Raw genomic sequence first — 110,920 nt, 5'->3', positions numbered from 1 at the left:
GCCGTGGACGGCCCGGAACGCACGGGCGAAGGCTTCGTTCGAGCCGTATCCGTGCCGCACCGCGATGCTCAGCAGATCAGCCTCGCCCCGGATGACGTCGGCGGCCGCGACGGTCATGCGGCGGCGCCTGACGTACTCCGACAAAGGCATGCCGGCCAGCGAGGAGAACATCCGACGCAGGTGGTACTCGGTCGTGCCGAGCGTCCCCGCCAGAGCGCGGACATCGAGATCCTCCGCGAGATGTTCCTCGACGAGTTCGACGAGCTGATTCAGTGCCGAGATCACAGGGCCTCCCTTTCGAACCCAACCTTGGCAGCGGTTCCCCGGCCCGCGCCCGATCGAAGCGAACCGATCCGATCGTGCCCCCGTGCGTCGAAGGGCCGGTCATCGCCGCTCTGCGCCGGGGGAGTCCGCGACCCGACGTAAGGTGGCGTCCCCGTGTCGCGAACCCGCGGCCGGGACCAAGGAGGCGCGGTGCTCGCCAACTCGTCGGCGGTGGCGGCCGGGAGACGGCATTCGGTCGGACTGCGCGGGGACGGAACCGTTCTCGCCGTGGGTCACGGGGCGGCCGGTGAATGCCGTGTCGAGCGGTGGGAGGACGTGGTCGCGGTGGCGGCCGGCAACGTCCACACCGCGAGGAACACGGGCGGTTCCCATACCGTGGGGCTGCGGTCCGACGGCACGGTCCTGGCGACGGGGTGGAACGGCGACGGGCAGTGTGACGTGGCCGGATGGCGGGACGTCACGGCCGTGGCGGCGGGCTGGCGGCGCACGCTCGGGCTGCTCGCGAACGGCCGCGTGGCGGCGGTCGGCCGGAGCGCCGAGGGGGCGTGTGACGTGCGGTCCTGGCGCGAGATGGTCGCCGTCTCGTGTGGTGACTGGCACTCGGTCGGTGTCCGGGCGGACGGTCGCGCCCTGGCCGTGGGGAACGACCGTCGCGGCCAGTGCGCGGTCGAGGGGTGGCGCGACCTGGTCTCCGTCTCGGCCGGGTATCTCCACACCGTCGGCCTCGGGGCCGACGGGCGGGCCGTCGCGACCGGGGACCGGAGCACCGGAGCGTGCGAGGTCGAGGAGTGGGAGGACGTGGTGGCGCTCGACGCGGGCAGCCACCACTCCGTCGGGGTCACCGCGTCCGGGCGCGTCCTCGCTGTGGGGGACAACGGCCACCGACAGTGCGAGGTCGGCCACTGGCGCGAGATCGTCGCCGTGGCGGCCGGTTCGACGCACACCCTCGGCCTGCGCGCCGACGGCAGGGTCGTGGCCGCCGGGAACAACGCGCAGGGGCAGTGCGAAGTCGGCGGCTGGTCCGCGGTCCGCGCGCCCGGGCGGTGAGGAGGTCGCCGCCGGGACGTGTGGCAGGATCATGACATGACGGATGCGAGGGCGCGGCGCGTCGCCGTGAAGCACGTCGCCACGGTGCGGGCCGCCAGGGGCGTCATCCACGCCATGGACGGCGACCGGCTCCTCCTGGACCGGGGACGGAGCCTGGAGGTCCACCGGCGCGACACCTTCCTCTCCCTGGGCGCCGTGCGTCCCCTGTCGCGGGTGGAACTGCCGTCGGTGACGCGGGGCACGGTCACGCCCGACGGTGGTTTCGTGCTCTGCGGGGAGTTCCGCGTGTGGTGCCTGGCCCCGGACGGCGGCACCCGGTGGGAACTGTCCGAGGGGATCTGGCCCGACGGCATCCGCGGCGACCGGGTTCGGGGCGACGTGACGGTGAGTCCGGACGGGTCGCTGGCGGCCGTGGTGAAGGCGACGCTCGTCACCGATCCCGCCCTGCCCGCCGCGCGGGTCGACGACGGTCCCGAGGGGCGCCGGTACGGGGCGGACGTCCTGCTGTTGCTCGACACCTCGACCGGTGAGGTGGTCGGCCGGCAGGCGTTGGACGTCCCGGTACTGCTCACCGCCGGTCATGTGTGGCATCCGGACGGGTCCCGGATCGCCGTGTCCTGCTGGGACTTCTGGGACAGCTGGATCACCTACTGGATGGCGGTCGACGGCGACGGGCCGCGGATCCTCGCCCGGACGACGTTGGAGGAGGCCACCGGTTTCCTCCCGGGGTCGACCCGACTGCTCACCATGCGGCGGGCCGAGGGCTTCGGCGGGGCGCGGGAGGCCGACGAGGTGGCGGCGTACGACACCGAGACGTCCGCGCGCGTGGCGGCGTACGACATCGCGGACCTGCTCGCCGACCGGGGGAACCCTAGCCTGACGCATCCGTACCCGCTGGACGCCGAGCGGTTCATCCTGAGCGTCGGCCCGCGCGCCGGCGACGCGGGCGGGCGCGGCACGCACTGGCTGTGCGACGCGGACACCCTCCGCCCGCACGGCCGTCTCGACTACCCGGAGCACCCGGGCGCCGGCCACACGGTGACCCCCCTCGACGACGGCACCTGGCTCACCCGGCGCGGCAGACGGGTCGACCGCTGGGCCCTCGCCTGAGCCCGACCCGCCGCTACCGTGAGGGGGCGCCGCGTCGGGCCGCCCTACGGGGTCTGCGGGCCGGGTGGTCCGGATCCTCCTCGGCCGTCGGCAGGGCGGCGTGCCCCTCCGAGTGATCGTTCACCCATCCGCACAGCGGGCAGGCGTATCTGCCGTTCAACCCGGCGATCAGCGTTCCGCACTGTCTGCATTCCGTCTCGGTGATCTCCAGCGCGGACAGAGGAGGTTCCTCGCCGCCGGGCGGGCTCGCCGGTTCCCATCGCGTCATGGGCCCACGCTAGCGCCCCGGCCCGCGGCCGTGCCCACGCGGTTCACGCTCCCACGTACACGAAGGCGGACCAGCACTGCGGCGACGCGAAGGGCCGTCCCCTCCCCCACAGGCTCAGCTCACGGCGCGAGAGCCCCGGTGGAGCGGCCAGGAGCGCGGGGAACGCGGCCGCCAGGTCGGCGTAGGTCGCGTCCCGCAGCCATCGCTGGGCGCGGCGCAACGCGGTGGCGGGCGGCAGACCCTCCGTACGCCATTCCCGGTAGAAGCGGGCGACGAACAGGGCGGTCGCCTGGTCGCCGACGGCCCACAGGGCGGAGATCACGCCTGCCGCCCCCGCCTGGAGGAATCCCGCCGGCAGGCCGATGACCTCGTCGGGGGCGTCCAGCCCGACCAAGGCCGTCTCGCAGGCCGAGAGCACGACGAGGCGGGCGCGGAGGGGGGCGTCGAGCAGGTCCCCGACGGTGAGTCGGTCGTCGGCGAGGAGGATGCCGCTGCGGCGGGGCGCCTCGAAGTCGACTGCCCCGTGGCAGGCAAGGTGGATCACCTGGTGGTCGGCCAGGGCGGCGAGGACCGCTTCGCGGTTCGCCGTCGGGGGCGAAAGGCGCAGGGCTCCGGGCGTGAAGTGGCCGATGATCTCGTCGATCTCGGCGCCGGTGAACCTCAGCCGCCGGTCGGGGTCCGGTCCCTGGTCTTCGACGGCGAGCAGCCGGTCCTGCACGGTCGTCGACGCCAGGTGGTGCGCCGCGTTGTAGGCGGCGGCGCCCGGGGTGTAGGAGAACGTCGTCCGGTCCAGGGCGTGGTCGCCGCCGGGCAGGCGGGCGGCGTGGACGGGGAGCAGGCCGAGTGCGCCGAGCGGTACCAGCACGCAGTGTTCGACGGGGCCGACGGCGTCCAGGAGCGGGGCGACGACCGCGGTGCCGAGCCAGTCCAGGGTGGTGGTCAACGCGCGCTTCCAGGCCGCGGGTTCGCCGCGCCGTTCGTGGTGGGCCACCAGGAAGCTCGCGGTGAGCTCGTGGAGGGCCTCGGTGGTCAGGTTCGGCAGTTCGACGAAGCGGACGGCGGGCCGCGGCGCGTCGGTGGTGATCAGGGCGTAGCCCCCGCCGGGGGTGGCGGCCAGGTGGACCAGGGGTCCGCCGGCGGAGCGCGCCGCGCGGAAGGCCTCGCCGGCGCCGGTCGGCCGCAGGAATTGCGAGGCGCCCGGTTGAGCGCGTACCAGGTCGACGGCGGAGCGGAGTTCGGCGCGGGCCGTGTCCATCTCCCGCGCGGGCGTCGAGGCCCGGTCCGGGTCCGGAGCTCCGTCGGGCAGGACCGTCGGCCCGGCAGCCGGCCCGGCAGCCGGCCGGGCCAGGAGGGTGCGCACCCGCGCCGCGGCGCGACGGTAGCGTTCGGCGGGTTCGTCGGACACGGCGCCGAGGTCGGCGCGGTCGAGGCGCAGGGCCTCCTGGAGCAGGACCGCACGGCCCTCCTCCAGGATCTCCACGGCGAGCTCCGGCCGACCGGTGCGGGCCAGGGCGTAGGCGTGCAGCACGGGGAAGCCGCCGCGCAGGCCGAGGAGGAACTCGCGGCTGCCCGGCAGGGCCTGGGCCTCGTACAGGTCGAGGAACTTCTCCCGGGCGGACTCGAAGATCGTCAGCGCGGTCGGCCAGTCCTCGTCCTGGACGGCCAGCCTGCCCAGTTCGGCTTCGAGCATGGCGGCGAGCAGCGGGGGCAGGTCGGGCAGCGCCCGTTGGTCGGCGAGGGTCGAGCGGGCGTCCCATCGGGCGGAGGGGTCGGGGGTGGTGCGGTCTCGGTGTGCGTCGATCATGGCGCGGGCCAGCCGTGCCATCGGGGTGTCGAGCCCGTCGAGGAGTTCGCCGGCGAGGCGGATCCCCGTCGCGTCGGGCACGGAGGCGTGGACCAGGGCCGCGGACTCGCGCAGGTCCGGGGTGGGAAGGCCGGCCTCGTCCGCCAGGCGCAGGACGGCCGTGACCATCGAGCGGGCGCGTGCCAGATCGGCGTCGGCGCGCAGCAGTCGGTGGCGCTGGGTCAGCGCATGGGCCAGGGCGAACGCGGTGTGCGCGGTCTCGGAGGTCAGGGGGTCGTGCTCCGACGCGGTGGTCGCGGGTTCCTCGTCCTCGGTGAGGGGGCGTCCGGGTTCGAGAGCCGTACGCAGTCCGACGGGCAGGCACGCCTCCAGCAGTTCGACGGCGGTGGTGGCGTCCTCGGCGCTGCGGTTCTGGTCGGAGCGCAGGAGGAGCAGCTGCGCGAGCCTCTCGCGGGCGATGGCGGGGGCGTCCGCCCGCGCGAGGTCTCCTTCGCCCAGCACGATCGCGCGTTCCAGGTCGACATCGGCTCCGGAGTCCATGGCCCGTACGGACGCCAGGTCGCTCATGCGCCGCCTCAGCGCCTCCTCGAACCCGTCCAGTTCGGCCGGGTCCACGCCTTCGACGCCCCGGAGGCCGACGCCGGCCAGGAGTGCGCCTCGCAGTGCGGTGATGGTGCCGGCGGCGAGCCGTCCGCGCCGGTCGCGGGGCGACACCGAGTCGTAGCGGGACAGCACGACGGAGGCCACCTCGGGCAGCCGGAAGAAGGGGGTGGCGGGATCGTGGACCACCTCGTCCAGCAGGCGCGCGCCGCGCGGCGCGTCCGGCTCCGCGCCCCGGTCGCCTCCGGCGCGTCGTTCCAGCAGGGCGTCGGCGAGTTGGAGCCGGATCATCGCGGGTTCCGGCGGTCGGCGGCGGCGACGGATCCTCATGCGGTGCCCCCTTCGGCGGGCCGGTCGCGTTCGTTCATCCACTTCAGCGCCGTGGCGGCGTCGGGCGGGTCGGCGGCACCCGGCGCGATCACCTCGGCGAGGGTGGTCTCCAGGAGCTCGATCTGGCGATCCAGGTCCTCGGGGTCGCCCGTCAGCAGATGGCGTGCGCGCAGGGCGTAGGCGAGGTTGCCGCGCAGCCTGGGCAGTTCGCGGTTGACGTCCCGCTCGGGCGGGAGGGTCAACAGCTCCTCGAAGAGGGTGACCGCCGCGTCCAGGTGGCCCTTCACCGCTCGCTCCGCGTGTTCGGTGCCCTGCGGGTCGAGGTGCGCGTCGGCGGCCACGGCCTCCGCCCGGTCCACGAGGGCGTCGGCAAGGACGGCTCCGGTCTCGAAGCGGTGCTCGGGGGTGGTCTCTTCGAGGGCAAGGGCTTCGGTGGCCGCCCAGACGGCCCCGTCGAGGTCCTCGGTCCGGCCCCGGCGTTCGAACAGTTCGTGCTTGAGGTCGGCCATCGAGACCAGGCAGATGCTCCGGTTCACCGGCGTCAGGACCGGGTCGACCAGCGCCTCGGCGTAGGCCTCCTCGGCGGCGTCCAGGTCCTCGGGGTCCAGGGTCAGCTCGTAGCGGCGGGCCCGTACGGCGCCGAGGTCCACCAACGCCACGTTGCGGTAGGGCGGGGCTTCGGCGAGTGCGTCGAGCGAGGAGGTCAGCAGGGATTCGGCCAGGTCGAGGTCCTCCACGGCCTCGGCCCCCACCCTCAGGTAGCTGCGGTCACGCAGCAGGCGGGCCACGTCCAGCGCCGACCGGGCGGCGGTCATGCCGTGACCCGCCCGCGCGGACCGCTGATGGGCGCCGAGTCCCGCTTCGATCGCCCGGTCGAGCCACTCGGGGTCGCGGGTGTTGATGAAGAGGGCCGCGAAGGAGGCGCGCTTCCATCGTTCCCCCCAGCTGATCACGTGGTCGGCGGCGCTCAACGGCTCCTCCTGTGCGGGTGGTCCGACGGGTGGTCCGACGCGGTCAGGAAGCGGCTTCGGTGGTGAAGGTCGGGTCGGTCCCCGCCAACCCGCGCACCAGGTAGGTCGTGAGCGTGGCGCCGGCGCGTCGCTCGTCGTCGGGGTCGGTCGGCACGGGCCACCGCAGCCGCCGGTAGAGCAGGTGCCGGTGCAGGTCCACGCTCGCTTCGAGGAGGTCGGCGTAGACGACGGCGCGGCCGGGGAGCCACCACCGGTGCGTCGCCAGGGCGAGCAGGAGGCCGATGGGGATCGCCCACGGGTTCCAGCAGCCGAACGTGACGAAGCCCAGCCCCCAGATCACGGTGGCGACCGATCGGTCGAGCGCCGCCCGGGCCTCGGCCAGCGCCAGGCGGTCCTCTTCCGGCAGGCTCAGCCACAGGTGGGGCCAGAGCGCCACGACGTCCAGGCCGTACTTGTCCCGGGGGCGGGTCTCGGCGGTCCGCAGGACGTTGCCGACGCGGGTCGGCATGCGCAGTTCCTCCCGGCCCGGGTCGCGGTTGAGCCGGGCGTCCAACGCGGCGTAGCGGGCCCGTTGCGGCGCGGTGGCCCTGCCGTCGTGGACGGGGCCGGCGAGTTCCTGGCGTTCCTCTTCCCACTTGCCCACCTGGGCGGTCCGCTTGGCGGTGCGGGCCGCGCGCAGGCGCTTGGGTCCGTAGCCCTGCAGCAGGCGCAGGACGGGCCGGGTCAGCAGGCGGACCAGGAGGGTGCTCGCGTACACGCCGATGAACACCGTCGCGACGAGGACGATCACGGCGAGGACGGGCAGCTCCTGCACCAGGTCGGCGAGCCGTTTCAGTTCGTCGGGGCCGCCGTGCGCGGACAGCCAGGCGAGCCCTCCGCCGGTCCAGAACACCAGGCGCGGTCCGAGGACGGTCATTCCCCGGTCGACCAGATGGCCGACGACGGTCTCGCCGATGGTGTCGATCACGTGGTCACCAGTTCCAGCGGAACGCCGTGGGTGCGGCACTCGGGTACGGGATCGGAGAGGCGCATGCGGAACCAGACCTTGTCACCCGCGACCGGGCAGGCGTAGCGCTGCGCCTCGACACCGGTGCCGTCCCCGGCGGGCCGCTCGTAGCCCCCCGCCCGCTCCGGCTCGTCCCGCGCGACCTCGGGCGGCAGCCGGTCGGGGTGTGCCAGCACGGCCGCCGCCCAGTCGAGCAGGGCCGGCTTGGCCGCGAGCAGGTCGGTCAGTTCCTCGTCGACGAGCTCCGGCTCCCGTTCGTCGGCGATCAGCCGGGCCAGGTCCGCGTCCAGGGCGGCCGCCTCGTCCTCGGTCACCGTCCCGGCCTCGACGAGGTGCGCCAGCGACCCCCTCAACAGGCTTGCGATATGGACCAGTTCACCGGACTCGCTGGACTCGCCGGGCTCACTCGACTCGCTCGCCGCGGTCACCGCGGTCTCTTCGGCCGACTCACGCGGTTCGCTCGGTTCGCTCGGTTCGCTCGGTTCGCTCATGGTTCCCCCGTCTCGGAGACCTCGGCCGGGAGGCCTCGACGGATCCGATACCGGCATGTCGCCCGCGCTGTCCCCCGAACCCCGACCCACGGGCGGCCTCCCCCCTCGGAACGCCGCCGCGCAGGTGACCCTCTACCCGGCCGACAAGGCCGGCAATCGATGCCGGAGGGCGGGAAATACACCCATGCGAAAATATGACATGCGGCGTTCAAGCGAGGGCTTGTTCCCCACGCGGAAGACGCCGGCCGCTCCACCTGCCGGAATGACGCCAGAGCTCCCTGAGGGCCCCCATCGCCTCGCGTTCGACGCGCGCGAGTTCACGGAGACGGGAGCCGGCGTCGACCAGGGGGCCGGCGTCCCCGGACGCGCCCGCCGCCTCGACGAGCGCGGCCACCTCGGTCCACAGGGTCGCGGCCTCTGCGTACAGCCGGTGGCCGGTGCGCAGGCGGTCGCTGTCGACCAGCTGGGCGCACTCGGCGAGGAAGTCCCGGTAGAGGTTGCGGAACAGGGCGCCGCCCGTACCCGCCCGCTCCATGAGCAGGGCGGTCCGTGACAGGTCCCGCCTCGGATCGTCGCTGCGCCGCAGCCACTTCGGTACCCGCTCGGCGGTCTTCTCGATGCCTCGGTGGCCCAGGTTCGCGATGGGCGGGTTCAGGAAGGCCTCGGCGCAGTGCGCGATGGCGGGCAGGATCCGCTCGTGCGGCGACGCGAGGGCGCCGGGCGCCGTGAGGGTGAAGGAGCGGTGCCTGGCCGTCATCGGACCGCGCTCGGCCCTCGCCCGGGCCAGGGACGCGAGGCCCGTCGTGACGGCTCCGCCCTGCTGCTCGGTGTCCACCAGGTAGGCGTCCCGCGCGTCGTAGCCGTACATCGCCACGACGTGCCCGCCGAAGTGCGCCCGGGTGTCGAAGTAGTCCAGGTGGTAACTGTCGAGCTGGAGGCCGACCGGTCGGCCGGCGTCGATGGGCGCGGTCACGTTGCGCCATGCCTTGCCCGGGGAGGTGGTCTGCGCGACGAGCAGTTCGAGCCCGAGCGCTCCGGCCAGGTTCCTGGTGAGCTCGAAGGGCTTGACCCGGCCTCCCAGGAAGGGGAAGTCCATGCCCTTGGCGTCCCAGTAGACGAAGGACAGCCCGGAGCCGAGGCCGAAGATCATGGGCTCGGAAAGGTCGATGCCCTCGTGGCGCAGCAGCACGCCGAGCGCGGTCGTCTCGCAGTGCAGCGCTCCGCGGGCGTCGACGCCCTCCACCATGGTCATGCCGCTCATTGTGCTCCCTCGCGCGCCCGCCGGGGCCGAGTCCCCGCGGGGCACGGGATCGCGGTGCGCGAGCACACGTGCCGATGCACGGCGGTGACTTCCTTGATCGGACACCCGGGCAGCACAACGGGGCGTGCCGGTCCGGCCCGAGGGCGCCCGGCGGCCTCAGCACGCCGTGGCGGGCCCGACGAGAGCGAGTACCGCCTGTCCGGCAAGCCGGTACGCGTAGCGGCCCCGTGCCCGGGAGCCGTCGTTCCCGCGGACGTGGAGGAGAAACGGTGTGCTCCTCCGCGGGTTCGTCGAACGCGCGGGTGCGCGTGCCGAGGAGGAGCGTCACCCCGGCCTGCTCGGACTCGCCGTGCAGGCCGGCTTCCGGTGCGTCCGGCCACTGTGGGGCCGTCAGAGGGCCTCCCGGTGTTCGGGGGCGTTGCGGGTCTTCACGCCGGTGACGACGAGCGTGAGTCCTACGGCGACGATGCCGAGGTAGGCGGCGGGCGGGAGGTCGACGATCTTGTGGATCCAGCCCCACTCCGTGCCGAAGAAGGTCCGCGAAACGAAGCTGACGAGCCCCTGGGCCCCTATGACGTAGCCGATGCTCTCGACGGTGTATCCGATGGTCTTTCGCACGGACCAAGCCTCTCGCGCCGGCGCCGCGAGATCGTCCTCCGCAAGGCCGAACTCGCGGTAGGCCAAAGGATGCAGTCGCGCACCGGCAGGCGGGGCGGCGGCGGCGGTCAGAAGACGTCCGTGGTCCAGAGGTGGTACATCTCCTCCGCGATGTCGAGGGCTTCCCGCGCCCCCTCGCGCCAGGCGCGTCGCGCGGATTCCGCCGGCACGGCGTCGAGCGCGAGGTGGAGGTCGGCCGGCATCCACGCTCCGCCCCAGTCGTCGAGCTCGGACCGCGGCCCGTCGGCCCGCGGCGGGGTCGGGGGGATGACGTGACCCTCGCTCCTGAGGATCCTCAGGGCGGTCTCGCGCTGGTGCCTCATGAGGTGCCTCGGGGAGCGGATCCCGAAGTGGTCCGGGAGGATGGCGTTCCCGCGCAGGTAGGCGTCCCACGCCGCCTCGGCCGCGCCTTGGTCGCGCCAGTCGACGTCGGGGAGCTCCATGGAGGGGCGCTCGGCCGACGGGACGGCGGGCGGCGCGCTCGCCGCCGGCCGGGCGGATCCCACGACGGTGAAGGCGAGTTCGTGGAGCGGTACCGGCAGCGTGACCCGCCGCCCCGTCCCGCTCACCCAGCCGGTCGTCCTTCCCTCCGTGATCCGGACGGTGTATCCGCCGTCGTCGAGCCCTTGATGCCCACGGAACACAGCGCCGTCGAGCGCCTCGGTCGGCACGCCGTTCGACTCGAAGAAGCTGCGGATCGGCGGTTGCCCGCTCGCCGGAACGATCTCGAAGTCGCACCACCGGTCCGGGTCGAACCCGTCGAGGCGGAGCGTGTAGCGCATCTCCCGCCGAGCCACGCCGTCTTCCACGACGTACGTCTTCCTGACCAGCGCGCAGGTGACGTACGTACGCCCCTCTCCGTCGGGAATCCGCACCTCCAGGCGCGTCAGCGCCCGGTGTCCACCGTCCTCGGACTCCGTCTCGACCCAGTCGGTGTGCAACAACTCGCCGGTCATCCTGTCCTCCCCTGCCCGTGCGCGGCCGGCGGTGGGACCGCCGTTCGTCGCCGCGTCGAAATCGTGTCGAAACGTGTCGCCGGCGCCCCGGCCCGCTACTCCGGCGGGGTGCCGTCCCAGCGCCAGGTCGTGAGACGCGCGTGGCCCGGGAGTTCGCCGCGTCCGGTCGCCCACAGGAGGGTCGGCCAGGGAGCCGTCGACGACGGCGCGTGCGGGAACAGCCGGGCGAGCGTCCGCGCGCACAGGTCGGCCGGCGGGTTCCACGCGAGACCGAGCCCCTGCGCCAGGTCGTACGTGTGCACCAGGGTCTCCACGATCCCCATCGCGGCGAATCCCTCGGGGTCGGAGTTGCCGAAGACGTGGTGCGCGCGGGTACGGTCGGGCGTCGTGCGCACCATGGCGACGAGCAGCGCGCCGCTCGCCTCCAGGACCTGGAGCAGGCCGGCGGGACCGGCCGCTCGGTTCGCGTGGATGGCGTTCGCCGGGCCGCCGGGCCGCCGGGGCTCCCACACGAACGGCACGTCGCCGTCCAGGGGCGGTGACTTGGGGCCCAGTTGGGCGGCGTAGGCGAAGAGGTCGTCGCTGAGGTGCTCGACGGTTTCCCAGCAGTCCCATTCCAGCGAGCCGGCTTTGCCCTCCCATGCCGCCGGTGGCGCCTCGCGCAGGGCCGTCACGGCGAGTCCCACGGCGAGGTCGAGGTCGTCCGCGGTGACGGGCGGTCGGGAGACGGCGCTATCGGTTGATCGGAGCATGGCAGGACCGTACCCCGAGAGGAGCGATCCGCCGTCTGCTTTTCGATCAGTGCGGCGAGAGGTGCGGGCATCGCCGCGCCTGCTCGTGGCGGTGCCCTACGGTCGGGCGGCATGACGACGCTGATCACGTACGCCGGCCCGGGCGCACCGGGAGCCGCGGTCACCCGAATCGGCGGCCTGCCACTGGCCCCGCCCGGGACGGCGTGGCCGACCTGTGCCGAATGCGGTGGCCCGCTGAGGTTCCTCGCCCAGTTCCGCCTGGACGGGGCCGGTTCGGTCCTGGCCGGGGGCGGCCGGCGGCGACGGCGGGCGTACGCGTACGTCCTGGCGTTGTTCGCCTGCCAGAACCGCCTCGGCGTGTGCCGGGACTGGAGCGCCGACTCCGGCGCCAACGCCGCGCTGCTCCTGCCGGCGCGGGGGCTGCGCCGGCTCGCGCGACCCCGGGGCGGGCCCGCCGGCGGCGAGGTCGACGTCGAGAAGCTGTTCCTCGGAGCGACCCACGCCGTCGAGCCGTACGAGGCCGCCGAGGCGGACTACGACGCCGCGTGCGCCGCGTGGGCGGCCCGGACCGGTCGGCCCCGCAACGACGTCCTGGGGCGGTTGGGCGGCCCGCCGGCCTGGCTCCAATGCGACCGGACCCCCGCCTGTCCGGACTGCGCCGAGCCGATGCGGTCGGTCGTCCAACTCCAGGAGGGGCCCGACCCCCTCACCGCCATGAACTTCGGCACGGGCCGCGCCTACGCCTTCGCGTGCGTCCCGTGTGGCGAGGCGGCCTTCCTCTGGCAGTGCTGACGTCCCACCGCCCGACCCCGGACGGCGGCCCGTGCCGGTCCGCGCTCAACCCCGGCGCGGAACGCCCTCGACCCTGCCGTCCGCCGTGCGGACCCTGACCCGGCCCTCGTCGTACTCCATCGTCACCAGGGCGCCGGAGGGCACGACCTGTACCCGGACGCCCGGGCACTCGTCCGTGATCCGACGCACCGCCTCGTCCACGTCCGCGCCGTCCAACTCGGGCCACTCGCGCTTCTCGAACTCGTCCATCGGGCTCCTCGGGAACAGCACCGGCACCGGCAGTACGGACACCAGGCTACGGGGCCACGTGACGCGGATCACGGGCGGGGCCGGCCCGCTCCTGTCACGTTCGGGGCGTCCGGGCTGTCCCCTGTTCGTACCCCATTCCAGGAGGAAGACGATGAGAGTCCTGCTCGCCGGCGCCACCGGTGCCATCGGCCGACCGCTGACCCGGGCGCTGCTCGACGGTGGGCACCAGGTGCTGGCGCTCGCCCGCGGCGAGGGGTCCGCGGCGATCGTGCGCGGGCTCGGCGCCGAGCCCGTCCGGGCGGACGCGCTCGATCGGGACGGTCTGCTGCGCGCCCTCGACGGTGTCTCGGCCGACGCGGTGATCCACCAGTTGACCGCGCTCAAGTCGCCCAAGCGCAAGCTGACCGCGGACGATCCGAGCAACGTGCTCCGCGCACGCGGCACCACGAACCTGCTGGAGGCGGCGGGCGCGGTCGGCGCCGCCCGCTTCCTCACGCAGTCCCTCGTGCTCGGCTACGGATACCGCGACCACGGCGACCGTTTCCTCACCGAGGAGGACCCCTTCGGGGTGCGCGGCGGCACCATCGCCGACCACGTGGTCACCGGCCTGTCGGAGGCCGAGGGCCGACTCTTCGAGGCCCGGCACGTGGCGGGCTGCGCCCTGCGCTACGGGGTGTTCCACGGCCCCGGGACCTGGTTCGACCCGACTCCGGGGAGCAGGGGCGTCCCCGTTCCGGTGGGTGGGGGCGGCGTCGTGCCGTGGATCCACGTGGAGGACGCCGCCTCGGCCACCGTCGCGGCGCTGGAACACGGGCGGGCGGGCGAGGCGTACAACATCGTCGACGACCGGCCCTCGACGTGGGGCGAGCTCGCCGCGGCGCGTGCGACGGCGACCGGTGGCCGCACGGTGCGGCTGCCCGGGTGGGCGCTGCGGACGATGGTCCCGTACCTGGGGGCGCTCATGCTGGACACCCGGCTGCGGGTGTCGGGGGCGAAGGCGGCCCGGGAACTCGGTTGGACCCCGCGCCACCGCGACCACCGGGCGGGCATGGGCGTCGCCTGAGCCGGGGTCCGTGGCCGTGCCTGTGCCCGTGCCGGTGCCGGTGCCGGACACCGACGCGCGAACGATGCGAGTGGGGGTCGCCTCATCCGCGGGCCCGGGCCGGGCCGAAGGTTCGGTGAGAGCACCGTCGAGTCGCGCTCCCCACGCCGGTGGAGATCGGCTCCGCGGAAGGAGCGCATCATGAACATCTCACGTACGTGCGGCCGTCGCACGGCGGCGGCGTTCGCGGCCGTGGCCCTTCCCCTGTCCCTCGGGGTCTTCGCCCCGCAGGCCTGGGCGGGGCAGGGCGACGAGCCGTTCGGTTCCGGTTGTGCGGCCGTCCCGAAGCAGGGCGCGGGCAGCTTCCCCGCCATGGCGGGGGAACCGGTCGCCACCGCGGCCTCGCACAACCCCGCACTGTCCACGCTGGTGTCCGCCGCCCGACAGGCGGGACTCGTGGACACCCTGAACAACGCGAAGGGCATCACCCTCTTCGCGCCGACCGACGAGGCGTTCGCGAAGATCCCCAAGGCGGACCTGGACAAGGTACTGGCGGACAAGGCCAAGCTCACGAAGATCCTGACCTACCACGTGGTGGACCGGACGGTCGACAAGGGAGACCTCGCCGACGGGTCGTTCAAGACGCTGGAGGGCGGCACGCTCACCACCGCCGGATCGGGCGACTCCTACAAGGTCGACGGCGCGGCCACGATCGTCTGCGGGGACGTGGCCACGTCCAACGCCACCGTGCACCTCATCGACACCGTCCTGATGCCGAAGTGACCCCGGCCCCGGCCCCGATCGATGCGGGAACGACGCGCGTTCCCGCATCGGCCCTCGCCCGGTCAAGCTGGTGTGCACGGGGACATCGGGAACATCGGGAACATCGGAATCGTCCCCATCGGGAGAAGCCATGTCGACACCGAAGGTACCTCCGGGTGAGACGCCGCCGGCGGAAGGCTCGATCGGATCGGCTCACCGCGAACGCGCGGACGGAGGGATGTGGGAACACCCGCGGGCGTTCCTCGTCCCCATCGTGCTGGGATCACTGATGATCGCGGCGTTCTTCATCGCCCGGATCTGGGGCTGGTGAGGAACGCCGCCCCCGCGGGACCTGTTCCCGGAAGGGGCGGCCGCTACTTCTCCGCGGCGGCCCGCAGGACGTCGCTCAGGGGCTGCCCGTCCTCGCTCCACGACCTGAGCGTGTCCCGGTCGATCAGGCGGGCCCTGTCGCTGCCGCTCGCCCACCGCCTCGCCCCGCCGACGAACCGTCCGTTGGTCACGACGATCGGCAGCGTCCGGGGCGGATGGGATCCGCCGACGAGATGCTGCACGACCGGCTGCCCGACGCGGCCGTCACCGCCGGTGAAGTGTTTGCACTGGACGGCGATGTGGTGGCCGAGCGAATCGACCGCGAGGACGTCGACCCCCTCGTCGCCGGAGCCACCACCGGACCGGACGATCCGGTAGCCGTCGCGGTCCAGGAGGTCGGCGACGAGTCGCTCGAACGCCTTGTGGTCCAAGGCGTCGACCCGGTCCATCGACAGCCCGGCGGGTTCGTTCAGGAGCGGCCCCTCCAGCGCGTCCGTGACCACACCCCGAAGGGCCTCACAGCGGTCCCGGACATCACGGTGCAGGACCCGCACGAGCGCGGCGTGCTCGACGTACTGCCGGACGAAGAGGGGGGTCGGCGCGAAATGCAGACCGTCACCGGCCCTCAGCAGCGGGTCGGAGGCGTTCTTGAACGTCGTGGAGAACTCGCCCGTCCTCGCCCACCAGACCGAGTCCTCGAAGGCCCGTCCCTTCAGGACGCACAGCAGGCGCTCGGCCTCCTGTTCGCGGCGCAGCGAGGGCGGTTCCAGGGCGAGCACGTCCGTGACGGCGTCGCGCACGGCGCCCGCGAAGCGGGTGAGGTCACCGGCGATCCGCTCGACGTCGTCCAGGAGGGCCACTTCGAACCGTACGCGGTCGAGTTCCGGCGCCTCGGGGTGCGGCGGCCGGGAGATGGTCTTCTCGTGCCGTTGGAGGACGGCGGGCAGGCCGATGAGGTTCGCCTTGACGATCGACAGGCGCTGTCGGATGCCCGCGGCTCCCGACTCCATGCCGGGAAAGACGTCCTGCGCCGCGAAGAGGTCCGCGGCCCCGGCCCCGGCCCCGGCCCCGGTCCCGTTCCGTCCCGTGGTCCGCCGCGTGATGTACCCGGTCACAATGAGTTCCCTCCCCAGGGTCGTGCCATGCCAGGAAGAGCGTAGGTGAAGGTGCGTCAGGCGCGGGAACCGGCCCGGCCGGGCCGGCGTGGTCGAGGGCTCGGGGGTCGGCCGGCGGCGGTGGGCGCGGTCAGGCGTCCGGGGAGTCGTCGGGGTCGCCGTCCTTCTCGCCCCTCGTGACCCCTCGCCCTTTTCGTCCCCTTGACGATATCGAAGGATTCCGCTTATCGTCATGCTGACGAAATGAAAGGGGTCCTCCTCATGGCCGACATCACGCGGCGCTTCGGCTGGCGCCACCTGCGCTCCGCGCCCACCGCCCACATCCGCCACCACAAGCGCGGACGGCTCGCCCATGACGGACGCGGACTCAGCTTCTGGTACCGATCGCTGTCGGCGGCGCTGTCCGAGGTCCCCGTCGACGACCGGGAACTGGCCATGGCCTTCCACGCCCGTACGGCCGACTTCCAGGACGTCACCGTGCAGGCGACCGTCACCTACCGGATCAGCGACCCGGCCGAGGCCGCGGGCCGGCTCGACTTCTCCATCGACCCGGACACCGGGAGCTGGCGCGGCGCGCCCCTGGAACAGATCTCCACGCTCCTCACGGAGACCGCGCAACAGCACACGCTCGACGTGCTGGCCCGGACCCCCCTGGCCGGCGCGCTGGTGGACGGCGTCGCCTCCGTACGGCAGAGCGTGGCGAGCGGTCTCGCCGACGAGCCGCGGCTCCCGGCCACCGGCATCGAGGTGGTGACCGTACGCGTCGTCGCCATCCGCCCCGAGGCGGAGGTGGAGCGGGCCCTGCGGACACCGGCCCGCGAGCAGATCCAGCAGGAGGCGGACCGGGCCACGTACGAACGGCGGGCCGTGGCCGTCGAGCGCGAGCGCGCGATCGCCGAGAACGAGCTGGCGAGCCAGATCGAACTGGCCCGGCGCGAGGAGCAGTTGGTCGAGCAGCGCGGCATCAACTCCCGGCGCGAGGCGGAGGAGAAGGCCGCGGCCGACAGCGTGCGCACGGAGGCCGAGGCGGCCCGCAAGGTCCGGTTGGCCCGCGCGGACGCCGAGGCGGCACGCGAGACCGGCTCGGCGCGGGCCGAGGCCCAGGCCGCCTGGCTGCGGGTGCACGGCGAGACCGGCTCGGCCACCCTGTACGCCCTGGCCGCGACGCGGCTGGCGGAGAACCTGCCGCGGGTCGACAGCATCACGCTCTCCCCCGACGTCCTGACCGGTCTCCTCGGCAGGCTCGGGCGCCCGGACCCCGGGTCGGACGCGTGAGCCTGGCCCCGCGGGCGGTGCTCGTGCACCGCAGGACCGAGTACGAGGAACTGATGGACCGGCACGGGACGCACGGGCAGGCCGCGTTCTTCCTCTCCAGTCGGGGCCGCTCGATCGACGAGGTCGTCGCCCGTCACGAACGGACCCGACAGGCGCTGCGGGAGGTGACCGCGGCGGTACCTCTGACCTGGCGGAGCTCCCGGGTGGAGAGGGCGGACCTCGACCGCTTCCTGTTCGCCCCGGAGGACGTCGTGGTCGTGGTCGGCCAGGACGGGCTGGTCGCCAACACCGCGAAGTACCTGTCCGGGCAGCCCGTCGTCGGCATCGACACCGAACCGGGACGCAACCCCGGCGTCCTGGTCCGTCACCGGTCCGCCGACACGGCCGCCCTCCTGCGCGCCGCGTCGGCGGGGGGCCGTACGGACGACCTGACCATGGTCGAGGCCGTCGCCGACGACACCCAGCGGCTTCTCGCCCTGAACGAGATCTACCTGGGCTCGCCCGGCCACCAGACGGCCCGCTACCGTCTGGGGCCCGACGGCGAGCAGGGCGCGGGCGAGGCCCAGGCCTCCTCCGGGGTGCTCGTCGGCACCGGCACCGGCGCCACCGGTTGGCTGCGCTCCCTGTGGCTGGAGCGCGGTGCCACCGCGTCCTTGCCCGCGCCGTGCGAACGGGGGCTCCTGTGGTTCGTACGCGAGGCCTGGCCCTCGCCGGCGACCGGAACCTCCCGGGTCGCCGGCCGGCTGGAAGCGGGGCAGGGGCTGCGGCTGACCGTCGAGTCGGACCGGATCGTCGTCTTCGGCGACGGGATGGAGGCCGACGCCGTGCACCTGACCTGGGGCCAGAGCGTGCGGCTGGGCGTCGCGGGGACGTCACTGCGCCTGCTGACGTGAGCGCCCCGGTCGGGCTCCGGGCGCACCGGGAGGGATGTGCGCGGTCAGTGGGTGACCGGCACTCCGGCGCGGACGGACTCCGGTACGTCGAACGCCTCGGTGAGCAGCGCGAGATGGGGGCCCAGCTCACCGGTGAGCCGGTCCCGGACGTCCGGCAGGCGCGACAGGGTATCGGTGTCCCACACCCCCAGGGCCACGAGGGCGCCCGCGCGCGGTGCGAGCAGTTCGAGGAGGAACAGCCGACAGAGCCGGCGCAGCAGTCGGGCCGTGGGGACGTGGTCCTCGGCGGCGGCCTCCACGGCGGCCAGGAACGCGTCGGCGGCCAGCCGTTCGGCATGGGCGCCGACGAGGTCCAGGGCGGCCGGGGTGGCGCCGTTCCAGCGGGCCAGCGGGTCGCGGGCGGGGCCCGAGCGCAGCGCCCGGGCGGCGCGCCGGCGCAGTCGGACCTCGTCCGCGGCGAGGGCGTCGCGCAGTGCGCGGAGGTCGTGGAGGGGGTCCTCGCACGGGGCGTCGTACAGCTCGGGGTCGCGGTCGAAGACGAGGTCCGCGGCCGACTTGACCCAGATGGGGAGGTTGTCGCCCTCCGCGGTGATGGTGCCTTCGATGTCGAGCGGGTAGCCGGAGAGCGCGGTGCCCGCCAGCAGGCCCTGGGCGCCGCAGCGTTCGCGGCATTCGACGAGGACCTCCCGGGCGCGCCAGGTGATCCACGCCTTGGCGACCGCGGCGTGTCGTGCCGCCGCGTCGCTGTCCTCCGGGGTCCGGCCGGCCCAGGCACGGACCGCGGAGCGGTGCAGGAAGGTCAGGCCGTAGCCGGTGGCGACGGCGCGGGTCAGTCGGTCCTGGTGGCTGCGCAGCGCCGAGAGGGGCACCTGGGCGCCCGCCGGCCTGAATCCGCCGACCCGGCGCCGGTCGGCGTACCCGACGGCGATGGCGAGGGCCGCCCGGGTGGCGCCGACGGCCGCGCCGGTCATGCAGAGCTTGCCTTCGGTGACCCGGCCGATCGCGGCGAGGAATCGTTTCCTCTTGTTGCCGACGTCCGACTTCAGGCTCCCGTCCCGCAGGAGGGTTCCCTGTGCGCCTTCGAGCAGAGCGGTACGGGGCAGCACGACCTGGTCGAAGGAGGTCAGGCAGTGGTCGACGGGGGATCCCGTGCGGGCGGGCAGGGGGGTGACGGTGACGCCGGGGAGGTGTCCGTCCCGGTCTGAGAGCGGGACCAGGGCCAGGAAGACCCCGTGGTCCCGGCCGTCCGAGAGCAGGCGGGCCGCGACGACGGCGCTCTTGGGGCCGCCCGTGAGGGAGGTGTTGGGCATGAACTTGCGGGCGCCCGGGTGCGGGGTGTGCAGGACGAAGTCGTCGCTCGCGGGGCGGTGGACGAGGGTCGTCTCCAGGGCGGCGGCGTCGTTGCCGTGGTCGACCTCGGTGCAGAGGAAGGTTCCGACGCGCCGCATGGCCAGCAGGTCGTCGAGGTCCCGTCCCGGGTCGGGGGCGTGGTCGGCGAGGCTTCCGAGGAAGAGGTTGTAGTGGATGCCCGCGACGGTGGTCAGGGCGCCGTCGACGACGGCCGCCCACTCGTGCAGCGCGGCGAGTTCGCGGATGTCACGGGCCAGGCCGAGGGGGTCGGGCACCGCCTCGTTGACCCGGCGCAGTCGCGCGTAGGCCCGCTCGGCGGGCGCGGTGTGGCCCGCGGTGGCGTCCGGGGCGAACGCGGGCCACGCGAAGAGCTCCCGCCAGCGCCGGTGGGCCTTGTGCGGGTCGTCGGCGAACAGGTGGCGGGTGAGCACACCGGCTAAGGCGGGTTCCGGCTCGGCAGAGTTGACGATCATGGAAGACATGGCGCGAGTGTATGCGTCCGCTGAGCGGACAGTGGCTTCGCGCATCCGGTCCGCGCATCCGCCGTGGCCGACTTGCGCCCCTCGCCGCCGGGTCTCCGACCTGCGGTTCGAGCCGGCGGACGGCCATCCGGTCCGCGCATCCGCCGTGGCCGACTTGCGCCCCTCGCCGCCGGGTCTCCGACCTGCGGTTCGAGCCGGCGGACGGCTTCGTGACGGGCCTCGGCCCCGCCCGGGACCGGCCCGCGGCGCCGGAGCCCGACGGGGCGCCCGGCCGTCGTCTGCCTCGCCCCTCGACCGCGGGTCGACCGATTCGCGGGGGTCCGAGGGGCAAGGCGCGAGAGGCGAGGCGCGAGGCGCGAGGGGCGACCCCGAACGGGGGTCGCGGCCGCGTCGGCGGTGTCGGTGGGCTGTCGTATCCTTCCGGCCATCGCACACCGACCGGGAGAACCGAGGAACATGACCGGCCTGTCCGCCTTCCCCCTGCCCTTCCACGCGTCCCGTTCCATACCGCTCGCGAAACCCCGCACCCTGCGCGAACTCGAGATGATGCGGTGCAGCGCGCACCTTCGGGCGAAGCCGGGCTGGTTCGACAAGATGAACGATCCCGAGATCGTCGCCCGGTGGACGCGCGAGGCGGTCGCCCAGGGCATGACCGAGGCGCAGGTGCGCTACGTACTCGCCGAGCTCGCGCACTACGCCGCCCTGCGGGACGCGAGGACCGGCATCGAGGTGTCCGCCGTGGACGGGGTGTGGCAGTCCGACACCCTGATCGACGACGACCTCAGGTCCCGGCTGGGCGAGGCGGTCCGGGTGCTGGAGGAGGTCCCCGAGGCCGAACGGGACTGGCACCCCGGCTCGGACGGCCAGGTGCTGGACCTGGTCCACCCCTCGCTGTTCTGCCTGGTGAGAGAGGTGAGCGGGGCGCACGAGGAGGCTTGGCGCAACCCGACGGACCGCTACTCGAAGTACGAGTTCTCGGAGCGGTTCCAGTGGCTGCCCACGGACGTCGACGTCAGCGAGGACGGCGCCGTCGCCTTCCGTTCCTACGTCAACAACGTCCACCCCGAGACGCACCGCGAGCTGGTGCCCGTGCTGGCGGACCTGTTCGCCCGCATGCGCCCGCTGCTGGAGAACGTCCTCACCGATCTGCGCCACCCCCGACCGCCCCGGGTCGAGGTCGATCCCTACGGCTGGTACGCGGACGAGCCGCCGTATCCGCGGAAGTCCTCCTCCGGTGACGACGAGGCCTACGAGGAGGCCCGGCGCGCGTGGGACGACTGGTGGGAGAACCGCAGCCCGGTCGTCCCCGACGCCCCCGACTTCACCCCGCCCGGGTCGCCGGACGCCTCCGCCCGCGTCGACCTGCGCGGCCGTCGGCTCCAGGTCATCGTCAAGCTCGCCACCCTGCACCTCACCCCGGACCGGCCCGAGTACCGGGGCGGTTCCTGGCACGTGGAGGGGATGCTGAACGAGCGGATCGTCTCGACCGGCATCTACTACTGGGACAGCGAGAACATCACCGAGAGCCGGCTCGGGTTCCGGACGGCGCTCGATGATCCGGACTACGAGCAGAACGACGGCGACGGTCTGCTCGAGGTGTACGGCCTGGAGGACGAGGACGCGCTGAACCAGGAACTGGGGTCGGCGTCGACACCGGCCGGCCGCTGCCTGGCGTTCCCGAACGTCCTGCAACACCGCGTCAGCCCGTTCCGCCTCGCGGACGCCACCCGCCCGGGGCACCGCAAGATCCTCGCCTTCTTCCTCGTCGACCCGTCCGAGCGGATCGTCTCGACCTCCGACGTGCCGCCGCAGCAGCCGTGGTCCGACACCTCGACGATGACGCTCGCGCAGGCGAAGGAGTTCCGCGAGGAGCTCATGCGGGAGCGGAAGTTCTTCGTCGACGAGCACAACGAGCAGCTCTACGAGCGGGAGTTCTCCCTCTGCGAGCACTGAGCCCGGCACAGGCCGGCCCTCGGGTGCGCCGGTGGGCGTTCGGCGGCGGACCAGCAGGGGTGGGAGCGGAGCACGACGTCCACGGCCGAGGCCCCGGCGTGCTTGCGGCGGGCTTCCCCCCATGACGTCCTACGGATTGACCCCCGTGTCCACCGGTCGGTGGACCCCGTCGGTGGACCCCCGCCCCGAGAGGGGGCGTCCCGTCAGGGCCGACGGGCGGGTGGCCACCTTCCCGAGGGGGCGGCGGCTTCGGCGTACGTCCTCCGGCGCCTACGCACCGCCGTCCGCGGCACCTGCCGACGCGCGGCGCAGCCCGTACGCGGCCGCCCCGACGGCCAGTACCGCAGCGCCGGTGACGACGGAGGCGACGGGGAGGGCGAAGGCCAGCGCGAGGCAGCCGGCCAGACCGAGCGCCGGGACGATCCGGGGCGGCCGGCCCTCGGACCGGGTCAGCGTCCACGCGGAGGCGTTGGCGATGGCGTAGTAGACGAGGACGCCGAACGAGGAGAAGCCGATCGCCGCGCGCACGTCCACCGTCGCGGCGCCGACGGCGACGACCGCGCCGACGAGGAGTTCGGCCCGGTGGGGAACCTTGAACCTCGGGTGTACGGCGGCCAGGGCGTGGGGCAGGTGACGGTCGCGCGCCATGGCGAGGGTGGTCCGTGATACCCCGAGGATGAGCGCGAGCAGGGAGCCGAGGGCGGCGACCGCTGCGCCGACGCGTACGGCGGGCACGAGCGGGTCGGCGCCGGCGGCCCGGACGGCGTCGGTGAGCGGGGCGTCCGACGCCGCGAGGGCGGCGGGGCCGAGGACGAGGAGCACGGCCACCGCGACGGCGGCGTAGACGACGAGGACGATCCCGAGGGCGATGGGGACGGCGCGCGGGATGGTGCGCGCCGGGTCCCGGACCTCCTCTCCCAGGGTGGCGACGCGTGCGTAGCCGGCGAAGGCGAAGAACAACAGCCCGGCGGCCTGGAGGATCCCGGCAGGTGTGGCGTCGCCCCCGACGTCGAGGTGGGCCGCGTCCACGACGTCCGAGGTCAGGGAGGCCGCGACGACGGCGGCGAGCACCGTCAGGACGATGACGACGCCGACTCGGGTCACCAGGGCCGATTTCCGTACGCCGGTGTAGTCGATCGCGGTCAGTGCCACCACGGCGGCGACGGCGACGGCATGGGACCGGTCCGGCCACAGGTAGGAGCCGACGGTCAGGGCCATGGCCGCGCACGAGGCCGTCTTGCCCACCACGAAGGCCCAGCCGGCCAGGTGGCCCCAGAACGCGCCCAGTCGCTCGCGCCCGTAGACGTAGGTGCCGCCGGACTCCGGGTGGAGGGCGGCGAGTCGCGCGGAGGAGGTCGCGTTGCAGTAGGCCACGACGGCGGCGCAGCCGAGGCCGATCAGCAGCCCGGAACCGGCGGCGCGCGCGGCCGGGGCCAGGGAGGCGAAGATCCCGGCGCCGAGCATCGCCCCCAGGCCGATCATCACCGCGTCGGTCACCCCGAGGCGCCGTCGGAGCTCGTCCGGGGCACCGGACGCGGGGGTGGCGGGAACGTGACTCAAGCCGGTGGCTCCTCGACGGTCGTGGACTGGAGCGGGGAACGGGAATGGGAACGGGAACGGGAGCGGGGACACGGTCGCCGTCGCGCCGGCCGGTGCGACGCCCGGCCGTCGATCGGCGCGCACACGATAGGGCACGGACGTGAACACGCGTGCGCGCGTGGACACGTGACGGCCCCCTCACGGGGTTCGGAGCAGCATGGCGGCGAGCACCAGGCACAGCAGGGCGACGTATCCCCCGGCGTGCAGGCGGTCCGCGACGCGCGGGGGCCTTCGGCGCAGGAGGACCACGACCGGGAGGGCGCCGAGGAGCAGGAGGACGGCGGCGCCGAGGTCGACGGATCCGACGGCGAGCAGCGCGGCGCGGGGGTGCGCCTCGGGGGCGGCGATGAGGAAGACCACGCACGCCGGGGCGCTCACGCAGGCGGTGAGCGGGTTGGCCAGGGCCGCCGCGGTGCCCATCGGGAGCCCCGATCGCCGCAACAGCGGTACGGTCATGACGCTCCCTCCGACGCCCAGGAACGAGGCCACCGCGCCGATGGGCACGCCGGACGCGGCGGGCACCGCGAACCCGCCCTCCGCTGAGGCGCCCCGGGCGGCGGAGACCGGACGCAGGAACCCGGGACGGGCGAGCGCGTCGACGACGGTGATCGCCAGGTAGGCCACGAACCCCCAGTGGATCAGCGAGGCCGGAGCGTGGCCCGCGACGACCGCGCCGACGCATCCCCCGACCCCGAGCAGGAGCGACAACGGGGCCGCGCCCCGCAGCCGGCGCAGCACGGGCCGGGGGGTGGTCGCGGTGGCCACCACCGCGGCGACGACCATGACCACCGACGAGGTCGCCACCGCGACGGTCGCCGCGGCCGGCCCCGCGGCGGCGTTCGCCCAGACGATGACGGGGACGGTGACGAATCCGCCTCCGAAGCCGAACAGCACGGTGGTCACGCCGGTCAGGGCGCCGACGGCGACAAGAACGAAAACACTCATGGAGTCAGTCCAGTCGAGAAGTCGTGCGCCGACGATCGAGGGTGGGGCGGGACCTTTCGAGTTCCGGCCATAGGCTCGTCCCATGCGCAACGTGCCCCTCGCGCGTGTCGACCACCTCCCCGCGGAGGTGTTGCCGATCGCCACCGACTACCCGCCGGACACCCTCCTCGACTGGCACGAGCACCGCCGGGCGCAGTTCCTGTATGCCGCGACCGGCACGATGCTCGTGGAGGCCGACGACGGGGCGTGGACCGTCCCGGGCGAGCGCGCGGTGCTCATCCCGCCCCGAACCCTCCACCGCGTGCGGATGCTCGACACCCGGACCTCCAGCCTCTACGTCGAGCCTTCGGCCGTCCCGTGGTGGCCCGCCGCCTGCCGGGTCGTGGAGGTCCCGCCGTTGCTGCGGGAACTGCTGTCGGCCGCCGCCGACCTGGGCCCGGACTACGCGGGCGACCGGCGCGACAGCGCCGTGATCGCGTTGATCCTCCTGGAGACGGCGGGCCTGTCCGAGGTTCCGCTGCACCTGCCGCTCCCGCACGACCAGCCGTTCTCACGGCTGTGCCGTGCATACCTCGCCGCCCCGGACCTGGCGGTGGGCAACGCCGACTGGGCGCGCGCCGCCGCGATGAGTGAACGGATGTTCACCCGGCGCTTCCGACTCCTGACGGGGACGAGCCCCGCGGCCTGGCGCTCCAGGGCCCGACTGTTGGCCTCGATCCCCCTCCTGCGCCACCGGACCGTGACGGAGGTCGCGACGCTGCTCGGGTACGCCTCCCCGGCGGCCTTCTCCTACGCGTTCACGCGCGCGTTCGAGCTGCCGCCGTCCGCCATGAGGCGCCGCTGAGCGGAAGCCGGGCCGACGTCCCGCCGACGCCCGCACCGCCGGGTGCCGGCCACTCCGGCATCCGTTCCACGACGCGTTCCCGGTCGGGCAGGTGCATCAGGACCGTCCGGGCGAGGATCAGGTGGAACGAGCCGGGGAAACACTTCGTGGGTGATGTCGTGCCGCAGCAGTGTCAGGTGGGCCGGAAGAGGTTGCCGCACATGCACCGGCCCGGGGATCATGACGGACAATTCGGGGTTGTGATCGAACTCAAGCGCGCCATCGCCGTCCTCGCCGTCGCCCTCGCGGGCGGCGCGGCCGTCGCCTCACCCGCCGCGGCGGCCGCCGACCGCGGGCCCGACCGTGCGGCGGCGCACGCGGCCGGCGCCCCGGCGGCCGGCGCCCGGGCCGCCCACGACAGGGCGAACGGCGACAGGGCGACCGTCACGGAAGGGCAGGTGCGGGAGGTGGCGCCCGGCGGCGTGCTCACCTACCCGAGCGTCACCAGTTGCCTGACGGTGACCGTACGGCTGCGGGGAGGGGGCCTCGTCGGCGCCCACGCCAGTCTGTTCCGCGTGCCGGGCGAACTGCGATCGGACGAGATCCTCGCCCGGCTGGGGCGGCTCGTCGGGGACCGCCCGGTGAGCGAGGTGCGGGTCATGGGGGCCGTCGGCGCCTGGCACCCGAGCTACTTCGTGAAGGCGATCGAGGCCTACGGGGACGGGGAGCAGCCGCCGTACCCCGCGCACCCCGACCCCGAGGGACTCGCCGACGCCGTGGCCGAGGGGCTCGGACAGCCCCGCGACCTCGTGACCGTGGAGGACGTACCTGACGGGGACCAGGTCGTCGGCTGACGGGCGGGCGCGGGCGCCCGCTCGCCCGCTCGCTCGCTCGCTCGCGCCGATCCGACGGGGCTCGGGTCCGGCGCGGCTCGGATTCGGTGCGGTCCGGCGCGGGTCCGTCCAGTCCGGCGCGGATCCCGGCGCGGATCCCGGCGCGGATCCGGCGCGGATGCGGCGCGGCTCAGATCCGGCCGACGACCTTGCGCGCGGAGATGCGCACGACGACCCGGGGGCTGTCCTGGTCCGACGCGGGGTTGAACTCCGCGTACTTCTTGCCGGTGTACTTGAGCGAGAGCTCGTCGATCAGCTCCTGTCCGCCCTCGGTCGTCATCTCCGCCGTGCCGCGGATCTCCGCGTACGTGTACGGGGCGTCGAACGGCTGGAGGAGCACGGTCACCCGGGGGTCACGGCGCAGGTTCTTCTCCTTCCGCCGTCCCACGGTGGTGGAGATCAGCACGTCGTCGCCGTCCCGCTTGACCCAGACCGGGGAGACCTGCGGGCTGCCGTCGGGCTGGATCGTCGCGACGGACACGAACACCGGGGTGTCCAGCAGTGACTTCAGGCCCTCGCTGAGGTGAGCAGACATGGGGAATCCCTCCGAACAGTGACGTAACGCCCCATCTCTACCGCACCGCACCGCACCGGCCACCGCGCCGCACCGAAACGGCCGAGAGCCCCAGCCGCACCCGCCCGGACCCCGCCCGCGAGGCGGGCGCCCCGCGACGGGCGAGTGGCCCCGGCCGTTGTCGCCGGGGCCACGGGGGCGGGTGGCGGTTCGGGGCCGTCACCCGCCGGGGCCTGAGATCTCCGACTGGTTCCACCCCCTGCCCGGTTTCACCGTAGTCGAGCCGGCCGCGGCCCCGTCACCGAATCCTCGTCCGGATGAAGGGGGGCCCGCGCCTTGACCGCGGTCCGCCCGCCGGCCGTCGTACACCCGGCCCGCCGGCCCCGCCTGACGGGACGTCGGTGCCGGGACCGGAAGCGGCGGCCCGACGGTGGGGGCGGGCCCCGGGCGCGGACCGGCGGTCCATAGGGTGAGGCCCATGTCTGCCACGTTGAGTTCCACGAAGGCCGCCGCCGCGCTGCGCACAGCGGCCCGCGTGTCCGCCGAGTCGTTGTTGGTCCTGCTGATAGCCGGCGTGTCCCTGTGGATCGTCGGTCACATGTGGTCGGTCGTCTGGCCGCTGATCGTCGGGCTGTTGCTCACGACGCTGACGTGGCCGCTGACGCGCTTCCTGCGGCGGCACGGCTGGCCTCCGGCCCTGGCGGCGGGGGTGGTCACGGTCTCGTTCATGCTGGTGGTCGCCGGGATCGTGGCCCTCATCGCGGTGCCGGTCGCCTCCCAGTCCGGAGAGCTCTCCCGGGGCGTGGTCGAGGGGATCCAGCGCCTGCGCGAGTGGGCCGCCGGGCCGCCGCTGAACATCGGCGCCGACGAGATCTCGGGCGCCTTCGACAAGGCGATGGCCCGCGTGCAGGACAGCGTCGGCAGCATGGTCACCGCGGTCGCGACCGGCGTGGGCACGGTGTTCAACGGCGTGGTCACGGCGTTCCTCGCCCTGTTCCTGATGTTCTTCTTCCTGAAGGACGGCCCCCGGTTCGTGCCGTGGCTCGCCCGGCAGCTGCCCGGACGGTTCGCCATCGACGTCCCGATCGTGGCGGAGCGCAGCTGGGACACCCTGAGCGCCTTCGTGCGCAGTCAGGCCTTCGTCGGGCTGCTCGACGCCGTGCTCATCGGCCTGGGTCTGTGGTTCCTGGACGTCCCCCTGGTGCTCCCCCTGGCGGTGCTGACCTTCGTCTCGGCGTTCGTGCCGATCGTGGGCGCGCTGTTCGCCGGTCTGGTCGCGGTGCTGATCGCGCTCGTGTCGAACGGCCTGACGGACGCGCTGATCGTCCTGGCGATCATCGTCGTGGTGCAGCAGTTGGAGGGGAACGTCTTCCAGCCCATGATCCAGAGCCGTGGACTCGGTCTGCACGCGGCCGTCGTCCTGCTGGCGGTGACCCTGGGCGGCAGCCTGGCCGGGATCGTGGGCAGTCTGCTCGCCGTCCCGCTGGCCGCGATCATCGCGGTGTTCTGGAACTACCTGCGCGAACAGCTCGCCGAGGAGAGCCCGGACCCGACCGCCGAGGGCGCCGACGGCCCCGCCGATCCGGACGGCCCCGAAGGCCCGGCCGACGACCTCGCCCCGGTACCGGCCCTGTCCTGACCGGGCGGCGGACCGCCCGCCGACCCCGCCGAGGTGCGGGAGCGGCGGGCGGCAGGGACGTCACGTGGACGTGTGGGCGCTCTTGTCGGTCGTGGCGGCCTCGTCGTCCCGCGGGGCGGCCTCGTCGTCCCGGTCCTGCGGTGCGGCGGGCTGCTGCGGCACCGGCGGGGTACGGACCAGCAGGGCCACCAGCACGGCCAGGACCGCGAGCACGGATCCGACGCCGAACCCCCACCGGATGCCGGAGGCCAGGGCGGCGGTGGCGTCGGCCCCGTCGGCCGCCGCCGTGGCGGCGCGGCCCGTCATGACGCTGATGACCAGGGCGGTGCCGGCGGCGGCCGCGACCTGCTGGAGCGAGCCCAGGATGGCGGAGCCGTGCGGGTAGAGGTGCGGCGGCAGGACCGCCAGGCCCGAGGTGAAGACGGGCGTGAAGACGAACGCCATGCCGGCGCTGAGCGCCACGTGGAGGGCGAGTACCAGCCACGGGGAGGTCTCCTCGCCCGTGAGGGCGAACAGGCCGAGGCACAGGGCCGTCAGGACGGCGCCCGGCACGACCAGGCGCGGTGCGCCGATCCGGTCGTAGAGCTTGCCGACCTGCGGTCCGAGCAGGCCCATGGTCAGCCCACCGGGGATGAGGAGCAGGCCGGTCTGGAGCGAGGTGAGGCCGCACACCTCCTGGAGGTAGATCGGCAGCACGATGAAGGCGCCCATGAGGGCCATGAAGGACAGGCACATCAGGCCCAGCGCGACGGAGAAGTGCCGGAACGTCAGGGTGCGCAGGTCCAGCAGCGGGGTGGACGAGCGCTGCAGTGCCAGCTGTCGCCAGACGAACAGGCCCACCAGCAGGGCGCCGACCGGGGTCGTGATCTCCGGGGGGACGGGGGCCCGGTCCGCCTCGCCGGCGCCGAGGCCGCTCAGACCGTAGACGAGGGCTCCGAAGCCCAGGGCGGCGAGGGGTACGGACAGCCAGTCGATGGGGGCGGCCTGCGGTTCGCCGACGTTGACCAGTTTGCGCCGCCCGAATATGGCCATGGCCGCGGCGATGGGCAGCACGGCCAGGAACAGCAGGCGCCACGTGCCCAGCTGGAGCAGCACGCCGGAGACCGCGGGGCCGAGGGCGGGCGCGACGGAGATGACGAGGGTGATGTTGCCCATGACGCGGCCGCGGTCCTGCGGGGGCACGAGGGTCATCAGCGTGGTCATGAGCAGGGGCACCATGACGGCGGTGCCGCCGGCCTGGACGACGCGGGCGACCAGCAGCACGGGGAAGGCGGGCGCGACGGCCGCCAGGGTCGTGCCGGCCAGGAACAGGGCCATGGCCAGGCTGAAGGCGGTCCGGGTCGTCACGCGCTGGAGGAACCATCCCGTCACGGGGATGACCACGGCCATGGTGAGCATGAAGGCCGTGGACAGCCATCCCGCGGCGGCGGCGGTGACCTCGAACTCGCGCATGAGCCGGGGGATCGCGTTGACCATGATCGTCTCGTTGAGGAGGACGACGAACGTGGACAGCACGAGGATCCGCAGCACGGCGGTGACGCGGGCGGGTGAGGTGGTGGGGGCGGGTGTGGGTGTTGCCTGTGGTGCGGGCATGGTGCCTTCCGTCGTGTGAGTGTCCTCCGCGCTCGGCGGGTCACACTGACAGACCTCGGCGCCGGGAAGAACTCATCGGTATCCCCCCGATCCTGTCGGTGCCGCCGCCCGGGCTCAAACCATTTTGCCGCTCCGCGCCCGGCGGGGAAGGGCTCGCGGGCGAGCCGTCAGCGCAGGACGGAGTGCGGCAGCGCGCGGACGGCCTGGAGGGCGGCCCGGCTTTCGGTTTCGGCCTGCCGGGAGACGTACCCGGTGCCGAGACCGAAGGCCGCCCCGGCGACCGTCGGGTGGTTGGCGGACCGCGTCGAGGGGCGGCCGGTGGAGAACGACCGTTGAGCCACGGGGCCCGCCTCGGCGGGCTCCGTGTGGCGCGGCCCCGAGGGGCGGCCGAGAATGGGATGGGTCCGTACGGGTGACGGGGCCGCCCGCCCTCACGAGGCGCCCGCCCGGACCACCCCGGCCCGCCCGGAGCGGCGGGTGCGGCGGTGCGCGGGGCACGCCGGGGGCGCGCCTCCCTCCCTGGACGCGCAAAGGACCCAGGTGATCGCAGATGTGCCGATGGCTCGCCTACTCGGGGACACCCCTGCTGCTCGACACCATCCTCTACCGACCCGCCCACTCCCTGATCGACCAGAGCCTGCACTCCAAGCTCGGCGTGGAGACCACGAACGGCGACGGGTTCGGCGTCGGCTGGTACTCGGACGACAACCCCACGCCGGCGCTCCTGCGGGACGTCGGCCCGGCCTGGAACAACCGCAACCTGCGGGAGATGGCCGACCACGTCCGCTCGCACCTGTTCTTCGCCCACATCCGCGCCTCGACCGGCACCGCGGTGCAACAGTCGAACTGCCACCCCTTCCGGCACGGCCGCTGGATGTTCATGCACAACGGCGCCATCGCCGACTTCCACCTGATGCGCCGGGACCTCACCCTGCTCGTCGACCCGGCGCTGTACCCGCACATCGAGGGGACGACCGACTCCGAGGTCATGTTCCACCTGGCCCTCACCTTCGGCCTGGACGCGGACCCGCCGGCCGCCGTGGCCCGGATGGCGGGAGTGGTGGAGCGCGTCGGGCACGAGCACGGGGTGGAACTCCCGCTCCAGATGACGCTCGCCCTCACCGACGGCGAACGCGTCTGGGCCTTCCGCTACTCCAGCGCGCGGGCGTCCCGGTCGTTGTTCTACAGCAGTCGGGTGGACACCCTGCGCCGGCTGCACCCCGACGTGGCGTTCCTGCGCGACATCGGCGAGGAGACCCGCCTCATCGTGTCCGAACCCCTCGGTGATCTGCCCGGGGCGTGGCACGAGGTACCGGAGAGCAGTTACGGCGTCGTGCAGTCGGGTGCCGACGAGCTGTTCCCCTTCGCGCCGGTCGCCCCGTGAGGGCCGGCCCGGGACCGCGACGTCCCCCGCCCGCCGCCCGGCCGGGCGGCGGATTCCCCGACCTCCCGGTGGAGAGCCGATGCGCCGCTACCCTCCCATCGCCGAGCACGGTCTGATCGGGGACCTCCAGACCTGCGCCCTCGTCTCGTCCGAGGGGGTCGTCGACTGGTTCTGTTCACCGCGCTTCGACTCCCCCAGCATCTTCGCGAGCCTGCTCGACGCCGACCGCGGCGGCTGGTTCGCCATCACCGCGGACACCGCGAGCGCCGATCGGGGCGGGGGCGGGCACCCCCGCGACGTCGTCACCCGCCAGCTCTACCTGGCCGACACCGCGGTGCTGATCACCCGTTCCCTGACCCCGGAGGGCGTCTGCGAGGTCATCGACTTCATGCCCGTCGACTCCCCGCACACCGCCACCGACCGGCACGTGCTGGTACGCGTCATGCGGGTGGTGCGCGGCACCGCGCGCCTGGTCCTGGAGTGCCGGCCGCGCTTCGACTACGGCCGGGCGCCGCACGAACTCGGCTGCGACGGTACCTCCGCCCGCTTCGAGGGCCCCGGCGTCACCGCGCACCTCCAGGCCCTGGGCCCCGTCGTCCTCGAGGCCGACGGGACGGACGTACGGGCGGAGGTCACCCTGGCCGAGGGCGGACGCGCGGCCGTCGTGCTGACCGTCTGCGACGCGGACGGCGAGGACCCACCGCCCGTGAGCGCGGACGACGTACTGCGGGCCTTCGACGCCGTGCGCGCGTACTGGTACGGCTGGATCGCCCGCTGCACCTACCGGGGACGCTGGCGGGAGATGGTCAACCGCTCGGCGATCACCCTCAAGCTCATGACCTACGCCCCGACCGGCGCGCCCATCGCCGCCGCCACCGCGGGCCTGCCCGAGCAGGAGGGCGGCGAGCGCAACTGGGACTACCGCTACACCTGGATCCGTGACGCCTCCCTCGCCGTGCGCGCCATGCGCGACCTCGGCTTCACCGAGGAGGCGCACGCCTTCCGCGACTGGCTGATCCGGCGGCTGAGGGACGGCGCGGCCCCGAACGGCGAACCCCTGCAGATCATGTACCGGGTCGACGGGGACCCGTACCTGGACGAGGAGGTGCTCGACCACCTGGAGGGCTGGCGGGGATCCGCCCCGGTGCGCGTGGGCAACGGCGCGGCGGACCAGCTCCAGATGGACATCTACGGGGAGGCCGTCTACGGGCTCTCCCAGGTCGGCCGGGTCGGCGACCTGGTGGGCTTCGACGACTGGCGGCACTGCGCCGCCCTGCTGGACTGGTTGTGCGAGCACTGGGACCGCCCCGACGAGGGCATCTGGGAGACCCGCGGCGGGCGCAAGGACTTCACCTACAGCCGACTCATGTGCTGGGTCGCCCTGGACCGGGGGATCCGCCAGGCCACGGCCACCGCCCGGCCCGGCGACCTCCCCCGTTGGACCGCCACGCGGAACGCGATCCTCGAACAGGTGATGGACCTCGGCTGGAGCGCGGAACGCCGGGCGTTCGTCCAGGAGTACGACAGCGAGGTGCTGGACGCCTCCCTGCTGCTCATGCCCCTGGTCGGCTTCCTCGCGCCCAAGGACCCGCGCTGGCTGTCCACCCTCGACGCCATGGAGTGCGACCTCGTGTCCGACAGCCTCGTCCACCGCTACGATCCGGCGGCCTCCCCCGACGGTCTGCGGGGCTCCGAGGGCACCTTCTCGCTGTGCACGTTCCTGTACGTGTACGCCCTCGCCCGGGCCGGACGTCGCCACCAGGCCCGCTACGCCTTCGACAAGATGCTCACGTACGCCAACCACGTGGGGCTGTTCGCCGAGGAGATCGGCCTGACCGGCGAACAGCTCGGCAACTTCCCCCAGGCCTTCACCCACCTTGCCCTGATCACTGCGGCGCTCGCCCTCGACACCGAACTCGACGGGGCCGCGGGCGCCACCTGACGGCTGCCCTTCGAGGGAGTGCGCGCCATGGTGCTCGACCTCCTGCTCATCGGCCTGGCGGTCACGCTGTTCCCGCTGCCCGTCATGGCCTTCGTCCTGGTCGTCTCCTCGCCCCACGGGGCCCGCAAGGGCCTGGCGTTCGTCCTCGCCTGGCTGGCGTGCCTCGTGGCCGTGATGGCGGTCGTCCTGCTCCTCACCGACGGGCAACCACCGCCGCCCCGCTCCCCGCCGTCCGTCGCGGCGCTCTCGGCCACCCTGGTCATCGGTGTCTGCCTGGTCGCCTACGGCGAGTACAGGCGCCGCCGCGGCCGGCACGCCTCCCCCGCCGCGGCGTCCGCCGCCACGGCGTCCGGCGCCACGGGGTCCGCCGTGCGCAAGCGCTCCCGGCGCTCCCGGACGGACGACATCAGCGCCTGGTCGGCGGCGGTCCTCGCCGTGCTCCTGCAACCGTGGGGGATGGTCGGCGCGGCGGCGGCGACCGTCGTTCGGGCGGACCTCTCGCACGCCGCCTCGTTCCTGTCCCTCATGGGCTTCTGCCTCCTGGCCACCTCCACCCTGTTGGCCATGGAGCTGTACATGGTGCTCTCGCCCGAGCGGGCGCAGCGCTCGCTGCTGCGCCTGCGCGCGTGGCTGGAGGGCCACAAGGAGCCGGCGATCATCCTCGTCTGCCTCCTGCTGGGGCTGTGGCTCGTCGGCAGGAGCCTGTACCAACTGACCGGCTGACCCCTCCGCCGCGCGACCCCGCCCTCAGCCCTCAGCCCTCAGCCCTCAGCCCTCAGCCCTCAGCCCTCAGCCCTCAGCCCTCAGCCCTCAGCCCGAACCGTGCCCCGGCGCGCCGAGGGCCGCCTCCAGTCGGGTGATGTCCTCGGCGTCCTTGGCGCGTCGGGGTCGGGAGGGGTCCCAGACGGGCATCATCCGCTTGATCTCGATCTGGGCCCGCGGAGCGACGATCGCGCAGCACAGTCCGCCGATGCGGCCGGGCCCGGCGGCATCGAGCATGCCCTCGGGCCAGGGCGCGCCGGCCCACGGGCCCCCGGCGACCACCACGCGGCCGGCCGCGTCCCGGTCCAGGAGGGTGAAGCTGCTGTCGAGCCCCTCCTTGGCGAAGTCGAGTTGTAGGTCGGGCGGCGGTCCCGGCACCGGTCGCCAGCCGTGGTCCGGGAGGGCCTTGGCCAAGGCCTCGGCGTCGTGCGACCGGGCGAACCAGTCGATGTCCTCGTGGTCGCGCGTGACCTCGCCGAGGAAGAAGTCCATGGCCCACCCGCCGCGGAGCCACAGGGGAACCCCCAGCGCCTCGGCGATGCCCAGGGTCTCGGCGATCAGGCGCAGTTGTCGGTCGGCGCGTTCTGTGTCCACGGCGAGGCAGGCTACGCGACGCCGGTCGAGGGAGCAGTCGAATGACTGATGCCCCGCGTGCTTCCTCGGCGGCACAGTGGGCTTGCTCCGGCGCACAGGGCGCTCGGAGCGACACCCGTGGCACCAGAGGACAGAGGAGTCTCCCCATGGACCTGCGCAGAACGGTTTCGAGGATCGCGGTGGGCGCCGCCACGCTGACGACGGTGGTCGTCGCGACGACGACAAGCGCGAACGCCGCCATCCTGACCGACATCCAGACCGGGTCCGGCAAGTGCCCCGCCAACTGGGTGTGCCTGTGGAGCGAGAACAACTTCATCAGGGGCGGCGCCGGGAACGGGTTCGACTTCGGCGCCGTCGGTTCCGACGAGAACCAGGCGGACATGGGCAAGTTCGCCTTCGACTCCAAGTACTGGCGCTGGAAGGGCATGCCGGACGCCACTTCCTCGGTCGTGAACAACACCCGCGGCGGCGTCTGTTTCTACGAGCACACCAACTACGGCGGGCTGGAGTTCAGGATCGGGGCCGGGGAGAAGTGGGCCTCCGTCCCGTCGTGGATCAACGACAGGATCAGCTCCTTCAGGTTCTGCTGAGTGACCCCGCCCGGTCCTCCCGGACCGCGGGATCCCACCCACCCCACCCCACCCGCACCCCACCGACACCACAGGACCGGCGCATCCGACCGGATCCGCGAGAGAGGGACCATGTTCGCGAAGAGCAGGACGACGAGGCTCGGACTGTGCGCCGCCGCCGCGGCCACGCTGGTCATGACACTGGCCACGTCGGCGAGCGCCGCCAACGTCTTCAACATCGGCCACGGGGCCGGGTCGTGCCCCGACAACCACGTCTGCCTGTGGCCGGAGGGCAACTTCATCGAGAGGTCGTTCGTCAACGACCACAAGTACTCCTCCGTCGCGTCGAACCAGAACGTCGGCGACATGGGCAAGCTCGGTCGGGACGCGGCCGGCGACAAGGGGATGCAGGACGTCGCCTCGTCCGTGTTGAACAACACCGGCGCCGCCGTGTGCTTCTACGAGCACAACAACTACGGCGGCCTGGAGTTCAGGATCGGCCCCCGGGAGCACTGGCCCTCGGTCCCCTCGTGGATCAACGACAGGATCAGCTCCTTCAAGCGCTGCTGACCACTGACCTCTTCTCGAACCGAACGGATGGTAACCGGATTGGCCGGCAGGAAAAGGGCGAGGATCGGACTGTGTGCCGTCGCCGTCACCGGATTGATCATGACCGCGGCGACGTCCGCGAGCGCCAACGTGATCCTGGGCATCGGGCAGGGCGCCGGAGCGTGCCCCGCCGACCACGTGTGCCTGTGGTCCGAGAACGACTTCGTCAGACCCCCCAGCGGGCACAAGTTCGGTGCGATCGCCTCGAACCAGAACGTCACCGACATGGGGAAGTTGAAGAAGGACGGAGCCCTGTGGACGGGCATGCAGGACGTCACGTCGTCCGTGCTGAACAACACCGGCGCCGCCGTGTGCTTCTACGAGCACAACAACTACGGCGGCGCGCAGTTCAGGATCGGGCCGTGGGAGAAGTGGCCCTCCGTCCCCTCGTGGATCAACGACAGGATCAGCTCCTTCGCGTTCTGCTGAGCGGGCCGCACCGCCGGACGCTTCGCGCGAGCGGAGCGTCCGGCGGCCGGCGTTGACCGAATCCATGCAGGTCAGCGGGCGCGGATCTTCGTAGGATGGGTGCAGCTCCTCCGGGAGGCACCCGTCCCGGAGGTCACATGCCGCACCACCCCCCTCGCCGGTTGCTCGGACGGAGCCGGGAACTGGAGGCACTGGAGCGGCTGCTGCGCGACGTCCACGAGGGCCGCAGTCGGGTGCTGGTGGTGCGCGGCGAGGCCGGCGTCGGCAAGTCGGCCCTGCTCGACCGGTTGGCGGAGCGGTCCGCGCCGGCGCGGACCGTGTACGCGGCCGGCGTCGAGGCGGAGTCCGACTTCGCCTACTCGGCCCTGCAACGCCTGTGCGCCCCGCTGCTGTCGCACCTCGATCGGCTGCCGGCGGTGCAACAGGACGCCCTGCGCGTCGCGTTCGGTCTGAGCGCGGGGCGTCCGCCCGAGATGTTGCTGCTCGGGATCGCGGTCCTCGGGCTCTTCTCCGAGGCCGCCACCGATTCCCCGCTGGTGTGCCTGGTCGACGACGCCCAGTGCCTGGACCTCATGTCCCGGCGGATCCTGGCGTTCGTCGGGCGCCGGTTGGACGCCGAGTCGGTGGCGTTGGTGTTCGCCGAGCGGACCACCGACGGCGAGGAGGGGGAGGCCGGGAAGGCCTTCGCCGGGCTGCCGCACCTCACCCTGCGCGGGCTGGCCGACGCCGACGCCCGGGCGCTGCTCGACAGCGTGCTGCCGGGGCCGGTCGACCCCCGCGTGCGGGACCGGATCATCGCCGAGACCGGCGGGAACCCGCTCGCCCTGATGGAGTTGCCCCGGGTCCTGTCGCCGGTGGAGCAGGCCTTCGGCTTCGCGGGCCCCGGCGCCGGCCCGCTGACCAACCGGGTCGAGGACGGCTTCCGGCGGCGCGTCGACGCGTTGCCGGCCGATACGCGCGCCCTGCTCCTGGTCGCGGCGCTGGAACCGGTCGGGGACGCCCCGGTGTTGTGGCACGCGCTGCGCGTGCTCGGCATCGGCATCGAGGCCGCCGCGCCGGCCGAGGCGGCGGGCCTGATCACCCTCGGGGCGCCGGTGCGTTTCCGCCACCCGCTGGTGCGTTCGGCCGTCTGGCGCGGTGCGGACGCGCCGGCGCTGCGCGCGGCGCACCGCGCGCTGGCCGAGGCCACCGACGCCGAGCGCGACCCCGACCGTCGGGCCTGGCACGAGGCCCACGCCGCCGTGGGCCCGCACGAGCCGGTCGCCGCCGCGCTGGAACGCTCCGCCGACCGCGCCCTGGCGCGCGGCGGGCGGGCGGCCGCCGCCTCCTTCCTCGAACGGGCCGCCGCGCTGACTCCCGACCCGGGGGAACGGGCCCGGCGGGCCCTGGCCGCCGCGGGCGCCCACCTCGCGGCGGCCGTACCGGCCCGGGTACCCGATCTGCTGGCCGCCGCCGAGCTCGGACCGCTGGACCCGTTGCAGTCGGCCCACGCGGGTCGGCTGCGGGCCAAGGCCTCGGCCATGACCCGTCCGGGGCTCGGCGCGGTACAGCCGTTGCTCGACGCGGCGGGCCGGCTGGCGGGTCTGGATCCGGCCGCCGCGCGGGAGACCTGCCTCGCGGCGTTCGGCGCGGCCATCTGGGCCGGCCGCTACGACGCGAGCGGACTGCGGCGGGCCGCGGAGGCGGCCCGCGTCCTGCCGCCCGGAGAGGAGACGGCGGCGGTCTTCCTGCGGGCCCTGATGGTGTGGACCTCGGACGGGCCGGTCGCCGCCTTCCCGCTGCTGGCGCGGGCGGTGCGCTCCCTCACCGCCGAGGAGGACCTGGCCGTGCTGTGGCCGGCCGCGAACGCGGCGGTGGAACTGGGCGACCTGCGGGCGTGGCTGGACATCACGGGGCGGGCGGTCCGCTTCGCCCGGACGACGGGGACGCTGTCGATCCTCTCGACGGCGCTGCCCTACCGGGCGGCCTCGCTGGGCTTCGCGGGCCGCTTCGACGAGGCCTGGGACCTGCTGGACGAGGCCGCGGCCGTCGAGGAGGCGGCGGGCGCGGCCACGAGCATGGTCTCGGCGGCCCTGCTGAGCGCCTACCGGGGACGGGAACGCCCGGCCCTGGAGCGGATCGGGGCCATGGAACGGGAGGGTGAGGAGCGGGGGCTCGGCCGGCTCACCGGCATGGCGGCGTGCGCGCGGGCCGTGCTCCACAACGGCCTGGGCGACTACCCGCGTGCCATGGAGGCGGCGCTGCGGGGCGGGGAGTACCGGGACATGGTCGTGCACCACTGGACCTGCGCCGAGTTGGTCGAGGCCGCGGCGCGGGCCGGGCATCCGGACGTGGCGGCACGGGCCCGCGAGCGGCTGACCGACTGGGCTCGCGCGGGTACGCCCTGGGCCCTCGGCGCGTCGGCGGTCGCGGACGCCCTGACCTCGGGTGCGGCGCGGGCCGAGGACCGCTATCGCGAGGCCGTCGACCACTTCGGCCGGGGCGGGCTCGGCGTGTTCGAGGCGCGGACCCGGCTGTTGCTCGGTGAATGGCTGCGGCGTCGGGGCCGGCGCACCGAGGCCCGCGCCGAACTGCGCGCCTCGTACGGGGCGGCGTCGGCGATGGGCATGGAGGCGTACGCCGAGCGGGCCCGGCGGGAGCTGCTCGCCACCGGTGAGACGGTCCGCGAACGGAGGCCCGGCACACCGGTCCTGACCCCGCAGGAGGCCCGGATAGCCCGGCTCGCGGCGACCGGGCACCCGAACGCGGAGATCGGGGCGCAGCTGTTCCTCAGCCCGCGCACGGTCGAGTGGCACCTGCGCAAGGTCTTCACCAAGCTGGGGGTCTCCTCGCGTCGCGAGATCGAGGGCGCCCTGCCCGCGCGCTGACCACGTGCCCTCAGAGCCCGTGGACCTCCTCCGTCCGGCTCAGCGCGTCGCGCAGCCCCGCCCGGGTGGTGATGCCCAGTTTGGGGAAGGCGCGGTACAGGTGCGAGCCGACGGTGCGGGGCGACAGATGCGTCCGTTCGCCGATCTCCTTGTTGGTCAGGCCGCTCGCGGCCAGGTCGGCGATGCGGCGTTCCTGCCAGGTCAGCGCGGGCGCGGAAGGTGTCGAGGCGCGGGGCCGCGTCCCGGTCCCGCCCAGGGCGGCGCGGGCCCTGTCGGTCCAGCCGGCCGCGCCGAGACGTTCGAACGCCTCGGCCGCCGGCAGCAGGTGGCGCCGCGCCGCCGCCCGGCCCTCGACGCGGCGTACGCGCAGTCCGTACGCGAACCGGATCCGGGCCGACTCGAACGGGAACCGGTCGGCGTCCGGGTGGGACGCGGCGCGCGCGAACATCTCGGCGGCCTCCCGATCGTCCCCGGCGGTCATCGCCAGCGCGCCGTGGGTGATCAGGTCCTGGCGGGGCGAGACGGCCGGCAGACCGGCGTCCCGTGCGGCCAGGGCGTGCGCCCGGGCCTGCGCGGCGCGTCCGGTGTGCAGGGCGGCCTCGACGAGGTCGAGGAGGGTGCGCGGGGCCTGGTACGCGTACGGTCGGAAGCCGCCCGGCGGGGTGATGCCGGTGGCGTGGCGGTACGCCGCCTCGTGGTCGCCGCGGCCGAGCGCGGCGGTCGCCGCGGCGGAGGCGGCGACCTGGGTGAGGAATCCCAGTCCGCGCGGGCGGGCCCAGGCGTCCACCTCGGCCCGCAGGTCCCGGGAGCGGCCGGTCCGGCCGCGCAGCGCGGCGAGTTGGGCCAGGTACGCGCGGCTCTGGTGCGCGAACAGGTGGTGGCCGTGCTCGACGGCCAGCTCCAGTCCGCGCCGGCCGCTCTCCTCGGCCTCGGCCCACTCGCCGACCGCCATCCGGTCGAGTGTGATCTGGTGCAGCATCACCATGCCGGTGGCCAGGGCCCCGGTCTCCAGTTCCCGGTCCACGACGCGCTGGAGGTGGGGGCGGTAGCGGTTCAGGAGGTCGAGGTGGTAGGCGGCGACGCCCAACCGCGTGACGTCCCAGGGCTCCAGGTCCGGCAGGTGGGCGGCGGCGCGGAGCACCGGCTCGGCCCACCGGGCGCCGTGGCGGTTCACGTCGCTCCACGTGCCGCTGTAGATGCGCGCGCGTTCGCCGACGAGGCCGCCCAGGGAGGCGAGGAGGGCGTGCGTGCTCTCCCACGTGGCGCGGTCGCCGCTGTACTGGCTGATGGCCAGGAGGAGGATCACCAGTCGGTCGAGCACCTCGCCGCGTCCGTTGTGCCGGTCGGGATCGTCGCGTCCGTCGGGTGCGTCGCGCGCGTCGTCGGGCGCGGCCCCCGGTGCGCCGTCCCGCAGCCCTTCGATCGCGGCGGTGACCTGTGGGTGGGTGGAGCGGACGTCCCCGTCCTGGTAGAGGGCCTGGTACGCGGTCGCCAGCACCGCGGCCGGCGACCGGTCCGCGCCGGGCGCGGGGTCGGCCCGGACCAGCAGGTGCGCCCGGCCGGGGCGGGCGGCGTGGCCGGCGACGAAGGCCGCCTCGGCCAGGCGTCGCGACCGGTCGGTGCGGCTCTCGCTGAGCTCGGCGGCGCGGGTCAGCCGGCTCACGGCGGCCAGGGCGCCGCCGCGCCGGGTCGCGCGGTCGGCCGCCGCCTCCAGGACGGCGGCGACGTCCTCGTCGGGGTCGACGGTGGCCGCGGCCAGGTGGGTCGCCCGCCGTTCGAGGTCGCCCGAATGGAACCGCGCCAGGGCGAGGTGGGCGGCGCGGCGCCGGCTCGGCGCGGCCATCTGCACGACGGTGGAGCGCACCAGGGGGTGGCGGAAGACGAGGTCGTCGCCGGCCGCCCCGACGTCGAGCAGCCCGGCGGCCACGGCAGCGTCGGCGTCGCGCATGACGTAGCGGGCGGTGGGGACGGCGCCGGCGCCGCCGGGGGTGCCCGCTCCGTCGAGCGCGCCCATCAGCAGCTCGGTCCGCACGCGGTCGTCGAGGGCCTCGACGCGGGCGCCGAAGAGGCGTTGGAGGCTGCGGGGCAGCGGCAGGCCGTGCCGGTCGACGAGGTCGTCGACCGCGAGCGCGTCCGGCCGGCCGGTGAGGTGGGCGGGCAGCTCCAGCAGGGCCAGTGGGTTGCCGCGGGCCTGTTCGAGGACGACGCGGCGCAGCCGTCGGTCCAGGTCCGGGTGGCGTCGGTCCAGCAGGTGCGCCGCGTCCTCGTCGGTGAGGGCGGCGACCGGCAGTTCGGGCAGTGCGGGGGTGTCGAAGCGTGACGTGGTGTCGGTGCGAACGGCGACCAGCAGCTTCACCGGGCCGCCGGTCAGGCGCCGACCGACGAAGCCGCAGACGTCGGCGGAGGCGTCGTCCAGCCACTGGGCGTCGTCGAGGACCAGCAGGGGCGTCCCGCCGCGGGAGAGGGACAGCAGGCCGAGGACGGCGATGCCGAGCGTCATGACGGAGGGCCGAGCGCCCGGTGCCGCGCCGAACACGGCGTCGAAGGCCGCCCGGCTCGCTTCGTCCAGGTGCGCGGTGTCGGCGAGCAGCGGATGGAGGAGCTGGTGCAGCCCGGCGTAGGGCAGCGCGGACTCCTCCTCCACTCCGGTCGCCCGCAGGACGTGGTGCCCCTCGCGTTCGGCCGACACGGCGGCGTGGCGCAGCAGCGCGCTCCTGCCGACCCCGGCGTCCCCCCGCAGGACGAGGGCCCGGCCGGTGTCGGACCTCACGAACGCCGCGAGTTCCGCCTGTTCGCGCTCGCGGCCCACCATCGCCGTGGTGATCGGTTCCATGCCCGTCCTGTCTCCCGCCGGTCTCGCCCGTGGCGTGCGCCGGCTCCGACGGCCGCGCGTCCCTCCCTCACGATCCCCGGGCCCGGGGATCGTCGAGCCGGTGTCGAACCCTGGTCGTCCCGGGCCCGTGCCCTGGCCCGTGCCCTGGCCGATCCCCCTCAGGCCCCCGGCCGTGCAGAACGGGCAGCCCTGCCAGAAGGGCGGCGCGGCCGACACCCTGTGACGTGCGCGGGAGGCCGTCGCGGGCGGGCGCGGAGACGGCGAGCGTCAGCACGTCCGCGAAGACCGCGTGCCGCTGTCGGTCATCTCCAGGTACCGGCCGTCTCCCGTGGAACACGTGCACGACCCCGGCGTGGGAGCGCCGGCCCCGCGCGGCGGTCCCGGGCGGGATCGGGCCGAGAACGGTGGGGGCATCTCGTGGCGTTCGTACCGAATCCTCCCCGCTCGTGAGGGGGACGGCTGGACAGGGTCGCCGTGCGGTGGTGCACCATGACGGGGGCTTCAACGGGGAAGCCGCCGTGGAAGGAGGCTGCGATGCTCGAGTGGAAACCCCTGGACACCGGGCGCCGCCCCGTCCCCGACCCCGCCGCGACCGTCTCCGTGTGGGCGTCGGCGGCCGCGGCCGCCCTGCTCGTCGTGATCGCCTTCAACCTCCTGGGACACCAGAGCCTGACGACGGCCGGGCTCCTGGTCCTCTCGCTGATGGTCGCCGCGGCCAGCACCGGTGCCCGCCTCGCCGCCGCGCCGGGCACCGCCCTGCTGTGCTGGGCCGTGCTCAACGCCTTCGGCGCCCCGCCCATCGGTGAGCTCACCTGGACCGCCCCGCACGACCTCGCCCGCATCGCCTGCCTGCTCACGGCCGCCGCCACCGGCACGGCCGCGGCCCGTCTCTCCCACGCGCGCGCCGCCTACCACCGGCTGGCGCCGTGACGGAGCGACGGTCGGGCGCGCCGGGCCGCGAAAACCGTTGGGGCGGCGCGGCCCCGGCCTGTTAGCGTCCGCGTCATGTGTTCCGTCATCCACAACCGGCAGTCCCTGCGCCCCCGGTCGGCCGTCTGACCCCGTGTCGCCCTCCTGTCGGTCGGCACCGGGTCCCGCACGCCCACCGTTCGCCTCCGGATGACGAGGATCCTCACCATGCGCACCGACACGCGCCGCCCCCTTTTCCTGCTCGTGCACGGCGGTTCCGGCAATGCCCGGACCTGGGAGCCGTTGCGGAACGAACTGGCCCTGCTGGGCCACCTCTCGTACGCCGTCGACCTGCCCGGCCACGGGGCACACGCCGACGGCCCGGCCGCCTACCACCGCCTGCCCCAGGATCCGGCGGCCCTGGCCGCCGCCCCCTCCCCGATGTGCGGTGTGACGTTGCGGGACAACGTCACGCACGTGCTGGGCGTCGTGCGCCGGGTCGCCGCGCGCCGTCCGGTGGTCCTGGTCGGCCACAGCCTCGGCGGTCTGACGATCAGCGCCGTCGCCAACGCCGCGCCGGAACTGCTGCGGCGGGTGGTGCACCTCTCCGCCCTGTGCCTGGGCGACCCGGCCATGCTCACCGAGCCGTGGGGCGTGGTCGACGACAACCTGCTGAACGACGCGGCGGCCCGGATCGTGGTGCCGACGGACCTGCCCGACCCCGGTGTCGTCCGGCTGAACTGGCGTGCCGCGCACGGCGATCCGGAGCTGTTCGCCGCGTTGAAGGCGGCCGTCATGGCCGACGCGTCGGACCACCGGTTCCGGCTGTTGCTGGACTGCCTGGATCCGGACGAGAACCACGCGGTGTGGGAACCGGCCGCGCTGGTGCGGGCCGACGGGTGGGGGCGCGTCCCGCACACCTACGTCCGTCTCTCCGAGGATCGGGGCATCGCCCCGGCCGTCCAGGACCACATGATCCGCACGGCGGACGCGTTGACCCCGGACAACCCGTTCGACGTGCGCACCCTGGCCGCCTCCCACGTCGGCTGGTTCGGCCGTCCGCGGCTGTTCGCCGACCTGTTGGCCGAGCTGGCCTGACGCCGACGGGTGCCCGCCGCCGCTCCCTCAGCCCCGCTCCCTCAGCCCCGTTCGGGCGGGCCCGGGGGGTCGGGGGCGGCGGCTTCGGGGGCGGCGGCTTCGGCGGGTGGCGGTGAGGGATCGTCCCCGCCCGTCGGAGCCGGCCTCCTGATGCTGAGCACCACCGATCCGGCCAGGACGACGACGATGACGGCCAGGCTGACCGGGGAGGGGATCTCCGGGACGGCGGGGCTGATCAGTTTGTGGGACGCCTGGAGGACGAGTTTGACGCCGATGAAGCCGAGGATGATCGCCAGGCCGCGGTTGAGGTAGTGGAAGCGGTCCAGGAGTCCCGCGAGCATGAAGTACAGGGCCCGAAGTCCGAGGATGGCGAAGGCGTTGCTGGTGTAGACGATGAAGGCGTCGTCGCTGACCGCGAGGACGGCCGGGACGCTGTCGACGGCGAAGATCAGGTCTGCCGCCTCGATGGCGGCGACCACCGCGAGCAGCGGGGTCGCCACCCGCTTGCCGGCCTCCTTGACGAAGAACCTGGCTCCGGCGTACTCGTCGCGGACGGGGACGACCTTGCGCAGCATGCGTACGGCGAGGCTGCGGCCGGGGTCGAAGCTGTCCTGCTCGTCCCGGACGAGCTTGTAGGTGCTGTAGAACAACACGGCCGCGAAGACGAACAGCACGGCGGTGAAGCGGCTCACGACGGCGACGCCGAGGGAGAGGAAGATCCCGCGGAAGACGAGGGCGCCGATGACACCGAAGAAGAGCACCCGGTGTTGGTAGGCGCGGGGCACCTTGAAGTAGGCGAAGATCACCGCGAAGACGAAGAGGTTGTCGACGGACAGGCTCTTCTCCAGCAGCCAGGCCGTGGTGTACTCCGTTCCGGCGCTCACCCCGAGCACGAGGAACACGACCAGGCCGAAGGTCAGGGCGAGGCCCACCCACACGCCGCTCCAGGCCGCGGCCTCCCGGAAGCCGATGACGTGGACGTCGCGGTGGGCCAGCAGGTCGACCGCCAGCGACACCACCACCGTCACGGCGAACGCCCCCCACAGCCAGAGCGGGACGTCGAGCGTCACGGGCCCGGGCTCCGTCCGGACGCGTCGGGCTGGCTCGCCCGCCGTTCGGCGGGGCCGCTCTCGCGGCAGGAGGGGTTCGCGCAGGGCGCGTCGTCGTAGAGGGGAACGTAGACGCCCATGGTCTTGTGCCGCCGCACCGTCGCCGGCAGCGGCTGCTTGCAGGTCGGGCAGACGCGTCCGGGCCGAGTCGCCGCGGGGTGCTTTTCTTCGTACATGCACTGACTTTACGTCCGCTTTGCCCGGATTTGAAGCCCCCTTGAAGGAAAAGAGGGCCCGCCTCCTCAGGCGCCGGTGCGGCCCTCCCGGCCGAACGCGAGGACGAACAGACGTCGCCAGTCCACGGGCGGCGCCGGATCCGCGACGCCCGGCCGCTCGCGCGGCACCCGCACCCGCAGCGCGCCCCGCCGCAGCGTGCACACGACCGGGGTGGACAGCCGCAGCGCCTCACCGTCGACCGCCACCGGGATCTCGTCCGCGTCGGAGGTCACCTCGACCCGCTGCGCCGTCGCGACCGTCAGCGCGGCCGACCGGGAGCCCCGCACGGCCAGGTCCGCGGCCTCGGCGGCGCTCTCGACCCGGATCGCGAGCACGCCCAGCTCGCCGTCGTCGAGCCGGGGCCTGCGCCCACCGCCGCCGATGTCGTCGGGCGACACGTAGGCGTTGTTGCTGATCAGCAGGGCCTGCCGGGAGGAGAGCGCGGTGTCGTCGAGTCGCGCGTCCAGCCGCCGCACGCCCTCGCCGATCAACAGGTCGGGCATGAGGGTCAAGATGGTGCCCGCCTTGTCGTCGCGGTACTCGGGACGCTGCACGACGTCCGCGTAGACGCCGAAGGACACGGTGTTGACGAAGGGACGGCCGGCGACGTCCCCGAGGTCGATCCGCAGTTCCTCGCCGTCGGTCAGCGCGTCGAGGCAGCGCGCCGGATCGGACCGGTCGAGGCCGAGGTCCATCGCGAAGTGGTTGCGGGTGCCGGCGGGGATCACGAGGAACGGCAGATCGTGGTCGGCGGCCACGGCCGCCACCAGGGCCTGCGTGCCGTCCCCGCCGGCGACTCCCAGCAGGTCCGCGCCGCGCGCCACCGCCTCGCGGGCCAGGGCGGCCACGTCGACCGGGGCCGACGGGTCGAGCAGGAACACGTCGGCTCCCGACGCCCTCGCCCGCTCGACCAGTCCGAACCGGCCGACCTTCCCGCCGCCCGACTTCGGGTTCATGACCAGGAACGCCCGCCGCGGCCCGGGCGCGGCGACCGCTCGACTCGGCTCCTGGGGACGGGCCCGGCGCAGGGCCGCCCTGCCACAGGCGAGGGCCGCGCCCCAGCACAGGGCCAGCAGGAGGGCCGTCCGCCACAGCCCGTCGTGCGCGTAGAGGGCCAGGACCGCGGCGGGCGCGGCGGCCGCCACCAGCCCCCCGCACAGGCGCACCAGGCCCCGGTGCGCCAGGAACCACCACGTGCCGGCCGCGCAGAGGACCAGACCGAGCAGCCCCGCGCCGATGATCGCCAGGCCGCCCTCCCCCACCGAGAACACCAACACGAGCACGGAGCCGATCGCCGCGAGCACGGCCAGGCGCGCCAGGGGCCGGGCCGCCGCCCTCCCGTGCCGCCCGCCCGTCATCCGCCCTCCTCGGGCACGCGGATCTCCAGGACGCAGATGTCGTCGCGGTTGCCCGGCCGAAGTCCCGCCAGGGTCTTGGCGAGCGGGCCGCTCCGGCCCTCGCGCACGAGCCGGGCGGCCGTCGCGGCGAGGTGCGCGAGCCCCTCGTCGATGTCCTCGCCCGGCACCTCCACGAGGCCGTCCGTGTAGAGGAGCAGGTGGTCGCCGGGGAGGAGGTCGGTCACGTGGTGCCCGTACGTGGAGTCGTACGCGGCGCCGAGGAGGGTTCCCTCGGGCTGCGGCAGGTAGCTCGCCTCACCCGCGCGGATCAGCAGGGGCGGCAGGTGACCGGCGCGCACCCAGGTCAGTCGGTGGTCCCGCGGGTCGTAGCGGCCCATGACCAGGGTGGCGGTGGCGACCTGGTGGTCGACGGCGGTGTGCAGCAGGAGGGTGTTGAGTCGCTCCAGTACGTCGGGCAGCGCGGAGCCGGTGATGGTCATGCCCTTGGCGGTGAAGCGCAACTGGGCCATCGTGCCCACGGCCGCCAGACCGTGGCCGGCCACGTCCCCGACGACGAACAGCGCGCTCGCGTCGGGGAGTTCGATCGCCGAATACCAGTCGCCCCCGACGTTCAGGCCGCTCTCGGCGGGAAGGTAGGCCACGTCGACGCAGAGGCCGGCCAGTTCCAGCGACTGTTCGGGGATCGGCAGGAGGGTGTCCTGGAGGCGGGTGGCGAGGGCCTGTTCGGCCTTGAGCATCCCGCGTTGGACGAGGTTGGCGCGTTCGCTCTCCAGCAGGGCGAGTTCGGCGCCGCGCAGTTCGGTCAGGTCCTGGAAGAAGCCGTGTACCTCCAAAGTGCCGCCGTCCGCGTCCCGCCCCGCCTCCGCGACGATCCGCAGGTGGCGCACCCCGTGCCGGCCGGCGATGCGGAAGGGCTGGTCGATGGGGGTGCCGTCGCCCAGCAGCCGCCGGACGGCCGCGCCCATCGCGGGCAGGTCCTCCGGGAGCAGGTGCCGGGGAAGCTCCTCCAGCCGCATGGGCCCGAGGGCCGGGTCGCGGTCGAAGACGGCGTAGACCTGGTCGGACCAGGTGATGGTGTCGGAGACCAGGTTCCAGCTCGCCCAGCCGAGGTTGCCCAGGCGTTGCAGGTCGTCCAGCCGGCGGGTCTCGCGGTCGGTGGTGTCGTGCCGGATCCAGGACACCACCAGGCGCTCGCCCAGCCGGGACGCGCGGACCGAGTAGACGGAGCGCCTCGGTACGCCGGCGATCACCTCCTCGTAGACGAAGGGCTCCCCCTCGTACGGTTCCCCCATCGTCAGCGCGTCCAGGTACCCCTCCCACAGGGCGGTTCCCGCCACCGTCGGATAGGTCTCCAGCACCCGTCGGCCGATCAGGTCCCGGCCGTGGCGGCCGGCCACGTCCAGCGACTCGGGCGAGGCCGCGTCGATCCGGTAGTCCTCCACCTCGCCGGTCCGCGAGCGCAGGGGGGTCAGCAGGACCACCGGGGCGGACAGGGTGTCGAAGACCGTCTGGACGGCCTCGACGTCCGTGGCGGGCGGGTCCTCGGACAGGGGGGACAGGGGACCCCGGTCCGAGGACAGGAGGCCGCCGCACAGGCGCACGGCCCGCCGGAGCAGGGTGCGGGTGCGTACGTCGAAGGGGCCCGGCCGGGTGCGGAAGAAGCCGACGACGGCGGTCACCACACCGCCGCCGGGGACGGGCAGCCAGGCGCGCGAGGGCCACCGTTCGGGTGGGTCGCCGATCAGGAGGTAGCGGGCGGCGTCCGAGTCGGGGTCTTCGAGCCACACCGCCTCCCGGGCCGCGATGGCCTCCATGGCGGCGACCCCGCTGAGCGGGGGGATGTGGCTCCACTGCTCGGCCATGGCGTCGCTGATGCCGTCGTGGCCGACCATCTTCAGGTTCCCGGCGGTGGCCACGGCGTAGATCATCACCGCGTCGACGCCCGCCGCGTCGCCCAGGACCGCCCGCAGCAGTCCGGCGGTCTCCTGCGGGGTACCGGCGTCGGCGAGGTCGCGGGCCAGGCCGGCGAGGAGCGTACGGTGCCCGGCCGGGCGGCCTCCTTCGGGGACCACGTACCGGCTCGCGCTGAAGGGCGAGCCGGCCGGACCGGGCGGTCCGGTCGACCCGGTGGGCGAAGGACGGGGGACGGCGGGGCGGGGCGCCGGCCCCGCCGGGTCCCTGCCGGTCCGGCCCAGGGTGATCCAGCACTCCTCCAGGGGGGTGCGGCCGTGCCGGGCGGCGCGATCGACCAGCAGTTGGTGGGCGGCGTCCGGTGTCAGGCCCTCCCGTGCCATGAGGACGCCCTTGGCGCGCTCCAGGACGGCGGTCATCGCGGCCACGCCTTCGAGGTCCACCACCTCGGCACGCAACCGGGACACGACCTTGGCCAACGCCAGCACCTCGGGTGACGTTCCCGCGTCGGGCTCTTGCTCGGCACGGGCGTCGGGAAGCACGGAATCGCCCTCCATGCGTCGAGCATGCCACGTGCGGGGCCCGTCGGACCGGTTGTGACCGGGCCGACGTCGTGCCGGGGTGGATCACGCGGTTCCCCCGCCGGCCGTCGGCTCGCCGGCGCCCTCGGCGGGGCCTGAGCGACCGCTCACGCGCTCCAGGAGGCGTTCCATCCGCCGGGTCACGTCCGCGAAGTCCCTCCAGGGGCTCTCGGTATCGCCGCGGTGCCGGGGCGGGGCGGGGTCGGGGTTCCGGGCGTGCGGGGTGTGCTGCGTGTGCTGCGTGTGCCGGGTGTCGCTCATGGTGCGCTCCGATCCGTGCCCGGCGTCTACCCCGTCGCGCCGCGCGCGAACGTGGGGTGGCCCCGGGGGCGGGCCGACGCGGCAGCGTGCCCGCCGCGCTCTGCGGGTGGAAGCGGGAGTGGGGCGGGGGTCGGGGCGGCGGCCTACGCTGGAAGGCGGCGGCCGTGCCGGTGAGCGGCCCTCGGCCGCCCGGTGGGCACCTGCCCCTCCCCCACTGTGCAGGTGCCCACCACCCCGGGGGAGCGCCCGACCGGATCCGTCGGGCTCCGCCGTCCGCCGTCAGCCGTCAGTCGCCGCGACCCGTCTCGCGCCCCCGGTCCCACTCCCGCCGCATCACGGAGCGGAAGTCGTGTGCGGGGCGGCCGGTGACGCGCAGGACCGCGTCGGTGACCCGGTCCTCGGCCCCGTCGGCGATGGCCCGGTCCATGTCGGCGAGGATCGCGGCGAACCCTCCCGGCATCAGCGCCGCGAGCCGGACGCGCAGCTCCTCGCGGGTGAGGGATCGGTGGGCCACGGGGCGACCGGTGACCTCCGTGACGACGGCGGCGACGTCGTCGTAGCCGAGTGCCTCGGGCCCGGTCAGGACGAGGTCCGTGTCGGGGGCGCGCACGTCGGTCAGGGCGCGCGCGGCGACGGCCGCGATGTCCTCGGCGTCCACGAAGCCGACGCGGCCGGTCCCGGTGGCGGTGCGGATGACGCCCTCGTCGCGGATGCTCCGCGCGTGGAGGTGGCCGCCGGTGAAGTTCTGCATGAACCAGGACGGCCGCAGCACCGCCCATTCGTCGAAGATCTGCGGCAGGGCCCGGTGCACCTGCCCCGCGGCCGGCCCGCCCTCCGGGATGGAGGAGGCGCTGAGCAGCACCGCGCGCCGTGCTCCGCCGGCCCGGGCCCGGCGCAGGAAGGGCAGGACGACCCGGGCGGGGTCGGGATCGCCGACGGGCGGGATCACGTAGAGGCGGTCGACTCCGCGCAGGGCGGGCCCGTGGGTGTCGGTGTCGTACCAGTCGAAGACGACCGGCTCGACTCCCGCCCCGGATGCCCCGGTCGCCCCCGAGGCCGCCCCGGTCGCGGACGGAGCCCGGCGGGCGGCGGCCCTGACCGCGTGGCCGGCCGCCGCCAGGCGCGCGCAGGTCCGGCTGCCGGTGGTGCCGGTGGCGCCGATGACGAGCGTGGTCGCGGTCCCGGTGGCGTTCATCGGGCGCTCCCGGCGAAGTCGGCGCCGATCCCGTGGGCGGCGAGGGGGTTCCAGTAGTCGCGGTAGGCGGTGAAGCGGCCGTCCTCGACGGTCACCACGGCGATGTACGTCATGTCGAAGGGGCGGTCTGCGTCCACCAGCCTGCCGACGCCGCGCATCTCGACCACGAGGGTGCGCGGATCGGCCGTCTCGTGGATCCGCAGGTCGGCCTCGGGGAAGTCGTGCAGCTCGATGCGGTCGGGGTAGGGCGCCATGTAGGCCGCGATCTCCGCCCGGCCTTCCAGGCGCCGGGGCCATCCCGGCGGGGCGAACGGGAACTCCATCACCCCGTCCCCGGCCCACAGGTCGACCCAGCCGGGCACGTCCTTGGCCAGCAGGAGCCGCAGGCCGTGGCGGTACAGCTCCGCCGGAGCGGTCGAAGCGGGTACGGACATGGGTATCCTCCCTCTCAAGAATGCGGACCCCGGGTCCGCTTCAACGACAATACGGACCGTCGGTCCGTTTTTCAATCGGAGGTACCGCTTGCCCACCCAGCCCGAGCGCCGCAGCCGCAAGGACGCCGCCCGCAACCAGGAGGCCCTCCTGGCCGCCGCCGACACCCTCTTCGCCGACTCCGAGAGCCCCGAGGACCTCACGATGGCCGACGTCGCGGCTGCCGCCGGGGTCGGCAAGGGGACCCTGTTCCGCGCCTTCGGCGACCGCGCCGGCCTGCTCCGGGCGCTGTACGCGGCCCGGCTCGAACCGCTCCGCGAGGCCGTGGAGGCGGGTCCCGCCCACCTGGGACCCACCGCGCCACCCCGCGAGCGCGTACCCGCCCTGCTGGACGCCCTCCTGTGCTTCAAGCTCGACAACCGCGCCCTCGCGCTGGCCCTGGAGGAGACCGGGAGCGGCAGCCCGTACCAGGCCGGGCACTACGACTACTGGCACGGCCTGCTGCGTTCCACGCTGGAACGCGATCCGGGCGCGACGGACGCCGACTTCACCGCGCACGCCCTGCTCGCCGCCACCCGGGCCGACCTCGTCGAGCGCCTGGCGGGCCGGGAGGGCGTAGCGCGCGAGCTGCTGCGGGCCCAACTGGCGCGCTTCGCGCACAGGGTGGTGGATCCGCACCCCGAGCGATGAGGCCGGGCGCGGCGCACCGCGCCGAGGCCCGCTCCTTTACCACGCAGACACCGGTGTCAACTTGTGACCTGAATGGGTTGGCCGAATCTTTGCCCACCATTAGCCTGATCATGTTCGAACAACATTGATGTCGGGGTGGGGTCGGGTCTCGGGCCCGGAACGCACATAGGGGAACAGCACGTGAAGCTCAAGCGCATGGCCGTCGTGGCCGCAGCCGCCGTGGTCGGCCCGACGGTCCTCATGGCCACGCCCGCCATGGCCGACGAGAAGCCGGCCGCGGTCGTCCCGGACGCCGCGCCGAAGGACGACACCGCGCCGGCGCAGGCCCCGGCCGTCCAGACCCCGGCTCCGGCCGACGAGGCCGCCGTGACGCCGCCGGTGGCCGAGACCCCGGCGACCGCGCCCGCCCCGGCCGCCAAGCCGTCGGCGCCGGCCGCGAAGCCGGCCCCGCAGCCGAACAAGGGCAAGCCGCAGCCGCCCGCCCCGATCGCGGACGGCCACGAACACGAGGACTTCGACGACGAGTACGTCGCCGCCGAGGGCCCGAAGGTCTCCGTCTCCGGCCTGCCGAAGGCGGGCTTCGCGGCGGGCGGCGACTGGCAGCGGATCAAGTTCAAGGTCGACAACTCCGGCCGCCCCACCGTTTCGGACTACGGCTTCGGACTGCTCGTCATGGACGAGTTCGGCAAGCTGAAGGACAAGCACCTCCAGGTCGAGGTCCTCGACGGCGACCAGTGGGTGCCCGCGAGCACCTTCGCCGACGCGATGGGCGGCGAGGCCGGCGGGTTCGGCGTCGCGGGCCGCCTCTTCCAGGTCGAGTCCGTCGACGCGAACGAGACCTTCACCCTGGACCTGCGCCTGCGCTTCACCAAGAGCGCGCCGGCCGGCGACATCCAGTTCATCGCGGCCGGCGGCACGATGGACGAGGAGGCGAGCGTCGAGTCCGAGCCCTCGTTCTACGAGTCGAAGATCACCAAGGCGGCCACCGGCGGGAACACCGGCGGCGGCAACGGTGGGAACACCGGCGGAAACACGGGCGGCAACACCGGCGGCGGCGACAACGACCCGACCCCCAACGGCGGTGCCAAGCCGATCAACGACACCACCACCGGCGGGACCGGCACCGGCGGCGGGACCGGCGCGCAGACCGGCGGCGAGCTCGCCGAGACCGGCACCGACGCGGCCACCACCTGGGCGCTCGGCGGCGCCGGCGTGGCCCTCGCCATGGGCGCGGCCCTGATCGCGGGCACCGGCAAGCGCCGCCGCCCCACCGCGTAACCCGCCCCGGCCGCCCCGGCGGTACCCGTGGCACCTGTGGAACCCCCATGAGGACGGGGTCCGCGCGAACCCGCGCGGACCCCGTCCTCATGTCTGTACGACGTCACCGCGCCGGGCCTCCGCGCACGGGCGGGCTCGTGAGCACCGAGGTCAGCCGCCCGTGGGCGGGTTCGGGGAGGGTCGCGGAGAGCCTGCCGAACCCGGTGGGCGTCAGTCCGGTCAGGGCGCGGAACTCCCGGTTGAAATGGGCCTGGTCGTAGTGGCCGCAGAGGGCGGCCGGCCCAGTCCGGGGTCGCGGCCAGCCGCTCGGTGAGTCGTACGACCCACCGCCAGCCCATGATCTCGTCGGGATGGACCACCCTGTCCGCGAGGTGACGCAGCGGCAGACCGAGCAGGCAATACGCCCCGATCGGGGTGAACTCCACCTGCACGCCATGGGCGGTCCCGGAGATCTCGCTGGTCATCGCGCGGGAGTGCAGGCCGACCGCCATCGCCCACCAGTCCTCGGCGTCCCGCTGCCGCTCGCTCGGCCCCACCACGCGCAGGGGCTCGCCCCACCCCAGGAACAGCGTGACCGTCGCCGCCGGCACGCTGAGCCTGCGCTGCGGCGGCACCGAGCGCAGCCGGTAGCCGACGTACTTGACCACGTGCGCCCGTAGCCGGTCGGGGGCCGGCCGCGCGTAGCGTTCGGCCGTCGCCGCGCCCTCCTCGAACCCCTCCACCGCGCTCCCCCAGCCCGTGAGCGGCGTCCGCCCGGGGTGCGCGTTCGTACAAGACGCCCGGACGGCCTCTCCCGCAGTCTGTTGCCCACACCGCGGCCGGTGAAGGCGAGAACAGGCCGCGGGCCGGCAGTCGGCCCACGCCACCGCGCGGCGGACGCCGTTCGAGCGGACGCCGTTCGAGCGGACGCCGCTTCCGTGCGGCGTGCGCAGGCGTCGCGGCCGTCACCGGCGTCGCGGGCGAAGCACTCATCGGTCAACCGATACGGATGGAGACATCACCATGCGCATGCGCACCCTTCTCGCGGGAGTCACCGTCGGCGCCGCCCTCCTGGCCGGCGGGGTCGTCGCACCGGCCCAGGCGGCACCCGAGGCCGCTCCCGCCCCGGCCGCCGCTGCCGAATGGATGGAGGCGATCAAGGCCGGTGCTCCGGTCAGGTCCTGCCCCAGCGCGAGTTGCGCGCCGCTCTGGCGCACGGCCTACGCCGGGCAGGCCCTGGAGTGGTACAACGTCGAGACCAACAGCGCCGGGAACGTCTGGTACGAGCTGAACTCCCCGCGCTGGGGCTGGATCTACTGCGGGAACGTGACGGCGCCCTGCTGACACCCCCGTCCGTCCCCGCGCACGCACCCCGTCGCCCGGCACGCACCGTGCCGGGCGACGCCCGTTCGCGCCCGTGCGCCCGGTCAGGACAGGCGCAGCGTGGTGAGGATCTCGGGTGCCCGGTCGAGCAGCCGTCGGCCCATGGACACCAGGGTGACCAGGACGGCCGCCAGACCGTACGCCGTCCCCAGCGGCAGCGAGAGCCACGACAGCGCCGAGCCGTCCAAGAGCACCGCCACCGCGATGACCGGGGCGATCGCCACCACGCTGAGGACGGCGCAGCAGAGGTTCGCCACGTGGTAGCCGCCGCTCTGGCCGGGAGCGCTCACGCTCCACGGGTCCTCGGGGTACGGGTAGGGGTGGTGGACGCTGATGGCCATGCCCATCGAGCACGTCACCCCGAGCAGCGCGAAGGCGACCCCGAGGGCGGGCACGAGCCGGTCGGGGCTCCCGGTGGCCAGGGCGATGCCGGCGCCGACGAGGGTGAGCCAGGGCACGATGAGCACGAGTGGGGGCAGCAACCGGCCGACGAGTTCGGCGCGGGCCTGTGCCACGGTGCGCAGCGTGGCGACGTTGCTCCAGATCGCGGAGCCGTCGAGGGCGAACAGCACCCCGGGGACGGTCAGTCCGAAGACCCAGGCACCGCCCACGACGGCGTACGGGGAGCTCATGCCGACCGGCACCATCACGACCGGGAACAGCAGGGCGTACGCCAGTGCCGCGATCATCGTCATGCGGTGGCGGGGCGACCGGGCGAAGGCGGTGGCCTGGTGGTGGGCGACGAGCAGGGTGCGGCTGCGCGAGAGGAGGCGGGCGCGGAGGCGGCCCGGCCGGCCCGTCGCCCGCCCGGAGCCGACCTCGGCCGCCCCGGCCGTGGAGGCGTCGGCGGTGGTCATCAGCCGGGCCAGGGAGCGGTGCCACCACAGCATGAGCAGGGCGATCAGGGCGGTGGTGGCGGCCAGTTCGAGCAGCGCGACGGCGGTGCGGCCGTCGGCGGCGGCCCGGACGGCGTCGGCGGGCCAACCCGGCGGGGTCCACCGCAGGACCCGTACGACGACGGGCGGCAGGGCGGGGCCCGATCCGAGGGCGCTCAGCAGCAGGTAGGCGGCGTAGCCTCCGATCGCCGTCAGCAGGCCGCCGAGGGTGGCCATGTCCTTGCCGCGCCGGCCGGTGAGCGCCCGTGCGAAGGCCGCGAGGAGGGCTCGGGAGGCGACCACGCACAGCAGGAGGGTCAGCGGTACGGCGAGGGCGGTGACGGCGACGCCGGCAAGGCTGCCGAGGGCTCCCTCCGCGGCGCCGACGACCGCTCCGGTGACGACGACGAGGGTGCACAGCGGTCCGGGGCCGACGAGTGCGGAGGCGGTGGCCCCGGCGATCAGCCGGCGCGGGCGGACGGGCAGGAGGGCGAGCCGGGTGGGGTCGGCGGTCTCGTCGCCGCCCGCGCCGAAGGACAGCGGGAGCGCCGCCCAGGCGACGGCCAGCGCGGTGAAGGTCAGGACGGCGAAGTCGGCGGCGTGCGGGGCCCCTTGGGTCCGGGCCAGGCCGACGGCCGCGGAGCAGGCGCCGACCAGGCCGATGGCCGTGACGGTGACGAAACCGATGGCGCGGGCGGTACTGCGGCGCAGGCTGCCCCGCAGGAGGGTGAGTTTCAGTGCGACGAAGACCCCAACCATGCGAGGGTGCCTCCCTTCGGCTTCCCGGCGGGGGCGCCGACCAGCTCCATGAACCGTTCGTTCAGGCTCCGGCCGGCCCGTATCGCGTCGAGCGTGCCGTCGGCGACGACGCGCCCCTCGGCCAGGACGGCGACATGGGTGCACAGTGCGGCCACGAGTTCCATGACGTGGCTGGAGAAGACGACCGTCGAGCCGGTCGCGGTGTACTGGCGCAGCACCTCGCGGATGGTCTCGGCCGACACGGGGTCGACGCTCTCGAAGGGTTCGTCGAGGAAGAGGACGGGCGGGTTGTGCAGCAGCGCCGCCGCGACGCCGATCTTCTTGCGCATGCCGGTGGAGTAGTCGACCACCAGCCTGTCGGCGGCGCCGGTGAGTCCGAGCACGTCGAGCAGCTCCTCGGCGCGGCCCTCGGTGTCGGCGGGCGGCAGCTCCCGCAACCGTCCGGTGTAGCGCAGCAGTTCCCGCCCCGACAGCCGCTCGAACAGGCGCAGGCCGTCGGGCAGGACGCCGATGCGGTGCTTGGCCTCGTAGGGGTCCTGCCAGACGTCGTACCCGGCGACCCGTACGGTGCCCGCGTCGGGCCGGAGCAGGCCGGTGATCATCGACAGGCTGGTGGTCTTGCCGGCGCCGTTGGGGCCGACCAGACCGTAGAAGCTGCCCCGGGGGACGGTGAGTTCGACTCCGTCGACGGCGACCTTGCCGTCGAACTCCTTGCGGAGCCGGCGCGCCTCCACGGCCGCCGGGACGGAATCCCCTTCGGGGGGTCGGTGCATGGTGCTCTGCCTTCTCATGTTCTCGTGTGCCGGCCGCGTGCCGGCGTCGTGCCGGGACGGCTCCCGCCGTCCGCTGTCCCCGTGCGTCGTCGTCGCGCCGGTTCCCTCTCCCAGACTCGCGCCGCTCGGACGGAGGGGAAAGTGACGAATGTCAGGGGTTTCGCGGTGCGTCCTGCGGGCGCCCGTACCGGTGCCGCCGCTACGCCCCGGGGGTGCGCAGGGAAGCGTCCAGAAGGGTCATGAGGTGGGCGGTGCGGTTCTTGCCGGCGGGAGCGAGGGGGTAGCGGTTCAGGACGTCGACGAGTGTCGGCGTCGCGCGGCGGCGGGCTTCCTCGATGCGGCGGAGTCCGACCTCGGGGTCGTCGCCCGCGACCAGTTCGGCCACGCGGGCCGCGCACGCGGCGCCGCGCAGGATGTGTCCGACCTGCGTGGCCCGGGCGATGGGGTGGAGGTAGGCCGCCGCGGCGGCGTCGCCGGCGGCGCGCGCGGCGAGCCGTTCGGCCTCGGTGGCCGCCTCCTTCGCCGCGCGGTGGGCCTCCAGGGAGGTGACGCGCTGGAGTGCGGTGCGCCGCGCCCCGTCCGCGAACCGGAAGGCCGCGTCGACGGCCGCACGGGGGCGGGGGTCGTCGGGGTTGCCGGCCTCGAAGACCGGGAGGACCTCCTGCGCGCTCTCCACGACGTAGCGCGCGACGACGCGCAGCTCGTCCATGGTCAGTTCGAAGTCCCCGGGTGTCGCCGTCACGCAGTCATTCTGCACCTCTTCCGGCGGGGTGCGCGGCGGCCCCGTGCGTGGTGTGCGCGGCGGGCGGACGTGCGTCGTGGCGGCGGCCCTCACGGGGGGCCGCCGCCACGCGCACGTCACCCGTTCGCCCCCGCGTCGGCCACGGCGTGGGCGAAGCCCGCTGCGCCCGGCCGGTGTTCGGTGGCGGGAGGCGGTGAGGGGGCCGTGTTGCGCTGTGGATGAAAAGCTTTGGCCGTCGATCGCCGGCGGGGCTAGCTTTGCCGCCATGCGCGAGATGATCACCGACGACGGTCGGACGTTGGCCGTGGAGGAATGGGGCGACCCCACCGGAACTCCGGTCGTCTACCTGCACGGCAGTCCGATGAGCCGGTTGGCCCGGTACCCGGACGACGCCCTGTTCCACGAGCTCGGCGTACGGCTCTTCACCTACGACCGGCCCGGCTTCGGTCGCTCCACCGCGCACCCGGGGCGTCGCGTCGTCGACGCCGCCGAAGACGTGGCCGCACTGACCACCGCGCTCGGTCTGCGCCGCTTCGCCCTGTTCGGAGTGTCCGGAGGCGGCCCGCACGCCCTGGCCTTCGCCGCCCGGTACCCCGAACGGGTGACACGTCTCGGGACGCTGGCGAGCCCCGCTCCGCGTGACGCCGCGGGCCTGGACTGGACCGCCGACATGAGCGAGGGGAACCGCCACAGCGCCGCCGTGGCGTTGCGGGGCCGGGCGGCTGTCGCGGAACACCTGGCGAACCTCGGGACAGCCTCGTTCCCGCCGCTGCCGGAGGTCGAACAGGCGGTCCTGTCCCGGCCGGAGGTCGGCGCGATGATGGGCCCGGCGTTCGCCGAGGCGGTCCGACCGGGGCTGGACGGCTGGGTGGACGACGTCACCGCCATCTTCGGCACGGCGTGGGGGTTCGACCCCGCGGACATCACGGTCCCGACCCGGATGTGGCACGGCGGGCTCGACACCCTGGTGCCCGCCGCGCACGGCGAGTGGCTCGCCGCACGGATACCGACCGCGACCCTGGTCAGGCAGGACGACGCCGGGCACGCCGGTCACTTCGACGCCACCCCCGCGCTGCTCGCGTGGCTGATCAACGACGCCGACGGCGCGGTCGACGCTCCCTGATGTTTTTCGAGGCCGGACCCGGGATACGCCAACCGCTGCCGGCCTGCGACGAGTAGCATCCGGCAGCAACACACATCCGCCGTAAGGAGCGTGGACCGTCGTGGCCAACGAGCCGGTGAACATCTCGATCCAGAACAAGTACGCGGAGCAGTTGGCCGCCGACCTCGCTTCCAACCAGGCCGAGCAGGCAGATCTCGTCACCGAGTTGAACCGGCTCCAGGCGGACGAGAAATGGCTCGTCAAGGCGCTGGAGTCCATGCCGCGCGCGACGGTGCCGGAACGGTCCGCCGCTGACGCGGTCCCGGCGTCCCCCGCGGTCGAGGCCGAGGTCGAGCGGCAGGCGGCGGTGCCGCAGCCGAGGGCGGAGAAGGCCAAGGCCGCCACGACCCCGGTGCGCAGGCCCTCCGCCAGGAAGGCACCGGCGAAGACCGCCTCCGCGTCCCGGAAGGGCGCCGCGCCCAAGAAGCCCGCGGCGCCGAGGAAGAGCGCCGCGAAGACGGCGCCCGCGGAGCAGGCACCCGCCGCACCGAAGGTCGTCGAGACGAAGACCGCCGCGCCGAAGGCCGCCGAGCCGACACCCGTCGTCGCGAAGCCGGCGGCCCCCGCGCTCGGCGGGCTCCTCGCGGAGCTGCTGTCCAAGCAGCCCGGTCAGCCCCTGAAGGTCAGCGAGATCCACAGCGAGTTCCAGGCGGCCCACCCCGAGCGCGAGACCTCGGAGCCCGTCGTGCGCGGCGCCCTCGAACGGCTCGTCGCCAAGGCCGCCCTCGAAAGGGACCGGCGCCAGGGCGTCGTGCTCTACACCTGGCCCGCGCCGGAGGGGGCTGCCGTCCCCGTGGCGCGGGAGGCGGCCGAGGAGACCGGGGCCACCGGGGTCACCGCGAGCACCGAGGACACCCCGGCCGGCGTCTGAACGGCCCGTCCCGAGCGCTCGCGGCGGCGCGCCGCGAGCGTCGGATCCCCCGGCCCGGAGCGGGCTTCCCGGGACCCCCTCCCGACGGGCGGGGGTCCCGGGGCGGCGCGGCCGCGGCGTCGGTCCCCCGCCCTCGGGCGGGCCCCGCGCGCGGTCGCGTCAGCGGGCGAGCCGTGCGTCGATGAGCGCCTTGAACGCCTCGTGGGTGCGCGGGGTCGGGATCCGCTCGCCGTCGAGGAAGAAGGTGGGCGTGCCCTGCACGTTCAGGCCCATGCCGTCCCGCTGGTCGGCCTTCACCCGTTCCTCGGTCGCCGGGTCCCGCACCGCCGCGTCGTAGTGGTCCAGGTCGAGCCCGAGCTGTCCGGCGTAGCCGCGGAACACGTCGGCCTGCGAGTCCCGCAGCTCGCCCCATTCCTTCTGGGTCGCGAACATCTTCTCGTACATGTCCTCGAACCTTCCCTGCCGCGCCGCCGCTTCGACGGCGACGGCGGCGGTGCGGCTGTTGCGGTGGCCGGGCATCGGGAAGTAGCGGGCGACGAAGGTGACCCGGTCGCCGTACTCCTCGCGCAGCCGCTCGACGGTGGGGTGGACGGCTCCGCACGCCTCGCACTCGAAGTCGAGGAACTCCACCACGGTCAGCTCGCTGCGCCTCGGGGCGGTCAACCGGTGGCTGTCGTCGCGTACGACCCGCGCCTCTCCGGCGGCCGGCGCCGGGGGCGCGGCCGCGGCCGCGGCCGGATCCTCCGGCTTGACCAGCAGGAAGGTGCCGAAGGCGGCGGCCAGTACCGCGAGGACGGCGGCGAGCGCCGCCAGGTTCTTCCGGGACTTCGTCATGTGCGTGTTCTTCTTCGGTTCCATGGGTCGCGTCGACTCCATCGGTTTCGTCACGGGCGTGGAGGATCGCCGGGTCCGCGTGCGCGCGGGCAGGGGGCGCCATGGCGATCGGCACGGGGCTGTCGTCGCCGGCCCGCCGTTCCCGCGCGTCCGAACCGTCGTGGAACCGGTGGCGGTACCCGTCTTCAGGGGTGCGCGGGGCAGGGGCCCCCGCCGGGCATCGGCGCCGGCGCGGGGAGGAGGGCGCACCGCGAAGGGGTGCGCCCGGACCTCGGCGGTGCCCGGCCCGGGTTGAGCCGTACCACGAGAGCGGACGGCGGCATCGCGTCGGTCCCGGTGGTGCGCGGGGTGGTCCCCGGCCCGGTGTCGGGGTGCGGAAGCGGCCGGAGGAACGTCAGCGCGGCACGCAGAGCTTCCCGTACCGGCCTGCCGCAGCGCGCCAGGCGTTCGGTCGGTCCGAGCACGCGCGCGGCGAGCACCAGCATGACCAGGTGCCCGGCGAAGAAGACCTCCGGCGGGACGCCGGCGGCCGAAACGTGTGCGAGGAGCGTGGCGGGGTCCCGCGCGTCGGCCACGGCGGCGCAGGCGCCCGGCAGGACGTACGCGGCGTGGTAGGCCAGTTGGGCGCCGGCGAGCGCGGCCGTGAGCCGGGTGTCGGAGAGTTCGCGGCGGCTCGCCGGCACCATCACGGGCACCGCGAGGACGGCCAGGACCGGCAGCGGCACCCAACGCGGCAGGTGTCCCTGTGCGAGGAGGTGCCCGGCCCACGGCAGCAGTACGCACAACGCCGACAGGACCGCGGCCCGCAGGCCGGGCACCACCGGGCGCGACGGCGACGGGGCCGGCGGCAGGGCGGAGGTGGCGGGCACGGTGCGCTGCGCTTTCGGGAGGCGTCGTGGGCGTCGTGGGCGTCGGGGTGCGAGGGCGGGGGCGGGGGGAGCGGTCGGGAACGGGCCGTGAGGTGACCCCTGCCCGTGGCGCGTCGCGCACCGGACCCGAGGAACCGTCGCAGGGTATCCCGGGGCCCCGATCGGCCTCGCACCCGGTCCGGGATCGTCCGGTGGGGCCGGCGCGCGCGGGCCACGGGAACGCGGAAGGGGTTCGACGGCGCCGGCCGTCGAACCCCTTCCCACCGCTTCGCTCAGACCGCGGACGCGGCCACCGGCTCGGTCGCCGGGCCGCTCTCGGGCGCGGCGGCCCGGGATTCCAGGACCCGGGTCGCGAGCGCCCCGAAGATCAGGCCGAAGGCGACCCACATCACCGCCTGGACGGTGAGGGAGGCCATCCGGAACTCCCACAACAGGGCGGCGGGGAAGCTCTCGCGGACCGCGTCGCCGTTGTCCGGGAGGAACACGAACGCGAGCGTGACGGCCGCGGCGAAGCCGAGGCCGGCCACGACGGTGGCGTTCCAGTTGCCCAGGCGCGGCGCCAGGCGGCGGCCCACGACGACCGCCCCGAGGCCGAGCAGGACGCTCAGCAGGATCATCAGGAAGAACAGGGTGGTGCGCTTGCCGATGGTGTCGGGGTTGCCGACGGCCGGCGGGGTCGCGGGGTACTTCAGGAACGGCACCAGGTAGACGGTGGTGAAGACCCCGGCGGCGGTGAACGCCGCCGTCGCCCGGGGGCTGAACCGGCCGATCCGGTTGAGGGCGAAGCCGAAGGCCAGGGCGGCGATGCCGCCGAGCGCGACGCCGTAGACGAGCGTGCCGGTGGCGAGGCCGAAGGTCGACTGGACCGGTCGGCTGACCAGTTCCTCCTCTTCCTCCTCCGCCGCGGGGGCCGCCGCGGCGTCGCCGGCGCCGTGCCCGCCGTGCCCGGCGGCCGGTGCGGCGGCCGCCTCGGCCTCCTCCAGCGCGATGGAGGAGCGGACGGACGGTTCGCCGAGGACGTAGGCGACCGCGAAGGCCATCAGACCGGCCAGGAGGCCCGCGATCATGCCGCGGACGAGGAGCTTGCGTACGGTTGCTGAGTGCATGAGATCGGTGTCCCTACGAGGTCAGTGGCAGGGGAAACCGAGCAGGTGGCGACCGTCGTGCACCCATTCGTGCACGCCCTCGCCGGCGAAGAGGGCCGTGGCGCCCTGCTCGGCGCCGACGAAGTAGAGGGCGATGATCATGAGCAGGCCGACGAAGACGGCCCAGGGCAGTACGGCGCGAACCGGCAGCGGGGCGTCGGACCCGAGGGTGGGGGTGACGGGAGCGGAAACGGTGGACTGGGCCATGGCGGCAGGACCTCCCTGGGAACGGCGCGTCCCAATACGGTGGAGCTCGGACGACGGCCCTCGGGTCTGACTGACCGGCCCTGATCGCTCCGAAGGGCGTCAGACGCGGCTATACAGTGGCGCGACCGTGCCGGAATCTCACCGGGCTTCCGTCGTGCCGTCGTTGTTGTCGCAGCGAAACGTACCGTGCACATGCCACCCCGCCAAGTGCTCTCACCTGCTGAGATAACCGTCACAGCCGGGTTTCGGCGGCGTGGGAGGGGCGGCCCGCCGGGCGTCTACCGCGTCGCCGCCGCGATGCGCACGCTCTCCCGCACCGTCACCTGGTCGATGTCGGTGGTGCGCACCGTGAGGTCCAACGTCCACACCCCCGGCATGGGCAGGCGGAGCTCCGAGGTGCCCCAGTACCCCTTCCGGTTCTGGAGTCCCGCGTCCAGCGGGCCGATCTCGAGGTCTTCCAGGGTGAGCGCGAGGCGCAGCTCGGGGACGGTGGCGAGCCCGCCGTCGGCGGTGTGGACGACGGCTTCCACCCTGTTCTCGCCGACGCGGCCCGGCGAGAACGTGAGACGCACCGTGCCCCGGCGGTTGGCCGTCCCCATGTCGAAGGGCACCGTGACCTCCTTCAGCTGCGGTTCGGCGGCGGCGCCCGCCGCGAGGGCCTCCTCGTGGGCGGCGCGGCCGGGCTGGGTGCCGGTGAGGAGAGTGGTGACCGCCAGGACGGCCGCGCCGAGGGCGAGTTCGGCCGTCACCGTGCGGCGCAGGGCGCGCCGGTGGGCGTCGGGTCGGGGGGCGTCGGGCCCGGGGGTGTCGGGCCCGGGGACATCGGGCCGGTGCGCTTCGGGCCCGGTGCGGTCGCCCCCTCCGGTCCCGTCGCCCGGCTCCTCCCCGGGCGGGCCGGCGGGCGGCGAGTCGGGGTCCGTGCCGGACGGGGAGGGGCGTACGCCGACCGGCTGCGCGATCCGCGCGGGTTCGAGGGCCTTCGACGTCCGGGCGGCCGGCGGCGCGGCGTGGACGAGGAGGGTCGTCCGGCGGCGGGAGTACCGGGCGACCCCCAACACCAGCGCCACGACGGCGACCTTGACGAGCAGGGTCCTGCCGTACGGGGTGGTGGTCAGCGCCGTCCAGGAGCCGACCTGCCGCCAGGACTGGTACGCCCCCGTGCCGGCCAGAACGACGACGGAGCCGAAGGCCAGCGTCGAGAAGCGGGCGACCGCGGACGCGGGCATGTCGCCTCCGGCGGGCTCCCCGCGCCGCAGGAACGGCAGGAGGGTCGCCAGGCCGCCCAGCCAGACACCCATCGCCAGCAGGTGCAGGACGGCGACGGGCATGGCCAGTGCCGGCTGGACGCCGGCCGAGGCGTGTTCCGCCGCGGCCCACGTGCCCGCCAGGCCCACGGCGAGCAGGGCGGCGACCGGCCGGACTCGGCCCGAGCGGACGCGGGCCCCGGCCTCCCGCGCCGAGGCGGCGTCGAGGCCGTGGAGGCCCGGGGCCCACCGCCGGACCGACAGGGCGGTGAGGGCAAGGAGCAGGAGCCGTACGATCAGCGCCAGCCCGGGCCTCGACGTGACGGTCCGGCCCAGTTGCGCCGGGTCGAACGCCGAGAGCAGCGGGGCGGCCGTCTCGTAGGGGCCGCGCAGCAGCAACAGGGCCACCGTGGAGGCGGCCAGTGCCACCCAGCCGGCCGCGAAGAGCCTGCGCACCGGGCGGGCCGCGACCGCCGCGGGCAGGCACACGAGGACGAACGCTCCCACGCCGACGAGGAGGGCCAGACCGCTGTAGGCGACGTGGCGCAGGGCGCCGTGGAGGAGCCCGGCCGCCGTGTCGTCCGGTGCTCCGGTCGCCACCGGCGCGGCGGTCCCGGACGGCTCGCCTAGGGAGAAGACGAACGCGCCGGAGATCGGGTGGCCGTCGGCGGAGACGACGCGCCACGCCACGGTGTAGGTGCCCCGGGGCAGGTCGTCGGAGAGTTCCACCCGCGCGGTGTCGTCCTTGCCGTCCGCGTGCCGCGCCGGGCGGGGGTTCACGCGCTCGTTGCGCGGTGACAGCACTCTCAGCGAGTCGTCGAAGAGTCCGACCGACTCGGTGAAGGTGAGCGTGACCTGCCGGGGCTCCGTCGTCAGGACGGCGCCGTCGGCGGGGTCGGAACCGCTGAGGCCGGCGTGCGCGGAGGCCGGGCCGGCTGCGCCGACGAGCAGGGCGAGCGCGGCGAACAGGGCGAGCAGGGCGGCGAACAGGGTGAGGACGGTCGAGGACCTCCTCGCGGGAGGCGATCCACTGGGCATGGGAAGGGTCTCCGAAGCGGCAGTCGCGAGCGGCGGCACCGCCGCCGGGAGATCCGGACGATACTGCCGTCGGCCGGCGGGACCGGCCGATTGGCAACTTCGGCTAAAGACCGCGGAAAGGGTTCGGCGCGTCCCGCGTTCCCTGTATGGGAGGACCGGAGGAGCCCTGGGAGACCGCTCTAGGAGGTGCGGCGGGTCACGCGGTGACGGAGGTAGACGAACTGCCCGCCGAAGGTGCGCGTCTCGACGAGTTCGAGGTCGACCCGGCGTTCCTCCCGGGGGAAGAAGGGGATTCCACCGCCGACCAGCACGGGGTGGACCACGGCCCGGTACTCGTCGATCAGGCCCGCCGCGGCGGCCTGGGCGGCGAGGCGCGCGCCGCCGATCGCGATGTCGCCCTCCCCCGGTTCGGCCCGCAGGCGCTCGATCTCCCGCGCCGGATCGCCCGCTGCCAGGCGCGCGTTGCCCCGTACGGTGGTCAGGGTCGTCGAGAACACCACCTTCGGGAGCGGGTTCCAGAGCGCGACCCATTCGCGTTCGGCCTCGTCGAGCGTTCCTTCCTCGGCGGCCGTCTCCCAGTAGAGCATCGTCTCGTACAGCTTCCGCCCCAGCAGGTGGACGCCGACGTCCCGGATCTCGTCGATCCAGAAGCGGAACACCTCCGGATCGGGGCCCGTCCAGTCGAAGCCGCCGTCGGGGCCGACGATGTAGCCGTCGAGTGAAACGCCCATCGAGTACGTCACGTCGCGCATCGGAAGTCCTCCTCGGGGAGAGGTCCGACTCTACGACTCCGGCCGCCGCGGCGGGGGCCGACGGGCCCGTGGGCGGCGCTCCGGTTCGCGGCGCGCGGGCCGACCGTCACCCGGAACGCCCAGTCGGGCCGCCCCTTTTCTGCGCGCCCGACCGGATCTGTGGTTTCCTGGGCCCGCTTCGAACCGTGATCAACTCACCACCCACAGTGAAGGGATGTCGTCATGAGCGTGCTGGACATCAAGCTGGAGCGGGCCTTCGACGTCTTCGACTCGGACCGTGACGGGCGGCTGCGGAAGTCGGACGTCATCGGCCTGTCGGACCGGCTCGCCGAATCGCACGACTACGCCCCGGACACCCTGGCCGGACTGCGGAACTCGCTCGCGGAGCTCTGGGACACCGTCTTCCAGGCGATGGACAGGAACGACGACGGAGAGGTCGACCGGCAGGAGTTCCGGGCGGCGTTCCGCGCGCGGATCGTCTCGGACCAGAACCGGATCTGGCAGCGGATCAGGAACATGAGCAACGCCTGGACCGAGCTCGCCGACCGCGACGGCGACGGCATGCTGACCCGCGAGGAGTACACCTCCCTGCTCCACGGCATGTTCCGCCTGCCCCGGGAGACCTTCGACGAGGCGTTCAACGAGCTGGACGTCGACGGTGACGGCCTGTTGAGCCGGGAGGAGATCGGCTCGGCGATGAAGGAGTACTACACGAGCGAGAAGCACACGGCGCGCGGGAACCGGTTCTTCGGCCGTCTCTGAGAGCGGGCGGCGGCCGTGCGCCCCCTTCCGCCCCCGCCCGCCCGCGGCGGTTCCCGCCGGGCCGACGCGTATCGCGGCCCCGCTCGTTGATCGCGAGGGGAGGACGATCTCCCTCGACACGTACCTGGAGGACCTCTTGATGGCCGATGCCGCGCTGCCGGTGATCGTTCTTTCCGACTCCGATCCGCTCAGGCGGCACGAGACGGCCGAGCTGGTACAGAGCTGGTACCGGACGTCGTTTCGCGTGATGCAGGTCGGCGGGCCGGCGGAGGTGGTCCGGGCGCTCAAGTCGCTGGCCGAGCGGAGGGTGCCGGTCGCCGCCGTGGTCGCCGACGAGGCCCCCGAGCCCGACGCCGCCCATCCCGGCGTGCGCTGGCTGCCGTTGGCCGGGCACCGCGAACGCGTGCCCGGCGCCCGCCGCGGGGAGGAGGTCGGTGACGAGGACCCGACGGAGCACCTGCGGGGCGCCCTCGACGACTCCCTGTGCACCTGGAACGCCGACTGCCGGGGGGACCTGCCCACCGCCGAGGTGCGCGGCAACCGCTTCTCGCCCGCCGCGTACGCGGTGCGCGACTTCCTCGGCCGCAGCGGGGTCCTGTTCCGGTGGCTGCCCGAGGAGGACGTGCGGGAGGCCCCCGTCACCGTACGGCTTTCCGACGGAACCGAGTTGGTGGACCCCTCGATCAGCGAGCTGGCCGAGCGGCTCGGTCTCATCCGCCCGGCCGAGCGGGACCACTACGACGTCGCGGTGATCGGCGGTGGCCCCGGTGGCCTGTCCGCGGCGGTGTACGCCGCCGCGGAGGGCATGAGCGTGGTCGTGATCGAGGACGACGCGCCCGGCGGCCAGGCGGGGTCGACCTCGCGGATCGAGAACTACCTCGGCTTCCCGGTGGGGCTCACGGGCGGCGACCTGGCGCAGCGCGCCCTCCAGCAGGCCCGGCGGGCCCGCGTGGAGTGGCAGCCCACCCGGGTGGCGAGCCGGGTGACGCCGACCGATTCCGGGGGTCACCGGATCGAGTTCGTCAAGGCGGGTACCGAGGAGACGGCCTCGGTGACCGCGGCCGCCGCGGTGGTCGCCACCGGCGTGGACTGGAACCGGCTGACGGCGCCGGGCGTCGAGCGGCTCCTCAACTCCGGCGTGTACTACGGCTCCTGCCTGTCGGATGCCCCCTCGACCGCCGGGGAGGACGTGTACATGGTGGGCGCGGGCAACTCCGCCGGTCAGGCCGCCCTCTACTTCGCCCGCTACGCCCGCTCGGTGACCCTGCTGGTGCGGGGAACGGACCTCGGCGCGTCCATGTCCCACTACCTCGTGCGGCGCATCGAGCGGACCGACGGCCTGGAGGTCCTGTTGGGCACCGAGGTCGCCGAGTGCCTCGGGGAGTCCACGCTGACGGGGCTGAGGCTGCGCGAGCGCGGGGGCGCCGAGCGAACCGTTCCCGCGCACTGCCTGTACGTGCTGATCGGCGGCCGTCCGTCCACCGAGTGGCTGGGCGGCGCGCTGCGGCTCGACGAGCGCGGGTACGTCCTGACCGGGAGCGGCGGCGCCGGCCCGGACGCGCTGGCGATGGAGACCAGCCGGCCCGGGGTGTTCGCCGTGGGCGACGTGCGGTCGGGCTCCGTCAAGCGGGTCGGCGCGGCGGTCGGCGAGGGCGCCGCGGTGGCGCAGTCGCTGGTCGAGTACCGGCGCCGGCATCCGGAGCGCTTCCAGGACTCCCGTACGTCCTGCGCGTTCTGACGGGCGCCGCCCGTCTCGGGTGGGCGTCGACGCTCCGGTGGTGACGCCCACCCGGGGGCACTCGCCCCGTGGGAGCGGCCCCCCGTGCCCCGGATCGTTCAGGGGCCCGCCGGGAACGTCAGGCGGAAGAGGGCTCCCCCGCCCGGGGCGTGCTCGGCGGTGAGTTCGGCGCCGTGGGCGAGGGCGATCTGGCGGGCCATCGCCAGGCCGAGCCCCGAGCCGGGCAGGGCGCGCACGGCCCCCGCCCGGTAGAAGCGGTCGAAGACGTGGGGCAGGTCCTTCTCGTCGATGCCCGGCCCGTGGTCGCGCACCGTCAGCTCGGGGCCGCCTCCGGGTACCGGCACCCGGAGGTCCACCTCCACGGGCAGGCCGGCCGCGTCCCGCGCGCTGAACTTGGCCGCGTTGTCGAGCAGGTTGCCGACCAGCCGGCTCAGCCGCGCCGGCACGCCCGACACCACCGGGTCCCCGTCGGGCGCGCTCCGGTGGAAGGCCACCGCGGGCCAGTGTTCGCGGGCCGCGTCCACGCAGTGCTCCACGAGGGCGCCCAGGCGTACGCGCTCCACCAGCTGTCGCGGCTCCTCGTCACGGGCCAGTTCGATCAGGTCGCCCACCAGGTTGGTGACCTCGCGCAGCTGCCGGCCGAGCGCCGCGGACGCCCGCTGCCGCTGTTCCGGGGTGAGCCGGTCGGCGCGCGCCAGCAGTTCGGCGTTGGTGCGCAGCGCGGTCAGGGGGGTGCGCAGTTCGTGCGAGGCGTCGGCGACCAGGCGCCGCTGGGCGGTGACGGACTGTTCCAGCTCGCCCAGCATGGTGTTGAAGCTCTCGGCGAGCCGGGTGATCTCGTCCTGCCGTCCCGGTGAGGGCAGTTCGATGCGGTGTCGGGGGTCGCGCGTGGCGGCGATCCGCTCGGCCGTCGCCGTGAGTCGGGTGACGGGTGCGAGGCCGGTGCGCGAGACCCCGTACCCGAGGACCGCGGCGAGCAGCACCCCGGCCACCGCTGCCAGGACCAGCCGGCGGGCCGCCTGCTCGATGCCGTCCTCGACGGGGTCGGCCCGCAGGGCCACCTGGAGGGCGCGGCCGGCGGCGTAGTCCGTGGTCAGCATCCTCGCCGGGTGTCCGGCGAGCGTGATGTCCGTGTAGTACGGGGCGCGTTCGCCGGCGGCGACCTCGCGGGCCGCCGGCCGCACCGGCAGCAGTCCGGGCCGGGCGGGGTCGGCGGAGGGGTCGGCGGGAACCACCTCGGCACAGGCCGGGGCGGCGAGGAAGCGGCACTCTCCGGCGAGGCTGCCCGGTGCGGAGTCCGGGTTGCGCTGGGCGGCCAGGCGGGCGGACTGGGTGAGGCTGAGGTCGAGTTGGTGGTAGAGCGCGGCACGGACCACGAGGAACGCGCCCGCGCACACGGCGACGGCCACGAAGGCGACGGCGGCGGTCACCGCCAGCGCCAGTCGCGTGCGCAGGGGCCGGCGGCGGCGCCAGGGCGCGCCGAGTCCGCGGCGCCCGCTCACGCCGCGGCCAGCCGGTAGCCGATCCCGTGCACGGTGTGCACCAGGCGGGGTTCGCCGCCGGCCTCCAGTTTGCGGCGGAGGTAGCCCACGTACACGGCGAGGGAGTTGGAGTCGGGGCCGAAGTCCCTGCCCCACACCAGTTCCAGGATCGTCTCGCGCGGCAGCACCTGTTCGGGGTGGCGCAGCAGCAGTTCCAGCAGGGCGCTCTCGGTGCGGCTGAACTCCAGCGCTCGTGCGCCCCGGCGGCCGGTGCGGGTCTCGGGGTCCAGGAGGAGGTCGGCGAAGGCGAGCGGGCCCGCGTCCTTCGGCGGTGGCGCGCTGCGGCGCAGCAGCGCCCGGACGCGGGCGATCAGCTCGTCGAGGGCGAACGGTTTGACGAGGTAGTCGTCGGCCCCGGCCTCCAGTCCGTCGACGCGTTCGCTGACGGAGTCCAGGGCGGTCAGGACGAGGATCGGCGTGCGGTCGCCCAGCGCGCGCAGCCTGCGGCAGACCCCGAGGCCGTCGAGGACGGGCATCATCACGTCCAGGACGACGGCGTCGGGTTCCCAGGACGCCACTTCGGAGAGGGCGGCGAGGCCGTCGGCGGCTCCTCGCACCTCGTAGCCCTCGACGGTCAGTCCGTCCTCGACGGCGGCCCGGACCTCGGGTTCGTCGTCGACCACCAGAATGCGTTGCCTGCTGCTGTCCACGGAGCTCATGCCCACAGCCTGCCAAACCCGACAAAGAACCTTCTTAAAACGTTCTTAAGCGAGGGGCGAGAGTCGCCTCAGGAGGCGGCCTTGCGGAGCCCTTTCTCCCCAAGGGCTCCAGCTCCCCACCGTCCATGAAAGTCCAGGCAGATCCAGGTTGTGCTGCCTAGAGAGGGGCGACGCGGGGGAGACCGCCGCCCAGGGCGCGACCGAGAGGGCGCCCCGCACCCCTGTTTCTTGTTGCGCAGGAAGTCACGCGCAGCTCGGTCCGCCAGGCGGCCCCTCGGACTACCCCGCCCCAAGCGGCATCCGAGGTGGCGTCGTTGGTCGTTGCGGGGCACCCCCGGCCACCCTCCGACGGCCGTAGGCTGTCCCACGGCAGCTTCAGCACACGGCTTTGAAGGGGATGATCAGCTTCGAGAACATCCCCTCGGCTGTGCAGCAGATCGATCACCTATGGGCCTTTCATCCGATTCAGCAAAGTTGGACTAGGAAGCCTGCCGACCCGGATAGAGTGCCAGCTCAGAAAGCCTGCTCCCCGCACCCGCGGGGATGGTCCCGCACCGCTCGTGAAGATCTGCGCGAAGGAGCTCTGCTCCCCGCACCCGCGGGGATGGTCCCGGGGCATCTGCGGACAACCAGTTCCAGCTCACCTGCTCCCCGCACCCGCGGGGATGGTCCCTTCCCGGACCCCTCCCGCTCCAAATGCAGGAGCTGCTCCCCGCACCCGCGGGGATGGTCCCTCGACGAGCCGCTCGAACTCGTCGGTCAGCCACTGTTCCCCGCTCCCGCGGGGATAGCCCCGGCACGTCACGCAGCAGTACGCGCCGTCATCACTGAGGGCGCCGAGGCGATGGACGAGATCTTCGGACACCATCACGACGGCGATGCTGAAGCGCCCTAGGACCGCACAAATTTGGCTCGTGGCTCCCGGATTGGCTCCCTCGGCGTGAGCCCGGTGCGGTGATAGAGCTCTGAACTGCAGCTACCGCCGGGCACCGCCGAATCGGCTCTTAAAACGTTCTTAGGACGCACCGCGAGGGTTCGGACATGACCACCTCTGAACACCTCTCCGTCGTCATCGGCGCGGGCGGCACCGGCGGCCACATCTATCCGGGGCTGGCGTTGGCGGAGGCGCTGCGCGCCGCCGTCCCCGGCGCGACGGTCTCCTTCATCGGCACCGAGCGGGGCCTGGAGACCGAGCTGATACCCCGCGCCGGCTACCGACTGCACACCGTCGACATGATCCCGTTCGATCCGGCCCTGGGCGCGCGGCGCTACCTGCTGCCCGCCGCCCTGATGCGCTCGGCGCACCAGGCCAAGGCGGTGATCCGGCGGCAGGGCGCGCAGGTCGTCGTCGGCATGGGCGGATACCCGAGCGCGCCCGCCGTCGTCGGGGCCCGGCTGGCGGGGCTGCCGGCCGTGATCCACGAGTCCAACGCGGTCCCGGGCCGCGCCAACCGGTTCGCGGCCCGGCTCACCCCGCACGTCGCGGTGGCCTTCGACCGCAGCAGGGACCTGCTGGCGGGCGGGGCGCGGGCGTTGACCACGGGCATGCCGATCGCGGCGGCGCTGTCCCGGCTGGCGGAGCGGACCCCGGCGGACAGGGCCGCGCTGCGCACGGCCGCCCGGGAGGCCCTGGGGGTGCCGCCGGGGCGCCGGCTGGTCGTCTTCAACGGCGGCAGCCTGGGCGCGGCGCGGCTGACGGAGGCGGCCGTGGGGCTGGCCGGGCTGTGGCGGGCGTCCGAGGACGTCGAGCTGCTGATCAAGACGGGTCCCGCGGCCCTGGCCGACGCGCGGGCCGCGCTCGCGGCCCGCGGCGGGCGGCGGGTCGCCCGCGCGGTGCCGTACCTGGACCGGATGGACCTGGTCTACGCGGCCGCCGACCTGGTGGTGTGCCGGGCGGGCTCGGCGACCGTGGCGGAACTGGCCGCGACCGGGGTGCCGGCGGTCCTCGTCCCGTACCCGTACGCACCCGGCGACCACCAGACGCACAACGCCCGGGTGCTGTCCGACGCGGGCGCCGCGCTGCTGTTGCCGGACGCCGAGACCACCGCCGAGCGCCTCGCCGGGCTGCTCGCCCCGCTGCTGGCCGATCCGGCGCGGCTGGCCGCGATGGGCGCGGCGGCCGATCCGGGCCCGCACGCGCGGGCCGCGGAACTCCTGGCCGCCCACGTACTGGACGTGGCCGGCCTCCCGCTCCCCACCTTCCGACCCACCCTGGAGTCAGCATGAGCACCACCCCGAACAACCCGAACAACCCGAACACCCTGAAGACCCTGAAGACCCCGCACACCGCCGACGCCCCGGGCACGCGCGCTCCGGCGGGCGACTGGGCCGGCCACACCGTCCTGGTGACCGGCGCCGAGGGGTTCATCGGCTCCGCGCTGGTGGACCTGCTGGTGGAACGCGGGGCGAAGGTACGCGCCTTCGTGCACTACAAGCCCTACGCCGAGAAGGGCAACCTGGCCCGCCACCTGGCGGCGTCGGACGGTTGCGTGGAGATGTGGGCGGGCGACGTCCGCGACGCGGGCCGGGTGAGCGACGCGGTGGAGGGCTGCGACACCGTCTTCCACCTGGCCGCGCTGATCGGCATCCCCTACAGCTACGACTCGCCGGGCGCCTACGTGCAGACGAACGTGACCGGCACGCAGAACGTGGCGGAGGCCTGCCGCCGCCACGGGGTGCGCCGGCTGGTGCACACCTCCACCAGTGAGGTGTACGGGACGGCCCTGACCGCGCCGATCTCCGAGAGCCACCCGCTCCAGCCGCAGTCCCCCTACTCGGCGTCGAAGATCGGCGCCGACATGATGGCGCTCTCCTTCCACCACGCCTTCGAACTGCCGGTCACCGTGGTGCGCCCCTTCAACACCTACGGGCCGCGCCAGTCGGCACGCGCCGTCATCCCGGCGATCCTGGCGCAGCTGCACGCGGGCGCGCGCGAGGTCCGGCTGGGTTCGACCACGCCGACGCGGGACTTCACCTACGTCACGGACACCGCCGAGGGCTTCCTGGCGGTGGCGCGGTGCGAGCGGGCGCTGGGCGAGGTCGTGAACCTCGGTTCCGGCCGCGAGATCTCCGTCGGGGACCTGGCGCGGGCGCTGATCACCGCGTCGGGGCGGGAGGCCCGCGTGGTCGTGGACCCGACGCGGCTGCGGCCGTCGGGCAGCGAGGTGCACCGGCTGCTGTCGGACAACGCGCGGGCCCGCGCGTGGGCGGGCTGGGCGCCTCGGGTCCCGCTCGCGGAGGGGCTGCGCCGCACCTCGGAGTGGATCGAGGCCCACCCGCACCTCTTCGCCCCGGACCGCTACGCGGTCTGACCGCGCGGGCCCGGCGGCGTCCGCGTCCGTACGCGACCGTCCGCGAACGTACGCCGAACGGCCCAACGCGGGCGGAGCGCGCCGGGGCCCCGGACCGGCGGGGCGGCGGCAGGGCGGGCCCGCCCCGCACGGCCCGCGCGGGGCGGCGGCAGGGTGGGGCGGGACTCGACGGGTGCCGCGTCGGGATGTCTTCGCGCCGGGGCGGGGCTAGGTTGCGGTGCCATGACGGACATATCGGGCGACCGGCCCTCGACCCCCACCCGTCGCGCCCTGCTGCTCGCCGGCGCGGGCGCCGCCCTCACGGCGGGGTGCGCCCGCACCGGGGCGTCCGGAGCCCCCGCCGCCGCCACCACCGGCGCGTCCGCCACCCCCGGCGCGACGACGGCGGCCGGGGCCGGGATCACCCCGGGCGCGATGACGCTGTTCAAGGATCCGGCGTACAACTTCAACGGTCTCCTCGCCCTCGGCGCCTCGGGCGCCGGCGCGGCGGAGGTCGGCGAGGTGCTCACCGCCGTGAACGCGATCAACGGAGCCGGTGTCACCGCGCAGGCCTACGTACGGACCTTCCGCGAGCTCGGCGACCGGCTCCTGAAGGCACCGCCCGGCGCCCCGGCCGACGGGCAGACCCGGCGCTTCCGGGCGCTGCGCGCGGCGCAGTACTACGGGCAGGCGCTGTTCTTCGTCCTCGGTTCCGACGATCCGGGCAGCGAGGAGGCGCTGTACAAGGCGGGGCGCGGGGCGTGGGACGCCTTCTGCGACCTGTGCGAGCCTCCGCCGGTGAAGGCGGACGTCCGGTACGGGACGACGCCGTTGCCGGTGTGGTTCTTCCGCCCCGACACGACGAACACTCCGCGCCCCACGGTGATCCTGACCAACGGCAGCGACGGGCAGAACGTCGACATGTGGACCTACGGGGTCCCGGCCGCGCTGGAGCGCGGCTGGAACGCCCTCGTCTACGACGGCCCGGGGCAGGGGCAGCTGCTCTTCGTCGACCGGGTGGTGTTCACGCCCACCTGGGAGAAGGTCGTCACCCCCCTCGTGGACTGGCTGTGGGCCCGCCCCGACGTGGACACCGACAGGATCGCGCTGACGGGGCTGAGCATGGCGGGGGACCTCGCGCCGCGGGCGGCGGCGTTCGAGAGCCGGATCTCCGCGCTGGTGGCCATGCCCGGCTGCGTGGAGCCGTGGCTGGGCTTCCCGCCGGAGATCCGCGAGATCCTCACCCCCGACAGGCAGCGGACCAATGACATCTGGAACAAGGAGGTGGTCCCCGAGCTCCCGCCGGACGCGGCGGCCGTGATGAAGAAACGGTTCGAACCGTTCTCCGCGGCCGCCATGCTCGAAGCCCGGCAGGGCAGGCTCTTCACCGACTTCTACACGCCGGCCACCCGCATCCGGGCGCTGTCGATCACCGACGTGGTGGGGCGGATCAAGGCGCCCACCCTGGTCCTGGACTACGAGGGCGAGCAGTTCTACCCGGGCCAGCCGCGCCGGATGTACGACGCGCTCACCTCGCCCAAGGACTACCTGAGGCTCACGGCCGCCGAGGGGGCGCAACTGCACTGCTCCCCCATGGCCCCGCAGCTGCACTGCGAGGTGGTGTTCGACTGGCTCCAGAAGACCCTGACGGGCGGCTGACGCCCCGCGCGGTGCGTCAGGCGCGGGGCGTCAGGCGCGAGGCGTCAACGTGCGGCGGCGGCGAGGGCGGAGACGTCCACCTTGTAGGGGGCGAAGCCGACGTTGTCCTTGCAGCCGAGTTCCTCGAAGGTGCTCACCCTGGTCTCCGGGTCGGTGTGGGTCAGGCGGTACTTGCAGGCGCCCTTGATGTAGTGGCCCTTGACGCCGCCGGGGAAGTCGACCTCCTTGTTCCAGAGGTACGGCGAGTTGTAGTTGTTCAGGCGCGCCGTGGCGTTGACGTCGATGCCGCCGGGCGCGTGGATCTCGTAGACCCAGCCCGTCTTGGCGGTGCCGTAGGTGGCGAACTTCTGCGCCACCCACTTCTCGCAGCTGGTGCTGAGGTGCGCGCTGTTCTGTCCGCCGCCCTTGACGATGTACTCGGCGAGGGGGGTCACCTGGGTGCCGCGCGGGGTGAAGCCCGTGTCGAAGATCTCCTCGACGGTCTCCCGGGTGTCACCGCGCCACAGCGTGTTGACGTCGCTGCGCCACTGCCAGCGCTCGCCGGCCGCGCCCGCCGCGACGTCCCGGTCGATCGAGTTGTCGGTCGTCGTGCGGTACCAGTCCCAGGCCCGGTACTCGACGGTCGGACCGCAGGGCTTGGTGAGTTCGTCCTCGGCCGCGACGGGGGCGGCCGTCGCCGGGGTGACCGCGACGGCCGAGACGAGGGAGACGGCCGCGAGGACCCGGAGAGCTGCCTGCAACATGGTGGGGACCCATCAGTTGATCAACATGACGGGCCCTTTTATAGGCGCCCTCCCCCGCCCCGGCGCTCTTCCGCCCGGCCCGTCCACCCGCCCGGGTGGAACAGTCGTACCGGGTAAAGGATTCAGCGCCCTTCAGCGCCCCTTCAGCGCGCTTCGGCGGGGGTCGCCGCGCCGGGCGCGGCCCCGCGGAACCGAACGGCCGTCTTGACAGCCCCCGTGCGCGGGTCGAGACTCCGCAAGGGCGCATCCTGGTGAACCGGTGGGGAGTCATGGGCTGTTCTGCGCGGGACCGCGGTACCGACGGCGCACACGGCGCCGTCCTTCCGCTGCCCCTGCTGACGTCCCGCCGCCACATCGACCTCCTGCGCGTGTGCAGTGCGGCGAATCCCCCGCACCTCGGCGGCTCCGCGCCCGCCCGCCCCTGATCCCGCGCACCACCGCTGCCGCACCGGTCCCGCGACGCGTCCACGACGCGGCGGGCCGTCGTCGTACGCCCGTGATCGAGCACCTGCACCCCAGGGAGACGCATGTCCGCCACTTCCCCGATCGCCGTCCCGTCCTTCCGAGGCAGGATCGGCCGTGACGCGCGCAGCGGCTACCCGGCCGTTCCCCACCGCTACCGCCTGCACCTCGCGCCGTCTTGTCCGCAGTGCCTGCGGGTCGCGATCACGCGGAGCCTGCTCGGTCTGGAGGACGTCCTCGCGATGACCCCGCTGCCCGCCGTGCCCGACGCTCCCGACGGGGGGCACCTGGCGTTGCGCCCCCTGTACGAGTCCAGCTCGCACCGGTATCCGGGGCCGGCGCTCGCCCCGGTGCTCAGCGACGACTGGACCGGACGGATCGTCAGCACGCACGCGCCCGACATCCTCGACGACCTGAGCCGGCGGTTCGGCGCCGCCGGCCCGTGCCTGTACCCGCGCGGCGCCGAGGACCGGATCGCGGCCGTCGAGCGCCTCTGCGAGCGGGGCGTCAACGCGGCGGCGCAGCGCGCCGGCCGCTCCGGCGTCGACGCGGCGGCGCGCGGGGCCGCGCTCGCGACGCTGCTGCGCGGGCTCGGCGTACTGGAGCGGCGCCTGGCCGCGGACCCGTACGTCCTGGGGGCGGAGCTCACGGCCGCGGACCTGAGCGTGTGGGTGACGCTGGTGCAGCTGGACACGGTGCACCGCTGGCACCTGGACGCGGAGGCGGTGTTCCGCGTCACCGACCACCCGCGGCTGTGGTCGTACGCCCGCCGGCTGGCGGCGCACCCCGCGTTCGGATCGCACCTCGACCTGGACGGCATCGTCCTTCGCCACCACGCGCGCTGCCGGGGATCGGAGGCGGCGGGCGCGGCGGTGCGGATCGTCGACTGGACCGGACACGTCCAGGGCGCCGTCACGGCTCCGTAGCACCATCCCGGCGGTCAGCGCTCGTCACGGCGCCGTCAGAGGACCTTGGAGAGGAAGGCGGGGGTGCGGGGGTGTCACGGGTCGTCCAGGACGGCCGCGGGCGGTCCCTGTTCCACGACGTCTCCTCCTCCCTCGACCCCGCCGGCTCCCGCATCGCCGCCCGCGCCGCGGCGACCGACGCCCCCGCCCGGGAGGCCCGTGGCGCACGACCGCCCCGGCGGCGACGCGCCGCCGATCGTGCCGCGCCGGCGCCTCGGCGTGCGGCTGCGGGCCCTGACGGCCCGCCGCGACCGGTAGCGGACCGGGCCGGCGACCTCCCGCGGGCGGTCGCCGGCGCTCTCGTCACACCCCGGAGGGCTCCCCGACCGCGTCGGGGGCGACGTCGTAGAGGCCGGGGCCGTCGAGGAACCGTATGGTGTTCGCGTCGCGCAGGACCGCCTCCTCCGTCTCGTGCACCAGCAGCGCGGAACCGGCGTACGTCATGTCGTCCACGGTGCGGGAGACCCGGTCGCCCGGCCGGAGGTAGACCTGGAGGTCGTGGAAGCTGTCCAGCGACCGGATCGCGTCCAGGTCGCGGTACCCCTTCAGCACCCCCTCGACGGGGGAGACCAGTGCGACGTGGCCGACGTGCCGGGTGCGCCGGTAGTCCTCGTCGGCCGTGCGGTGGAAGCCTTCGGGGTCGAGGCAGGCGCGCACCGTCCAGTCGAGCTGGGACTCGCCGATGGCGAGCTGCGCGTGTGAGGGCAGCCTGCCGCCGGAGAGGCGGGCGCCGACCTCGACGAGCCGAGGTCCGTCGTCGGTGAGCTTCAGCTCCAGGTGCGCGGGGCCCTGCCGGATGTCGAGCGCGTCGAGCACCCGCTCGCAGTAGGTGGCCAGCGCGTCCTGCACCTCGCCGCGCCGGGCCATGAGGTAGATCCCGTCGAGGAGGTCCGAGACCCCGTTGACGGCCAGCCGGGTGGTCCGCCAGATCTCGCAGATCCGGTGGTGACCGTCGCGGCTCACGGTGTTCACCATGTACTCCGTGCCGCGCAGGTACTCCTGCGCCACCACCCCGGTGTTCCGCTCGGAGAACACGTTCACGGTCCCGACCGTCCGGCGGTACGCGGCCACGGACTCCTCCGGGGTGTCACAGAAGAAGACGTGGTCGTTGCCCGAGCTGCGCAGCGGCTTGACGACGACCCGGCCGCCCAGGTCGCGGTGCCAGTCCGCCAACCGCCCCTCGTCCTCGATCAGGAGCTGTCGGGCCCCCGGTACGCCGGCCCGTTTGATCGTCTCGATCATCACGTACTTGTCGCGCCGCGCCTCGCTCGACGCGACCCCGTTGCCCGGCAGTCCGAGGGCCTCGGCGAGGGCGTCGGCGAGGGGGACGCCCAGCTCGCCGCCGGCCAGGACGGCCGTCGGGGCGTGGGCGGAGAGGCGTGCGACGGTGGTGGTGAGGTCCTCGTGGACGATGGTGTCCGCGTAGCCGTCCACCACGTACGACGACCGGTAGACCTCGGGCACCTCCCTGGTGCTCTGCACCCTGATCAGGACGGCGCCGGCCTGCCGGAACTGTTCGGCGAGGCGTACGGCCGGGATGTAGGGGTCGACGAGGACGACGTGGGGCGCTGCGGACATCACAGGCTCTCCTTCTCAACGTGTGCGGAAGTGTGGGGTGGGGAGGGGGCCGTCTCGGGTACGGCGCGCGGGGTCGGGAGGGACTTCGCGCGCGGCCGCGTCGCGGGCCAGGCCGCCAGGGAGACGAGCAGGATCGCGGCGCCGAGCGCGGCGAAGCCCCGGGCCGCGCCGCCGTGGTCCAGGGCGGCGCCGACGAGCGGCCCGCCGAGCGCGGCGCCGGCGGCCGTCGCGGTGGAGTACAGGCCGAGCGCCGACGCGCGGGCCCCGTCAACGGCGAAGGCGCCGGCGGCGGCCGCGGTGGAGGCGAAGGCCGGCGCGTTCAGCAGGGCGGCGGGCAGCAGCGCCACGGCGAGCCAGGGAACCCCGCCCACGAGCCCGACGGGCAGGGTGACCAAGCCGAGGGCGGCGACGGTCAGCGCGGGCGGGGGCCGCCGTTCCAGGGTCCCGTAGACGAGACCACCGGCGAACGAGCCCAGGCTGACCCCCATCAGAACGGGGGCGAGCCACACCTCCTGGTCGCTTCGGTGGAGGATCCCGACGATCCCCAACTCCGCGCCGGAGGCGAACATGCCGGCGGCGAGGGCGCAGGCGCAGGTGGCCGCCAGCCCCCGGCCCAGCCACCGGCGCGGCGGGGGCGCCGCGGCTGCCGTCGGCCCCTCGTCGGCGCGGGCCGGCGGCCGGGGATCGCGGACGATCACGGCCACGCAGGCGAGGACGAGCAGCAGCCCGATCGCCCGGACGGCGAGCGTGCCGGACGCCCGGGTCGCCAGTACGACGCCCAGGGCCGGGCCGATCAGGTAGGAGAGGGTGGTCAGCATGGAGTCCACCGCGAAGGCCGTGTGACGGTTCTCCTCGGGGACCAGGCCGAGGATCGCCAGGCGGGAGATCGTCGAGCCCTGGACGATGACCAGCCCCGACAGCGGAGCGGTGACGAGCAGTGCGGCGTAGGGCAGTTGCGCGGCCGTCGCCCAGAACAGGGTCTGGGCGACGGTGGCGACGGCGAGCACCGGACGCAGTCCGTGCCGGTCGATGCGGCGGCCCAGCAACGGGGAGCCCGCCGCGGCGCCGACGGTCCACAGGGCGATGACCAGTCCGGCCTGGGCGTAGCCGAGTTGACGCGTGGTCGTCAGGTGCAGGGTGAGTACCAGCGGGACGGCCACCAGGGGGATCTTGATCAGCGTCCCCAGCAGGAGCATCGACGGCAGTCCGGGGATGCCCAGTACTCGGCGGTAGGCGTGCAGTGTCGTGTCCTTCGTGGCGAGGCGGCGGCGTCAGTCGGCGATCCAGTAGCGGGTGAGGCGGCGCCGGGTGTCGGTGAAGGACGAACGTGAGTGGAACATCCGGTGGTTGTCCCAGATGAGCATCGCGTCCTCGGGGATGAGGACGGACACCTTGTGGTCCCGGAAGAAGTCCAAGGCCTGCCGCGCGAAGTCCACGCCCTCGTCGCCCAGGGGCGGCTCCTGCCGGCCGGCGCGTTCTTCCAGGCCCTCGGAGTAGTCGCCGGTCCGCAGGAGGGTGCAGCTCAGGCGGTTGATCGTGCCGCGCTCCGTCCGCTCGACGAGGGGCTTGTGATGGCCCTTGACGCCCGCGTCCTCGACGTAGGAGGGCCAGTACATCTCGCGTTCGTGGGCGAAGCGGCGCGTGCGCTCGTCCAGGCCCGCGACGAAGGCGTGCGCGTCGGCCAGCATCGTTTGGCCTCCGCCGCAGGTGGCCTGGACGCGACAGTGCAGGGCCAGGTAGCGCGGCGGCGGGTGCTGTCCCGGCGCCTCGGTGTGGGGGCGCAGCGTGTGGGCGCTGCGGGTGTCGCGTACCTTCTCGAAGCCCGGGTGGGCCTGGATGTCGTAGGTGAGTTCCCCGGTGCTCTGCGGGACCAGGGTGCCGAGGCTCGACGCGAGGGCGGCGGCCTCGTCGGGACCGGATAACGGCCGCGTCAGGGCGTAGCCCCGCTCAAAGAGATCGCGCACGGTTTCGGGGCTCAGGACATTCATGATTGCCGCCTGGGTAACTGGGAGGATTTGACGGATAGTTAAACATATACAAAGACTTGTCACATGAATCAGCCCCTCATTGGCGTCCTCGCTTCCACCCACAAGAAGCACGAGAAGCGCGCCCCCTTACACCCCGCGCATCTGCCGCTCATCGACGCCTCGATTCGCGCTCGAATGTTCCTCGAGACCGACTACGGCCGCTGGTTCGGATTCACGGACGAGCAACTCGCCCCGCACGTCGCCGGCATCCTGCCCCGGCACGAACTCATCCGCCGCAGCGACCTCGTCATGATGTTCAAGGCCACCCCCCGCGACCTCGCCGAGCTGCGCGACGGGCAGATCCTGTGGGGCGCGCCGCACTTCGCCCAGAACATGGAGACCACGCAGCTGGCCATCGACCGCAAGCTGACCGTGATATCCAAGGAGGCGATGCGCGACCGCCCGGAGGGCAGCGAGGTGGACCGCTTCGTGTTCCACCGCGTCAGCGAGATCGCCGGTTATTGCTCCGTCCAGCACGCGCTGCAGTGCGTCGGTCGGACCGGCGCCTGGGGCAAGCCCCTGGGGAAGGCGGTCGTGCTCGGGTTCGGCTCCACCGGGCAGGGGGCCGCGCGCGCCCTCCAGGCCCACGGCGTGCACGACCTGAGCGTCGTCACGCAGCGGCCGAGCTCCGCCGTCACCCCGCCCAGCGACACCGCCCGGATGGCGCAGCTCCACTACGACCACGCCGACCCGGCCGCGAGCACGGTGACCGTGCGGGGACGTACGGCGCCGCTGGCCGAGTTCCTGGGCGAGCACGACGTCGTCGTCAACTGCGTGATGCAGGACATCGACGCCCCGCAGGTCTACCTCACCGAGGGGGACCTGGCCCGGTTCCCCTCCGGCGCGCTCGTCGTCGACGTCTCCTGCGACGTGGCCATGGGCTTCGACTGGGCCCGACCGACCTCGTTCGACGAGCCCCTCGTCACGGTCGGCGGGCACGCCCGCTACTACGCCGTCGACCACAGCCCGACCCTGCTGTGGGACTCCGCCACCTGGGAGCTGAGCAGCGCCGCCCTGCGCTACCTGCCGATCGTCGCCGATCCGCGGGCCTGGGACACCGACGAGACCGTGCACCGGGCGCTCGAAGTGCGCGAGGGCGTCGTCCAGAACGCCGGGATCCTCGCCTACCAGGGCCGCTCTCCGCACTACCCCCACGCCACCGTGGCCTGATCGCGCGTGGCCTGATCGCGCGGGCACGAGCGCCTCGAATTCACCCCGGCCGGAATACGGGAAAGGGCCGCCGCGCATTCGCCCGAAAAGCGCTCGACGCATGCTTGAGCGACGCTTGAGAGGTACTTGAGTCGCCGGAACGGATCGCGCGGAAGTGAATCCGTTCCGGCCATTCGAACCATTCGCATGCGAACCATTCACATGCGAACCGTTCCGCGACGACGAAACGCGTCCCCGCCGTTCGGTGAACGGCGGGGACGCGATCGTTCTCCCTCGTTCAGCGGGTGGTGTATCCGCCGTTGAGGAAGAGGGTCTGGCCGTTGGCCCACCAGCCGTCGGTGAGCATGTGGCGCACCCACGGGACGATGTCCTCGATCTTGGTGAGGTCGCCGTTCATGGCGGAGGACTTGTGGTAGGCGACGGAGTCGTCGTCCTCGGCCGGGTAGAAGAACGAGGTGTCCATCGGCCCCGGGGCGATCGCGTTGACGGAGATGTTCCGGCCGAACAGCTCCTTCGACAGCGCGCGGGTGAAGTGCTCGACGGGGGCCTTGCTGCCCGCGTAGGAGGAGTACAGGCCGGTGTAGGCGGCCAGCAGCGAGGTGACGATGGTGATGATCTTGCCGCCGTCCTCCATCCGGCGGGCCGCCTCGCGCATGACGAAGAACGCGGCCTTGGAGTTGACCGCGAACATCCGGTCGTACTCCTCCTCCGTGATCTCGGTCAGCGGCTTCTTCAGGACCATGCCGGCGGTGTTGACGCTGAAGTCGAGCTTGCCGAACCGTCGGACGACCTCGTCGAAGACGCGCTCCACCTCGCCGACGTCGGTCAGGTCCCCCTGGATCGCGAAGGCCTCACCGGGGCCGGCGTTGATCCGCGCGACCACGTCCTCGGCCTTGGCCTTGGAGGAGTCGCTGTTGTAGTGGACGGCGACCTTCGCGCCCTCGGCACCGATCGTGGTGCTGATCAGGCCGCCGAGGTTGCGGGAGGCGCCGCCGACGAAGGCGACCTTCCCGCCCAGCGTCTTTTCCGGGTTGTTCACCATGACTGACTCCAGATCGCGAGGAACGGCTCAGCTGATACCCGACATCCCCATCGATAGCTACACATGTCGAGGGATACCGAGGGATGTCGGATTCGTTCGGAACTCGTGCACGGATCATCATGCACGGCGCCGAGGCGGCGTTCTTGCACATTCGACGCCGCCCTTGAACGATTCGCTCACCGATCCCGGTACGCGCCGCCACGTTCCGTGACCGCACGTGCCGGACGCCGGCGCCTGCCCGACAATGGGGAGGGTGGCCACCTCTCACATCAAGCCCCACCTGCGGTGCCTCACCAGCAGCGCCGACGACCTGGAGCACGCGGTCGTCGAGCGCGCCGTGGAGCGCGCGGCCGGCCTCGCGGACACGACGCCGCCGCCCGCCGGCCCCCGTTCGCACGTCGTGGTCGTACACTCCGGTCGCCCCACCGACCTGCGATGGAACGCCGACGGACACGCCCGCCGGGCCCGCTTCCATGCCGGTGACGCCCTCGTCAACCCCGCGGGCTGGGCCTCGCGGCCACGCTGGCAGGACGACGTGGAGCTGAAGCTCCTGGCGCTGGACCCGGCCTGGATGGAGAAGACCGCCGCGGAGAGCGGTGCGCCCGGCGTCTTCGAACTGGCGCCCTCCTTCCACTTCGGCGACCCGCTGCTCGTCCTGCTCGTGGAACGGCTGCTCGCCGAGTACGAGAACCCCTCCGGCGCGGACCCCCTGTACGCCGAGTCGCTGGTCCAGGCGGCCTCGGCGATCGTGGTCCGCCGGTGCGCGCGCGGCGGGACGCTCCCCGACCCGTCCGGCGGGCTGTCGCTGCGCCGCCTCTCCGAGGTGCGCGACTACATCCACGCCAACCTGGCCCGGCGCCTCACGCTCGACGAGATCGCGGCCGTCGCGGGCGTCAGCACCTCGCACCTCAACCGGCTGTTCAGGGCGTCCACCGGGGAGTCGCCGTACCAGTACGTGCTGAGGCAGCGGGTGGAGCACGCGCGACGCGCGCTCCTCGACACCGACGACTCCATCACGGACATCGCGCTGTACTGCGGCTTCGCGGACCAGAGCCACCTCACCCGCGCCGTCCGTCGCGCCACCGGACTGACCCCGCGCACGCTGCGCGCCGCTACGGCTCGATGAGGCCGACGCGGATCGCGTAGCGGGTCAGTTCGAGCCGGTCGCGCATCCCGAGCTTCTGGAGCAGGTTGGCGCGGTGGCGTTCCACCGTCTTCGCGCTGATGACGAGGATGTCCGCGATCTCCTTGGAGGAGTGGCCCTCGGCCACCAGCTTCAGGATCTCCTCCTCGCGCTCGGTGATCGCCCTGGCCGGCAGCGGGTCGCCCTGCCGGACCCGGTCGAGGTAGTTGCGGATCAGCGTGGTCTCGGCGCCCGGGTAGATGAACGGCTCGTCCCGGATGGCCGCCCGACAGGCCTCGACGAGGTCGCGGTCGGCGACGGACTTGAGGACGTAGCCCGCGGCTCCGGCCTTCAGGGCCTCGAAGAAGTACTGCTCGTTGTCGTACATGGTGAGGATGAGGATCCGCAGCCGGGGCCGGAGCCGGGAGAGTTCCCGGGCCGCCTGAAGGCCCGTCATGCGGGGCATGGCGATGTCGAGGACGGCCAGGTCGATGTCCTCGGTACGGGCCAGGGCGACGGCCTCGGCCCCGTCCCCGACCTCGGCGACCACCGTCAGGTCCGGTTGGGCGTCCAGGATGAGGCGTACGCCCTGGCGGACGAGGGCGTGGTCGTCGGCCAGGAGCACACGGGTCGGCCCCTGCTCGGGTGTGGTCACTTGCTCCCCTTGGTCCCGCGGTCGGTGACGGGTACGTCCAGTCGTACGTCGGTGCCGCCGTGCGGGCCGTCCCCGATGGCGAGTTCGGCACCGATCAGCAGGGCCCGTTCGCGCATGCCCTGGATCCCGGCGCCCTCGGCCGCGGCGCCGAGGCCCGCGCCGTCGTCCCGCACGAGGAGGCGTACCGCCCCGGCGGGCCGGTGGGACAGGTGGATCTCGACGCCCCTCGCGCGCGCGTGGCGGGCGGCGTTGGTCAGGGCTTCCTGGGCGACCCGGTAGAGGACGAGTTCGGTCGCGTCGTCCAACTCGGTCAGGCCCGGAGCGATGAAGTGCCGCACCGTCAGGGTGCCGGTGGTGAACTCCGCCGCCAGCGCCCGCAGCGCGCTGTGCAGGCCCAGTTCCTCCAGGACGCCGGGGCGCAGCCGGCGGGCGATGCGGCGGATCTCGTCCAGGCTGGTGCGGGTGGTCTCCTGAGCCTGGCGCAGTTCCTCGCGCAGCGGGTCGGGAGCACGGTCGGCGGCGTGCTTGAGCTGGAGCAGGACGGCCGTGAGGGTCTGACCGACCTCGTCGTGGAGTTCCCGGGCGATGCGCCCCCGCTCGGCCTCCTGCGCGGACAGCGCGCGGGCGCTGCTGGTGGCGCGTTCGGCCTCCAGGCGGCCGAGCATCGCGTTGAAGGAGGTGGTCAGCTCGGCGACCTCGCCGGGGCCCTCCACCCGGGCCCGGCCGCCGGGCCGCAGCAGGTCGACCGCGCTCATCGCACGGGTCAGCCGGCCGAGCGGAGCCAGACCGATCCGGAGTAGGACGGCGTTGGCGAAGAGCATGGCGGCCAGTCCCGCGAGGAGGACGACGGCCTCGCCGAACAGGACCGGGGTGGAGACGGTGACCGGTCCGAGCAACAGCAGGACGGCCGTGACGAGGACGGCGGCGTTGAGCAGGAAGATCCGCCAGTACAGCGACATGCCCGTCTCTCCCCTCGCCCTCTCTCTCGCTCCGCGTGCGCGCGGACGGCGCGCTCACCCCCCACTATGGTCGCCGACACTCCCCCGCACGCGGATCCACCTGCGGCGGGATCGGTGTCGCGGTCAGCCTTTCGCCTTCCCGGGGCCCTGTCCATCCGTGCCGGCACCCATATCCCGGCCCTGACACGACCCGGCGCGCAGGAGTTCGACCGCGAACGCGGAGGCGATCAGCCCGGCCGCCATGAGCAGCCCGTGGGGCAGGGTCGCGCCGGCGACCACGGCGGCGAGCGCCAGGGTCATGGCCAGCCAGGCCCGACCGCGCCGGTGCGCGCGGGGCCCTCGCCGGCGTGCCGTGCGCGGGCCGGGGGCGCGGTCGGTGCCGTCCTCCTCGTCGGACCGGTGCATGGTCCCTCCTCCTCTCCCCGGAAGACGGGGCGATCGGGCGGTCAGGCGGTCAGGCGGTCGGGCGGTCAGGCGGTCGGGCGGTCAGGCGAGTGCGAAGTAGCGCAGCCACACGTACACCCCCGCGAGGACGGTGGTGACGGCGGTGACGATCAGGCCGTAGCGGCTGAACTGCCAGAAGGAGATGTGGTGTCCGGCCCGGTCCGCGATCCCGACCACGACGACGTTGGCGGAGGAGGCGATGATCGTGGCGTTCCCCGCCAGGTCCGCTCCGAGGGCGAAGGACCACCACAGCACCCCGGCCTCCTCGATGCCGCCGGACGCGGCGACGATCTCGGCGACGATCGGGCTGGTGGAGGCGACGAAGGGAATGTTGTCGATCACCGCCGAGGGAACGACCGAGCCGAACAGCACGGCCATCGAGGCACCGAAGAGGCGGCCCTCGGTCGCGCGTGCCGCGGCCTGGCCGACCTCGGTGATGACACCGGTCCGCACGAGCGCGCCGACCATGACGAACAGGCCGGCGAAGAAGGCCAGCGTGGGCCATTCCACGCTCGCGACGACCTCCTTCACGTCCAACCGGGAGACCGCCAGGAGGACCAGCCCGCCCGTGAGGGCCACCACCGAGGGTTCGAGGTGCAGCGTGGTGTGCAGGACGAAGCAGACTACGACGGCCACGATGACCACGCCGCTCACGGCCAGCAGCCGGCCGTCCTTGATGGCGTCGCGCTCCCGCATCGCCATCACCTCGGCCGCGCGCCGCGGGTCGCAGGTGAACGCGCCGCGGAACAGCCACCGGGCCAGCACCGCGAACACGAGGACCAGCACGGTGGTGATCGGCGCCATGTGGAGCAGGAAGTCGTTGAAGGACAGGCCCGCGCGGGAGCCGATCATGATGTTGGGCGGGTCGCCGATCAGGGTGGCGGCGCCGCCGATGTTGCAGGCCATCACCTCGGCGATCAGGTACGGCACCACGGGCACGCCCAGGCGCCGGCAGACCACGATGGTGACGGGGGCGATCAGCAGCACGGTGGTCACGTTGTCCAGCCAGGCCGAGAGGAACGCCGTCGCCAGGATGAGGAGGACCATCAGGCGGTACGGGCGGCCCCTGGCCCGTTTCGCCGCCCAGATGGCGACGTACTCGAAGAGGCCGGTCCGCTTGAGGACGGCGACGATCAGCATCATGCCCAGGAGCAGGAAGATGACGTTCCAGTCGATGCCCGTCACCTCGGAGAAGAACGCGTGTTCGGGGCTGGTCGCCCCGATCACGAGCATGACCACCGCGCCCCCGAGCGCCGCGGTGACCCGGTGGACACGTTCGGTCGCGATCAGCAGGTAGGTGGCGGCGAAGACCGCGAGGGTCAGCCACGTCGCGGCGCTCACGGCGGGGCCGAGCCCGTCGGGGGGCGGGCGAGGGCGCGGTGCCGGCGGCCCGCGCGGCCGCGCGAGCGGGGTGGGGTCGTCATCGGCGCGGACTCCGTTCGTGCCGTGGCCGTGGACCCCCGGGCCGCCCGGTACGCCGCGCCTCGCCGGCGCACTCCACCGCACGCACTCCACCGCACGGACCGCGCCGCGCGCGGGCCCGGGGGCCGCAGGGGTGTTCCTCTACCCGAGCATCACCCGTCCCACCGGCCCCACGCATCGGGGCTGACACCCATCTTGGGACCGCCCGGACCGGCGACGCTCAGCGAGGGGTGAGCAGGCAGAACTCGTTGCCCTCCACATCCGCCAGCACCCTCCAGTGGATCGCGGAGGGATCGATCCCGGTGTCGGTGGCGCCCAGGGCGCGCAGTCGGGCCTCCTCGGCCGCCATGTCGCCGTCGAGGTAGGGGCTGACGTCGAGGTGCACGCGGTTCCAGCCGCTCTTGGCGTCGGGGGTGCGGACGAACTCCAGGTAGGGACCGACGCCCTGGGCGGAGCGCAGCGACGCGTGGTCGTCGGCCACCTCGTGCAGGGTCCAGTCCATCGCCCCGTCCCAGAACCGGGCCATCGCCCGCGGGTCGGCGCAGTCGACGACCACCGCGGCGATCGGGCCGGTGTCCCGGTAGACCGGACGGGGTTCCAGGACGCAGAACTCGTTGCCCTCGGGGTCGGCCATGACCGTCCAGGGGACGTCGCCCTGGCCCACGTCGGCGAGCGTCGCGCCCAGGTCCCGCAGGCGTGCGACCAACTCGGCCTGGTGGGCGGGCGAGGTGGTCGCCAGGTCGAGGTGGACGCGGTTCTTCACGGTCTTGGGTTCGGGGCGCGCGATGATGTCCACGCAGACGGCCGTGGGGTCCGGGTAGGAGAAGCCCACGGGTTCGAGGTTCGTCACGCCGGGTGCCTCGCTGTCGATGCCCCACCCGAGGGCCTGTGCCCAGAACCGTCCGAGCGCGGAGTCGTCCTGGGCCTTCATGTTGATCTGTACGAGTCGTGTCGCCATGCCCAAGATCATAAAAGGTCCGGTCCGGCGGGCCCCGGGCCCCCTGACGCACACGGGCGCCAAGGGGCCGCGGGGCCCGGCTCGGGGCCCGACCGGTCGCCCTGGGTGTACTGCCCCGCAGCGTTGTTGACGCGGGCGCCCACCGCGAGGTCGCCGGCGGTGCGCGGCCCGTCCCGGGATACGGTCACCCCGAAGGAAAGCGCTCTTCGGCGGGCCGGCTCGTACGTGGCCGACCACCCGTACCCACCGCGGCCCGCGCGAGGAGCCCCGCACACCCAACACCACCCGGGGGAAACCAGTGACCGCATCCGACGTGCGCGCCCGTGCGCCGCGACCGCCTCGAATAACGGAGGTCGACGCCCTGCGCGGTTTCGCGCTCCTGGGCATCCTGCTCGTCAACGCGCTGATGATGGCCGGTCCCTACGGGGTGGGGTCGGTCGCGGACCCGGACGCCTCCACGCTCGACCGGACCGTGTACGGCGTCGTCCAGGCCCTCGTGGTCGGCAAGTTCTACCTGATGTTCTCCTTCCTCTTCGGCTACAGCTTCACCCTCCAGCTCGCCGCGGCCGACCGCGACGACGCGCGCCCCGTGCCCCGACTGCTGCGCCGCTCCCTCGGCCTGCTGGTCCTGGGCGCCCTGCACGCCGTACTGCTCTACGTCGGCGACATCCTCATGACCTACGCGCTGCTCGGCCTGGTGCTGATCGCCGTGCGCGACCGCCGGGCTTCGACGGCCCTGCGGGCCGCCCGGATCGTGTACGTCTGCGTGAGCGGCGTCCTGCTCCTGCTGAGCCTGCTCTCCCTGCTCGTGCCGGAAGCCGAAGCGGCGAAGCTGGACGCCGAACTCTCTGCGGGCTTCGCCGAGCGGGTCGCCGACTACCGAGGCGACGCGGCCTCCGTCGTACGGGCCAACCTCGCGCTGCTGCCCGAGGCGTTCCTCTCCGTCCTCGCGATGGGCGGCTTCGTCCTGACCGCCTTCCTCGTCGGCCTGTACTGCGGCAAGTCGCGGTTGCTCGCCTACACGGAAGGGCACACGGCACGGATGCGCCGCCTCTGCGTGCTGGGCGCCGTCCTCGGGCTGCCCGGCGGCCTCTTCATGGCGCTGGCCGGCAACGGCCCGCTCGGGGCGCGTTGGGCGATCGCCGGCGAGATCGTGGGCCTGGTCACGGCGCCGGCCCTCACGGCCTCCTACGTCTGCGGCCTGCTGCTGTTCCTGCGGTCCGCCCGCGGGGCGCGCGTCACGGCCGTCCTGGCACCGGCCGGCCGCATGGCCCTGACGAACTACCTGGGCCAGTCGCTCGTCATGGCCCTCGTCTTCACCGCGTACGGCCTCGCCCTCTACGACCGCCTCGACCCGGCGGTCGTCGTCCTCGGCGCGTTCCTGCTCTACGCCGCCCAACTGGCCCTGAGCTCCCGGCTCATGGCCCGGTTCCGGTACGGCCCGGTGGAATGGCTGCTCCGCGCCGTCACCCTGGCCGGTCCCCCGCACGCCTCCGCCCGCACGAGGGCGACGGCCACCCGCTGAGGCGCGCCGCGCGGACCCGCCACGGCGCTCGTGATCCGCGTACGGCCACGAGCGCCCACGGCGGCGGCCCGCCGGGGGGTCAGTACGCGCGCGGGCCCGCGTCGGTGGCGCGCATCGGCTGCGGGTAGTACAACTGCCCGTCCTTCATGACCTGCTGGCACGTGTACGGGGTGGGCCCCATGGGCACCGCGACGGCCTCGGGGACGTCGTTGCACAGGATGTGGTCCAGGGTGTCACCGCTGTTGCCGAAGATGATGCGGCGGACGCCCTCCTGCGTGATGAGCCCCTGGCGCGGGGAGGCCGTGTAGGTCACGAGGTTGTCCGAGAAGCCGGACTTGTCGCCGATGGTGACGTCCCACTGCACCACCGCGCCTTTGTACTCGGACGTGCAGACGACGGTGGTGCCCTTCGTCGAGTTGAGGTCCTTCGGGCACTTGGCGGTGACCTCACCGGTGCCACCGCCGAGGCCGAGGGTCTTCTTGCGGAGCGCGTACTCCACGTTCGCCGAGAACGGCGCGTCGGAGGCGGGCGACGGTTGCAGCTCGCCGGTCGGGAGGGGTTCGGGACGATCCAGCCGGTTGGGCAGTCGACTGACCGACGGCGCCGGCTTGGCGCTCTTCGCGTCGGTTCCTCCGCACCCCGTGGCCACAACGGCCACGCTCGTCACCGCCACCACACCCAAAATCTTCATGCGCATGACGAAAAGATTACTGGTCGGAGCGGGTGCGGCCGTCCTACCGGGTGGTCGGTCCGACCCCCGACCGGAGGATCCGCACCGGTGGGGGCCGAACGGTCCCGGGCGGGCCCGCCCGGGACCGGAACGCGTCGCTCAGCGGAACAGGTGCGCGTGCTCCTCGGCCCAGTCGTCGAAGGTGCGGGCGGGACGGCCCGTCAGATCGGCGAGGGTGGGCCGCTGGTCGAGCGTCCACTGCCGGAGCTCGTCGAGGCGCAGCGCGTACTCGCGGAGCGCGAAGAGGGTGACGTCGATGCCGTCGTCGGGCCACCCGCGCTCGCGCCACGCGTCCCGGCCCGCCTCGGGGGCGAGGTCGACCGTCGTGACGGTCCTGCCGATGGCCCGGCCGATGCTCTCGACGCGGTCGCGGGTGGCGAGCGGCGGTCCGACGGCCTCCAGGACGGTGCCCACGTGGTCGGCCGTGCGCAGCGCCGTCGCGGCGACGGCGGCCAGGTCCTCCTCGTGGACGAACGGGTAGTAGCCGTCCTCGACGAACGCCTCGCGGACGGTGCTCTCGCCGCGCACCGTGTCGGGCCAGTCCGATCCCGTGGCCGGGTAGGTGCCCTCCAGCACGGCTCCCATGACGGCCGAGGGCCGGATGTGCGTCCACTCCATCCCGGACGCCTCGACGGCACGCTCGACGGCCAGCCAGAACCAGGTCTCCGGCGGGTACGCCTCCTCGTGCTCGGGCCCGTGCGAGGAGAGCGTGACGACGCGCCGCGTGCCGGCCTCGCGGGCGAGCTCCAGTGCCTCCCGTACGGTGTCCGGAACGGCGCCCGCCAGGAAGACGGTGTCCGTGCCGGCGAAGACCCCGACGCGTTCGGCGGGTCGGGTGACGGATCCCTCGACGAGTTCGACGCCGGCGGGCCAGTGGCCCATCTGCCCCGGCTCGGCCAGGACGCGCACCCGGTCGCCCGCGGCGAGGAGTTGCCGGGCGAGGCGTCGCCCGACGACTCCGGTGGGGCTGCTGCCGGCGCCTTTGCGGGCCTCGACGGCCGTCAGCAGGTGCAGCGGGGAGGCGGACGACGGGGACGGGTCGGAAACCGCGTTCGGGATCGTCTGGTGAAAGGACACGGCGAGCACCTCCGGTGAAGACAGCGGAGACCGTGCGCCGTCCTCCCCGTCCCGGGGGAAGCGGTTGCCGATCAGGGCCGCCCACACTACCAAGGCGACCGACGGCGCGCAGCGGTCCGACCGGGCCGGCCCGAGGCGCTCCGGGCCCGCGCGAAACCCTCCGACCTGCGCCCGACCGGCGGGCGGGATATCAAGGAGCGTGAAGGCGGACGCGAGGTCCGGCGGTCGCCTCCCACGGCTGAGGAGTACGTCTCGTGGAGTTCGAGGTCAATGGCGCCCGGCGCGCGGTGGACGTGGACGACGATCCGGCCGCCGTGGAGGTGGTCCGCGACAGGCTGGGGCTGACCGGCACGAAGCTGGTCTGCGGGGGCGGGGTGTGCGGAGCCTGCACGATCCAGGTCGACGGTGAGCCCCGGGTGTCCTGTCTGACGCCGGCGGCCTTCCTGGCCGGTCGGCGGGTGACGACCGTCGAGGGTCTGTCCGACCATCCGATGGCCCGTGCCTTCGCCGGCGAGGACGCCCTCCAGTGCGGTTACTGCACGCCGGGGTTCGTGGTCGAGGCGGCGGCGTTCTTCGACCGGTGGCGGGCTGCGCACGGCCACGCCCGACCGGGACGGGAGCTGATCTCCGAGGCGCTCTCGGGCCACCTGTGCCGGTGCGGCGCGTACGAGGCGATCCTCGCCGCGGTGGCCGCCGCCTGCGCCGGCGACTACGACACGGCGCCGGCCGCCGGGCGGGAGCCCGCGGCCCCGCGCGTCGAGGCTCCGACGAAGGTCGACGGTTCGGCCCGCTACACCACGGACCAGCGCCCCGAGGGACTGCTGCACGGGGTGATCGTCCGTTCCCCGCACGCGCACGCCCTCGTGCGTTCCCTCGAGGCCGGGGACGTGGCGCTGGTGTCGCTGCTGCCCCCCGACGGCGTCGTGCGCTACGTCGGGCAGCCGGTGGCCGCGGTCGCGGGGCCCGACCGGGCCGGCGCGCTCGCGGCGGCCGCGCGCGTGCGGGTGGACTACGAGGTGCTGCCCGCGGCCCTGGACGCGCGGCGGGCCCGGTCCGGGGAGGGGCCGCTCGTCTACGAGGACAAGGCGGCGCGCGAGCGGGCTCCGGGCTCGGGCGAGGCGCCCCAGCTGGTGCCCGCGCGCTGGCGGGGAAACCTGCGCGGGCCGTCCGCGATGAGCAGGCGACCGGCCACGGCCGTACGCCGCATCCTGGACGCCCGGACCCACAGCCCCGAGCGGCTGGTGGAGGGCGTGTTCACCACCGCCGCGCAGACGCACACCCCGCTGGAGCCGCACGCCTGTCTGGCCTGGTGGGACGAGGGGACCCTCCGTCTGGAGGTGTCCACGCAGTCGGTGCGGCAGGTGGCGCGGCAGGCCGCCGAACGGTTCGGCGTACCCGCCGACCGGGTCGTGGCGAAGGCCGTCCACGTGGGCGGCGGCTTCGGCTGCAAGATGGGGCTGACCTCCGACGTCGTCGCGGCCGTCGAACTGGCGCGGCTGCACGACGCGCCCGTACGGGTGGTGCTGGACCGGGACGAGGAGCTCGTGGACGGCGGATACCGGCCGGGCACCCGGATCCGGCTGGCGATGGCCGCGGACGCGGACGGCGCCCTGAGCGCGCTGGCCATGGACGTCGACAACGACGGCGGTGTCTCGGTCGGCGGCACGGTCGCCGCCCTGGCCCGGTTCGTGTACGGCAAGGCGCCGCGCCGGCTGCGGGACTTCGACACGCTCACCCACCGGCCCCCGGGCGCCCCCTTCCGCGGCCCGGGCGGGCCCACGATGTGCTGGGCCCTGGAACAGGCCGTCGACGAGATGGCCCACCGGCTCGGCGAGGACCCGATCGCCCTGCGGCGCCGCTGGGACGGCAATCCCAAGCGGCACGCCCTGTACGACTGGGCCGCGGCCCTGCCGGTCTGGTCGGGGGCGCGCGGCGGCGGCGGACGGTTCCGCCGGGGCGTCGGCGTCGCGGCGGCCAACTGGCTCTACTTCCTCGATCCCGACACCGAGGTGGAACTCACCGTCGAGGACGGGGTGGTCGTGGCCCGCTGCGCGGTGCAGGACATGGGCACGGGATCACGGTCCGTGCTGTGCCGGGCCGTCGCCGAGGGCCTCGGCGTCACGGCGGCCCGGGTGCGGGCGGAGGTCGGCCACAGCGACGCCGCCCACGGTCCGACCTCCGGCGGCAGCCGTACGACGCCCTCCCTGGTGCCCGCGGCGTCGGACGCCGCCCGGCGACTGCGCGAGGCGCTCGGCGGCGGCGACGACCTCGCCGCCCGTCTGGACGCGGCGCACGGCATGCGGGTGGTCGGCCGCCGGCCCCGCGACCGCCGGGGGTTCGTGACCCCCTTCGGCCTCACCATGGGCGGCGTGGCCATCGGCCGTGGTTTCACCGGATCGGTGCAGGTCGCCGAGGTCGAGGTGGACACGCGCCTCGGCCGGATCCGTCCGCTGCGCGTGTGGAGCGGCATCGCCGCGGGCCGGGTCCACGAGGAGCGGTTGGCCCGCAGCCAGTGCGAGGGCGCCGTGGTACAGGGCATCGGCTACGCCCTGTACGAGGAGCGGCGCACCGATCCGGTCACGGGCCGGGTGGTGACGGAGAACCTGGAGGACTACCGCATCCCCGGCATCGGCGACACTCCCGAGATCACCGTCCACTTCCATCAGGAGGGCTTCGAGCACGTCCCCGGCGGCGGTGTCGGTCTCGGCGAGATCGCGACGCTGCCCACCGCGGCGTGCCTGGCCAACGCGGTGTACGACGCGACCGGCCGGCGCCCGTACGACATGCCCATCCGCCCCGACCGACTCCTGGAAGGACCGGGCGCATGAGCAACGAGCCCGCCCTGGCCGATCTTTCGGCCGTCGTCCTGGCCCGTGGCGGGGAGCTGCGCGCCGGCGGCACCGACACGACCGCACGGCAGCGCAGCGGCATCTCCCCCGGGCCGTTCACCGACCTCGGCGGCGCCGGGGAGATGCGCGGCATCACGCCGTTGCCCGGGGGCGGACTGCGGATCGGCGCCCTGACCACGCTCGCCGCGCTGGCCGGCGACCCGCGGGTGCGCGACGGTTGGCCGGGGTTGGCGCCGGCGGCCGCGACCGCGGCCACTCCGCAGATCCGCGCCGCCGGCACCCTGGGCGGCAACCTGCTCCAGCGCAACCGCTGCTGGTACTACCGCAATCCGCACGTCGACTGCCTCCAGAAGGGCGGGAGCGACTGCCCGGCGCGTCGGGGCGACCACCATTTCGGGGTGGTGTGCGGCGACGGCCCGTGCGTCACCCCGCACCCTTCGACGCTGGCGATGGCCCTGCTCACCTACGACGCCGAGGCCGAGGTCCACGGCGAGTCCCCGCGCGGGGTGGCCGCGTTGTACGGGGACGGCGACCTCCTCTTCCGTACGGACCACCTGCTCGCGCCGCAGCGGATCCTGACGGCGGTCCGGCTGCCCGCCCCGTGGCCGGGCGAACGCGCCGCCCACCACCGGACCATCAGCCGGGCGCACGCCGAGTGGCCCCTGGTGGAGGCCTCGGTCCGGCTGGTGCTCGACGGCTCCACGATCACGCACGCCGCCGTCGCGGCGGGCGGGGTGGCGCGCGTCCCCCTGCGGCTGCCGGAGGTGGAGACCGCCCTGATCGGCCGTGGGGCCGACCCCGACTCCCTCGCTTCCGCGGCGGCGACGGTGCTCGCCCGTTGCCGCCCCCTGCCGCAGACCGGATACAAGGCCGCGCTGTTCAGGGACACGGTCCTGGAGGCCCTGGAACGGGCCGCCGCCGCGCCCGCGGACGCCTGACGCGCGGCCCGGCGCCGGGGGTCGGGCCGTGTCGAGCGGGCAGTCGAATGCGGCGGGCGGGGCCTTCCGGGCCGGTAGCCACCGGCCGCGGCGCACGCCCGGCCGATCGCCGTGGGGCTCGCTGTAGCCTGCCCCTCATGATCGAGAAGAGCTCCGGATCGCGAATATTCCGCCTGCCGGTGTCGGACGGTCCGCAGCGCGCCCTCATCGTCGCGAGTTTCGTCAGCCGGGTGGGCAACGGGCTGTTCAACACCGCCTCGGTGCTCTACTTCACGCTCGTGGTGCACCTGCCCGCCGCCCAGGTCGGCGTCGGGCTCACCATCGCCGGGCTGGTCGGACTGCTCGCGGGGATCCCGGCCGGGAACCTGGCCGACCGGCACGGGCCGCGCACGGTGTGGCTCGCGTCCCTCGCGGTGCAGGCCGCGACGATGGCGACGTTCGTCCTCATCGACGACTGGCTCACGTTCACGCTGCTCGCCACCCTGGACCGGCTGGCGGCGACGGCGAGCGGCGCCGCCGGCGGAGCGCTCATCGCCCGCGCCGGCGGCGAACGCCCGGCGGCGTTCAGGGCGAAGCTGCGGACGTACGTCAACCTCGGCGTGGTCCTGGGCACGCTCGGCGCCGCCGTGGCCGTCTCGATCGACACCCGAGCCGCCTACACCGTACTCATCCTCGCCAACGCCGCGAGCTTCGCCGGGGCCGGTGCGATCGCCCTGGCCCGCGTCCCGAACTACCGGCCCCTGCCGCGGCCCGCGGAACACCACCGCTGGGCGGTCCTGTCCGACCGGCCGTTCGTCTCCTTCGTCGCCCTCTACGGAGCGATGGGGCTTCAGTACCAGACCGTCTCCCTGTTGTTGCCGATCTGGCTGTCGGCCCACACCGACGCGCCCCGCTGGACCGTGGCGGCGGTCTACGCGGTCAACAGCGGGGTCTGCGTACTGCTCCAGAGCCGGATCGGCTCCCGGGTGGAGACGCCGCGCCAGGGCGGTCGGGCGCTGCGGCGCGCGGGGCTGCTCTTCCTGGTCGGTTGCCCCCTGATGGCCCTGACCGCGAACGTCCCGGTCTGGGTCGCGCCGGGACTCGCCGTCCTCGCCGTCGTCGTGCACAGCCTCGGCGAGGTGTGGGAGTCCTCGGGCGGCTACGCGCTCGGCTTCGGCCTCGCCCCCGATCACGCCCAGGGGCAGTACCAGGGCTTCCTCGGCATCGGCTTCGACGCCGGACAGGCCCTGGCCCCCGTGGTGCTGACGACGGCCGTCCTCGGCCTCGGACACGCGGGCTGGTTCGCGCTCGGCGCGTTCTTCGCGGCGGTGGGCGCGGCGGGCCCGCCGGTGGCCAGGTGGGCGGAGCGCACCCGACCCGCGGGCGGCGCGGCGGCCGAGGCTCCGGCGGTGGTCGCGGATCGGCCGGACGGCAGGCCCGCGTCGCTCGACGCCGACACCCGCTGAGGCCCCGCCCGACCGGGGCGGGCGGTCGGGCGGGCTCGGGTCGGCGCCCGGCTCACCCGGCGTCGGCCGCCGGGGACAGGCAGGCCCGCAGTTCGGCCTCCCCCGCGTTCCCGCCGGTGCACACGATCGCCACCCGCTGCCCGGCGAATTCCTCGCGCGCCGCGAGGAGCGCCGCCAGGGGCGCGGCGGCGGCCCCCTCGGCCACGGTTCGGGCGTCCCGCATGAGCGTCCACTGGGCGCGTCGGATGGCGTCGTCCTCGACGAGCCGGAAGTCGGCGAGGTGCTCGCGCATCAGGCGTTGCGTCAGCTCGAAGCCGGACCCGGTGGCCAGTCCCTCCGCCGTCGTGGTGTTCGGGCGCGTGACGCAGCGGCCGGCGCGCCAGGAGTCGTGGGCGGCCGGGGAGGCGGCCGACTGCACCGCGATGACGCGGCAGCGCGGGCCGATCGCCGCTGCCACCAGGCCCGCGGCGGCGGCGCCGCTGCCGCCCCCGACGGGGACGAGGATCGCGTCGAGGTCCGGTTCCCGCTCGAAGACCTCCAGGAACGCGGTGGCCACGCCGGCGATCAGGTCCGGTTCGTTCGCCGCGCTCACCAGCCGCATCCCGCGCCGGGGGGCGAGTTCCTCGGCGTGCCGGCGGGCCTGTTCGAAGTCGGCGCCGTGCTCGACCAGTTCGGCACCGAGGCGGCGTACGGCCGCGGCCTTCAACGGATTCGGATCCCTCGGCATGACGAGGGTGCACGGGACGCCGAACAGCGCCGCGGCGTGGGCGAGGGACTGCGCGTGATTGCCGGTGGAGTACGACAGGACGCCCCGGGCCCGCTCGGCCGGGTCCATCGCCGCGAGCAGGGTGACGCCCCCTCTGACCTTGAGGGCGCCGGTCGGCTGGAGGTTCTCGTGTTTGACCAGGACCCGGACGCCGCCGCCCACGGAGGCGTCGAGGGCGGGATAGGACATCAGGGGGGTGGGTGAGAGGTGGGCGCGCTGGAGACGGCGTGCGCGAAGGACGTCGGAGATCGTCGGACGGTGCATGCCCCCATGCTGCGCACGGAGCGACCGATAGGACCAATGCCTGTTTCCGATGGACCCATCGATACCATCGATGGATGTTCGACGAGAACCGGCTGCGGGTGTTCGCGGCCATCGCCCGCGAGGGTTCGGTGACGGCCGCGGCGGCGGCCCTGCACTACGCCCAGCCGTCGGTCAGTCACCACCTCGCCCGGCTCGAAGCGGAGGCCGGCGTGCCGCTCGTGCGGCGCGTGGGGCGCGGGATCCGGCTGACCGAGGCCGGTCGCCTGCTCGCCGATCGCGCCGAGGAGATCCTGGGCCGGATCGACTCGGCCCGGGTCGAACTCGCCGCCCATGCCGGGCTCGGCGCCGGACGGGTGCGCCTCGCGTCGTTCCCCTCCGCGCTCGCCACGCTCGTACCGGTGGCGGCCGCCGCCTTCGCCGCCGCGCACCCGGACGTCGAACTGGCCCTGACCGAGGCGGAGCCTCCCGAGGCCCTGGCGGCGCTGCGGCGCGGGGAGGTCGACGTCGCGCTCGCCTTCCACCACGGCGACGGCCCGCCCGCCGGCCGCGAGGGCCACACCGTGACCCCGCTCCTGCACGAGCCGGTCTACGTCGTCAGCCGGGCCGGCGACCCGGACACCGGACCGCGCTCCGACCTCGCCACCCACCGGGACCGGCGGTGGATCGCCGGCTGCGAGCGGTGCCGGGCGCACCTCCTGGCGGCGTGCGCGGAGCGCGGGTTCTCCCCCTCGATCGCCTTCGAGACCGACGATCACGTCGCGGCCCAGGCCCTCGTGGCCGCGGGCCTCGGCGTCACCACGCTGCCCGGCCTGGCGCTGCGCGCCCATCGAAACCCCGACGTGCGCGTCGACCGGCTTGCGGAGGTCCGGCGCCGCGTCGAGGCCGTCGTCTACGGCGCACCGCCGGCCCCGGCGCCGGTCGACGCCTTCCTGAAGGTCCTCGCGGACACCGCCGGCCGGCCCCTGCGGTGGCCCTGAGCGGTGCGGGCGACGGGCTGCGCCGCTGCCGCGCTACCTCTTCGAGGTGCGGCTGATGCCGGAGGTGATCTGGGAGACCCGCGGGACGGAGATGCCGAGGGTGTCGGCGACCTCGGCCACCGACCGGGTGGTCCGCAGCTCGATGACGGCGGCCTGCCGGGTGGCGCGGAGTTCGGCCTGGAGCGCGGGTACGGCGTCGAGGACGGCGCCCACCGCGCGGGCGCGGTCGGTGGGGTCCGGGATGGCCGCGAGGCTCGCGACGACGGAGCGGATCGCGTCGACGGCGGGAGAGGTCTCGATCATGGGGGCAGGCTAACCCGCGGATGTGACAGTCGGGTTGTCCGATTCTCGCGGAGGGGTGCCCCGAAGTGCGCCGATGCGCGGGGACGCGCGGACCGCACGCCGTCACGGGGGAGACGGAACGAGCCCGGTTTCGGCGTACGCTGACCCCTATGACCAACATCAGTACGAATGACGAGCAAGCGCACGAGGAACTCCGCGTCCTGACGGAACGTTATGTGAAGGAGTTCAGCGCACGCCTCGCCGAGGTCGAGTCCCCGCTCGCCCGTGAGGGCGTCGCCCGGATGATCGTCGACGCGCTCCTGACCGACGCGGTCCGACAGGCCAAGATCGTACGCAGCGACGCCATACGCGAACTGAAGCAGGGGCGCACCCTGAAGCAGGTCGCGGAGATGACCGGGCTCTCCATCCCGCGCGTCGACCAGTTGGTCAAGTGGAGCTGAACGTCCCCGCCCCCGACCGGGTTCGGTCACCGGGCGGGGGCGGGCGAGCGGTGACGGGTCGGTGGCGCGGCCGCGTTCAGGCGGTCGGGTCGTCCAGGATCTCGACGTAACCCTCGGCGCCGTGGACGCGGATCCGTTGCCCGTCGCGGATGAGTCGGGTGGCCCCTTCCACGCCGACGACGGCCGGCAGGCCGTACTCCCGGGCGATCACCGCGCCGTGCGTCATCTGACCGCCGACCTCCGTCACCAGCCCGGCGACGGCGACGAACAGCGGCGACCAGCTGGGGTCCGTGAAGGTCGTGACCAGGATGTCTCCCGCTTCGAGGTCGGCGTCCGCCATGTCCAGGACGACGCGGGCCCTGCCCTCGACCGTCCCGGCGGAGACCGCCACGCCGACCAGGGCGCCGTCCGGCACGCCGTCGCGCCGGTACTCCCCGCCGAGGCACTCGCCGTCCGAGGTGAGCACGCGCGGAGGCGTGAGGGAGTGGTGGGAGCGGAACGCCTCCTTGCGCCGCCGGATCAGCGCCCGGTCCACCCGCCGCGAGCGCACGGCCTCGTGGAGTTCCTCGAACGTGAGGTGGAAGGCGTCCTCCCGCTCCGCGAGCACGCCGGCCCGCACGAGGCGGTCGGCCTCCTCCAGCAGGGCCCGCTTGTAGACGAAGGAGCGGCAGACGATGCCGTACTTCGGGTACTCGCGGTATCCGATGAAGGTCCGTACCCGGTCGATCATCCGCCGGGTCTCCTCGGCCTTGCGCTCCCCGTCCGGCAGGGCCCGCAGGCGTGACAGGACGTCCCGTTCCTTCTCCCGCGCCGCGCTCAGGCCCTGCTCGAAGCGCCTTCGGGCGGCGCCCGGTGCGAAGTTCGCGACGTGGTCGAGGATCACGGGCAGCAGCGCGGTGGGGCGTTCGCGCCAGCGCGGCCTGGTGATGTCGATCTCCCCGACGCACCGCATGCCGTACCGGTCGAGGTAGGCCTCGATGGCGTCGCGCGCGGCGGCCCCGCCCGGGAGCTTCGCCAGCCCGTCCAGGAAGTCCTCGTCCTCGGCGCCCCGGAGGTGGGCGATGACCTCCGGATGCGGGCGGACGACGTCCGCGACGTCGAGGAGCTCCAGCCCCATCCGCGAGGTGATGTTGTCGGGGGCGGACAGCGTGAGCGTGTCGGCCGCGTTCCTCTCCCCCAGCCACTCGCCCAGCCGGTCGTTGAGCCACCACGTGGCCTCCATGCCGGCCATGATCACCTGGATGCTCAACGGGTCGCCGACGACCCGCTTGTGCTCCTCGAAGGCCTCCAGCAGGAAGTCGAACAGCTCCGGTCCGCTCTTCGCGCGGATGTCGCGTTCCAGAGCGGCGACCGAGGCCCGGCTGCGCCCGATCAGTTCGGTGACGACGGCCGGGTCGGTCTCGATCGCGGCCGCCGCGCCACGGGACGGCGCCGCGCCGGGCGGCGCCCCGGCGGGGTCCGGCTCCGGGAGGGTGGACACGAAGCCGTCGCGCTCCAGGATCGTCTCCAGGGCGTCCCTGACCAGTGGGTCCCCCTTGCCCACGGCGTCCAGGAGACCGGCGCGGCTCGCCGGCGAGGCCAGGCGCGGGGTGACGTCGACGTACAGCCGCCCGCCGGCCTCGTGCATCTCCACCATGGCCGTGAGCCGCCACAGGGAGGACCCGAGGGCCTTCATGGGATCGGTCATCATCTGCCCGTGGCCGACGGAGACGTAGACGCGGTTGTCCCGGTCGGCCCGCTCGGGGACGGGGAACAGCGTGGTGATCGGCCGGCTCTGGACGATCCGGAACTCGTCGCCCACCAGGCACCATTCGATGTCCTGCGGGCGACCGAAGCGCGCTTCGATCCGCCGCCCGAGCTCCACGAGCCGCAGGAGCTGGGCGTCCGTCAGCGCCGGCCGTTCCCGCCGCTCCGCCTCGACCTCCACCTCGCGCGTGCCGCCGCCCGCCACGGCGTGCAGGGCGCGCCGCTTGGCGGCGATCGTCCGCGTGACGACCTCGCCGTCGCGCACCGCGAACACGTCCGGGGCGACCAGGCCGGAGACGAGGGCCTCGCCGAGGCCCGGGCCCGCGTCCACGGTGGCGACCTTGCGGTTCCCCGTGACGGGGTCGGCGGTGAACAGGACTCCCGATGCCTCCGGGAGGACCATCCGCTGCACGACCACGGCCATGTGGACCGTGCGGTGGTCGATGCCGGCGCGCTGCCGGTAGGCCACGGCCCGCTCGGTGAACAGCGACGCCCAGCACCGGCTGACGTGGCGCAGGACCTCCTCGGTCCCCACGACGTTCAGGTACGTGTCCTGCTGGCCGGCGAAGGAGGCCGTCGGCAGGTCCTCCGCCGTCGCGCTGGAGCGGACCGCGTACGCCGCTCCCTCGCCCAGACGGGCGAGCGCCTCGGCGATCTCCGCCGCGAGGTCGTCGGGGACCGCGATCTCCTCGATGGTCCGACGGATCCGCGCGCCGAGCGCGGCGACCGCCTCCCGGTCGCCCGGGTCGAGGTGCGCGAGCCGATCGAGCTGTTCGTCGAGGGCGGGTGCCCCCGCCGTGATCCTTCGGTAGGCCTCCGTCGTCACGCAGAAGCCGGCCGGCACGTCGATCCCCTCGATCCGCGACAGCACGCCGAGGTGTGCGCCCTTGCCGCCGACGAACGCCGCCCGCCCCTCGTCGACCTCGTCGACCTCGTCCAGACCCACCACGTACCGCCCGGCCACCGGGGCACCTCCCGCACTGTCGAACACGTTGTCGAACACTTCCTCATCCCCGTTCGTCCACCCAACGCCGGACCCGACCCCGTTTGCGCAGGTCATGACCGTAGGCCGACGATTCTGCGGTACGACCGGGCCCTTGCGGCAAGCCCCCCGGTGCGCTATATCTTGAGAGTGGCGAGGAGATGTTTCTCCTCGCTTTTCCTTTTCCCCCACCCCTTCCCCGACGCCGCCGGCGACCCGGTCTCCGTAACGTCGGAGCGCTGTGCCTGTATTGCACGGCTATGGTGGAAATGTGATCGAGTCTGGACGGCCGCGGCACCCTCGGCGCTACGGCCGGGGGTGGCTCGTGCGGCTGTCGCCGGTCATCCTGACCGTCGTGATCGCCGGCCTGGCCTACGCCACCCCGCCGGAGATGGCGTTCAGCCGCCTCCTGCCGGCGGCGCCCGCGCTGGCCGCCGCCATGTGGCCGGTCCTGCCCACCGTCCTGCTGGGCACCGTCTGCCTCCTCCTGATGATCGGCCTGAGCCTCGTCTTCCCCGACCTGGGCACGTGGTGGACCTGCGCGGGGATCATCGCCGTCACCGTGGCCGCCGCGTACGGCAGCCACGTCCGGCTCCAGCGGGAACGCACCCTCTTCCAGGTGAGGCTCGTCGCCGACGCGGCACAGCAGGTGGTGCTGAGCCCGATGCCGCGCCGCTACGGGAACATCGAGATCGAGTCGCTGTACCTCGCGGCGGCGGCGGAGGCCCGCATCGGCGGGGACTTCTACGAGGTGGTCGACACGCCGTTCGGGATCCGGCTGCTCATCGGCGACGTGCGGGGCAAGGGACTGCCCGCGGTGGGGGCGGCGGCGGCGATCGTCAACGCGTTCCGGGAAGCGGCGTACGGCGAACCCGACATGGTCGACATCGCGCGCAGGCTGGACGCCAGCAGCAGCCGCTACAACGCCGCCTTCGCCCCCGACGGGGCGTTGGAGCGCTTCGCCACGGCCCTGCTCGCCGAGATCCCGCACGAGGGGCGACGCATCCACATCCTCAACTGCGGACACCCGCCGCCGCTGCTCCTGAACCCCGACGCCCTGCGCGTCCTGGAACCCGACACCCCCGCGCCGCTGCTCAGCCTCGCGGAGCTGATCGGCGATCACTACAACGTCGACACCTTCGAGTTCACCCCCGGCGACCTGCTGCTCCTCTACACGGACGGCATCGCCGAAACCCGCGCCCGCGACGGCGAGTTCTTCCCGCTGGCCACATGGATGCGCCAACAGCCCCCGACACCGCCGCGCGACCTGCTCACGGCGCTGCACCGCGACCTCCTGCACCACAGCAGGGGCCGTCTCGACGACGACATCGCCGCCCTCGCCGTGCGCCTGCGCGAATCCTGAGGCCCCCTCGATCAGATCGAGCGGTCGTCGCCCGGCGCGGGCACGGGGTGGGGCCGCAGGACCATCAACGCCTCCTCCCGGGTCGCCACCATGGCGAAGGGGAACCGGTCGAGTTCCAGGCAGAGCGCGACGTCGTCGGGATGGGCCCCCTGACGGACGCCCTCGGCCAGCTCGGAGGCGGCGCGCGAGGCGGCGCCGCGCCGCAGGTACCCGGCCGGGTCCGTCTCGACCCCGTCGGCCCTGCGGGCGATGTACTCGGCGCACGCCAGGTCCTCGTCGGCGCGCCCGTCCTCGCCGGTGACCACGAACGTCGCGCTGTCGCACCCGCGCGCGCGGAGCAGCCGCGCCGTCGCCTCGGCCACCACGAAGCCGGCGCAGAGCACCAGCGACGCGTCCCGGACGGCGAGGGCGCCGACGGTCCCCGCCGTGGTCTTCTGCACGACGGTCCGTCCGTCGAGCCGCGCGGACCGCAGCAGGGCGGGCGAGTTGACGGCGTCGAACCCCGGCGCCGGCGGGCCGTCCTTGAGCGCCACCCAGTCCGGGTTGCGCGCCTTGAGCGCCAGCGCCTCGTCGAGGGAGGCGGCCAGTACGATCTTCTGCGCCCCCTGGGCGAAGGCCGTGGCGGCCACGGTGTAGGCCCGCATGACGTCGATGACGACCGCGACGGAAGGTGCTTCGACCAGCTCGGGGATTCCGAGGAAACGAGCGTCCATCGAGCCATGATCACGCATGGCCGGGCAGCGGCACGCGGACGGTGACGCGCCTCACAAGGCCGACGCGGCCGGCCCGTTCAGGCCGGGACCGCGTCCGGTGTCACGCCCGCCCCGCGGCCGAAGGCCTCGTCGGCCGCCTCGCGGCCCAGGGCGGACAGGCAGGACGCCCACGCCCGGTCCACGTCGTGCCGCTCGGCCGGCGGGAGCGGGGCTCCGGTCGTGGCGCGGGCGGCGTGCGCGGTGCCGAGGAGCTCGGCGGCCCGTACGCTCTCGCCCGCCGCCGCGTCCGTCGCCGCCAGGCCTTCCAGGGCCAGCGCCACGGCCCGTACATCGCCCAGCTCGCGGGCCGTGGCCAGCCCCCGGGCGTGCAGGTCGCGGGCCCGGGCGAACTCGCCGCGCAGTTCGGCCGCGAACCCGAGCTCCGCCAGGGCCAGCGCGGTGCCCGGGCCGTAGCCGATGGCCCGGAACCAGGCCAGGACCGCCTCCATGTGCGCTTCGGCCGCCTCCAGGTCGCCCGTACGGCGGGCCGTCAGTCCGAGGCCGATCCGGGCGTCGGCCTCCGTGGGGCGGTGGCTCTGTTCCCGGGCCAGTGTCCGGGCGCGGCCGTGCAGTTCCGTCGAGGCCACGTGGTCACCGGCCAGGAGGGCGAGGCGGCCCAGGGCGCAGAGGCGTTTGGCGGCCTCCGTCCCCAGTCCGAGGTCCTCGGCGAGGGCCAGGCCTTCCCCGTGCAGCCGGGCGGCCCCGGAGCGGTCTCCGGCGATCTCGCACAGGGCCGCGCGGGGGAACACGGTCTGGAGCAGCCCCCAGCGGTCGCCCAGCGTCGTGAACAGGCGCACGGCACGGTCGGTGTCCGCGCGCACGGCCTCCAGGTCCCCGCGCCCGAGGGAGTGCCGGGCGCGCACGCAGAGGGCCGACGCGGTGCCCCAGGGGTCGCCGAGTTCCTCGGAGGCGCTCAGCGCCCGCCGGGTGATCTCCTCGCCGGTGGCCACGTCGCCGGCGCCCATCTGCGCGGTCGCCAGGAAGCAGAGGGCCAGGGCGCGGGCCCGGGGGTCGGCCGTCACGACGAGGGGGTCGTCGAGGGCGGCCAGTACGGAGTCGAGCGGGGTCCCGGCGGCTTCCGGCGAGGCCCCCTCCCCCAGGGTCAGGCCGGCCCGCCACGCGGCGGCGGTGGCGCGGGCCGCCGCCCGCTCGCCCCGCGCGACCGGGTCCGGGACCGGGTCCGACGGGGCGTCGCGCTCCGCGGCCAGGCAGGCGTCGAGGAGTCGGCCCGCCGCGGCCGGACGGCCGCGCAGCAGCCGGTAGCGGGTGAGGTCGCGGGCCGTGCGCAGGGCGGTGACCACGTCCGCGCGCGACAACGCCTCCTCGACCGCCGGGCGCAGTTCGGCCTCCGCCCCGTCGAGGAGCGCCAGCCACTCGCGTTGTCCGGGCCCGCGCAGCAGGGGCTCGGCCCGCCGGGCGAGTTCGCGGTGGTGGGCGCCGTGCCGGGCGCGGGTGTCGGCCTCCTCCCCCGCCTGCCGCAGGCGTTCGAGCGCGTAGTGCTTGACCGACTCGGGCAGTCGGTAGCGGGGGGCCGCGGGCCGGTCGACGAGGACCACGAGGGAGCGGTCGACCAGTCGGGCCAGCACTTCCGCGACCCGTGGGGCCGTCAGGTCCGGGCGGGCGCAGGAGGCCCGGGCGGCTTCGGCGGAGGCGTCCCCCGCGTGCACGGCGAGCCGTCGCAGGACGGCTTCCTCGGCGGGTCCGAGGAGCGCCCAGCTCCAGTCGATGACGGCGCGCAGGGTGCGTTGGCGTTCGGGGAGTCCTCGCAGTCCGCGCGACAGCAGGGCGAAGCGGTCGTCGAGCCCGGCCAGCAGGCCGTGGACGCCGAGGCCGCGGGCGCGGGCGGCGGCGAGCTCCAGTGCGAGGGGCAGTCCGTCCAGCCGGGCGCACAGGGCGGCGACGGCGGCGGCGTCCTCGGGTGAGGAGAGCGCCGCGGGCGGGAGGGCGGCCCGTGCCGTGAAGAGGGCGACCGCGTCCGAGGCCGCCAGCGGGGCCAGGGCGTGGACGGCCTCCCCGGCCAGTCCGAGGGGTTCCTGCGCGGTGGCGAGGACGGTCAGTCCCGGCAGCCTCGGCATGATCGAGGCCAGCAGGTCGGCAACGCCGTCCGCGAGGTGTTCGCAGTTGTCGAGGAGCAGGAGCGCTCGCCGCTCGCGCAGGGCGCCGACGAGGAGTTCGGCAGCCTCGTCCGGGGCGGGGGTCGCGTCGGGGACCGCCTCGGGGTGGCGCAGGCCCAGGGCCGTGAGGACCGCCTCGGCGACGGCCTCGGCGGTGGATCCGGCGGGCAGCGGGGCCAGTTCCACCAGCCGCGCCCCGTCCTCGGGGCCGTCCGGTCCCGGGTTCGCCGCGCGGGCGAGGGCGAGGCGCGTCTTGCCGACTCCGCCGGGGCCGGTGACGGTCACCAGCCGGGAGCGGGCCATCAGGTCCGCCACGGCGCGGAGGTCGCGGGCACGGCCCACGAGGGGCGTGAGGGGTGCGGGGAGCCCTGCGGGGGCCCCGGCCGGGGTGCGCGGCGCGGTCCTCGGGGCGACGGACGCCGCCCGCGCGGGGGGCGCGGTGGCGCGGGCGTCGCCGTCGGCGACGGCCGGCGCGGTGACGGCCCCGGCGGTGATGGCGGTCGCGGGGACGGTGGCCTCGACGGCGGTCGCGGCGGCGGCCGTGGCCTCGGAGGTCGGGGGCACGGCGCCGCCGTCGGTGGTGGCGTCACCGACGACGGTGCCGGCGGTCGCGGGGGCTCCGACGGCGACCGTGGCGGTCGTGGGGGCCGGGGCGGCGGGCCCGGGGGGCCGGGACGTCGGGTGCGGGGCGTCGCGCGGGATCCGGCGGGGCTCCGCAGGGCCGAAGCGGGTCTCCAGGTCGGGGTCCTGACGCAGGATCGCCTGGCGCAGCTCCGTCAGTTCCCGGCCGGGGTCGAGCCCGAGGTCGCGGGCGAGCCGGTCGCGCAGGTCCTCGTAACCGGCGAGGGCGTCGCCCTGCCGGCCGGCCCGGTACAGGGCGCGCAGGTGGACCGCCCTCAGGCGTTCCCGCAGGGGGTGTGCGGCGACGAGTTGCCCCAGCTCCCCCAGGACGGCGTGGTGTCCGCCCGACGCCACGCGCAGGTCGAGCAGCTCCTCCCGCGCGGCGAGACGTTCCTCCTCCAGCCGGCGCGCCGCCGCCCGTACGGAGCGGTCGTCGGTGTGGCCGGCGTACGCGTCCCCGCGCCACAGCTCCAGCGCCTCGGTCAGCAGGCCGATCCGGGGCGCCACGCCGAGCCCGTCGGCCCGTGCCCCGGCGAGCAGTTCCGTGAACCGCAGGGCGTCCAGTTCGGGGCCGGCCACCCGCAGGAGGTAGCCGCCGGGGTCGTGGACGAGGCGTTCGCGACCCCGGCCCGGATCGGCCCGTTCCAGCGCCGACCGCAGACGCGACACCTGGCCCTGGAGGCTTCCGTAGGGGTGCTCCGGGCCCTCGGTGTCGGGTCCGCCCCACAGGCTGTCCACGAGCCGGTCGGCGGAGACGGGCCGGCCGGGGTCGGCGAGCAGGCGGGCGAGCAGGCGGCGCGCCTTCGCCCCGGTCACGGGCACCGCCTCCCCGTCGACGGTCCACAACAACAGCGGTCCCAACACCCCCATGCGCATGCCGTCAACCCTAACGGGCCCGTGATGACGGACCGTCAGCGGTGGGCGGTGCAGGGGGTGGACGCGGCCCGTACGACGATCGACGGCGCACCGCGGCGGAGGCCCGGCCGACGGACAGCGGACCGACAGCGAACCGGCAGCGGACCGGCAGCGCCCCCGCGCATCGTGGTGCCCGTTCAGAGCTCCACCTTCCCGAACCGCCCCTTCCCTAGGAGACAGGCGACATGAACGCGACCACCACCACCCAGCCCGGCACCATCGGCGTCCTCGGCCTGGGCAACCTAGGCCGGGCACTCGCCGGCGCCTTCCTCGACGGCGGCCACCGCACCACCGTCTGGAACCGTTCGCAGGGGAAGGCCGACGAGCTGGTCGCCCGGGGCGCGCACCCGGCCGACTCCCCGACGGCGGCCGTCGCCGACGCCGACCTCGTCGTCGTGGCCGTCCTCGACTACGCCACGGTCCGTGAGCTGCTCCTGCCGGCCGCGGGCGCGCTGGCCGGGCGGACCGTCGTCAACCTGACCACCGGCACCCCGGCGGCGGCCCGGGAGCTCGCCGCCTGGGTCACCGACCAGGGCGCCGCCTACGTGGACGGCGCGGTGTACGCGGTGCCCCAGACGGTCGGCACCGCCTCCGCCTTCGTGCTCTACAGCGGGGACGAGGCGGCGTATCGGACGCACCGGCCGGTCCTGGACCGGCTCGGCGAGGGCGTGTTCGTCGGTGCGGCGCCCGAACTGTCCTCCGTGTACGACACCGCCGTCCTGAGCGGCATGTACGGGCTGTTCGCGGGGTTCTTCCAGGCGGTGGCGCTCGCCGGGACCGAGGGGATCGCCGCCTCGGCCGTCACCCCCCTGCTCGTGCGCTGGCTGACGTCCGCCGCGCAGGCCCTGCCGGAGTTCGCCGGGGAGATCGACCGGGGCGCGTACGCCACCACCACGTCCACCCTGGAGATCAACCAGATGGGCCTGCGCGACATCCTGGCCACGACCGAGGCGCAGGGGCTCTCCACGGATCTCCTGAGCCCGCTGCTGCGACTGTTCGACGACCAGGTGGCGGCGGGGCACGCCTCGTCGAGCCTGGCGCGGGCGGTGGAGTCGTTGCGCGGCGCCCACTGACGCCGGCACCTCCGGTCAGGGGGCGTCGGGAGCGGCTTCGAGGTCCCCGGCGGCCAGGCGCCGTTCGAGTGGGGTGCGCATGCTGGGTCGAAAGCGCATCCCGCCGAGGAAGCCGGCCAGTCGGGCCGCCTCGGTGGCGGTGGCGGCGCGGGCCTCGCGGGAGCGGCCCCGCGGTGTGAGCGGTCGGGTGACGATCTCGCCGTCCGGGCGCTGGGCCCAGCCGCCGACGATGCGGCCGTCCCACCAGAGGGTGGGGCCGATGTTGCCGTTGGTGTCGAAGAGTTCGGGGACGAGGGCGGGGTCCAGGTACCAGTCCCGGTGCCGCCAGCCCATGGCCGTGGGGTCCAGGGAGGGCAGCAGGGCGGCGGCGGGTTCGGCGGCGGGGGGCGGGTCGAGCTGGTCGGGCAGGGCGTGGCCGGGGCCGTGCGCGAGGTCGACCTCGACGGCCCCGGTGCGGGCCAGGGCCCGGCGGGTGTCGGTGAGGGTCCAGCCGGTCCACCACTTGAGGTCCTCGACGGTCGAGGGGCCGAAGGAGCGCAGCCGACGGACGAGGAGTTCGACGCGGGCCTCGTCGACCGGCAGGTCGGGGTGCGGCTCGGCGAGGGCCCAACGGAACTGTGAGGAAGCCCAGGTGCCCAGGGGGCGGCCGCGCCGGATCCGGCCCTGGGCGGCCAGCACCCCGAGGACGCGCGTGGTGATGCGGGGCGTGGCACCGTACGGCTTTCCGGGCGCGACCGTGAGCTGCGTGCGCAGGGCGGGGACGGCCGCCGCGAGCGCGGTCGCGGTGGCCTCGCCCGCGTCGGCCAGGGCTTCGAGGACGGCCCGCTCGGTGGCGGCCAGCCAGTCCTCGCCGTATCCGTGCTGCTCCCCCAGCACCTTCAGGAGGTTCCCGCGCTCGCGGGCCGCGACGGCCCTGGCGGTCGAGGCGTCGACCACGGGGGCGAGCTCGCGCGGCACCACGAACATGGTGCGGCGCATGCACAGCATCCGCAGCAGGCTCCGGTCCTCGTACAGGGCCCGTTCCAGTACCGCGGGCGTCGGGTCGTTCGTGCGGGCGGCCACGGCGAGATAGACGGTGGCCGGGTCCGTGGCGTGCAGGGCGACGAGGGCATCGGCGACCTGTAGGGATGTCTCCGCCCGCGCGGCGGGGGTCAGCAGGTGGGCGGTGGCGAGGCGGTCGCGCCGCTGCTCGTCGGTGATCCTGGGGCGGGGGGCGGTCACGGCCGGCCGCCGCGTGCGTTCCGGGACCCGTTCATGGTGTGCGCGCCTCTCCGTCGGGGGGGGGGGGGGTGGGCGCCCCCCCCCCCGGGGGGCCCCCAGCGGGCAGCAGAAATAATAAAAGGGGCCGGCGGGCGGGGGGGTGACCCCCCCCCCCCCCCCCCCCCCCCCGCGCGGG

At 74.2% G+C, this 110,920-nt stretch carries 100 protein-coding genes and 1 CRISPR repeat array (1 of these 101 cut by a window edge); of the genes, 44 read left to right on the top strand and 56 right to left on the bottom strand.

The window, feature by feature from the left end:
* Window positions 1-285: the start of an AraC family transcriptional regulator gene (locus ACZ6ZI_RS28840; protein ID WP_469525525.1), read on the bottom strand. It extends 585 nt beyond the left edge of the window; only the first 285 of its 870 coding nucleotides appear in the window; it begins with the start codon at window positions 283-285; its stop codon lies beyond the left edge, outside the window.
* A 189-nt stretch (window positions 286-474) separates the two neighbouring features.
* Between ACZ6ZI_RS28840 and ACZ6ZI_RS28835 the strand changes: the two genes are divergently transcribed.
* Window positions 475-1,332, top strand: coding sequence for an RCC1 domain-containing protein (locus ACZ6ZI_RS28835; protein WP_469525524.1), 858 nt, complete (start codon window positions 475-477; stop codon window positions 1,330-1,332).
* A gap of 36 nt (window positions 1,333-1,368) precedes the next feature.
* Window positions 1,369-2,442 carry a hypothetical protein gene (locus tag ACZ6ZI_RS28830; RefSeq protein WP_469525522.1) on the top strand — a complete coding sequence of 358 codons (1,074 nt, stop codon included), beginning with the start codon at window positions 1,369-1,371 and terminating at the stop codon, window positions 2,440-2,442.
* A gap of 13 nt (window positions 2,443-2,455) precedes the next feature.
* On the opposite strand, the gene ACZ6ZI_RS28825 is transcribed toward ACZ6ZI_RS28830, so the two are convergent.
* The 9 genes from ACZ6ZI_RS28825 to ACZ6ZI_RS28785 all read right to left on the bottom strand — a co-directional run bounded on the left by ACZ6ZI_RS28825 (window position 2,456) and on the right by ACZ6ZI_RS28785 (window position 11,538).
* Entirely contained in the window at window positions 2,456-2,710 is a 255-nt protein-coding gene (locus ACZ6ZI_RS28825) for a hypothetical protein (RefSeq protein ID WP_469525519.1), read from the bottom strand.
* Window positions 2,711-2,753: 43 nt separating this feature from the next.
* Window positions 2,754-5,444, bottom strand: a complete 2,691-nt coding sequence (locus ACZ6ZI_RS28820; protein ID WP_469525517.1) for a CHAT domain-containing protein — start codon at window positions 5,442-5,444, stop codon at window positions 2,754-2,756.
* Window positions 5,441-6,415: a hypothetical protein gene (locus tag ACZ6ZI_RS28815; protein WP_469525515.1), complete on the bottom strand. Its 975-nt coding sequence runs from the start codon at window positions 6,413-6,415 to the stop codon at window positions 5,441-5,443. The genes ACZ6ZI_RS28820 and ACZ6ZI_RS28815 overlap by 4 nt, the downstream gene beginning before the upstream one ends.
* 43 nt (window positions 6,416-6,458) lie before the next feature.
* Window positions 6,459-7,382, bottom strand: coding sequence for a hypothetical protein (locus ACZ6ZI_RS28810; protein WP_469525513.1), 924 nt, complete (start codon window positions 7,380-7,382; stop codon window positions 6,459-6,461).
* The gene (locus ACZ6ZI_RS28805; protein WP_469525510.1) at window positions 7,379-7,912 is read right to left on the bottom strand and encodes a hypothetical protein; all 534 of its coding nucleotides are present in this window, start codon (window positions 7,910-7,912) and stop codon (window positions 7,379-7,381) included. Before ACZ6ZI_RS28805 ends, ACZ6ZI_RS28810 begins: the two co-directional genes overlap by 4 nt.
* Window positions 7,913-8,120: 208 nt before the next feature.
* On the bottom strand, window positions 8,121-9,164 hold the full coding sequence (locus ACZ6ZI_RS28800) for a BtrH N-terminal domain-containing protein (protein WP_469525508.1): 1,044 nt from the start codon (window positions 9,162-9,164) through the stop codon (window positions 8,121-8,123).
* Window positions 9,165-9,563: 399 nt separating this feature from the next.
* A complete protein-coding gene (locus ACZ6ZI_RS28795; RefSeq protein ID WP_469525505.1) occupies window positions 9,564-9,791 on the bottom strand; it encodes a hypothetical protein in 228 nt (75 codons plus the stop codon).
* A 107-nt stretch (window positions 9,792-9,898) separates the two neighbouring features.
* Window positions 9,899-10,786 (bottom strand): hypothetical protein, encoded by an 888-nt coding sequence (locus tag ACZ6ZI_RS28790; RefSeq protein WP_469525503.1) that lies wholly within the window; start codon window positions 10,784-10,786, stop codon window positions 9,899-9,901.
* A 95-nt stretch (window positions 10,787-10,881) separates the two neighbouring features.
* The gene (locus tag ACZ6ZI_RS28785; protein WP_469525500.1) at window positions 10,882-11,538 is read right to left on the bottom strand and encodes a maleylpyruvate isomerase N-terminal domain-containing protein; all 657 of its coding nucleotides are present in this window, start codon (window positions 11,536-11,538) and stop codon (window positions 10,882-10,884) included.
* A 111-nt stretch (window positions 11,539-11,649) separates the two neighbouring features.
* Between ACZ6ZI_RS28785 and ACZ6ZI_RS28780 the strand changes: the two genes are divergently transcribed.
* On the top strand, window positions 11,650-12,330 hold the full coding sequence (locus ACZ6ZI_RS28780) for a hypothetical protein (RefSeq protein WP_469525498.1): 681 nt from the start codon (window positions 11,650-11,652) through the stop codon (window positions 12,328-12,330).
* 45 nt (window positions 12,331-12,375) lie between these two features.
* Here ACZ6ZI_RS28780 and ACZ6ZI_RS28775 read toward each other — a convergent pair whose 3' ends face one another.
* Window positions 12,376-12,579 (bottom strand): hypothetical protein, encoded by a 204-nt coding sequence (locus ACZ6ZI_RS28775; RefSeq protein WP_469525497.1) that lies wholly within the window; start codon window positions 12,577-12,579, stop codon window positions 12,376-12,378.
* Window positions 12,580-12,730: 151 nt separating this feature from the next.
* Between ACZ6ZI_RS28775 and ACZ6ZI_RS28770 the strand changes: the two genes are divergently transcribed.
* From ACZ6ZI_RS28770 to ACZ6ZI_RS28760, 3 genes are all read left to right on the top strand, one after another.
* Window positions 12,731-13,642 carry an NAD-dependent epimerase/dehydratase family protein gene (locus ACZ6ZI_RS28770; protein WP_469525493.1) on the top strand — a complete coding sequence of 304 codons (912 nt, stop codon included), beginning with the start codon at window positions 12,731-12,733 and terminating at the stop codon, window positions 13,640-13,642.
* A 180-nt stretch (window positions 13,643-13,822) separates the two neighbouring features.
* Window positions 13,823-14,404 (top strand): fasciclin domain-containing protein, encoded by a 582-nt coding sequence (locus ACZ6ZI_RS28765; protein WP_469525491.1) that lies wholly within the window; start codon window positions 13,823-13,825, stop codon window positions 14,402-14,404.
* A 130-nt stretch (window positions 14,405-14,534) separates the two neighbouring features.
* Entirely contained in the window at window positions 14,535-14,714 is a 180-nt protein-coding gene (locus tag ACZ6ZI_RS28760; protein WP_469525489.1) for a DUF6480 family protein, read from the top strand.
* Window positions 14,715-14,757: 43 nt separating this feature from the next.
* Here the strand turns inward: ACZ6ZI_RS28760 and ACZ6ZI_RS28755 are convergent, their stop codons facing one another.
* The gene (locus ACZ6ZI_RS28755; RefSeq protein ID WP_469525487.1) at window positions 14,758-15,828 is read right to left on the bottom strand and encodes a restriction endonuclease; all 1,071 of its coding nucleotides are present in this window, start codon (window positions 15,826-15,828) and stop codon (window positions 14,758-14,760) included.
* Window positions 15,829-16,089: 261 nt separating this feature from the next.
* Here ACZ6ZI_RS28755 and ACZ6ZI_RS28750 point away from each other — a divergent pair, with 261 nt between their 5' ends.
* Together ACZ6ZI_RS28750 and ACZ6ZI_RS28745 are read left to right on the top strand one after the other, a co-directional pair.
* The gene (locus tag ACZ6ZI_RS28750; RefSeq protein ID WP_363059266.1) at window positions 16,090-17,103 is read left to right on the top strand and encodes an SPFH domain-containing protein; all 1,014 of its coding nucleotides are present in this window, start codon (window positions 16,090-16,092) and stop codon (window positions 17,101-17,103) included.
* Window positions 17,100-17,996 (top strand): hypothetical protein, encoded by an 897-nt coding sequence (locus ACZ6ZI_RS28745; protein ID WP_469525486.1) that lies wholly within the window; start codon window positions 17,100-17,102, stop codon window positions 17,994-17,996. The genes ACZ6ZI_RS28750 and ACZ6ZI_RS28745 overlap by 4 nt, the downstream gene beginning before the upstream one ends.
* Before the next feature lie 44 nt (window positions 17,997-18,040).
* Here the strand turns inward: ACZ6ZI_RS28745 and ACZ6ZI_RS28740 are convergent, their stop codons facing one another.
* A complete protein-coding gene (locus ACZ6ZI_RS28740) occupies window positions 18,041-19,828 on the bottom strand; it encodes an acyl-CoA dehydrogenase family protein (RefSeq protein WP_469525483.1) in 1,788 nt (595 codons plus the stop codon).
* A gap of 456 nt (window positions 19,829-20,284) precedes the next feature.
* Here ACZ6ZI_RS28740 and ACZ6ZI_RS28735 point away from each other — a divergent pair, with 456 nt between their 5' ends.
* The gene (locus tag ACZ6ZI_RS28735) at window positions 20,285-21,781 is read left to right on the top strand and encodes a DUF4246 domain-containing protein (protein ID WP_469525482.1); all 1,497 of its coding nucleotides are present in this window, start codon (window positions 20,285-20,287) and stop codon (window positions 21,779-21,781) included.
* 270 nt (window positions 21,782-22,051) lie between these two features.
* Here the strand turns inward: ACZ6ZI_RS28735 and ACZ6ZI_RS28730 are convergent, their stop codons facing one another.
* On the bottom strand, window positions 22,052-23,341 hold the full coding sequence (locus ACZ6ZI_RS28730; protein ID WP_469525478.1) for an APC family permease: 1,290 nt from the start codon (window positions 23,339-23,341) through the stop codon (window positions 22,052-22,054).
* 177 nt (window positions 23,342-23,518) lie between these two features.
* Window positions 23,519-24,325: a TSUP family transporter gene (locus ACZ6ZI_RS28725; protein WP_469525477.1), complete on the bottom strand. Its 807-nt coding sequence runs from the start codon at window positions 24,323-24,325 to the stop codon at window positions 23,519-23,521.
* A gap of 82 nt (window positions 24,326-24,407) precedes the next feature.
* Here ACZ6ZI_RS28725 and ACZ6ZI_RS28720 point away from each other — a divergent pair, with 82 nt between their 5' ends.
* Together ACZ6ZI_RS28720 and ACZ6ZI_RS28715 are read left to right on the top strand one after the other, a co-directional pair.
* On the top strand, window positions 24,408-25,169 hold the full coding sequence (locus ACZ6ZI_RS28720; protein WP_469525475.1) for an AraC family transcriptional regulator: 762 nt from the start codon (window positions 24,408-24,410) through the stop codon (window positions 25,167-25,169).
* A gap of 239 nt (window positions 25,170-25,408) precedes the next feature.
* Window positions 25,409-26,002, top strand: coding sequence for a hypothetical protein (locus tag ACZ6ZI_RS28715; RefSeq protein ID WP_469525472.1), 594 nt, complete (start codon window positions 25,409-25,411; stop codon window positions 26,000-26,002).
* A 169-nt stretch (window positions 26,003-26,171) separates the two neighbouring features.
* On the opposite strand, the gene ACZ6ZI_RS28710 is transcribed toward ACZ6ZI_RS28715, so the two are convergent.
* Complete coding sequence (locus ACZ6ZI_RS28710; RefSeq protein ID WP_469525470.1) at window positions 26,172-26,576, bottom strand: PPOX class F420-dependent oxidoreductase; 405 nt, start codon at window positions 26,574-26,576, stop codon at window positions 26,172-26,174.
* A gap of 457 nt (window positions 26,577-27,033) precedes the next feature.
* Between ACZ6ZI_RS28710 and ACZ6ZI_RS28705 the strand changes: the two genes are divergently transcribed.
* On the top strand, window positions 27,034-28,194 hold the full coding sequence (locus ACZ6ZI_RS28705) for an AI-2E family transporter (protein WP_469525469.1): 1,161 nt from the start codon (window positions 27,034-27,036) through the stop codon (window positions 28,192-28,194).
* A 60-nt stretch (window positions 28,195-28,254) separates the two neighbouring features.
* Here ACZ6ZI_RS28705 and ACZ6ZI_RS28700 read toward each other — a convergent pair whose 3' ends face one another.
* Together ACZ6ZI_RS28700 and ACZ6ZI_RS28695 are read right to left on the bottom strand one after the other, a co-directional pair.
* Complete coding sequence (locus ACZ6ZI_RS28700; protein ID WP_469525466.1) at window positions 28,255-29,787, bottom strand: DHA2 family efflux MFS transporter permease subunit; 1,533 nt, start codon at window positions 29,785-29,787, stop codon at window positions 28,255-28,257.
* 167 nt (window positions 29,788-29,954) lie between these two features.
* Window positions 29,955-30,128: a hypothetical protein gene (locus ACZ6ZI_RS28695; RefSeq protein WP_469525463.1), complete on the bottom strand. Its 174-nt coding sequence runs from the start codon at window positions 30,126-30,128 to the stop codon at window positions 29,955-29,957.
* Window positions 30,129-30,337: 209 nt separating this feature from the next.
* On the opposite strand from ACZ6ZI_RS28695, the gene ACZ6ZI_RS28690 reads away from it, so the two are divergent.
* The 3 genes from ACZ6ZI_RS28690 to ACZ6ZI_RS28680 all read left to right on the top strand — a co-directional run bounded on the left by ACZ6ZI_RS28690 (window position 30,338) and on the right by ACZ6ZI_RS28680 (window position 33,836).
* A complete protein-coding gene (locus ACZ6ZI_RS28690; protein ID WP_469525462.1) occupies window positions 30,338-31,171 on the top strand; it encodes a class II glutamine amidotransferase in 834 nt (277 codons plus the stop codon).
* A 79-nt stretch (window positions 31,172-31,250) separates the two neighbouring features.
* Window positions 31,251-33,113: a glycoside hydrolase family 15 protein gene (locus tag ACZ6ZI_RS28685; protein WP_469525461.1), complete on the top strand. Its 1,863-nt coding sequence runs from the start codon at window positions 31,251-31,253 to the stop codon at window positions 33,111-33,113.
* 27 nt (window positions 33,114-33,140) lie between these two features.
* Window positions 33,141-33,836: a GAP family protein gene (locus ACZ6ZI_RS28680; protein WP_469525458.1), complete on the top strand. Its 696-nt coding sequence runs from the start codon at window positions 33,141-33,143 to the stop codon at window positions 33,834-33,836.
* 87 nt (window positions 33,837-33,923) lie between these two features.
* On the opposite strand, the gene ACZ6ZI_RS28675 is transcribed toward ACZ6ZI_RS28680, so the two are convergent.
* The gene (locus ACZ6ZI_RS28675) at window positions 33,924-34,469 is read right to left on the bottom strand and encodes a nucleotidyltransferase domain-containing protein (RefSeq protein WP_469525455.1); all 546 of its coding nucleotides are present in this window, start codon (window positions 34,467-34,469) and stop codon (window positions 33,924-33,926) included.
* A 146-nt stretch (window positions 34,470-34,615) separates the two neighbouring features.
* Here ACZ6ZI_RS28675 and ACZ6ZI_RS28670 point away from each other — a divergent pair, with 146 nt between their 5' ends.
* The 4 genes from ACZ6ZI_RS28670 (at window position 34,616) to ACZ6ZI_RS28655 (ending at window position 38,943) form a co-directional block, all read left to right on the top strand.
* Window positions 34,616-35,059: a peptidase inhibitor family I36 protein gene (locus ACZ6ZI_RS28670; protein ID WP_469525452.1), complete on the top strand. Its 444-nt coding sequence runs from the start codon at window positions 34,616-34,618 to the stop codon at window positions 35,057-35,059.
* Window positions 35,060-35,170: 111 nt separating this feature from the next.
* Window positions 35,171-35,608, top strand: coding sequence for a peptidase inhibitor family I36 protein (locus ACZ6ZI_RS28665; RefSeq protein WP_469525450.1), 438 nt, complete (start codon window positions 35,171-35,173; stop codon window positions 35,606-35,608).
* A 99-nt stretch (window positions 35,609-35,707) separates the two neighbouring features.
* A complete protein-coding gene (locus ACZ6ZI_RS28660) occupies window positions 35,708-36,076 on the top strand; it encodes a peptidase inhibitor family I36 protein (RefSeq protein WP_469525448.1) in 369 nt (122 codons plus the stop codon).
* Window positions 36,077-36,213: 137 nt separating this feature from the next.
* A complete protein-coding gene (locus ACZ6ZI_RS28655) occupies window positions 36,214-38,943 on the top strand; it encodes an ATP-binding protein (RefSeq protein ID WP_469525445.1) in 2,730 nt (909 codons plus the stop codon).
* A 10-nt stretch (window positions 38,944-38,953) separates the two neighbouring features.
* Here ACZ6ZI_RS28655 and ACZ6ZI_RS28650 read toward each other — a convergent pair whose 3' ends face one another.
* The gene (locus tag ACZ6ZI_RS28650; protein ID WP_469525441.1) at window positions 38,954-41,776 is read right to left on the bottom strand and encodes a helix-turn-helix transcriptional regulator; all 2,823 of its coding nucleotides are present in this window, start codon (window positions 41,774-41,776) and stop codon (window positions 38,954-38,956) included.
* A 534-nt stretch (window positions 41,777-42,310) separates the two neighbouring features.
* On the opposite strand from ACZ6ZI_RS28650, the gene ACZ6ZI_RS28645 reads away from it, so the two are divergent.
* The gene (locus tag ACZ6ZI_RS28645) at window positions 42,311-42,706 is read left to right on the top strand and encodes a DUF4118 domain-containing protein (RefSeq protein ID WP_363059328.1); all 396 of its coding nucleotides are present in this window, start codon (window positions 42,311-42,313) and stop codon (window positions 42,704-42,706) included.
* A gap of 207 nt (window positions 42,707-42,913) precedes the next feature.
* Window positions 42,914-43,783, top strand: a complete 870-nt coding sequence (locus ACZ6ZI_RS28640; RefSeq protein WP_469525438.1) for an alpha/beta hydrolase — start codon at window positions 42,914-42,916, stop codon at window positions 43,781-43,783.
* A 41-nt stretch (window positions 43,784-43,824) separates the two neighbouring features.
* On the opposite strand, the gene ACZ6ZI_RS28635 is transcribed toward ACZ6ZI_RS28640, so the two are convergent.
* The 7 genes from ACZ6ZI_RS28635 to ACZ6ZI_RS28605 form a co-directional block, all read right to left on the bottom strand.
* On the bottom strand, window positions 43,825-44,853 hold the full coding sequence (locus ACZ6ZI_RS28635; RefSeq protein ID WP_469525435.1) for a TerC family protein: 1,029 nt from the start codon (window positions 44,851-44,853) through the stop codon (window positions 43,825-43,827).
* Window positions 44,850-45,068 carry a hypothetical protein gene (locus tag ACZ6ZI_RS28630; protein ID WP_469525432.1) on the bottom strand — a complete coding sequence of 73 codons (219 nt, stop codon included), beginning with the start codon at window positions 45,066-45,068 and terminating at the stop codon, window positions 44,850-44,852. Before ACZ6ZI_RS28630 ends, ACZ6ZI_RS28635 begins: the two co-directional genes overlap by 4 nt.
* Before the next feature lie 66 nt (window positions 45,069-45,134).
* Window positions 45,135-46,466 carry a diacylglycerol/lipid kinase family protein gene (locus ACZ6ZI_RS28625; protein ID WP_469525429.1) on the bottom strand — a complete coding sequence of 444 codons (1,332 nt, stop codon included), beginning with the start codon at window positions 46,464-46,466 and terminating at the stop codon, window positions 45,135-45,137.
* Entirely contained in the window at window positions 46,463-48,934 is a 2,472-nt protein-coding gene (locus tag ACZ6ZI_RS28620; RefSeq protein WP_469525427.1) for a SpoIIE family protein phosphatase, read from the bottom strand. The genes ACZ6ZI_RS28625 and ACZ6ZI_RS28620 overlap by 4 nt, the downstream gene beginning before the upstream one ends.
* A gap of 69 nt (window positions 48,935-49,003) precedes the next feature.
* Window positions 49,004-49,219: a hypothetical protein gene (locus ACZ6ZI_RS28615; protein WP_469525425.1), complete on the bottom strand. Its 216-nt coding sequence runs from the start codon at window positions 49,217-49,219 to the stop codon at window positions 49,004-49,006.
* Window positions 49,220-49,505: 286 nt separating this feature from the next.
* Window positions 49,506-50,414 (bottom strand): NAD(P)H-binding protein, encoded by a 909-nt coding sequence (locus ACZ6ZI_RS28610; RefSeq protein WP_469525424.1) that lies wholly within the window; start codon window positions 50,412-50,414, stop codon window positions 49,506-49,508.
* Window positions 50,411-50,848, bottom strand: a complete 438-nt coding sequence (locus tag ACZ6ZI_RS28605; RefSeq protein WP_469525422.1) for a nuclear transport factor 2 family protein — start codon at window positions 50,846-50,848, stop codon at window positions 50,411-50,413. The genes ACZ6ZI_RS28610 and ACZ6ZI_RS28605 overlap by 4 nt, the downstream gene beginning before the upstream one ends.
* Before the next feature lie 88 nt (window positions 50,849-50,936).
* Here ACZ6ZI_RS28605 and ACZ6ZI_RS28600 point away from each other — a divergent pair, with 88 nt between their 5' ends.
* The 4 genes from ACZ6ZI_RS28600 to ACZ6ZI_RS28585 all read left to right on the top strand — a co-directional run bounded on the left by ACZ6ZI_RS28600 (window position 50,937) and on the right by ACZ6ZI_RS28585 (window position 54,137).
* Window positions 50,937-51,536, top strand: coding sequence for a TetR/AcrR family transcriptional regulator (locus ACZ6ZI_RS28600; RefSeq protein ID WP_469525420.1), 600 nt, complete (start codon window positions 50,937-50,939; stop codon window positions 51,534-51,536).
* A gap of 180 nt (window positions 51,537-51,716) precedes the next feature.
* Window positions 51,717-52,814: a hypothetical protein gene (locus tag ACZ6ZI_RS28595; RefSeq protein ID WP_469525417.1), complete on the top strand. Its 1,098-nt coding sequence runs from the start codon at window positions 51,717-51,719 to the stop codon at window positions 52,812-52,814.
* 414 nt (window positions 52,815-53,228) lie between these two features.
* On the top strand, window positions 53,229-53,444 hold the full coding sequence (locus ACZ6ZI_RS28590; protein ID WP_469525415.1) for a hypothetical protein: 216 nt from the start codon (window positions 53,229-53,231) through the stop codon (window positions 53,442-53,444).
* A gap of 372 nt (window positions 53,445-53,816) precedes the next feature.
* Complete coding sequence (locus tag ACZ6ZI_RS28585) at window positions 53,817-54,137, top strand: hypothetical protein (RefSeq protein WP_469525412.1); 321 nt, start codon at window positions 53,817-53,819, stop codon at window positions 54,135-54,137.
* Between the two features lie 83 nt (window positions 54,138-54,220).
* Here the strand turns inward: ACZ6ZI_RS28585 and ACZ6ZI_RS28580 are convergent, their stop codons facing one another.
* The 3 genes from ACZ6ZI_RS28580 to ACZ6ZI_RS28570 form a co-directional block, all read right to left on the bottom strand.
* A complete protein-coding gene (locus ACZ6ZI_RS28580; RefSeq protein ID WP_469525410.1) occupies window positions 54,221-55,810 on the bottom strand; it encodes a transporter in 1,590 nt (529 codons plus the stop codon).
* Entirely contained in the window at window positions 55,786-56,583 is a 798-nt protein-coding gene (locus tag ACZ6ZI_RS28575) for an ABC transporter ATP-binding protein (protein WP_469525407.1), read from the bottom strand. Before ACZ6ZI_RS28575 ends, ACZ6ZI_RS28580 begins: the two co-directional genes overlap by 25 nt.
* A 199-nt stretch (window positions 56,584-56,782) precedes the next feature.
* Window positions 56,783-57,325 carry a putative immunity protein gene (locus tag ACZ6ZI_RS28570; RefSeq protein ID WP_469525406.1) on the bottom strand — a complete coding sequence of 181 codons (543 nt, stop codon included), beginning with the start codon at window positions 57,323-57,325 and terminating at the stop codon, window positions 56,783-56,785.
* A gap of 265 nt (window positions 57,326-57,590) precedes the next feature.
* Between ACZ6ZI_RS28570 and ACZ6ZI_RS28565 the strand changes: the two genes are divergently transcribed.
* Both ACZ6ZI_RS28565 and ACZ6ZI_RS28560 read left to right on the top strand, forming a co-directional pair.
* A complete protein-coding gene (locus tag ACZ6ZI_RS28565; protein WP_469525404.1) occupies window positions 57,591-58,448 on the top strand; it encodes an alpha/beta fold hydrolase in 858 nt (285 codons plus the stop codon).
* A gap of 100 nt (window positions 58,449-58,548) precedes the next feature.
* Entirely contained in the window at window positions 58,549-59,358 is an 810-nt protein-coding gene (locus tag ACZ6ZI_RS28560) for a hypothetical protein (protein WP_469525402.1), read from the top strand.
* A gap of 159 nt (window positions 59,359-59,517) precedes the next feature.
* On the opposite strand, the gene ACZ6ZI_RS28555 is transcribed toward ACZ6ZI_RS28560, so the two are convergent.
* The 6 genes from ACZ6ZI_RS28555 to ACZ6ZI_RS28530 form a co-directional block, all read right to left on the bottom strand.
* Complete coding sequence (locus ACZ6ZI_RS28555) at window positions 59,518-60,216, bottom strand: DsbA family protein (RefSeq protein WP_469525400.1); 699 nt, start codon at window positions 60,214-60,216, stop codon at window positions 59,518-59,520.
* Window positions 60,217-60,377: 161 nt separating this feature from the next.
* A complete protein-coding gene (locus ACZ6ZI_RS28550; protein ID WP_469525397.1) occupies window positions 60,378-61,061 on the bottom strand; it encodes a hypothetical protein in 684 nt (227 codons plus the stop codon).
* A gap of 272 nt (window positions 61,062-61,333) precedes the next feature.
* Window positions 61,334-62,167, bottom strand: a complete 834-nt coding sequence (locus ACZ6ZI_RS28545) for a CbtA family protein (protein WP_469525396.1) — start codon at window positions 62,165-62,167, stop codon at window positions 61,334-61,336.
* A 21-nt stretch (window positions 62,168-62,188) separates the two neighbouring features.
* A complete protein-coding gene (locus tag ACZ6ZI_RS28540; RefSeq protein ID WP_469525393.1) occupies window positions 62,189-62,413 on the bottom strand; it encodes a CbtB domain-containing protein in 225 nt (74 codons plus the stop codon).
* Between the two features lie 278 nt (window positions 62,414-62,691).
* Window positions 62,692-64,695: a copper resistance CopC/CopD family protein gene (locus ACZ6ZI_RS28535; RefSeq protein ID WP_469525391.1), complete on the bottom strand. Its 2,004-nt coding sequence runs from the start codon at window positions 64,693-64,695 to the stop codon at window positions 62,692-62,694.
* A 179-nt stretch (window positions 64,696-64,874) separates the two neighbouring features.
* Window positions 64,875-65,447, bottom strand: coding sequence for a dihydrofolate reductase family protein (locus ACZ6ZI_RS28530; RefSeq protein ID WP_469525389.1), 573 nt, complete (start codon window positions 65,445-65,447; stop codon window positions 64,875-64,877).
* 222 nt (window positions 65,448-65,669) lie between these two features.
* On the opposite strand from ACZ6ZI_RS28530, the gene ACZ6ZI_RS28525 reads away from it, so the two are divergent.
* On the top strand, window positions 65,670-66,209 hold the full coding sequence (locus ACZ6ZI_RS28525) for an EF-hand domain-containing protein (RefSeq protein ID WP_469525387.1): 540 nt from the start codon (window positions 65,670-65,672) through the stop codon (window positions 66,207-66,209).
* A 139-nt stretch (window positions 66,210-66,348) separates the two neighbouring features.
* A complete protein-coding gene (locus ACZ6ZI_RS28520; RefSeq protein WP_469525386.1) occupies window positions 66,349-67,947 on the top strand; it encodes an NAD(P)/FAD-dependent oxidoreductase in 1,599 nt (532 codons plus the stop codon).
* 98 nt (window positions 67,948-68,045) lie between these two features.
* Here the strand turns inward: ACZ6ZI_RS28520 and ACZ6ZI_RS28515 are convergent, their stop codons facing one another.
* Together ACZ6ZI_RS28515 and ACZ6ZI_RS28510 are read right to left on the bottom strand one after the other, a co-directional pair.
* Window positions 68,046-69,449, bottom strand: a complete 1,404-nt coding sequence (locus ACZ6ZI_RS28515; RefSeq protein WP_469525384.1) for a sensor histidine kinase — start codon at window positions 69,447-69,449, stop codon at window positions 68,046-68,048.
* Complete coding sequence (locus tag ACZ6ZI_RS28510) at window positions 69,446-70,147, bottom strand: response regulator transcription factor (RefSeq protein WP_469525382.1); 702 nt, start codon at window positions 70,145-70,147, stop codon at window positions 69,446-69,448. The genes ACZ6ZI_RS28515 and ACZ6ZI_RS28510 overlap by 4 nt, the downstream gene beginning before the upstream one ends.
* A gap of 522 nt (window positions 70,148-70,669) precedes the next feature.
* A CRISPR array of direct repeats spans window positions 70,670-70,942; the repeat unit is 29 nt; unit sequence CTGCTCCCCGCACCCGCGGGGATGGTCCC.
* Window positions 70,943-71,188: 246 nt separating this feature from the next.
* Here ACZ6ZI_RS28510 and ACZ6ZI_RS28505 point away from each other — a divergent pair.
* From ACZ6ZI_RS28505 to ACZ6ZI_RS28495, 3 genes are all read left to right on the top strand, one after another.
* The gene (locus tag ACZ6ZI_RS28505) at window positions 71,189-72,373 is read left to right on the top strand and encodes a UDP-N-acetylglucosamine--N-acetylmuramyl-(pentapeptide) pyrophosphoryl-undecaprenol N-acetylglucosamine transferase (RefSeq protein ID WP_469525381.1); all 1,185 of its coding nucleotides are present in this window, start codon (window positions 71,189-71,191) and stop codon (window positions 72,371-72,373) included.
* Entirely contained in the window at window positions 72,370-73,458 is a 1,089-nt protein-coding gene (locus tag ACZ6ZI_RS28500; protein ID WP_469525379.1) for an SDR family NAD(P)-dependent oxidoreductase, read from the top strand. Before ACZ6ZI_RS28505 ends, ACZ6ZI_RS28500 begins: the two co-directional genes overlap by 4 nt.
* Before the next feature lie 222 nt (window positions 73,459-73,680).
* Window positions 73,681-75,096, top strand: a complete 1,416-nt coding sequence (locus tag ACZ6ZI_RS28495; RefSeq protein ID WP_469525377.1) for an alpha/beta hydrolase family protein — start codon at window positions 73,681-73,683, stop codon at window positions 75,094-75,096.
* A 44-nt stretch (window positions 75,097-75,140) separates the two neighbouring features.
* Here ACZ6ZI_RS28495 and ACZ6ZI_RS28490 read toward each other — a convergent pair whose 3' ends face one another.
* On the bottom strand, window positions 75,141-75,839 hold the full coding sequence (locus tag ACZ6ZI_RS28490; protein WP_469525374.1) for a scabin-related ADP-ribosyltransferase: 699 nt from the start codon (window positions 75,837-75,839) through the stop codon (window positions 75,141-75,143).
* Window positions 75,840-76,108: 269 nt separating this feature from the next.
* Here ACZ6ZI_RS28490 and ACZ6ZI_RS28485 point away from each other — a divergent pair, with 269 nt between their 5' ends.
* Window positions 76,109-76,264: a hypothetical protein gene (locus ACZ6ZI_RS28485; RefSeq protein WP_469525372.1), complete on the top strand. Its 156-nt coding sequence runs from the start codon at window positions 76,109-76,111 to the stop codon at window positions 76,262-76,264.
* 102 nt (window positions 76,265-76,366) lie between these two features.
* Window positions 76,367-77,227, top strand: a complete 861-nt coding sequence (locus tag ACZ6ZI_RS28480) for a glutathione S-transferase C-terminal domain-containing protein (protein WP_469525371.1) — start codon at window positions 76,367-76,369, stop codon at window positions 77,225-77,227.
* Between the two features lie 342 nt (window positions 77,228-77,569).
* Here ACZ6ZI_RS28480 and ACZ6ZI_RS28475 read toward each other — a convergent pair whose 3' ends face one another.
* The 3 genes from ACZ6ZI_RS28475 to ACZ6ZI_RS28465 all read right to left on the bottom strand — a co-directional run bounded on the left by ACZ6ZI_RS28475 (window position 77,570) and on the right by ACZ6ZI_RS28465 (window position 80,832).
* Window positions 77,570-78,844, bottom strand: coding sequence for an ATP-grasp domain-containing protein (locus ACZ6ZI_RS28475; RefSeq protein ID WP_469525369.1), 1,275 nt, complete (start codon window positions 78,842-78,844; stop codon window positions 77,570-77,572).
* On the bottom strand, window positions 78,844-80,040 hold the full coding sequence (locus ACZ6ZI_RS28470; protein WP_469525365.1) for an MFS transporter: 1,197 nt from the start codon (window positions 80,038-80,040) through the stop codon (window positions 78,844-78,846). The genes ACZ6ZI_RS28475 and ACZ6ZI_RS28470 overlap by 1 nt, the downstream gene beginning before the upstream one ends.
* 75 nt (window positions 80,041-80,115) lie before the next feature.
* Window positions 80,116-80,832: a TauD/TfdA family dioxygenase gene (locus ACZ6ZI_RS28465; protein WP_469525363.1), complete on the bottom strand. Its 717-nt coding sequence runs from the start codon at window positions 80,830-80,832 to the stop codon at window positions 80,116-80,118.
* 63 nt (window positions 80,833-80,895) lie between these two features.
* Here ACZ6ZI_RS28465 and ACZ6ZI_RS28460 point away from each other — a divergent pair, with 63 nt between their 5' ends.
* Entirely contained in the window at window positions 80,896-82,041 is a 1,146-nt protein-coding gene (locus ACZ6ZI_RS28460) for a saccharopine dehydrogenase NADP-binding domain-containing protein (RefSeq protein WP_469525360.1), read from the top strand.
* A gap of 277 nt (window positions 82,042-82,318) precedes the next feature.
* Here the strand turns inward: ACZ6ZI_RS28460 and ACZ6ZI_RS28455 are convergent, their stop codons facing one another.
* On the bottom strand, window positions 82,319-83,083 hold the full coding sequence (locus ACZ6ZI_RS28455) for an SDR family oxidoreductase (protein ID WP_469525358.1): 765 nt from the start codon (window positions 83,081-83,083) through the stop codon (window positions 82,319-82,321).
* Between the two features lie 253 nt (window positions 83,084-83,336).
* On the opposite strand from ACZ6ZI_RS28455, the gene ACZ6ZI_RS28450 reads away from it, so the two are divergent.
* Window positions 83,337-84,209 carry a helix-turn-helix domain-containing protein gene (locus ACZ6ZI_RS28450; RefSeq protein ID WP_469525356.1) on the top strand — a complete coding sequence of 291 codons (873 nt, stop codon included), beginning with the start codon at window positions 83,337-83,339 and terminating at the stop codon, window positions 84,207-84,209.
* Here the strand turns inward: ACZ6ZI_RS28450 and ACZ6ZI_RS28445 are convergent.
* The 5 genes from ACZ6ZI_RS28445 to ACZ6ZI_RS28425 form a co-directional block, all read right to left on the bottom strand.
* Window positions 84,196-84,861, bottom strand: coding sequence for a response regulator (locus tag ACZ6ZI_RS28445; protein WP_469525354.1), 666 nt, complete (start codon window positions 84,859-84,861; stop codon window positions 84,196-84,198). The genes ACZ6ZI_RS28450 and ACZ6ZI_RS28445 overlap by 14 nt on opposite strands.
* On the bottom strand, window positions 84,858-85,820 hold the full coding sequence (locus ACZ6ZI_RS28440; protein WP_469525352.1) for a sensor histidine kinase: 963 nt from the start codon (window positions 85,818-85,820) through the stop codon (window positions 84,858-84,860). Before ACZ6ZI_RS28440 ends, ACZ6ZI_RS28445 begins: the two co-directional genes overlap by 4 nt.
* Window positions 85,821-85,943: 123 nt before the next feature.
* Entirely contained in the window at window positions 85,944-86,225 is a 282-nt protein-coding gene (locus ACZ6ZI_RS28435; protein ID WP_469525350.1) for a hypothetical protein, read from the bottom strand.
* An 81-nt stretch (window positions 86,226-86,306) separates the two neighbouring features.
* Window positions 86,307-87,605 carry an ArsB/NhaD family transporter gene (locus tag ACZ6ZI_RS28430; RefSeq protein ID WP_469525347.1) on the bottom strand — a complete coding sequence of 433 codons (1,299 nt, stop codon included), beginning with the start codon at window positions 87,603-87,605 and terminating at the stop codon, window positions 86,307-86,309.
* A 301-nt stretch (window positions 87,606-87,906) separates the two neighbouring features.
* A complete protein-coding gene (locus ACZ6ZI_RS28425) occupies window positions 87,907-88,644 on the bottom strand; it encodes a VOC family protein (RefSeq protein ID WP_469525345.1) in 738 nt (245 codons plus the stop codon).
* A gap of 298 nt (window positions 88,645-88,942) precedes the next feature.
* Between ACZ6ZI_RS28425 and ACZ6ZI_RS28420 the strand changes: the two genes are divergently transcribed.
* Complete coding sequence (locus tag ACZ6ZI_RS28420) at window positions 88,943-90,169, top strand: DUF418 domain-containing protein (RefSeq protein ID WP_469525343.1); 1,227 nt, start codon at window positions 88,943-88,945, stop codon at window positions 90,167-90,169.
* Between the two features lie 79 nt (window positions 90,170-90,248).
* On the opposite strand, the gene ACZ6ZI_RS28415 is transcribed toward ACZ6ZI_RS28420, so the two are convergent.
* Window positions 90,249-90,866, bottom strand: coding sequence for a hypothetical protein (locus ACZ6ZI_RS28415; protein ID WP_469525340.1), 618 nt, complete (start codon window positions 90,864-90,866; stop codon window positions 90,249-90,251).
* Between the two features lie 132 nt (window positions 90,867-90,998).
* Entirely contained in the window at window positions 90,999-91,976 is a 978-nt protein-coding gene (locus tag ACZ6ZI_RS28410; protein WP_469525338.1) for an NAD(P)H-binding protein, read from the bottom strand.
* Window positions 91,977-92,230: 254 nt separating this feature from the next.
* Here ACZ6ZI_RS28410 and ACZ6ZI_RS28405 point away from each other — a divergent pair, with 254 nt between their 5' ends.
* The 3 genes from ACZ6ZI_RS28405 to ACZ6ZI_RS28395 all read left to right on the top strand — a co-directional run bounded on the left by ACZ6ZI_RS28405 (window position 92,231) and on the right by ACZ6ZI_RS28395 (window position 97,208).
* Complete coding sequence (locus tag ACZ6ZI_RS28405) at window positions 92,231-94,804, top strand: molybdopterin-dependent oxidoreductase (protein WP_469525336.1); 2,574 nt, start codon at window positions 92,231-92,233, stop codon at window positions 94,802-94,804.
* Window positions 94,801-95,763 carry an FAD binding domain-containing protein gene (locus ACZ6ZI_RS28400; protein WP_469525335.1) on the top strand — a complete coding sequence of 321 codons (963 nt, stop codon included), beginning with the start codon at window positions 94,801-94,803 and terminating at the stop codon, window positions 95,761-95,763. The genes ACZ6ZI_RS28405 and ACZ6ZI_RS28400 overlap by 4 nt, the downstream gene beginning before the upstream one ends.
* Before the next feature lie 137 nt (window positions 95,764-95,900).
* A complete protein-coding gene (locus ACZ6ZI_RS28395; RefSeq protein ID WP_469525333.1) occupies window positions 95,901-97,208 on the top strand; it encodes an MFS transporter in 1,308 nt (435 codons plus the stop codon).
* Between the two features lie 52 nt (window positions 97,209-97,260).
* Here ACZ6ZI_RS28395 and ACZ6ZI_RS28390 read toward each other — a convergent pair whose 3' ends face one another.
* On the bottom strand, window positions 97,261-98,238 hold the full coding sequence (locus ACZ6ZI_RS28390; RefSeq protein WP_469525331.1) for a threonine ammonia-lyase: 978 nt from the start codon (window positions 98,236-98,238) through the stop codon (window positions 97,261-97,263).
* Window positions 98,239-98,312: 74 nt separating this feature from the next.
* Between ACZ6ZI_RS28390 and ACZ6ZI_RS28385 the strand changes: the two genes are divergently transcribed.
* The gene (locus ACZ6ZI_RS28385) at window positions 98,313-99,215 is read left to right on the top strand and encodes a LysR family transcriptional regulator (RefSeq protein ID WP_469525330.1); all 903 of its coding nucleotides are present in this window, start codon (window positions 98,313-98,315) and stop codon (window positions 99,213-99,215) included.
* A gap of 33 nt (window positions 99,216-99,248) precedes the next feature.
* Here the strand turns inward: ACZ6ZI_RS28385 and ACZ6ZI_RS28380 are convergent, their stop codons facing one another.
* Window positions 99,249-99,518 (bottom strand): RNA polymerase subunit sigma-70, encoded by a 270-nt coding sequence (locus tag ACZ6ZI_RS28380; protein ID WP_363063050.1) that lies wholly within the window; start codon window positions 99,516-99,518, stop codon window positions 99,249-99,251.
* Window positions 99,519-99,667: 149 nt separating this feature from the next.
* Here ACZ6ZI_RS28380 and ACZ6ZI_RS28375 point away from each other — a divergent pair, with 149 nt between their 5' ends.
* Window positions 99,668-99,958 carry a hypothetical protein gene (locus tag ACZ6ZI_RS28375; protein ID WP_363063052.1) on the top strand — a complete coding sequence of 97 codons (291 nt, stop codon included), beginning with the start codon at window positions 99,668-99,670 and terminating at the stop codon, window positions 99,956-99,958.
* A 76-nt stretch (window positions 99,959-100,034) separates the two neighbouring features.
* Here the strand turns inward: ACZ6ZI_RS28375 and rph are convergent, their stop codons facing one another.
* On the bottom strand, window positions 100,035-102,668 hold the full coding sequence (rph, locus tag ACZ6ZI_RS28370) for a rifamycin-inactivating phosphotransferase (protein ID WP_469525777.1): 2,634 nt from the start codon (window positions 102,666-102,668) through the stop codon (window positions 100,035-100,037).
* Window positions 102,669-102,957: 289 nt separating this feature from the next.
* On the opposite strand from rph, the gene ACZ6ZI_RS28365 reads away from it, so the two are divergent.
* The gene (locus ACZ6ZI_RS28365; protein ID WP_469525325.1) at window positions 102,958-104,049 is read left to right on the top strand and encodes a PP2C family protein-serine/threonine phosphatase; all 1,092 of its coding nucleotides are present in this window, start codon (window positions 102,958-102,960) and stop codon (window positions 104,047-104,049) included.
* An 11-nt stretch (window positions 104,050-104,060) separates the two neighbouring features.
* Here the strand turns inward: ACZ6ZI_RS28365 and ACZ6ZI_RS28360 are convergent, their stop codons facing one another.
* Complete coding sequence (locus tag ACZ6ZI_RS28360; RefSeq protein WP_469525323.1) at window positions 104,061-104,762, bottom strand: 2-phosphosulfolactate phosphatase; 702 nt, start codon at window positions 104,760-104,762, stop codon at window positions 104,061-104,063.
* 77 nt (window positions 104,763-104,839) lie between these two features.
* On the bottom strand, window positions 104,840-108,412 hold the full coding sequence (locus ACZ6ZI_RS28355; RefSeq protein ID WP_469525322.1) for an AfsR/SARP family transcriptional regulator: 3,573 nt from the start codon (window positions 108,410-108,412) through the stop codon (window positions 104,840-104,842).
* 224 nt (window positions 108,413-108,636) lie between these two features.
* Between ACZ6ZI_RS28355 and ACZ6ZI_RS28350 the strand changes: the two genes are divergently transcribed.
* The gene (locus ACZ6ZI_RS28350) at window positions 108,637-109,524 is read left to right on the top strand and encodes an NAD(P)-dependent oxidoreductase (protein WP_469525319.1); all 888 of its coding nucleotides are present in this window, start codon (window positions 108,637-108,639) and stop codon (window positions 109,522-109,524) included.
* Between the two features lie 15 nt (window positions 109,525-109,539).
* Here ACZ6ZI_RS28350 and ACZ6ZI_RS28345 read toward each other — a convergent pair whose 3' ends face one another.
* On the bottom strand, window positions 109,540-110,745 hold the full coding sequence (locus tag ACZ6ZI_RS28345) for a winged helix DNA-binding domain-containing protein (RefSeq protein ID WP_469525317.1): 1,206 nt from the start codon (window positions 110,743-110,745) through the stop codon (window positions 109,540-109,542).
* Window positions 110,746-110,920 lie beyond the last annotated feature (175 nt).

This window comes from Streptomyces sp. NPDC103540 (assembly GCF_055584445.1).
This window is presented reverse-complemented; position numbering and strand designations above follow the sequence as displayed.

Excerpts from the sequence above, each read along its gene's own strand:
- ACZ6ZI_RS28580 (WP_469525410.1), bottom strand. The coding sequence starts at position 55,810 with ATGGTTGGGGTCTTCGTCGCACTGAAACTCACCCTCCTGCGGGGCAGC.
- ACZ6ZI_RS28655 (WP_469525445.1), top strand. The coding sequence starts at position 36,214 with ATGCCGCACCACCCCCCTCGCCGGTTGCTCGGACGGAGCCGGGAACTG.
- ACZ6ZI_RS28800 (WP_469525508.1), bottom strand. The coding sequence starts at position 9,164 with ATGACCATGGTGGAGGGCGTCGACGCCCGCGGAGCGCTGCACTGCGAG.
- ACZ6ZI_RS28805 (WP_469525510.1), bottom strand. The coding sequence starts at position 7,912 with ATGAGCGAACCGAGCGAACCGAGCGAACCGAGCGAACCGCGTGAGTCG.
- ACZ6ZI_RS28360 (WP_469525323.1), bottom strand. The coding sequence starts at position 104,762 with ATGGACGCTCGTTTCCTCGGAATCCCCGAGCTGGTCGAAGCACCTTCC.
- ACZ6ZI_RS28820 (WP_469525517.1), bottom strand. The coding sequence starts at position 5,444 with ATGAGGATCCGTCGCCGCCGCCGACCGCCGGAACCCGCGATGATCCGG.
- ACZ6ZI_RS28565 (WP_469525404.1), top strand. The coding sequence starts at position 57,591 with ATGCGCGAGATGATCACCGACGACGGTCGGACGTTGGCCGTGGAGGAA.
- ACZ6ZI_RS28725 (WP_469525477.1), bottom strand. The coding sequence starts at position 24,325 with ATGAGTGTTTTCGTTCTTGTCGCCGTCGGCGCCCTGACCGGCGTGACC.
- ACZ6ZI_RS28670 (WP_469525452.1), top strand. The coding sequence starts at position 34,616 with ATGGACCTGCGCAGAACGGTTTCGAGGATCGCGGTGGGCGCCGCCACG.
- ACZ6ZI_RS28485 (WP_469525372.1), top strand. The coding sequence starts at position 76,109 with ATGGGCTGTTCTGCGCGGGACCGCGGTACCGACGGCGCACACGGCGCC.
- ACZ6ZI_RS28775 (WP_469525497.1), bottom strand. The coding sequence starts at position 12,579 with ATGGACGAGTTCGAGAAGCGCGAGTGGCCCGAGTTGGACGGCGCGGAC.
- ACZ6ZI_RS28640 (WP_469525438.1), top strand. The coding sequence starts at position 42,914 with ATGCGCACCGACACGCGCCGCCCCCTTTTCCTGCTCGTGCACGGCGGT.
- ACZ6ZI_RS28400 (WP_469525335.1), top strand. The coding sequence starts at position 94,801 with ATGAGCAACGAGCCCGCCCTGGCCGATCTTTCGGCCGTCGTCCTGGCC.
- ACZ6ZI_RS28480 (WP_469525371.1), top strand. The coding sequence starts at position 76,367 with ATGTCCGCCACTTCCCCGATCGCCGTCCCGTCCTTCCGAGGCAGGATC.
- ACZ6ZI_RS28460 (WP_469525360.1), top strand. The coding sequence starts at position 80,896 with ATGAATCAGCCCCTCATTGGCGTCCTCGCTTCCACCCACAAGAAGCAC.
- ACZ6ZI_RS28350 (WP_469525319.1), top strand. The coding sequence starts at position 108,637 with ATGAACGCGACCACCACCACCCAGCCCGGCACCATCGGCGTCCTCGGC.
- ACZ6ZI_RS28650 (WP_469525441.1), bottom strand. The coding sequence starts at position 41,776 with ATGGAACCGATCACCACGGCGATGGTGGGCCGCGAGCGCGAACAGGCG.
- ACZ6ZI_RS28415 (WP_469525340.1), bottom strand. The coding sequence starts at position 90,866 with ATGCGCATGAAGATTTTGGGTGTGGTGGCGGTGACGAGCGTGGCCGTT.
- ACZ6ZI_RS28505 (WP_469525381.1), top strand. The coding sequence starts at position 71,189 with ATGACCACCTCTGAACACCTCTCCGTCGTCATCGGCGCGGGCGGCACC.
- ACZ6ZI_RS28770 (WP_469525493.1), top strand. The coding sequence starts at position 12,731 with ATGAGAGTCCTGCTCGCCGGCGCCACCGGTGCCATCGGCCGACCGCTG.
- ACZ6ZI_RS28465 (WP_469525363.1), bottom strand. The coding sequence starts at position 80,832 with ATGAATGTCCTGAGCCCCGAAACCGTGCGCGATCTCTTTGAGCGGGGC.
- ACZ6ZI_RS28735 (WP_469525482.1), top strand. The coding sequence starts at position 20,285 with ATGACCGGCCTGTCCGCCTTCCCCCTGCCCTTCCACGCGTCCCGTTCC.
- ACZ6ZI_RS28555 (WP_469525400.1), bottom strand. The coding sequence starts at position 60,216 with ATGGAACCGAAGAAGAACACGCACATGACGAAGTCCCGGAAGAACCTG.
- ACZ6ZI_RS28685 (WP_469525461.1), top strand. The coding sequence starts at position 31,251 with ATGCGCCGCTACCCTCCCATCGCCGAGCACGGTCTGATCGGGGACCTC.
- ACZ6ZI_RS28610 (WP_469525424.1), bottom strand. The coding sequence starts at position 50,414 with ATGAACGCCACCGGGACCGCGACCACGCTCGTCATCGGCGCCACCGGC.
- ACZ6ZI_RS28535 (WP_469525391.1), bottom strand. The coding sequence starts at position 64,695 with ATGCCCAGTGGATCGCCTCCCGCGAGGAGGTCCTCGACCGTCCTCACC.
- ACZ6ZI_RS28395 (WP_469525333.1), top strand. The coding sequence starts at position 95,901 with ATGATCGAGAAGAGCTCCGGATCGCGAATATTCCGCCTGCCGGTGTCG.
- ACZ6ZI_RS28750 (WP_363059266.1), top strand. The coding sequence starts at position 16,090 with ATGGCCGACATCACGCGGCGCTTCGGCTGGCGCCACCTGCGCTCCGCG.
- ACZ6ZI_RS28690 (WP_469525462.1), top strand. The coding sequence starts at position 30,338 with ATGTGCCGATGGCTCGCCTACTCGGGGACACCCCTGCTGCTCGACACC.
- ACZ6ZI_RS28545 (WP_469525396.1), bottom strand. The coding sequence starts at position 62,167 with ATGCACTCAGCAACCGTACGCAAGCTCCTCGTCCGCGGCATGATCGCG.
- ACZ6ZI_RS28390 (WP_469525331.1), bottom strand. The coding sequence starts at position 98,238 with ATGCACCGTCCGACGATCTCCGACGTCCTTCGCGCACGCCGTCTCCAG.
- ACZ6ZI_RS28615 (WP_469525425.1), bottom strand. The coding sequence starts at position 49,219 with ATGAGCGACACCCGGCACACGCAGCACACGCAGCACACCCCGCACGCC.
- ACZ6ZI_RS28540 (WP_469525393.1), bottom strand. The coding sequence starts at position 62,413 with ATGGCCCAGTCCACCGTTTCCGCTCCCGTCACCCCCACCCTCGGGTCC.
- ACZ6ZI_RS28530 (WP_469525389.1), bottom strand. The coding sequence starts at position 65,447 with ATGCGCGACGTGACGTACTCGATGGGCGTTTCACTCGACGGCTACATC.
- ACZ6ZI_RS28790 (WP_469525503.1), bottom strand. The coding sequence starts at position 10,786 with ATGACCGGCGAGTTGTTGCACACCGACTGGGTCGAGACGGAGTCCGAG.
- ACZ6ZI_RS28625 (WP_469525429.1), bottom strand. The coding sequence starts at position 46,466 with ATGACGGGCGGGCGGCACGGGAGGGCGGCGGCCCGGCCCCTGGCGCGC.
- ACZ6ZI_RS28385 (WP_469525330.1), top strand. The coding sequence starts at position 98,313 with ATGTTCGACGAGAACCGGCTGCGGGTGTTCGCGGCCATCGCCCGCGAG.
- ACZ6ZI_RS28785 (WP_469525500.1), bottom strand. The coding sequence starts at position 11,538 with ATGCTCCGATCAACCGATAGCGCCGTCTCCCGACCGCCCGTCACCGCG.
- ACZ6ZI_RS28375 (WP_363063052.1), top strand. The coding sequence starts at position 99,668 with ATGACCAACATCAGTACGAATGACGAGCAAGCGCACGAGGAACTCCGC.
- ACZ6ZI_RS28495 (WP_469525377.1), top strand. The coding sequence starts at position 73,681 with ATGACGGACATATCGGGCGACCGGCCCTCGACCCCCACCCGTCGCGCC.
- ACZ6ZI_RS28830 (WP_469525522.1), top strand. The coding sequence starts at position 1,369 with ATGACGGATGCGAGGGCGCGGCGCGTCGCCGTGAAGCACGTCGCCACG.
- ACZ6ZI_RS28425 (WP_469525345.1), bottom strand. The coding sequence starts at position 88,644 with ATGGCGACACGACTCGTACAGATCAACATGAAGGCCCAGGACGACTCC.
- ACZ6ZI_RS28525 (WP_469525387.1), top strand. The coding sequence starts at position 65,670 with ATGAGCGTGCTGGACATCAAGCTGGAGCGGGCCTTCGACGTCTTCGAC.
- ACZ6ZI_RS28680 (WP_469525458.1), top strand. The coding sequence starts at position 33,141 with ATGGTGCTCGACCTCCTGCTCATCGGCCTGGCGGTCACGCTGTTCCCG.
- ACZ6ZI_RS28765 (WP_469525491.1), top strand. The coding sequence starts at position 13,823 with ATGAACATCTCACGTACGTGCGGCCGTCGCACGGCGGCGGCGTTCGCG.
- ACZ6ZI_RS28435 (WP_469525350.1), bottom strand. The coding sequence starts at position 86,225 with ATGCACCGGTCCGACGAGGAGGACGGCACCGACCGCGCCCCCGGCCCG.
- ACZ6ZI_RS28440 (WP_469525352.1), bottom strand. The coding sequence starts at position 85,820 with ATGTCGCTGTACTGGCGGATCTTCCTGCTCAACGCCGCCGTCCTCGTC.
- ACZ6ZI_RS28780 (WP_469525498.1), top strand. The coding sequence starts at position 11,650 with ATGACGACGCTGATCACGTACGCCGGCCCGGGCGCACCGGGAGCCGCG.
- ACZ6ZI_RS28470 (WP_469525365.1), bottom strand. The coding sequence starts at position 80,040 with ATGCTCCTGCTGGGGACGCTGATCAAGATCCCCCTGGTGGCCGTCCCG.
- ACZ6ZI_RS28475 (WP_469525369.1), bottom strand. The coding sequence starts at position 78,844 with ATGTCCGCAGCGCCCCACGTCGTCCTCGTCGACCCCTACATCCCGGCC.
- ACZ6ZI_RS28705 (WP_469525469.1), top strand. The coding sequence starts at position 27,034 with ATGTCTGCCACGTTGAGTTCCACGAAGGCCGCCGCCGCGCTGCGCACA.
- ACZ6ZI_RS28740 (WP_469525483.1), bottom strand. The coding sequence starts at position 19,828 with ATGTCTTCCATGATCGTCAACTCTGCCGAGCCGGAACCCGCCTTAGCC.
- ACZ6ZI_RS28645 (WP_363059328.1), top strand. The coding sequence starts at position 42,311 with ATGCTCGAGTGGAAACCCCTGGACACCGGGCGCCGCCCCGTCCCCGAC.
- ACZ6ZI_RS28700 (WP_469525466.1), bottom strand. The coding sequence starts at position 29,787 with ATGCCCGCACCACAGGCAACACCCACACCCGCCCCCACCACCTCACCC.
- ACZ6ZI_RS28520 (WP_469525386.1), top strand. The coding sequence starts at position 66,349 with ATGGCCGATGCCGCGCTGCCGGTGATCGTTCTTTCCGACTCCGATCCG.
- ACZ6ZI_RS28760 (WP_469525489.1), top strand. The coding sequence starts at position 14,535 with ATGTCGACACCGAAGGTACCTCCGGGTGAGACGCCGCCGGCGGAAGGC.
- ACZ6ZI_RS28380 (WP_363063050.1), bottom strand. The coding sequence starts at position 99,518 with ATGATCGAGACCTCTCCCGCCGTCGACGCGATCCGCTCCGTCGTCGCG.
- ACZ6ZI_RS28630 (WP_469525432.1), bottom strand. The coding sequence starts at position 45,068 with ATGTACGAAGAAAAGCACCCCGCGGCGACTCGGCCCGGACGCGTCTGC.
- ACZ6ZI_RS28605 (WP_469525422.1), bottom strand. The coding sequence starts at position 50,848 with ATGTCCGTACCCGCTTCGACCGCTCCGGCGGAGCTGTACCGCCACGGC.
- ACZ6ZI_RS28510 (WP_469525382.1), bottom strand. The coding sequence starts at position 70,147 with ATGAGCTCCGTGGACAGCAGCAGGCAACGCATTCTGGTGGTCGACGAC.
- ACZ6ZI_RS28500 (WP_469525379.1), top strand. The coding sequence starts at position 72,370 with ATGAGCACCACCCCGAACAACCCGAACAACCCGAACACCCTGAAGACC.
- ACZ6ZI_RS28455 (WP_469525358.1), bottom strand. The coding sequence starts at position 83,083 with ATGGTGAACAACCCGGAAAAGACGCTGGGCGGGAAGGTCGCCTTCGTC.
- ACZ6ZI_RS28720 (WP_469525475.1), top strand. The coding sequence starts at position 24,408 with ATGCGCAACGTGCCCCTCGCGCGTGTCGACCACCTCCCCGCGGAGGTG.
- ACZ6ZI_RS28825 (WP_469525519.1), bottom strand. The coding sequence starts at position 2,710 with ATGACGCGATGGGAACCGGCGAGCCCGCCCGGCGGCGAGGAACCTCCT.
- ACZ6ZI_RS28490 (WP_469525374.1), bottom strand. The coding sequence starts at position 75,839 with ATGTTGCAGGCAGCTCTCCGGGTCCTCGCGGCCGTCTCCCTCGTCTCG.
- ACZ6ZI_RS28575 (WP_469525407.1), bottom strand. The coding sequence starts at position 56,583 with ATGCACCGACCCCCCGAAGGGGATTCCGTCCCGGCGGCCGTGGAGGCG.
- ACZ6ZI_RS28620 (WP_469525427.1), bottom strand. The coding sequence starts at position 48,934 with ATGGAGGGCGATTCCGTGCTTCCCGACGCCCGTGCCGAGCAAGAGCCC.
- ACZ6ZI_RS28585 (WP_469525412.1), top strand. The coding sequence starts at position 53,817 with ATGCGCATGCGCACCCTTCTCGCGGGAGTCACCGTCGGCGCCGCCCTC.
- ACZ6ZI_RS28355 (WP_469525322.1), bottom strand. The coding sequence starts at position 108,412 with ATGCGCATGGGGGTGTTGGGACCGCTGTTGTTGTGGACCGTCGACGGG.
- ACZ6ZI_RS28660 (WP_469525448.1), top strand. The coding sequence starts at position 35,708 with ATGACCGCGGCGACGTCCGCGAGCGCCAACGTGATCCTGGGCATCGGG.
- ACZ6ZI_RS28710 (WP_469525470.1), bottom strand. The coding sequence starts at position 26,576 with ATGTCTGCTCACCTCAGCGAGGGCCTGAAGTCACTGCTGGACACCCCG.
- ACZ6ZI_RS28665 (WP_469525450.1), top strand. The coding sequence starts at position 35,171 with ATGTTCGCGAAGAGCAGGACGACGAGGCTCGGACTGTGCGCCGCCGCC.